This is a genomic window from Bradyrhizobium erythrophlei, from assembly GCF_900129505.1.
GTDB lineage: Bacteria > Pseudomonadota > Alphaproteobacteria > Rhizobiales > Xanthobacteraceae > Bradyrhizobium > Bradyrhizobium erythrophlei_D.
On sequence record NZ_LT670818.1, the window covers coordinates 975,105 to 1,086,816 of the forward strand.

At 63.1% G+C, this 111,712-nt stretch carries 116 protein-coding genes, 1 other RNA gene and 2 pseudogenes (2 of these 119 only partly in view); 49 read left to right on the forward strand and 70 right to left on the reverse strand.

Going from position 1 to position 111,712, the window contains the following annotated elements:
* From B5525_RS04575 to B5525_RS04645, 16 genes are all read right to left on the reverse strand, one after another.
* Positions 1-638 carry the 5' portion of an N-acyl amino acid synthase FeeM domain-containing protein gene (locus B5525_RS04575; protein WP_079564939.1) on the reverse strand. The gene continues 100 nt to the left of window position 1, outside the view, so only the first 638 of its 738 coding nucleotides appear in the window; it begins with the start codon at positions 636-638; its stop codon lies beyond the left edge, outside the window.
* A gap of 176 nt (positions 639-814) precedes the next feature.
* Complete coding sequence (locus tag B5525_RS04580; protein WP_079564940.1) at positions 815-3,151, reverse strand: putative bifunctional diguanylate cyclase/phosphodiesterase; 2,337 nt, start codon at positions 3,149-3,151, stop codon at positions 815-817.
* Positions 3,152-3,373: 222 nt separating this feature from the next.
* Positions 3,374-4,678 carry a Tol-Pal system beta propeller repeat protein TolB gene (gene tolB / locus B5525_RS04585; protein WP_425305287.1) on the reverse strand — a complete coding sequence of 435 codons (1,305 nt, stop codon included), beginning with the start codon at positions 4,676-4,678 and terminating at the stop codon, positions 3,374-3,376.
* 85 nt (positions 4,679-4,763) lie between these two features.
* Positions 4,764-5,708 carry a protein TolA gene (locus B5525_RS04590; protein WP_079564942.1) on the reverse strand — a complete coding sequence of 315 codons (945 nt, stop codon included), beginning with the start codon at positions 5,706-5,708 and terminating at the stop codon, positions 4,764-4,766.
* Between the two features lie 7 nt (positions 5,709-5,715).
* The gene (gene tolR, locus B5525_RS04595; protein ID WP_079564943.1) at positions 5,716-6,162 is read right to left on the reverse strand and encodes a protein TolR; all 447 of its coding nucleotides are present in this window, start codon (positions 6,160-6,162) and stop codon (positions 5,716-5,718) included.
* Between the two features lie 39 nt (positions 6,163-6,201).
* Positions 6,202-6,915 (reverse strand): protein TolQ, encoded by a 714-nt coding sequence (tolQ, locus tag B5525_RS04600; protein ID WP_079564944.1) that lies wholly within the window; start codon positions 6,913-6,915, stop codon positions 6,202-6,204.
* Between the two features lie 404 nt (positions 6,916-7,319).
* The gene (locus tag B5525_RS04605) at positions 7,320-7,802 is read right to left on the reverse strand and encodes a DUF2852 domain-containing protein (RefSeq protein ID WP_079564945.1); all 483 of its coding nucleotides are present in this window, start codon (positions 7,800-7,802) and stop codon (positions 7,320-7,322) included.
* A gap of 105 nt (positions 7,803-7,907) precedes the next feature.
* Positions 7,908-8,636 carry a TetR/AcrR family transcriptional regulator gene (locus B5525_RS04610; protein ID WP_079564946.1) on the reverse strand — a complete coding sequence of 243 codons (729 nt, stop codon included), beginning with the start codon at positions 8,634-8,636 and terminating at the stop codon, positions 7,908-7,910.
* A gap of 92 nt (positions 8,637-8,728) precedes the next feature.
* A complete protein-coding gene (locus B5525_RS04615; protein WP_079564947.1) occupies positions 8,729-9,094 on the reverse strand; it encodes a hypothetical protein in 366 nt (121 codons plus the stop codon).
* Positions 9,095-9,139: 45 nt separating this feature from the next.
* Positions 9,140-9,559, reverse strand: coding sequence for a YciI family protein (locus tag B5525_RS04620; protein WP_079564948.1), 420 nt, complete (start codon positions 9,557-9,559; stop codon positions 9,140-9,142).
* A gap of 125 nt (positions 9,560-9,684) precedes the next feature.
* Complete coding sequence (locus B5525_RS04625; RefSeq protein ID WP_079564949.1) at positions 9,685-10,101, reverse strand: YciI family protein; 417 nt, start codon at positions 10,099-10,101, stop codon at positions 9,685-9,687.
* A gap of 129 nt (positions 10,102-10,230) precedes the next feature.
* The gene (locus tag B5525_RS04630) at positions 10,231-11,232 is read right to left on the reverse strand and encodes a serine hydrolase domain-containing protein (protein ID WP_197687901.1); all 1,002 of its coding nucleotides are present in this window, start codon (positions 11,230-11,232) and stop codon (positions 10,231-10,233) included.
* Entirely contained in the window at positions 11,189-11,431 is a 243-nt protein-coding gene (locus B5525_RS45765) for a hypothetical protein (protein WP_197687902.1), read from the reverse strand. The genes B5525_RS04630 and B5525_RS45765 overlap by 44 nt, the downstream gene beginning before the upstream one ends.
* Positions 11,428-12,087: a glutathione S-transferase family protein gene (locus B5525_RS04635; RefSeq protein WP_079564950.1), complete on the reverse strand. Its 660-nt coding sequence runs from the start codon at positions 12,085-12,087 to the stop codon at positions 11,428-11,430. The genes B5525_RS45765 and B5525_RS04635 overlap by 4 nt, the downstream gene beginning before the upstream one ends.
* Before the next feature lie 15 nt (positions 12,088-12,102).
* Positions 12,103-12,474 (reverse strand): nuclear transport factor 2 family protein, encoded by a 372-nt coding sequence (locus B5525_RS04640; RefSeq protein WP_079572936.1) that lies wholly within the window; start codon positions 12,472-12,474, stop codon positions 12,103-12,105.
* A 135-nt stretch (positions 12,475-12,609) separates the two neighbouring features.
* Positions 12,610-12,993 (reverse strand): cupin domain-containing protein, encoded by a 384-nt coding sequence (locus B5525_RS04645; RefSeq protein WP_154073062.1) that lies wholly within the window; start codon positions 12,991-12,993, stop codon positions 12,610-12,612.
* Between the two features lie 109 nt (positions 12,994-13,102).
* Between B5525_RS04645 and B5525_RS04650 the strand changes: the two genes are divergently transcribed.
* On the forward strand, positions 13,103-13,891 hold the full coding sequence (locus B5525_RS04650; protein ID WP_079564951.1) for an SDR family NAD(P)-dependent oxidoreductase: 789 nt from the start codon (positions 13,103-13,105) through the stop codon (positions 13,889-13,891).
* A 161-nt stretch (positions 13,892-14,052) separates the two neighbouring features.
* Positions 14,053-14,343 (forward strand): hypothetical protein, encoded by a 291-nt coding sequence (locus tag B5525_RS04655; protein WP_079564952.1) that lies wholly within the window; start codon positions 14,053-14,055, stop codon positions 14,341-14,343.
* Here B5525_RS04655 and B5525_RS04660 read toward each other — a convergent pair.
* Together B5525_RS04660 and cobS are read right to left on the reverse strand one after the other, a co-directional pair.
* Complete coding sequence (locus B5525_RS04660) at positions 14,324-15,001, reverse strand: histidine phosphatase family protein (protein ID WP_079564953.1); 678 nt, start codon at positions 14,999-15,001, stop codon at positions 14,324-14,326. The genes B5525_RS04655 and B5525_RS04660 overlap by 20 nt on opposite strands.
* A 7-nt stretch (positions 15,002-15,008) precedes the next feature.
* Complete coding sequence (gene cobS, locus B5525_RS04665) at positions 15,009-15,761, reverse strand: adenosylcobinamide-GDP ribazoletransferase (protein WP_079564954.1); 753 nt, start codon at positions 15,759-15,761, stop codon at positions 15,009-15,011.
* A gap of 54 nt (positions 15,762-15,815) precedes the next feature.
* Here cobS and cobT point away from each other — a divergent pair, with 54 nt between their 5' ends.
* Both cobT and B5525_RS04675 read left to right on the forward strand, forming a co-directional pair.
* Complete coding sequence (gene cobT / locus B5525_RS04670) at positions 15,816-16,832, forward strand: nicotinate-nucleotide--dimethylbenzimidazole phosphoribosyltransferase (RefSeq protein ID WP_079564955.1); 1,017 nt, start codon at positions 15,816-15,818, stop codon at positions 16,830-16,832.
* 65 nt (positions 16,833-16,897) lie between these two features.
* Positions 16,898-17,338: a hypothetical protein gene (locus tag B5525_RS04675; RefSeq protein WP_079564956.1), complete on the forward strand. Its 441-nt coding sequence runs from the start codon at positions 16,898-16,900 to the stop codon at positions 17,336-17,338.
* An 84-nt stretch (positions 17,339-17,422) separates the two neighbouring features.
* Here the strand turns inward: B5525_RS04675 and B5525_RS04680 are convergent, their stop codons facing one another.
* The 3 genes from B5525_RS04680 to B5525_RS04690 all read right to left on the reverse strand — a co-directional run bounded on the left by B5525_RS04680 (position 17,423) and on the right by B5525_RS04690 (position 18,907).
* On the reverse strand, positions 17,423-17,833 hold the full coding sequence (locus B5525_RS04680) for a VOC family protein (RefSeq protein ID WP_079564957.1): 411 nt from the start codon (positions 17,831-17,833) through the stop codon (positions 17,423-17,425).
* Positions 17,834-17,869: 36 nt separating this feature from the next.
* Positions 17,870-18,406 (reverse strand): SRPBCC family protein, encoded by a 537-nt coding sequence (locus B5525_RS04685; protein WP_079564958.1) that lies wholly within the window; start codon positions 18,404-18,406, stop codon positions 17,870-17,872.
* A gap of 87 nt (positions 18,407-18,493) precedes the next feature.
* A complete protein-coding gene (locus B5525_RS04690) occupies positions 18,494-18,907 on the reverse strand; it encodes a DoxX family protein (protein ID WP_079572940.1) in 414 nt (137 codons plus the stop codon).
* 62 nt (positions 18,908-18,969) lie between these two features.
* Here B5525_RS04690 and B5525_RS43570 point away from each other — a divergent pair, with 62 nt between their 5' ends.
* Positions 18,970-19,386 carry a hypothetical protein gene (locus B5525_RS43570; RefSeq protein WP_154073063.1) on the forward strand — a complete coding sequence of 139 codons (417 nt, stop codon included), beginning with the start codon at positions 18,970-18,972 and terminating at the stop codon, positions 19,384-19,386.
* Between the two features lie 78 nt (positions 19,387-19,464).
* On the opposite strand, the gene B5525_RS04700 is transcribed toward B5525_RS43570, so the two are convergent.
* Together B5525_RS04700 and B5525_RS04705 are read right to left on the reverse strand one after the other, a co-directional pair.
* Positions 19,465-20,736: an RNA polymerase sigma factor gene (locus B5525_RS04700; RefSeq protein ID WP_079564960.1), complete on the reverse strand. Its 1,272-nt coding sequence runs from the start codon at positions 20,734-20,736 to the stop codon at positions 19,465-19,467.
* A complete protein-coding gene (locus B5525_RS04705; protein ID WP_079564961.1) occupies positions 20,733-21,101 on the reverse strand; it encodes a YciI family protein in 369 nt (122 codons plus the stop codon). The genes B5525_RS04700 and B5525_RS04705 overlap by 4 nt, the downstream gene beginning before the upstream one ends.
* A 128-nt stretch (positions 21,102-21,229) precedes the next feature.
* Between B5525_RS04705 and B5525_RS04710 the strand changes: the two genes are divergently transcribed.
* Entirely contained in the window at positions 21,230-22,195 is a 966-nt protein-coding gene (locus B5525_RS04710) for a 2-hydroxyacid dehydrogenase (RefSeq protein WP_079564962.1), read from the forward strand.
* A gap of 41 nt (positions 22,196-22,236) precedes the next feature.
* On the opposite strand, the gene B5525_RS04715 is transcribed toward B5525_RS04710, so the two are convergent.
* Positions 22,237-22,884 carry a TetR/AcrR family transcriptional regulator gene (locus tag B5525_RS04715; protein WP_079564963.1) on the reverse strand — a complete coding sequence of 216 codons (648 nt, stop codon included), beginning with the start codon at positions 22,882-22,884 and terminating at the stop codon, positions 22,237-22,239.
* Between the two features lie 69 nt (positions 22,885-22,953).
* Between B5525_RS04715 and B5525_RS04720 the strand changes: the two genes are divergently transcribed.
* Positions 22,954-23,598, forward strand: coding sequence for a glutathione binding-like protein (locus B5525_RS04720; RefSeq protein ID WP_079564964.1), 645 nt, complete (start codon positions 22,954-22,956; stop codon positions 23,596-23,598).
* A 244-nt stretch (positions 23,599-23,842) separates the two neighbouring features.
* Entirely contained in the window at positions 23,843-24,046 is a 204-nt protein-coding gene (locus B5525_RS04725; RefSeq protein ID WP_338075264.1) for a hypothetical protein, read from the forward strand.
* A 51-nt stretch (positions 24,047-24,097) separates the two neighbouring features.
* On the opposite strand, the gene B5525_RS04730 is transcribed toward B5525_RS04725, so the two are convergent.
* From B5525_RS04730 to B5525_RS04760, 7 genes are all read right to left on the reverse strand, one after another.
* On the reverse strand, positions 24,098-24,565 hold the full coding sequence (locus B5525_RS04730; protein ID WP_079564966.1) for a DUF1348 family protein: 468 nt from the start codon (positions 24,563-24,565) through the stop codon (positions 24,098-24,100).
* 102 nt (positions 24,566-24,667) lie between these two features.
* Positions 24,668-25,120 (reverse strand): tol-pal system-associated acyl-CoA thioesterase, encoded by a 453-nt coding sequence (gene ybgC / locus B5525_RS04735; protein WP_244567829.1) that lies wholly within the window; start codon positions 25,118-25,120, stop codon positions 24,668-24,670.
* Between the two features lie 306 nt (positions 25,121-25,426).
* Positions 25,427-26,476 carry a Holliday junction branch migration DNA helicase RuvB gene (gene ruvB, locus B5525_RS04740; protein WP_079564967.1) on the reverse strand — a complete coding sequence of 350 codons (1,050 nt, stop codon included), beginning with the start codon at positions 26,474-26,476 and terminating at the stop codon, positions 25,427-25,429.
* A gap of 38 nt (positions 26,477-26,514) precedes the next feature.
* Complete coding sequence (locus B5525_RS04745; protein WP_079564968.1) at positions 26,515-26,829, reverse strand: NIPSNAP family protein; 315 nt, start codon at positions 26,827-26,829, stop codon at positions 26,515-26,517.
* A 100-nt stretch (positions 26,830-26,929) separates the two neighbouring features.
* A complete protein-coding gene (ruvA, locus tag B5525_RS04750) occupies positions 26,930-27,547 on the reverse strand; it encodes a Holliday junction branch migration protein RuvA (protein ID WP_079564969.1) in 618 nt (205 codons plus the stop codon).
* On the reverse strand, positions 27,544-28,071 hold the full coding sequence (ruvC, locus tag B5525_RS04755) for a crossover junction endodeoxyribonuclease RuvC (RefSeq protein ID WP_079564970.1): 528 nt from the start codon (positions 28,069-28,071) through the stop codon (positions 27,544-27,546). Before ruvC ends, ruvA begins: the two co-directional genes overlap by 4 nt.
* 128 nt (positions 28,072-28,199) lie before the next feature.
* Positions 28,200-28,946: a YebC/PmpR family DNA-binding transcriptional regulator gene (locus B5525_RS04760; RefSeq protein WP_079564971.1), complete on the reverse strand. Its 747-nt coding sequence runs from the start codon at positions 28,944-28,946 to the stop codon at positions 28,200-28,202.
* Between the two features lie 208 nt (positions 28,947-29,154).
* Here B5525_RS04760 and B5525_RS04765 point away from each other — a divergent pair, with 208 nt between their 5' ends.
* From B5525_RS04765 to B5525_RS04780, 4 genes are all read left to right on the forward strand, one after another.
* A complete protein-coding gene (locus B5525_RS04765; RefSeq protein ID WP_079564972.1) occupies positions 29,155-30,915 on the forward strand; it encodes a methyl-accepting chemotaxis protein in 1,761 nt (586 codons plus the stop codon).
* A 78-nt stretch (positions 30,916-30,993) separates the two neighbouring features.
* Positions 30,994-32,421, forward strand: coding sequence for a methyl-accepting chemotaxis protein (locus tag B5525_RS04770; RefSeq protein WP_079564973.1), 1,428 nt, complete (start codon positions 30,994-30,996; stop codon positions 32,419-32,421).
* A gap of 351 nt (positions 32,422-32,772) precedes the next feature.
* On the forward strand, positions 32,773-32,874 hold the full coding sequence (locus B5525_RS47700; protein ID WP_244567830.1) for a cytochrome P450: 102 nt from the start codon (positions 32,773-32,775) through the stop codon (positions 32,872-32,874).
* Between the two features lie 130 nt (positions 32,875-33,004).
* Entirely contained in the window at positions 33,005-33,850 is an 846-nt protein-coding gene (locus B5525_RS04780) for a metal-dependent phosphohydrolase (RefSeq protein WP_079564975.1), read from the forward strand.
* A gap of 106 nt (positions 33,851-33,956) precedes the next feature.
* On the opposite strand, the pseudogene B5525_RS47705 reads toward B5525_RS04780, so the two are convergent.
* Together B5525_RS47705 and B5525_RS43580 are read right to left on the reverse strand one after the other, a co-directional pair.
* Positions 33,957-34,088: pseudogene (locus B5525_RS47705) on the reverse strand (DUF4399 domain-containing protein); the annotation flags it as partial.
* Positions 34,089-34,129: 41 nt separating this feature from the next.
* Positions 34,130-34,465 (reverse strand): hypothetical protein, encoded by a 336-nt coding sequence (locus B5525_RS43580; RefSeq protein WP_154073064.1) that lies wholly within the window; start codon positions 34,463-34,465, stop codon positions 34,130-34,132.
* Positions 34,466-34,861: 396 nt separating this feature from the next.
* On the opposite strand from B5525_RS43580, the gene B5525_RS04795 reads away from it, so the two are divergent.
* Both B5525_RS04795 and B5525_RS04800 read left to right on the forward strand, forming a co-directional pair.
* Positions 34,862-35,452 (forward strand): hypothetical protein, encoded by a 591-nt coding sequence (locus tag B5525_RS04795; RefSeq protein WP_079564978.1) that lies wholly within the window; start codon positions 34,862-34,864, stop codon positions 35,450-35,452.
* 306 nt (positions 35,453-35,758) lie between these two features.
* Complete coding sequence (locus B5525_RS04800) at positions 35,759-36,757, forward strand: transglycosylase SLT domain-containing protein (RefSeq protein ID WP_079572944.1); 999 nt, start codon at positions 35,759-35,761, stop codon at positions 36,755-36,757.
* Positions 36,758-36,851: 94 nt separating this feature from the next.
* Here the strand turns inward: B5525_RS04800 and B5525_RS04805 are convergent, their stop codons facing one another.
* On the reverse strand, positions 36,852-37,409 hold the full coding sequence (locus tag B5525_RS04805) for a PepSY domain-containing protein (RefSeq protein WP_172899815.1): 558 nt from the start codon (positions 37,407-37,409) through the stop codon (positions 36,852-36,854).
* Positions 37,410-37,711: 302 nt separating this feature from the next.
* Between B5525_RS04805 and B5525_RS04810 the strand changes: the two genes are divergently transcribed.
* From B5525_RS04810 to B5525_RS43585, 5 genes are all read left to right on the forward strand, one after another.
* Positions 37,712-38,152 carry a hypothetical protein gene (locus B5525_RS04810; protein WP_154073065.1) on the forward strand — a complete coding sequence of 147 codons (441 nt, stop codon included), beginning with the start codon at positions 37,712-37,714 and terminating at the stop codon, positions 38,150-38,152.
* Between the two features lie 243 nt (positions 38,153-38,395).
* Positions 38,396-38,860 carry a (2Fe-2S)-binding protein gene (locus B5525_RS04815; RefSeq protein WP_079564981.1) on the forward strand — a complete coding sequence of 155 codons (465 nt, stop codon included), beginning with the start codon at positions 38,396-38,398 and terminating at the stop codon, positions 38,858-38,860.
* Positions 38,861-38,869: 9 nt separating this feature from the next.
* Positions 38,870-41,062, forward strand: coding sequence for a xanthine dehydrogenase family protein molybdopterin-binding subunit (locus tag B5525_RS04820; protein WP_079564982.1), 2,193 nt, complete (start codon positions 38,870-38,872; stop codon positions 41,060-41,062).
* Positions 41,059-42,402: a c-type cytochrome gene (locus B5525_RS04825; protein WP_079564983.1), complete on the forward strand. Its 1,344-nt coding sequence runs from the start codon at positions 41,059-41,061 to the stop codon at positions 42,400-42,402. The genes B5525_RS04820 and B5525_RS04825 overlap by 4 nt, the downstream gene beginning before the upstream one ends.
* A 2,142-nt stretch (positions 42,403-44,544) precedes the next feature.
* Positions 44,545-44,718, forward strand: a complete 174-nt coding sequence (locus tag B5525_RS43585) for a hypothetical protein (RefSeq protein WP_154073066.1) — start codon at positions 44,545-44,547, stop codon at positions 44,716-44,718.
* A 47-nt stretch (positions 44,719-44,765) separates the two neighbouring features.
* Here B5525_RS43585 and ltrA read toward each other — a convergent pair whose 3' ends face one another.
* Positions 44,766-46,088: a group II intron reverse transcriptase/maturase gene (ltrA, locus tag B5525_RS04840; RefSeq protein ID WP_425305221.1), complete on the reverse strand. Its 1,323-nt coding sequence runs from the start codon at positions 46,086-46,088 to the stop codon at positions 44,766-44,768.
* 920 nt (positions 46,089-47,008) lie between these two features.
* Between ltrA and B5525_RS04855 the strand changes: the two genes are divergently transcribed.
* Positions 47,009-47,344 carry a hypothetical protein gene (locus B5525_RS04855; protein WP_079564985.1) on the forward strand — a complete coding sequence of 112 codons (336 nt, stop codon included), beginning with the start codon at positions 47,009-47,011 and terminating at the stop codon, positions 47,342-47,344.
* Positions 47,345-47,436: 92 nt separating this feature from the next.
* The gene (locus B5525_RS04860) at positions 47,437-47,838 is read left to right on the forward strand and encodes a PTS sugar transporter subunit IIA (RefSeq protein WP_079564986.1); all 402 of its coding nucleotides are present in this window, start codon (positions 47,437-47,439) and stop codon (positions 47,836-47,838) included.
* A gap of 248 nt (positions 47,839-48,086) precedes the next feature.
* Here B5525_RS04860 and B5525_RS04865 read toward each other — a convergent pair whose 3' ends face one another.
* The 3 genes from B5525_RS04865 to B5525_RS04875 form a co-directional block, all read right to left on the reverse strand.
* A complete protein-coding gene (locus B5525_RS04865; RefSeq protein ID WP_244567832.1) occupies positions 48,087-49,022 on the reverse strand; it encodes an AraC family transcriptional regulator in 936 nt (311 codons plus the stop codon).
* Positions 49,023-50,201: 1,179 nt separating this feature from the next.
* A complete protein-coding gene (locus tag B5525_RS04870; RefSeq protein ID WP_079564988.1) occupies positions 50,202-51,710 on the reverse strand; it encodes a serine hydrolase domain-containing protein in 1,509 nt (502 codons plus the stop codon).
* Between the two features lie 531 nt (positions 51,711-52,241).
* Positions 52,242-52,685 carry a hypothetical protein gene (locus B5525_RS04875; RefSeq protein ID WP_244567833.1) on the reverse strand — a complete coding sequence of 148 codons (444 nt, stop codon included), beginning with the start codon at positions 52,683-52,685 and terminating at the stop codon, positions 52,242-52,244.
* A gap of 428 nt (positions 52,686-53,113) precedes the next feature.
* Between B5525_RS04875 and B5525_RS43590 the strand changes: the two genes are divergently transcribed.
* Both B5525_RS43590 and B5525_RS04880 read left to right on the forward strand, forming a co-directional pair.
* A complete protein-coding gene (locus B5525_RS43590; RefSeq protein WP_154073067.1) occupies positions 53,114-53,494 on the forward strand; it encodes a hypothetical protein in 381 nt (126 codons plus the stop codon).
* Between the two features lie 57 nt (positions 53,495-53,551).
* Positions 53,552-54,589, forward strand: a complete 1,038-nt coding sequence (locus B5525_RS04880) for an LLM class flavin-dependent oxidoreductase (RefSeq protein ID WP_079564989.1) — start codon at positions 53,552-53,554, stop codon at positions 54,587-54,589.
* A 162-nt stretch (positions 54,590-54,751) separates the two neighbouring features.
* Here the strand turns inward: B5525_RS04880 and B5525_RS04885 are convergent, their stop codons facing one another.
* Positions 54,752-55,093, reverse strand: a complete 342-nt coding sequence (locus B5525_RS04885) for a GcrA family cell cycle regulator (protein WP_079564990.1) — start codon at positions 55,091-55,093, stop codon at positions 54,752-54,754.
* Between the two features lie 156 nt (positions 55,094-55,249).
* The gene (locus B5525_RS04890) at positions 55,250-56,242 is read right to left on the reverse strand and encodes an ABC transporter substrate-binding protein (RefSeq protein WP_079564991.1); all 993 of its coding nucleotides are present in this window, start codon (positions 56,240-56,242) and stop codon (positions 55,250-55,252) included.
* Positions 56,243-56,589: 347 nt separating this feature from the next.
* Between B5525_RS04890 and B5525_RS04895 the strand changes: the two genes are divergently transcribed.
* A complete protein-coding gene (locus B5525_RS04895) occupies positions 56,590-57,390 on the forward strand; it encodes a tetratricopeptide repeat protein (protein WP_244567834.1) in 801 nt (266 codons plus the stop codon).
* Positions 57,391-57,396: 6 nt separating this feature from the next.
* Here the strand turns inward: B5525_RS04895 and B5525_RS04900 are convergent, their stop codons facing one another.
* The 6 genes from B5525_RS04900 to B5525_RS04925 form a co-directional block, all read right to left on the reverse strand.
* On the reverse strand, positions 57,397-58,110 hold the full coding sequence (locus B5525_RS04900; RefSeq protein ID WP_079564993.1) for a hypothetical protein: 714 nt from the start codon (positions 58,108-58,110) through the stop codon (positions 57,397-57,399).
* Positions 58,111-58,220: 110 nt separating this feature from the next.
* A complete protein-coding gene (locus B5525_RS04905; RefSeq protein WP_079564994.1) occupies positions 58,221-59,045 on the reverse strand; it encodes a TIGR00282 family metallophosphoesterase in 825 nt (274 codons plus the stop codon).
* 1 nt (position 59,046) lies between these two features.
* Positions 59,047-59,634, reverse strand: a complete 588-nt coding sequence (locus B5525_RS04910; protein WP_079564995.1) for a 5-formyltetrahydrofolate cyclo-ligase — start codon at positions 59,632-59,634, stop codon at positions 59,047-59,049.
* 214 nt (positions 59,635-59,848) lie between these two features.
* Positions 59,849-60,009, reverse strand: a non-coding RNA gene (gene ssrS, locus B5525_RS04915) — 6S RNA.
* A gap of 54 nt (positions 60,010-60,063) precedes the next feature.
* Complete coding sequence (locus tag B5525_RS04920; protein ID WP_079564996.1) at positions 60,064-60,447, reverse strand: cell division protein ZapA; 384 nt, start codon at positions 60,445-60,447, stop codon at positions 60,064-60,066.
* A complete protein-coding gene (locus B5525_RS04925) occupies positions 60,444-60,764 on the reverse strand; it encodes a DUF4164 domain-containing protein (RefSeq protein WP_079564997.1) in 321 nt (106 codons plus the stop codon). The genes B5525_RS04920 and B5525_RS04925 overlap by 4 nt, the downstream gene beginning before the upstream one ends.
* Between B5525_RS04925 and B5525_RS43595 the strand changes: the two genes are divergently transcribed.
* From B5525_RS43595 to B5525_RS04965, 9 genes are all read left to right on the forward strand, one after another.
* A complete protein-coding gene (locus B5525_RS43595) occupies positions 60,763-61,065 on the forward strand; it encodes a hypothetical protein (protein WP_154073068.1) in 303 nt (100 codons plus the stop codon). The genes B5525_RS04925 and B5525_RS43595 overlap by 2 nt on opposite strands.
* A complete protein-coding gene (tkt, locus tag B5525_RS04930) occupies positions 61,062-63,053 on the forward strand; it encodes a transketolase (RefSeq protein WP_079564998.1) in 1,992 nt (663 codons plus the stop codon). The genes B5525_RS43595 and tkt overlap by 4 nt, the downstream gene beginning before the upstream one ends.
* Positions 63,054-63,188: 135 nt before the next feature.
* Positions 63,189-64,196, forward strand: a complete 1,008-nt coding sequence (gene gap, locus B5525_RS04935) for a type I glyceraldehyde-3-phosphate dehydrogenase (RefSeq protein ID WP_079564999.1) — start codon at positions 63,189-63,191, stop codon at positions 64,194-64,196.
* 123 nt (positions 64,197-64,319) lie between these two features.
* Entirely contained in the window at positions 64,320-65,516 is a 1,197-nt protein-coding gene (locus B5525_RS04940; protein ID WP_079565000.1) for a phosphoglycerate kinase, read from the forward strand.
* A 49-nt stretch (positions 65,517-65,565) separates the two neighbouring features.
* Positions 65,566-66,633 (forward strand): class II fructose-bisphosphate aldolase, encoded by a 1,068-nt coding sequence (gene fba, locus B5525_RS04945; protein ID WP_079565001.1) that lies wholly within the window; start codon positions 65,566-65,568, stop codon positions 66,631-66,633.
* A gap of 166 nt (positions 66,634-66,799) precedes the next feature.
* Positions 66,800-67,825 (forward strand): class I fructose-bisphosphate aldolase, encoded by a 1,026-nt coding sequence (locus tag B5525_RS04950; protein ID WP_079565002.1) that lies wholly within the window; start codon positions 66,800-66,802, stop codon positions 67,823-67,825.
* A gap of 1 nt (position 67,826) precedes the next feature.
* On the forward strand, positions 67,827-68,504 hold the full coding sequence (locus B5525_RS04955; protein ID WP_079565003.1) for a thiamine phosphate synthase: 678 nt from the start codon (positions 67,827-67,829) through the stop codon (positions 68,502-68,504).
* A gap of 9 nt (positions 68,505-68,513) precedes the next feature.
* Positions 68,514-69,593, forward strand: coding sequence for a tetratricopeptide repeat protein (locus B5525_RS04960; protein ID WP_079565004.1), 1,080 nt, complete (start codon positions 68,514-68,516; stop codon positions 69,591-69,593).
* 133 nt (positions 69,594-69,726) lie between these two features.
* Complete coding sequence (locus tag B5525_RS04965) at positions 69,727-70,521, forward strand: inositol monophosphatase family protein (protein WP_079565005.1); 795 nt, start codon at positions 69,727-69,729, stop codon at positions 70,519-70,521.
* Between the two features lie 235 nt (positions 70,522-70,756).
* Here the strand turns inward: B5525_RS04965 and B5525_RS04970 are convergent.
* Positions 70,757-71,080: pseudogene (locus tag B5525_RS04970) on the reverse strand (SAM-dependent methyltransferase); the annotation flags it as partial.
* A 319-nt stretch (positions 71,081-71,399) separates the two neighbouring features.
* Here B5525_RS04970 and B5525_RS04975 point away from each other — a divergent pair.
* The 3 genes from B5525_RS04975 (at position 71,400) to B5525_RS04985 (ending at position 74,047) form a co-directional block, all read left to right on the forward strand.
* The gene (locus tag B5525_RS04975) at positions 71,400-72,404 is read left to right on the forward strand and encodes a flagellar motor protein MotA (RefSeq protein WP_079565006.1); all 1,005 of its coding nucleotides are present in this window, start codon (positions 71,400-71,402) and stop codon (positions 72,402-72,404) included.
* A 164-nt stretch (positions 72,405-72,568) separates the two neighbouring features.
* Positions 72,569-73,597, forward strand: a complete 1,029-nt coding sequence (locus B5525_RS04980; RefSeq protein ID WP_079565007.1) for a peptidoglycan -binding protein — start codon at positions 72,569-72,571, stop codon at positions 73,595-73,597.
* Positions 73,598-74,047, forward strand: a complete 450-nt coding sequence (locus B5525_RS04985; RefSeq protein WP_079565008.1) for a GNAT family N-acetyltransferase — start codon at positions 73,598-73,600, stop codon at positions 74,045-74,047.
* Positions 74,048-74,206: 159 nt separating this feature from the next.
* Here the strand turns inward: B5525_RS04985 and B5525_RS04990 are convergent, their stop codons facing one another.
* A complete protein-coding gene (locus B5525_RS04990) occupies positions 74,207-76,075 on the reverse strand; it encodes an ABC transporter transmembrane domain-containing protein (RefSeq protein WP_079565009.1) in 1,869 nt (622 codons plus the stop codon).
* Positions 76,076-76,251: 176 nt separating this feature from the next.
* Between B5525_RS04990 and rpmE the strand changes: the two genes are divergently transcribed.
* A complete protein-coding gene (rpmE, locus tag B5525_RS04995) occupies positions 76,252-76,479 on the forward strand; it encodes a 50S ribosomal protein L31 (protein ID WP_079565010.1) in 228 nt (75 codons plus the stop codon).
* Positions 76,480-76,565: 86 nt separating this feature from the next.
* Here the strand turns inward: rpmE and B5525_RS05000 are convergent, their stop codons facing one another.
* The 3 genes from B5525_RS05000 to B5525_RS05010 form a co-directional block, all read right to left on the reverse strand.
* A complete protein-coding gene (locus tag B5525_RS05000) occupies positions 76,566-77,078 on the reverse strand; it encodes a DUF1465 family protein (RefSeq protein ID WP_079572953.1) in 513 nt (170 codons plus the stop codon).
* A 70-nt stretch (positions 77,079-77,148) separates the two neighbouring features.
* Complete coding sequence (locus B5525_RS05005; RefSeq protein ID WP_079565011.1) at positions 77,149-77,406, reverse strand: hypothetical protein; 258 nt, start codon at positions 77,404-77,406, stop codon at positions 77,149-77,151.
* A gap of 210 nt (positions 77,407-77,616) precedes the next feature.
* A complete protein-coding gene (locus B5525_RS05010) occupies positions 77,617-77,808 on the reverse strand; it encodes a DUF1192 domain-containing protein (protein ID WP_079565012.1) in 192 nt (63 codons plus the stop codon).
* 103 nt (positions 77,809-77,911) lie between these two features.
* On the opposite strand from B5525_RS05010, the gene B5525_RS05015 reads away from it, so the two are divergent.
* Together B5525_RS05015 and B5525_RS05020 are read left to right on the forward strand one after the other, a co-directional pair.
* Positions 77,912-78,910 (forward strand): NAD(P)H-quinone oxidoreductase, encoded by a 999-nt coding sequence (locus B5525_RS05015; RefSeq protein ID WP_079565013.1) that lies wholly within the window; start codon positions 77,912-77,914, stop codon positions 78,908-78,910.
* A gap of 120 nt (positions 78,911-79,030) precedes the next feature.
* Complete coding sequence (locus tag B5525_RS05020; RefSeq protein ID WP_079565014.1) at positions 79,031-81,907, forward strand: EAL domain-containing protein; 2,877 nt, start codon at positions 79,031-79,033, stop codon at positions 81,905-81,907.
* A 183-nt stretch (positions 81,908-82,090) separates the two neighbouring features.
* On the opposite strand, the gene B5525_RS05025 is transcribed toward B5525_RS05020, so the two are convergent.
* Positions 82,091-82,339, reverse strand: coding sequence for a DUF7662 domain-containing protein (locus tag B5525_RS05025; RefSeq protein WP_079572955.1), 249 nt, complete (start codon positions 82,337-82,339; stop codon positions 82,091-82,093).
* A 137-nt stretch (positions 82,340-82,476) separates the two neighbouring features.
* Positions 82,477-83,361 carry a UTP--glucose-1-phosphate uridylyltransferase gene (locus B5525_RS05030; RefSeq protein ID WP_079565015.1) on the reverse strand — a complete coding sequence of 295 codons (885 nt, stop codon included), beginning with the start codon at positions 83,359-83,361 and terminating at the stop codon, positions 82,477-82,479.
* Positions 83,362-83,648: 287 nt separating this feature from the next.
* Between B5525_RS05030 and B5525_RS05035 the strand changes: the two genes are divergently transcribed.
* Entirely contained in the window at positions 83,649-85,082 is a 1,434-nt protein-coding gene (locus B5525_RS05035; RefSeq protein ID WP_079565016.1) for a lytic murein transglycosylase, read from the forward strand.
* A gap of 225 nt (positions 85,083-85,307) precedes the next feature.
* Complete coding sequence (locus tag B5525_RS05040) at positions 85,308-86,987, forward strand: SGNH/GDSL hydrolase family protein (protein ID WP_079565017.1); 1,680 nt, start codon at positions 85,308-85,310, stop codon at positions 86,985-86,987.
* A 146-nt stretch (positions 86,988-87,133) separates the two neighbouring features.
* Here B5525_RS05040 and B5525_RS05045 read toward each other — a convergent pair whose 3' ends face one another.
* Together B5525_RS05045 and B5525_RS05050 are read right to left on the reverse strand one after the other, a co-directional pair.
* The gene (locus tag B5525_RS05045; protein ID WP_079572957.1) at positions 87,134-87,502 is read right to left on the reverse strand and encodes a CsbD family protein; all 369 of its coding nucleotides are present in this window, start codon (positions 87,500-87,502) and stop codon (positions 87,134-87,136) included.
* A gap of 59 nt (positions 87,503-87,561) precedes the next feature.
* Positions 87,562-88,296: an SDR family NAD(P)-dependent oxidoreductase gene (locus tag B5525_RS05050; protein ID WP_079565018.1), complete on the reverse strand. Its 735-nt coding sequence runs from the start codon at positions 88,294-88,296 to the stop codon at positions 87,562-87,564.
* A 96-nt stretch (positions 88,297-88,392) separates the two neighbouring features.
* Here B5525_RS05050 and B5525_RS05055 point away from each other — a divergent pair, with 96 nt between their 5' ends.
* Positions 88,393-89,172 carry an SDR family NAD(P)-dependent oxidoreductase gene (locus tag B5525_RS05055; RefSeq protein ID WP_079565019.1) on the forward strand — a complete coding sequence of 260 codons (780 nt, stop codon included), beginning with the start codon at positions 88,393-88,395 and terminating at the stop codon, positions 89,170-89,172.
* A 104-nt stretch (positions 89,173-89,276) separates the two neighbouring features.
* Entirely contained in the window at positions 89,277-90,164 is an 888-nt protein-coding gene (locus B5525_RS05060; protein ID WP_079565020.1) for a TauD/TfdA dioxygenase family protein, read from the forward strand.
* Positions 90,165-90,174: 10 nt separating this feature from the next.
* Here B5525_RS05060 and B5525_RS45260 read toward each other — a convergent pair whose 3' ends face one another.
* The 3 genes from B5525_RS45260 to B5525_RS05075 form a co-directional block, all read right to left on the reverse strand.
* Positions 90,175-90,855: an IS630 family transposase gene (locus tag B5525_RS45260; protein ID WP_244567999.1), complete on the reverse strand. Its 681-nt coding sequence runs from the start codon at positions 90,853-90,855 to the stop codon at positions 90,175-90,177.
* The gene (locus tag B5525_RS05070; protein ID WP_079565021.1) at positions 90,792-91,232 is read right to left on the reverse strand and encodes a helix-turn-helix domain-containing protein; all 441 of its coding nucleotides are present in this window, start codon (positions 91,230-91,232) and stop codon (positions 90,792-90,794) included. The genes B5525_RS45260 and B5525_RS05070 overlap by 64 nt, the downstream gene beginning before the upstream one ends.
* Positions 91,233-91,425: 193 nt before the next feature.
* On the reverse strand, positions 91,426-92,091 hold the full coding sequence (locus tag B5525_RS05075; protein WP_079565022.1) for a YqgE/AlgH family protein: 666 nt from the start codon (positions 92,089-92,091) through the stop codon (positions 91,426-91,428).
* Positions 92,092-92,226: 135 nt separating this feature from the next.
* On the opposite strand from B5525_RS05075, the gene B5525_RS05080 reads away from it, so the two are divergent.
* From B5525_RS05080 to B5525_RS05090, 3 genes are all read left to right on the forward strand, one after another.
* The gene (locus B5525_RS05080) at positions 92,227-93,066 is read left to right on the forward strand and encodes a protein-disulfide reductase DsbD domain-containing protein (RefSeq protein ID WP_079565023.1); all 840 of its coding nucleotides are present in this window, start codon (positions 92,227-92,229) and stop codon (positions 93,064-93,066) included.
* Positions 93,067-93,286: 220 nt separating this feature from the next.
* Positions 93,287-94,672, forward strand: coding sequence for a polysaccharide biosynthesis C-terminal domain-containing protein (locus B5525_RS05085; protein ID WP_079565024.1), 1,386 nt, complete (start codon positions 93,287-93,289; stop codon positions 94,670-94,672).
* Positions 94,673-94,710: 38 nt separating this feature from the next.
* The gene (locus tag B5525_RS05090) at positions 94,711-94,977 is read left to right on the forward strand and encodes a hypothetical protein (RefSeq protein ID WP_244567835.1); all 267 of its coding nucleotides are present in this window, start codon (positions 94,711-94,713) and stop codon (positions 94,975-94,977) included.
* 293 nt (positions 94,978-95,270) lie between these two features.
* Here the strand turns inward: B5525_RS05090 and B5525_RS05100 are convergent, their stop codons facing one another.
* The 12 genes from B5525_RS05100 to cysG form a co-directional block, all read right to left on the reverse strand.
* Positions 95,271-96,059: a 3-hydroxybutyrate dehydrogenase gene (locus B5525_RS05100; protein ID WP_079565025.1), complete on the reverse strand. Its 789-nt coding sequence runs from the start codon at positions 96,057-96,059 to the stop codon at positions 95,271-95,273.
* Position 96,060: 1 nt separating this feature from the next.
* On the reverse strand, positions 96,061-97,242 hold the full coding sequence (locus B5525_RS05105; protein ID WP_079565026.1) for a DUF3734 domain-containing protein: 1,182 nt from the start codon (positions 97,240-97,242) through the stop codon (positions 96,061-96,063).
* A 115-nt stretch (positions 97,243-97,357) separates the two neighbouring features.
* Positions 97,358-97,855: a CAP domain-containing protein gene (locus B5525_RS05110; RefSeq protein ID WP_172899817.1), complete on the reverse strand. Its 498-nt coding sequence runs from the start codon at positions 97,853-97,855 to the stop codon at positions 97,358-97,360.
* Between the two features lie 68 nt (positions 97,856-97,923).
* Positions 97,924-98,967 carry a sulfate/molybdate ABC transporter ATP-binding protein gene (locus B5525_RS05115; RefSeq protein ID WP_079565027.1) on the reverse strand — a complete coding sequence of 348 codons (1,044 nt, stop codon included), beginning with the start codon at positions 98,965-98,967 and terminating at the stop codon, positions 97,924-97,926.
* Positions 98,957-99,826 carry a sulfate ABC transporter permease subunit CysW gene (gene cysW / locus B5525_RS05120; protein ID WP_079565028.1) on the reverse strand — a complete coding sequence of 290 codons (870 nt, stop codon included), beginning with the start codon at positions 99,824-99,826 and terminating at the stop codon, positions 98,957-98,959. The genes B5525_RS05115 and cysW overlap by 11 nt, the downstream gene beginning before the upstream one ends.
* Before the next feature lie 13 nt (positions 99,827-99,839).
* Complete coding sequence (gene cysT / locus B5525_RS05125) at positions 99,840-100,625, reverse strand: sulfate ABC transporter permease subunit CysT (RefSeq protein ID WP_425305288.1); 786 nt, start codon at positions 100,623-100,625, stop codon at positions 99,840-99,842.
* A gap of 78 nt (positions 100,626-100,703) precedes the next feature.
* Positions 100,704-101,693 (reverse strand): sulfate ABC transporter substrate-binding protein, encoded by a 990-nt coding sequence (locus B5525_RS05130; RefSeq protein WP_079572961.1) that lies wholly within the window; start codon positions 101,691-101,693, stop codon positions 100,704-100,706.
* 122 nt (positions 101,694-101,815) lie between these two features.
* Positions 101,816-102,550, reverse strand: a complete 735-nt coding sequence (locus B5525_RS05135; RefSeq protein ID WP_079565030.1) for a phosphoadenylyl-sulfate reductase — start codon at positions 102,548-102,550, stop codon at positions 101,816-101,818.
* Positions 102,547-103,062: a DUF934 domain-containing protein gene (locus tag B5525_RS05140; RefSeq protein ID WP_079565031.1), complete on the reverse strand. Its 516-nt coding sequence runs from the start codon at positions 103,060-103,062 to the stop codon at positions 102,547-102,549. The genes B5525_RS05135 and B5525_RS05140 overlap by 4 nt, the downstream gene beginning before the upstream one ends.
* Positions 103,049-104,710 carry a nitrite/sulfite reductase gene (locus B5525_RS05145; RefSeq protein ID WP_079565032.1) on the reverse strand — a complete coding sequence of 554 codons (1,662 nt, stop codon included), beginning with the start codon at positions 104,708-104,710 and terminating at the stop codon, positions 103,049-103,051. The genes B5525_RS05140 and B5525_RS05145 overlap by 14 nt, the downstream gene beginning before the upstream one ends.
* Before the next feature lie 22 nt (positions 104,711-104,732).
* Complete coding sequence (locus B5525_RS05150) at positions 104,733-105,050, reverse strand: DUF2849 domain-containing protein (RefSeq protein ID WP_079565033.1); 318 nt, start codon at positions 105,048-105,050, stop codon at positions 104,733-104,735.
* Entirely contained in the window at positions 105,047-106,483 is a 1,437-nt protein-coding gene (gene cysG, locus B5525_RS05155; protein WP_079565034.1) for a siroheme synthase CysG, read from the reverse strand. The genes B5525_RS05150 and cysG overlap by 4 nt, the downstream gene beginning before the upstream one ends.
* Before the next feature lie 254 nt (positions 106,484-106,737).
* Here cysG and cysD point away from each other — a divergent pair, with 254 nt between their 5' ends.
* The 3 genes from cysD to B5525_RS05170 all read left to right on the forward strand — a co-directional run.
* Positions 106,738-107,532, forward strand: a complete 795-nt coding sequence (cysD, locus tag B5525_RS05160) for a sulfate adenylyltransferase subunit CysD (protein ID WP_079572962.1) — start codon at positions 106,738-106,740, stop codon at positions 107,530-107,532.
* A gap of 24 nt (positions 107,533-107,556) precedes the next feature.
* On the forward strand, positions 107,557-109,473 hold the full coding sequence (gene cysC, locus B5525_RS05165) for an adenylyl-sulfate kinase (RefSeq protein WP_079565035.1): 1,917 nt from the start codon (positions 107,557-107,559) through the stop codon (positions 109,471-109,473).
* A gap of 165 nt (positions 109,474-109,638) precedes the next feature.
* Positions 109,639-111,712, forward strand: the 5' portion of a protein-coding gene (locus tag B5525_RS05170; RefSeq protein WP_079565036.1) for a malate synthase G. 89 nt of this gene lie beyond the right edge of the window; the window shows 2,074 of its 2,163 coding nt (coding positions 1-2,074); it begins with the start codon at positions 109,639-109,641; its stop codon lies off the right edge, out of view.

Here is a 111,712-nt window from a genome sequence, read left to right on the forward strand (position 1 = left end):
GCACTTGAGCGCATGATGGGAAATCGCGTCAAGACCTTTTCCCGCAAGGCACGGAAATCGGACGCCATCAATGCCACCTTTGCCAATGCGTTCGGAAACGGGCGCGGTTCGGCGATGGTCTCGTGCAGAAAGACACGGCGATAGAACGACTGGTGCCCGGCACGAACCAGCGCGAGCCCGGTATCGGCGTTGAAATACTCGCACGCCAGATAGGCCAACCGCAGCGTCAGATAGGGAAGCTCCGGAAACCGCTGCGCTTTTTCGGGATTTGCAACAAAACGGGCCGGATCGATCAAAACCTCGCCTCGATCGAGGCGAGGGTGAAGAACATCGCCGAACAAATCGGTTGTACAGGACATCCGCTGTTCTGACGTCAGGACGTGGAGACGGATAGAGCTGCAGATTTCTCCGTCAACATAAATTCCGAACGTCCAGGCATTGGGCGCATCGTCGTAACTGTCGCTGTAGCGCTGGGACTCTGACGGCGGAATTAATCCGCCGTGCGTATAGGCCCTGTAACGCATCTGATAAAGCTGATCTTTTTCCTCTGGAGTATCGATGGGTCGGTAGTCGACGCGATCGAACAGCGCTCCCCCCCGCACAAAGAGCGAAGCGCGCGGTTCGGCTTCGGACTTCATCCAATACTCCTCAACTGACTGACAAACAACTCTTGCGAGTGGGGAAAAGATTAACAGCATCTTAACTAAATGCAAACCTATCGCGCTGTTAGGGTTAACCTTCCTGGCGGCGTCAGGGAGCGCGCCGGCTGGCCAGGGGGAGGAGAACGCCCTAGGGGAGGCCTGCCGGAATTTCGTTAGGCGATCGATCGGGTGGGAAGGGGAAGTGCGATCACTTGCTCGTCCGGCAGACGGCGGCCGTGCGAAGCGTTCAACAGTTGGCGCACCCGGACCGCGGGCACTGGCCGGCTGAACAGGTAGCCCTGGGCCTCGGTCACGGTACCGTCGGCGCTGATCAGTTCCAGCTGTTCGTTGGTCTCGATGCCTTCGACCACGACCGACATTCCGAGATCGGCGGAGAGCCGCGCCACGCCGCGCAACAGCGTCAGCGGGCGATCGGTGTCGATGCCTTCCAGGAAGGAGCGATCGATCTTCACCTTCTGCAGCGGGAAATTATGCAGGTAGCTGAGGCTCGAATAGCCGGTGCCGAAATCGTCCAGCGAAATCCGCACGCCAAGGCTGCGCAGCTGCGACAACACATCATGGGTCGACTGGGTGTTGCGCAACAACGAGGATTCGGTGATCTCGATTTCCAGACGGTTGGCGGACAGCCCGGAGATCTCGAGCGCGTAGCGAACCTCGCTCAGCACATCGCGCTGATGGAACTGCTGCGGCGAGAAATTGACCGCGACGCTGACGCCTTCCGGCCATTTCATGCATTCCATGCAGGCCTTGCGCAGGATCCAGCGGCCGAGATCGACGATGAGGCCCATGTCTTCCGCCACCGGAATGATATCGACTGGGGAGACCGTGCCGCGCACCGGATGGTTCCACCGCAGCAGCGCCTCGCAGGTCGCGATCCGCCCGGACTTGAGATTGACCAGCGGCTGATAGAACAGCTCGAACTCCTCGTGGGCCAGCGCCTTGCGCAAATCCAGCTCGAGAATGCGGCGCGCCTCGACGGTCTGCGCCATCTCGTCGCGGAAGAAACAATAGGTGCCGCGGCCGTCGGCCTTGGCGCGGTACAGCGCCATGTCCGCGTTCTTCAAGAGCGTATCGGCCGAGACGTGCGGCGACGTCATCGCGATGCCGACGCTTGCGCCGATCTCGACCAGATGATTGTCGATCTTGTAGCGCTCGCTCAGGTGATCGACGATGCGGCGGGCGAGATTGGCGGCGTCTTCGTTCGATTTGATGTTCTGCTGGAACACCACGAATTCGTCACCGCCGAACCGCGCCACGAAATCTTCCGGACGCAGTATGTTGCGCAGCCGGTCGGCGACCGCGCACAGCAACTGGTCACCGCAGGGATGGCCCAGGGTGTCGTTGACCTGCTTGAATTGATCGAGGTCGATGAACAGCAGCGCGGATAATTGCTCGGCCTCACGCGGAACCGCCAGCAGGCGCTCGATCTCGTCGCGGAAATTGAGCCGGTTGGGAAGCGCCGTCAGCTCGTCGTAACGGGCCAGATGGGTAATCCGGGCTTCGGCGTTGCGCCGTTCGGTGATGTCTTCCAACAGCACGACGGCGCCGCCGCCGGCCATCGGCTGGAATGTCCATGACAGCGAACGACCCCGATCGGCGTCGGGATCGGCCGTGATGATGTCGCGCGCCTCCGAATTCTGGATCTCGGCAAGGATCACTTTCCCGCTCGCCGCCGAGATTGATCCGGCGCTGACGCAGGCATCGATAATGTCGTTCGCATTGACGCCGCGATGCACGACATCGTCCGCCAGGTTCATCATCTCGCTGAACCGATGGTTCATGACCGCAAGAAGCCCGTCGGCGGCAAACATGCAAAGGCCGTGCGGCATGTTGTTCAGCGCGGTGTCGAACTGACCGGCCAGCGCCGCCTCGCGCTCGCGCGCCACCAGCGCCTGCATGAATATTTTATGTAAATTAGCCGAGATTTGGATGAGAGCCACAATAAATGCGGCGCACACCACTGACATGGCCATGTAATAGGGTGTGCCACGCAACGCCAGTGCGACAGCCGGCGGACCGAAGCAAAGTGCAACCTGCAGCTGGAATATCCACTGCCGCCCATAGGCCCTGGCCGCACCTCCCGCCACGAGACCGGTGGTGACGGATAAACAAATCAAATGGGCTACGGCGTCATCGCTACTTAGCAGCGTAGTGGCGCACCATATGCCGATCGCAGCGGGTTGAATTATCGCCCGGGTCTGATAGCGCTTCTTCCACCCCGCAGCTTTGGCGGCAGTCAGGGTCGATTTGCGCGCCTGGTACCGCTGCAAGTCGAACGCGCGGAATGCGCCGGTCGCGATGAGAAGCGCGACACACGCCCAGATGAGGGGTTCTCCCGTTTTCAGCGCGGTCATGGCCGCCGCTATGACGGCGAAGACGAGACCCGTAAGCAGCGGAGCGGGAGCATCGAAGAGCGAATCAACCAACGCCGCGTGAATCGACGGCGACAGCTTCTGGTCGGTATCTTCGCTCTGACTCGCGAGCTGCATTTTGGTGGTACGTGTCCTGTTCAGTCCGTACTTCTACCCTTCGCTGATGAAGTCTTTCTGAGGGAACATCGTTACCGAGAGGTTGCTTTGATCTGTAGGAAACGAAAATCTTCCCGTTGAATCAGCAAGCTAGGCAAGCTTTGCCGACCACGCCAGTGCGCCATGCGGCGCCGTCGCAACGTTGTGCGCTGGTTAAGCGCGCCCGAAAAATTAGGTCGATTTCTACGAAAGCAGCGGAGACCACGCCGGGTCGGAGGCAAAGCCGGGGGTCGGCACCTTCTGTTCGTTGCGCCCGGAAATGTCCACCGTGAACAGCGAAGGTCCGCCGCTGCCGCCGGGATCGCGGAAGAACATCACGACCCGGCCGTTCGGCGCGAAGGTCGGCCCCTCATTGTGGAAGCCCGAGGTAAGGATCCGCTCGCCCGAACCGTCCGGCTTCATGATGCCGATGGAAAACTGTCCGCCGCCCTGCTTGGTAAAGGCGATGTAGTCGCCGCGCGGCGACCACACCGGGGTCGAATAACTGCCGTTGGTGTCGTCCTTGCTGAAGGAGATGCGTTGCGCGGGTCCGCCGGCCGCCGCCATCACATAGATTTGAGGCTTGCCACCGCGGTCGGACTCAAAACAGATGCGGGTGCCGTCGGGCGAATAGGACGGCGAGGTATCGATCGCCGGCGTATCGGTGAGGCGCGTGGTCGACTTCGAGCGCAGGTCCATCACGAACAGGTTCGAATTGCCGCCCTGCTGCAAGCTCATGATCACGCGCTGGCCGTCCGGCGAGAAGCGCGGCGCGAACGACATGCCGGGGAAATTGCCGACGATCTCGGTCTGGCCGGTCTCGATATTGCGCAGATAGACCTTCGGGTCGCCCTGGCCGAACTCCATATAGGTGATTTCCTGGGTCGAGGGCGAGAATCGCGGTGTCAGCACCAGATCGCTGCCGCGCGTCAAATAGCGGACATTGGCGCCGTCCTGGTCCATCAGCGCCAGCCGCTTGATGCGCCGTTCCGCCGGACCGCTTTCGTCGACGAACACCACGCGGCTGTCGAAATAGCCTTTCTCTCCGGTCAGCCGCTCGTAGATCTGGTCGGAGATGATGTGCGCGATCCGGCGCCAGTATTCCGGCGAGGTGAAATATTGCTGGCCGGTGAGTTGCTGACCGGAGGCGACGTCCCAGAGACGGAATTCGGCCTTCAACCGCCCGTCGCCTTGACGCGTCATGCGGCCGGTGACCAGCGCCTGCGCGTTGATGGTTTTCCAGTTCTGGAATTGCGGGGCGGCGTCGATGTTGACGATCTTCTCGATGAAAGCCGCCTGATCGATCGGCGCGAACAACCCGCTGCGCTTCAAATTGTTGGTGATGACCTGGGAGACGCCGACGCTGACCTCGCCGTCCGCGGGCGAGCCCGCGACGAAATCCGGGATCGCGATCGGAAGCGGCGCGAAGTTACCTTCGGTGATCTGCAATTTCGTCTGCGCGCCGGCGAGCGAGGGCAAAAGCAATCCGGCGGCCGCGCCGCCCATCATCAGGACGCTACGGCGGGAGAGCGGCAACGGAGGAAGCGAAAACGTCGTCACGGACATTGTTGGCTCATTTCCAAAAATCAAATCATCAACTGTGGAACATCTGCTTGGGATCAAAATCGATGTCCATGTATTTCCATTGATCGTACGTCTCGTCCCGCAACATGGTGTAGGGCTGGCCTTGCAGGACGGCGCGAACGGCGGCATCGGCGGCAGCCTGATAGCGCGACGAACTGCCGGTCGAGACGATCTGTGGCGGCGCGGCAAGGCGGCGATCGGGGTTCAGCCGGATGCGGACCGTGACATAGAGTTCTTCGGGATGGTCGACGCCCGGCTGGATATTCCACAGGCTCGCGAGCCGCGCCCGCATCGCGTCAAGTTCGGACTGCGACAAGGTTGCCGCAGTGCCGTGGGTGGTCCCGAGCGAAGCGGAAGAGTTCAGCGCGGCGCCGGTGATCGCCTGCCGGGTCGGATCGCGCTTGTCGAGCAGGGCCGCGATCTTCGATTGGTCGAAGGTGCGCTCCTGCTTCGGCTTTGGCGGTTGCGGCGGCGTCGCCTTGGCCTCCGGCTTCGGCACTGGCTTCTTGGCTTGTTCCGATTTCAAGGCTTCCGCGATCGGATCGACCTTGGGCGGCTCGGGTTTCTTTTCGACCGGCTTCGGTTCGTCCTTGGGCTTGTTCTCGGCGACCGGTTTCGGCGGCTCCGGCTTTTTCTCGACCGGCTTTTCGACTGGTTTCGGCGGCGGCTCCGGCGCCGAAGCCGTCACGATTTCCTTTTTCTCGGTGATCTTGCCGACCGCGTCCTCGACCGGCGTGGCGTCGGCGACCTTCTCGACCATCGGCTTCGGCTTGTCTTTTTCGCCCGTCTTGATGCCGGCGGTGATCCTGGAGAGCTGATCGGAGGAAATGATATCGACCGGCATCGACTCCGGTGGCGGCGCTTCGAGCGAGCGCGCCGAAAAGGAGACCAGCCCCCATCCGAGAACGAGGACGTGGAGTGCGACCGACGCAATGAGTGTCTTGTCGACCTTCACCTTCCGACTATCCCTGATCCACTTCCGTCACCAGCGCTACGCGCCTGAAGCCGGCTTGCGACAGCCGTCCCATCACCTTCATCACGGTACCGTAGTCGACTTTCTTGTCGCCCCGGACAAAAATTCGCTCGTCGAGCCCGCCGCGGGCGTCCGTGATCGCCTTCAGCTTCGGCACCAGTTCCTCGATCCCGATCTCGGTGTCGTTGAGGAAGACCTGGCCCTTCAGATTGACCGACAGCGTCAGCGGGTTCTTGTCCTGGTCGAGGCTCTTGGCCTGGGTCTGCGGCAGGTCGAGCGGCACACCGACCGTCAGAAGCGGAGCCGAGACCATGAAGATGATCAGCAACACCAGCATGACGTCTACCATCGGCGTGACGTTGATTTCCGCCATCACGGGGCGACGCCGGCTGCGGCGTCCGCCGCCGCCGGACGAACCTACCATGTTCATCGCCATGATCGGGTGCTCATGTTGGGCTTCACATTATACCGCCGCTTAGGCCCGCTCGTCGATCTGACGCGAGAGGATCGCTGAAAATTCGTCGGCGAACCCTTCCAGCCGCTGGGCCTGCCGATTCACCTCGGAAGTGAACTTATTATAGAAAATAGTCGCCGGAATGGCAGCGATAAGGCCGATGGCTGTGGCAAATAGCGCCTCCGCGATACCGGGGGCCACCACCGCCAGCGAGGTATTCTTGGAAGCTGCGATCGACTGGAAGCTCGACATGATGCCCCAGACCGTGCCGAACAGGCCGACGAAGGGGCCGGCCGAGCCGACGGTTGCCAGCACCAGGAGCCGGCGTTCCAGCCGCTCGACTTCGCGGGAGATCGAGACGTTCATGACCTTCTCGATCCGCATCTGCAGCCCGGCGAAGGATCGGGCATGGCTCTCGAACGAGCGTTTCCATTCGCGCATCGCGGCGACAAAGCAGGCGGCCATCGATTGCGTCGGCTTGGCCGAGAGCGCGCGGTAGAGTTCCTCGATCGATTCGCCGGACCAGAATGCCTGTTCGAAGCGGTCCATGGCGCGCTTGGTGCGCGAATACAGGAACATCTTGTCGATCGCGATCGCCCAGACCCAGACCGAGCAGGCAAGCAGCCCGAGCATGACCCCCTTCACGATCCAGTGAGCCTGCAGGAACAGGGCGATCAGCGAGACGTCGGCGGATGCGATCGGCAAGGCTGATTGAGCCACGTCGGCCGGATTCATAAGCGGTATCCTCTCAACGCAAGTGTCCCAAATCCTCCGGGAGCAAATGGCTGCCGGTTCCAAGGAAGCGCGGCGGGCGCGGCGGTAAGCGCCAGCGCGAGAGCCCAGTTCTCTGTCACATGGGAGGCCCGTCCAAAGCCGGGGCCTGCTTCCCCTGCCAACATGTCAAAACGAGGGCTATCCACGCGTCCTTTCGCCCCTAACCAGACGCTAATCATGGTTAATACCCGGTTACCAAAGGGGATTTCGACGGCCTGAAATGCGGGCAACCGGATGGCCGAATTGCTCCGGAACGAACCTCCCGGGCACAAAAAAAACCGCCCGTCTGCGGCAATCGCAAACGGGCGGTCGTGTCGCCATCAGGCGTTATAGGGGACGCGGCCTGAGGCTTTAGCTCTGAGACTTCAAGCCTGGGGCTGACCGTCCTGGGGCGGCGTCGGACGCGGGCGGTGCTGCGCCATGAACTGGTCGAACTCTTCCTTGTCCTTGGCGTGGCGCAGACGATCCAGGAAATCCTTGAATTCGGTCTGCTCTTCTTCCAGGCGCCGCAGGGTTTCCATGCGGTATTCGTCGAAGGCGCGGTTGCCGCTCGAGGGCGGACCGAACGGAAAGCCGCGGCGCTCCATCCGGTTCTTCATCCGCTCCATCTTGTACTGCATCCGCTCCATCTTGTTCGACCAGCGGTCTTGATGACTCCAGCAACCCATTTTTCTGCTCCCGAGTGTGAAAAAGAGAAGGGCAAGGCCGATCGGCCACCAAATGATGAAACCGAGCACGGTCACGGCGATCCAGCCGGGGTGCCAGGGAGAATCCAGCATATGCGGACGGCGGTCGTAGGGCTCTTCAGCGGGACCGCGCCAGCGATTGACATCTGCGGTGTAGGCCATTTCCCTCTCCATGACGGCTTCAAGCCGTTGTGAATGTAAATAACATTTACATACCTAAACTGTCCCGGGTTTTTGTCAAGCCGGGCGCCGGCCGCACCCGCCAATTTATTTTGGGGTGCCCCAGGGGCCGGATGGCGGCACAGGCGGCGGTCCGGGCGGTTTTTGATCGGCCGGGTCCTTTGCGGCGGGCCGGCGGTCGGTCGGAAAGCCGAGGCCGCGCAGATAAATCAGCACTTCCGCCTCGAGAAGATCTTCCGCCGACATCGGCAACTTGCGCCGCGCCGCGTCGCCGCGCGCAAACAACGAGGCCACGCCGTGCGACATCGACCAGATATGCAGCGCCATCATCAGCGCCGGCGGGCGCGGCGTACCGGGTGGCGCAAGTGCTGCGAGCCGCTCGGCGGCGGCCCTGATGATGCCGAAGGCACGCTCGCTAGCAGCCTGCAATGCAGGGTTAAGATCGACGGGAAGCCCCGATTCGAACATCGCCGAATAGAATGCCGGCTCGTTGCGGGCAAAAGCGAGATAGGCCTTGCCGACCCGTTCGAACGCCGTGACGGTGTCGGGGCGCCCGTCATCCCAAGCCTGCGTCAGCGCCGACTCGAACTGTTCGAAGCCGCGCTGCGCGATGGAGGACAACAGTTCGTCGCGGTCGCGAAAATGCCGGTAAGGCGCCGCTGGGCTGACGCCGGCCATGCGCGCGGCATCGGCAAAGGTGAAGCCGGCGGCGCCCTTCTCCGCGATCAGCCCGAGCGCCGCCTGCAGCAACGCCTCTTTCAGGTTCCCGTGGTGGTAGCCGCGCTCGGCGCGGCGTTCTTCCTTGCGCCAGCTCATGTGAAGAACTCTTACATGAGCCGGCGAGGAAGGTCACTAGCGCCGATGAGGGGTGTTCATCAAGATTAATGGCCGACGCCCCTAGGACCTCGTCAACCGCCCGGGATCGGGAGGATCGGCATGATCTCGACGCGCTCGCCAGGAAAGATCGCAAAATGCGGATGATTGTCGAACAGTTTCGCTGCGGCCTCAGGCGAGCCAGCGCGCACCACCGTGAAGGCCCCCATCTCGTTTGAGATGTCAGCGATGCCGCTTTTATCAACCTTCTTCGTCTTGCCCAGCGGACCGCCCATGGCGACGATCGCCGCCTGGTGCTGTTCGACCCAGGCCTTCCACGCCGCCATGCCCTGTTGCTCCCTGGTACGACGTTCGGCCTCCGGCAGCGCATTCCAGGCCGCCCATTTCGCGCTGGTTTTGCTGCCCAGAAAGACAGCAAGGAACGTATCGTTGGTACTCATGGGTTTCTTCCTTTGCGGTTGAAGGATTGACGATGAACGCCCGACTTAACGGCGGACGGATCCCTGCTGCAATTCGGCAAATCCAGCCGCCGCCTGCTGCAGATCGGGCGAAAAATCCTCGATTTCCTGCACCTGGCGGATTTCGATAATCTCGTTGCTGGAAGCCGGGCACTTCGCCGCCCAGGCGATCGCCTCCTCCCGCGATTTGACTTCGATCATCCAGTAGCCGCCAAGCACTTCCTTGGATTCCGCGAACGGACCATCGGTGACCACGGGTTTGCCGGTTGCGAACGAGACGCGTGCGCCCATCGATGGCGGATGCAGACCGTCGAGCGTGATCAGCACCCCGGCGTCCTTGAGCGCCTCATTGTATTTCATCATCGCCCGGATGCGCTCGGGATCGAGCTGGACGTCCGGCGGCGCGGTCTCGTAGCCCAGGGGAATCATCAGCATCATGAATCGCATGGTCGGGGTCCTGTCGTTTGATGTTGGTCATTCCGTGGCCCGCCTCGCACGAACCCGGAATCTCGTTCAGCAACCTCTGGATTCCAGGTTCAGCCCGACGGGCTGCCCGAGGGCATGAGGATCGGCTATTTCCTGTTCGCTTGCGCGCGGAGGCGCGTTTCCTGCTCCCGCAATTCGGGCGTCAGCGCCTCACCGAAATCGTCGGCATCGAAGACCTGCCGGATTTCGATTTCAGCGCCGCCGTCGAACGGCGCACGCTTCATCCACTGGATCGCCTCGTCGCGCGACTTCACCTGAATGAGCCAGAAGCCGGCGACGAGATCGGGGGTCACCGGGAACGGGCCCTGGCTCACGCTGGGTTCGTTGCCCGAATACCTGATCCGCGCGCCTTTCGAGGTCGGATGCAGGCCCTCGCCCGCCAGCATGACGCCCGCCTTCACCATCTCTTCGTTGAACTTGCCCATCGCGGTCAGCAGTTCCGTGCTCGGCATCACGCCGGCTTCGCTGTTCGCATTGGCTTTTACAATCACCATGAATCGCATCGTCACGCTCCTTCTGATTTCAACTCACCGGGCCGGCCGCGGAATCGGCGCTCGTCAACAAGACGAACAGGGTTTTGCGGCACCGACAGGGCTTCCGAAATTATTTCGGAGGTTATTGCTGGCCGAACGTCAGTCGTCGATGGCCTGATAGGCACAGGTCCAGAAATCCACCATCGCGCGGGGCGGCTGCGATGAATCCATCATGCGCTGGGTCAGCAGAATGCCGGTGAGATCCTCTTTTGGGTCGGAATACCACGAGGTGCCGTAGCCGCCATCCCAGCCGAATCGGCCCGGCGTCGTGTAGAGATCGTCGCGTGTGGTGAAGACGGACAATCCAAAGCCCCAGCTGCGGCTGTCGCCAAGGAATAATTCCGAACCTTGCTTTTCTGCCGGCTTGAGCTGATCGCTCGTCATCAATTCGATCGACGGCCGCGACAGAATGCGCTCGCCGCCGAGCCGGCCACCGCTCAGCATCATCTGGGCGAAGGCATTGAAATCGTCCGCCGTCGAGACAAGCCCCGCGCTGCCATTTTCGAACACCGGCGGATTTGCGAACTTGCCGGTTGCGGGATCGTCTAACACCTCGAGTTTTTGCGTCGCGTGATCCCTGGCATAGCTGGTCGCGAACCGACCCCGCTTGTCCTGGGGGACATGGAACGCGGTATCCTTCATTCCCAGCGGCGCGAAGATGCGCTCGGACAGGAATTCGGCGAGCGTGGTGCCGGCTGCGCGTGCGATCAGCACGCCGAGGATTTCCGTCCCACTGTTGTAGAGCCAGCGCTCGCCGGGCTGATAGATCAGCGGCAGGCTGCCGTAGCGCCGCATCAGTTCGTCCGGCGCAAAGGACGGAAACACCGGCCCCCGTGCGAAGCCCGCCTCCGCGATCGCTTTCTGGACCGGATAACGATCGGGAAATACCGGGATCATGCCGTAGCCAAGCCGGAACGTCAGCAGATCGCGAAGCGTGATCGCGCGTTTCGCCGCCACCGTGTCGTCGATCGCCGCATCGATCGCCCGCAACACCTTGCGATCCACCAACTCCGGCAGCCAGCGATCGACGGGATCGTCGAGCCGCAATTTGCATTCCTCAACAAGGATCATCGCGGCAACCGCCGTAATCGGCTTGGTCATCGAGGTGATGCGGAAAATGGTGTCGCTCCCCGCCGATCGCGACATGGCCGATCGTGTCGACATGGATTTCGCCGCGCCGGCTCACCAGCGTCACCAGGCCGGGAATATCGCCGCTTTCGACATGACCCGCCATGACGTCGTGCATTCGTTTCAGCCGCGCCGTCGACAGGCCGCAGGCGCTGGTCATCTGCATCGTCACTTCGAACCCTCCCTCGGAAACATCGCGAAATGCGGTTCCGCCTGCTTCAGCACGCGCGCAAAGGACGGCCGCGCCTTCAGCCGGCCAAGATAAGCCGCGATGCTTTCGTGGCCCGCGCTGAACGGCATCACTTCATTGGCAAAGAACAACGAAGGCGCCGCGGCGCAATCGGCGAGGCTGAATTCGTCGCCCATCGCCCAGGTCCGCGCCGCCATCTCCGCATCGATCAGGCCGTAGCTGGTGCGCAGCCGCGCTCTCGCCTCTTCGACGCCATGCGGATCCTTGTTGCCTTCGGGGCGCAACCGGTCGCCGACGATCTTCTGCATCGGCTCATGCACGTAAAGATCGTAGAACCGATCGCGCAGCCGGGTCTGCCGGGCGCGGTCGGCATCTCCGGGGATGAATCGCGTCGCGCCCGGATAATGGCAATCGAGATATTCGATGATAACGCTCGATTCGGGGATGGTCTCGCCGCGGGCACCGTCGCACAGCACTGGAAACTTGCCGATCGGCCATAGCTGCAACAGCGCCGCCCGCTCACCCTGGTCGGAGAGGTCGACCTTGTTGGGGGCGAACGGCGTATCGTTCTCATACAGCGCGATCAGCACCTTGTGGCAGTACGACGCCAGGGGATGGAAATGCAGCGTAAGCGACATCGGGACAACTCCGGCTCAGGTTCTGCCTTGCTTGACGAAGACGCCATTCTGATAGCTGGCGCCGAAATAGACGTCGATGCGTTTGATCTTGTCACCCGAAAAAACGAAAAACTCCGTATTGCGAAAGTTCTTGCCGTCTTTGGCCACGCATTTGTAGGTCACAAAGGCCTCATCGCCCGCGACGAAGATTTTTTCCAGTTGCTGCCGCTCGATCCAGTCGCTGAGCCGCCAGCATCGTTCGAAATAGGTCGGCTTGTCGATCCCGTCGTCATAGGGGCTGGTAAAGCGGAAGTCGTCGGTGAAGCGATCCTCCACGGCGTCGCGGTCATTCGACAGATAGGCGGCAAAGAGCGCACGGATGATTTCTTCCCTGTTCTGGATTGTCATGTCGATCTCCTCACGCCGGTTGTCCATAGTCACCCTCCGCTACCAAACACGGGGACGACGAACGAAACCCGGCCAGGCCGACACTTCCGCCGAAAATTATTCCGGCGATTTATGTTGCCGGTTCGCAGCGCTGGATTACGTCGCCTGCCATCTGCGGACGGGTTCCGTCGTGCCCTCCGGCGTCGCTTCGAAGATCGGGGACGCGAGCACGCCATGCAGGTGCAACGTGGCGGTGCCGGAATTGCGGAACCCATGCTTGCGCGCAGCCGGCACGATCAGGGACTGGCCCGCCGTTACGGTGACGCGCTGGTCATCGATCCACATTTCGGCTTCGCCTTCGCGCACGGTCAACACCTCCTCGACGGGATGCGAGTGCGTTGGCGCACCCGTTCCCGGCGCGATCCATTGCTCGAAGATGCATAGTTGCGCCGCGCCGTTACACGCCGAGACCAGCATTCGCGTTTCCACCCCCGGCCGCCAGTGCTCGGGCGGGGCATCCCTGACGTCGCTGACCTTCATGAATTCGACCCTTTTGCCTTGCGATACGGTCCAGATAAGAAAGCAGACACGTTGCTTTCATGCTAGGGACGACCAGACCGGGAACCCCTGCTGAACGATGGATCGACCCATGCCCCCTGCCCTTCAAAAAGTCGCGCTGGTGACGGGAGCAGCGCGCGGCATCGGGCTTGCGGTCGCGAAAAAGTTTCTCGCCGAGGGCTGGCGCGTGGCGCTGCTCGATATCCAGGGCGAACTCTTGTGGCGAAGCGTGGAGGCCCTGAACGCAGCCGGAAATACCCTGGGGCTGCATTGCGACGTCTCCGAGACGAGCGCGGTTAAAAGCGCGTTCGCCGAAATCGAACGACGGTTTGGGCGGCTCGACGCGCTGGTCAACAATGCCGGGATCGCCGTATTCGCGCCGCTGCTCGATACTTCCGACGAGGACTGGCGCCGGGTGCTGGAGGTCAACCTCACCGGACCCTTCCTTTGCACCAAGGCGGCGGTGCCCTTGATGCGCGAACAGGGCGGCGGCGCCATCGTGAACATTACCTCGATCTCCGCGGTGCGCGCTTCCACGCTGCGCTCGGCCTACGGCACCAGCAAGGCCGGGCTCGCGCACCTCACAAAACAGCTCGCGGTCGAACTGGCCTCGCTCGGCATCCGCGTCAACGGCGTCGCGCCCGGCCCGGTCGAGACCGCGATGGCGAAGGCGGTCCATACGCCCGAGATCCGCGCCGATTATCACGACGCCATTCCGCTCAACCGTTACGGCCTCGAGGAGGAGCTCGCGGAAGCCGTGTTCTTCCTGTGCAGCGACCGCGCAAGCTACATCACCGGGCAGATTCTGGCCGTCGACGGTGGCTTCGACGCCGCCGGCATCGGCCTGCCGACGCTGCGCGGCGCGCGGCGGAACGGGTAGCGCTTCTTCTCCTCCACAAGCGATCTCCGCATTTTTCTTTTCGCCCGAAACCTTCGCTGGCGCAGCGTGACCTTTTCTACTTAAACGCCTAGGTTGTGCCACGCGGCGGTGATCCGGCGTCGTGCGCTGAAACTGAACACCGGATCGGGGAGTATCGCGCCATGTCGGGACTACTCATCAATCTGATCATCCAACTCATCAGCGGCGCCGTCGGCGGAAATGTTGCCGCGGGCGCCGCCAAGAATATCGATCTCGGTACAATCGGAAATACCATCACGGGTGCGATCGGCGGCGGCGTCGGGGGACAGGTCCTCGGAATGCTGATTCCCCTGCTCGCCAATACCGCCTCGACGCCGGATATCGGCAGCATCGTCGGTCAGGTGGCCGGTGGCGGCGTTGCGGGTGCTGTTCTCACGGCGATCGTCGGCGCCGTCAAGAATAGGACGGCTTGACCGCTCTGCGATCATGTGCGGGCGGGGTACGATTGAGTGCCCCGCCGGCGCGCCGCAACGATATTGACCGCGCGGCAAAACCCGCGTCACTAGCTGCGCCGGTTGACCGCAACCACCCGCCACCGTTTTCCAACCGGTCGATCCGCGTCAGCGACAGGGGATCGATGACGAAGCGCAGCGCGGCGTCAGGCGCGAGATCGAGCGCGATGGCGAGCGCCGCCCGGATCGTACCGGAATGCACGACCAGGATGACGTCGCCCGCCGGCAGGGGCGCGAGACCATCGATGGTGCGGCCGATCTGATCGACAAAACTTTCCCCGCCCGGCGGCGCATTACTCGCCGGCGATTTCCAGAACTCCCGGTACGCACCGCCGGGCTCGGCGACGAGGTCGTTGTGCCGCCGTCCGGTCCAGGCGCCGAAATCCTGTTCGCGAAACAGGACCTGTTTGACGGGATCGAGCCCGAGGGTGAGCGCGGTTTCAAAGGTCCGCCGCGCCGGGCTGCAGAGCACAAGCCCATTCACCGGCAATCGCGCCTTGAGCGCGGCGAAGGCCGCGGCATCGCTAACGTCGGCCGGCGCATCCGGGCCATGGATGACGCCTCGCGGGCCGTCGACGGGCGCGTGCCGGATCAGCCAGAGATGTGTCTCGGCGCTCATCGTCGAATTAGGCCAGCAACGCTGCGAGCAGCAGCAGGATCGCGGTCTCGCCGAGCTGCTCGGCGCCGCCGAGCACGTCGCCGGTCTGGCCGCCGATCTGGCGTTGCGCCAGCCACGCCATGCCGGCCGCGCAGCATGCCGCCGCCAGCGCCGCGCCAAACGCCGCGCGCCAGGGCAACACCAGCCAGGCAATGATCAGCGCGAGCGCGCCGGCAGTGGCCGCCGTCGCGAAATCGGGCCGGCCGGCGTTGGCGGCCAGTCCATCGTTGCGCGCGTAAGGCAGGTTCATCGCCATGGACGGCAACACGCCTCGCGCCAGCGCATGCGCGGCGATCAGGCCTTGCACCACGAAGGCATCCGGAAGCGTGGCCAGCGCCGCAACCTTCGTGACAAAACTCACCATCAGCATCAGCGCACCGTAGGTGCCGAGCCGGCTGTCGCGCATGGTTTCGAGCTTCGAGGCCACGTCGCGGCCGCCGCCAAAGCCGTCGGCGACATCGGCAAGGCCGTCCTCGTGCAGCGCTCCGGTGAGCAGCGCGCCCACGCCGAGCGCCAGCGCCGCCGCGGCGAGATCGGGCAGGCCGGCGGCGCGCAGGCCGAGACAGAAAAGGCCCACCGTGGCGCCGATGGCCGCCCCGACCACCGGAAACAACCGGTGCGCCCGGACGAAATTTTGCGGCATCGGGCCGGCCGGATGTGGCATCGGCAGGCGCGTGAGAAAGCCGACCGCGGTTCTGAGATCGTCGAGCCAGTCATTCATGATAGAGAATCCGAAGAGAATCAGTGGGCTCGCGACACGCTCGAAGGGAATCGCATGCAGTTCGACAGTCTAGACGATATCCGCAGCTTTTGTCGCGACCTGCCCGCCGGCGACGCCGGCGCGGCCGAGGCGGCCGCGCAACGGCAGCAGGTGCTGACAAAGCCGCCGGGAAGTCTCGGCCGTCTCGAAGAGCTGGCGATTTGGCTGGCGCGCTGGCAGCGCCGCGAGCTTCCGTGCCTCGATCGCATCACGATCGCGGTCTTTGCCGGCAATCATGGCGTGGCCGCGCGCGGCGTCTCGGCTTACCCGCAAGCCGTGACCGAACAGATGGTGGCGAACTTTGCAAGGGGCGGCGCGGCGATCAACCAGATCGCGAAGCTTGCAGGTGCAAGCTTGCGGGTCGTGCCGATCGAACTCAACCGCCCGACGCGCGACTTCACGATCGCAGCCGCCATGGATGCCGATGAATTCCTGAACGCCGTCGACATCGGCTATCGCACCGTGCCCGAGGATAGCGATCTGCTCGTGGTCGGCGAGATGGGCATCGCCAACACCACAACCGCGGCGATGCTGTGCGCGGCGCTGCTCGGCGGCGGCGCGGCGCGTTGGGCCGGCCGCGGCACCGGCGTCGACGATTCGGGACTGGCGCGCAAGCGCGCGGCGATCGAGACGGCGCTGGATTTTCATCGCGCGATTCTCCTCGATCCGCTCGGCGTGGCGGCGGCGTTGGGCGGGCGGGAACTCGCCGCCATTGCCGGCGCGATCCTGGCGGCGCGATTCAATCGAATCCCCGTGCTGCTCGACGGCTTTGTCGCGACCGCGGCGGTCGTTCCGCTGGCCCGTCTCGATCCAGGAATCCTCGATCACTGCCGCGCCGGACATGTCTCAGCCGAATCCGGCCACGGCGCGCTGCTGGCCGAACTCGGCCTCGACCCGCTGCTCGATCTCAACATGCGGCTCGGCGAAGCCTCCGGCGCCGGTGTCGCCATACTGTTGCTGCGCGCGGCCCTCGCCTGTCATGCCGGAATGGCCACCTTCGCCGAGGCCGGCGTCTCCGGCGCGGATCACTGATAAAACCTTGTCGGGCGAGCTGACGCTGACTATTTCAGGGCTCATCGAGTTCCAAGGAGCCGCTCATGAAAAAGGCGCTCTCGAAGACGATCGTTTTCGCCATCGCGCTATGCGCCCTGGCTTTGCCTCCTGCACACGCCGAAATCCGCATCCTCGCCAGCCCCGGCGGAGAAGTCGGCCCGTTCCTTAAATTGTTCGATCGGGTGCGCGAATCGGGCGAGCGCGTCGTCATCGACGGGCCATGCCTGTCAGCCTGCACCCTGGTTCTAGACGTAGTGCCGAGCGACCGCATCTGTGTGACCCGCCGCGCAGTTCTCGGCTTTCACGCCGCCCGCTCGGTCGACCGCCGGGGACGGATGTATGCCGAGCCGGAGGCGTCCGAGGTCGTGCTGCAGGCCTATCCCGAAGCGGTGCGCGGCTGGATCCTTCGCCGCGGCGGATTGAGCTCGCGCCTGTTGCTGCTGCGCGGGCGCGAGCTCGCGGCGATCTATCCGAGATGCCGGTAAAGCGCGATCAGCAAAAGCATGCCTTCAGGCTTGATCCGGGGGTGGAGACCGGTTTTGCACCCGATCGCGCAAAAAAGGGCACGATCACTCTTCGATCGGGCAATTCACCATCCAGGGAATCCCGAACTGATCGACGCACATGCCGAAGCCTTTCGCCCAGAAGGTTTTGCTATAGGGCATATTCACCGCGCCACCTTCGGCCAAGGCCTTGAACTTGCGTTCACCGTCAGCAGGATCCGTGACCGTCAGCGAGACCGAAAAGCCCTGCGGCTGATGGAAGTGGCCGGGAGGTGCGTCGGAGGCCATCAGCACTTCGCCATCGATCGATATCTTGCCGTGCATGATCTTCTTTTTCCATTCAGGCGGCGTCGGCATATCTGCCGGCGCGCTGTCATGCGTCAGCATCGCTTCGATCCTGCCGCCGAGCACCTTTTCGTAATACTTGAACGCCGCTTCGCAGTTGCCGTTGTAGAACAGATAGGGATTGACCTGCATTGTATTGCTCCTTGATGATTTCCGTCGAAAGTTCGGCTAGTTCTCGGTAAGCTTTTTCAAATTGGCGAGACCGATCTCAAAATCCCTGCCGACCATGTTGTCGATGTTCATGAAGACATGCATGATCTTCGCCATGAACGGCGCCGGGCCGTACATCAACCACGTCAAAACGGTGCCATCGCCCTGCGGCAGCATTGTGAACTCGGCGGTGTTGTGACCCTCGAACGGCGTGAAGAAATCGAGCTTGATCTGGATTTTCGAAGGCGCCGACGCGTCGAGAATCTCCATGCGGCCGGAACCGACATTCTTGTTGCCGTCCCACGCATAGACCGCGCCCTGGCCGCTCGCAGCCCCGGTATAGGTGCGCTTCATCGCGGGGTCCTTGGTCTCGTAAGGCGACCAGCCTCCCCACTGATGGAAGTCGTTGATCAGCGGAAAGATTTTTTCCGGCGGCGCCTTCACCGTGGTGGCGCGCCGGACACTGAACGTATCCGGCTTGGTCGCGGCGAGGATCAATATGACGGCAATCGCGATTGCGAGCACGACGGCGACGATGGCAATGACCTCAAACATGGTTGGCTCCGCTATGGCATTTCAACAATATTTATCCGAGGACGAATGGCTCAGGCCCGATCCGACAAACAGAGCGAGATATTTCTATCAACGCCGCCATGGCGCTAACGTCCGCAATTTCCGGTCGCGCAGCCAGAGCCCGCCCCACACCATCAGCCCGAGATAGAATCCGAACAGCGTATGCGTGAATAGCGGGCTCCCGATCCGCAGATGCGATGCCATCGCGCCGCCGAGATAGCCGGTCAACAGGATCGCACCCAGGATCGAGGTGGGCGGAACCGTGTAGAGAATGGTGCAGGCGACGGTGATGAGGCCCAGGGTGCGCGCCAGCGTTTCGCTCGAACCATAGCCGATCCGGTCCATCGTTTCCGTGACAACCGGCCACGGCACCAGCTTGATGGCGCCGTCGAACAGCAGAAACAGAATGACGAGGCCGCTGAGAATCCTGCCGAGCCACCGCGCGGATGTTGAAACCGGCGCCTCCTCCACAACCGCTGGCATCGCCTCGCCGGTCGTATTGCAACCCTGAATGTTCATCGCGCGTCTCCCTCGCTGCATTGGTGATGCATGACCTCAAGACGAACGGGACGAGCGTTATTCGACAGGCGATGCTGTTTTTTTGCAATTCGCGTCGAGAACCGCGCAGTCCGGCGGCGCATGAAAAGACTTGTGTCCTTGCGTTCCAATTTCCGTCTCAAATTTGCCCCCGACTCAATGCACTGTCGCTGACAGAACGAGGGGTACGTTCGGCGACATTCATCAGGGGATTAGTCATGGGACCCGCATATCCGCCGGATAGCAAACAAGATTTTCTCGACGAGCAAGAATATTTCGACGAATCGCCGATGCGTGGCGATGATGATTCGGACGACGATCGTTCGCACGGCGTGACATCGCTGCTGGAAGAAAATGCCCGGCTGCGCGCGCTCGTGGTCAGGCTGACCGATCTCGTGCTGAAAAGCGTCGCCGATCAGAGATGACGCCGCGGGGCTGACGCGCCTCTGCAAAGGCAGATGCTTTCGCGCAAACTTTCAAAGCGGTTAAGTAGCGGCGCGTCGCTACTTGACCGCTTTGGCGTTGCGCCGCGCGCTGTCGCGCATGAGACGATCGAGATGCATTCGGATGTGGGCTGCTTCCGCTGACGTATTGGCAAGCGCGATGGCGCGGTCGAACGCCATTCGGGCCTCATCATTGCGGTCGAGCTGCATCAGGAAGGCGCCGCGCACGCCGAAGTAATGGAAATAGTTCGATAGCCGCGACGAGAGCGGCTCGATCATTTCCAGCGCCGCTTCGGGACCGCGCACCTTGGACACCGCGACCGCGCGATTGAGCGTCACTACCGGCGACGGCTGCACGATCTCAAGCGCGCCGTAGAGCAGATCGATCTGGGTCCAGTCGGTCTCCTCGGGCGTGGCGGCACGCGCATGCAAGGCCGCGATCGCCGCCTGGATCTGATATGGACCGCTGCGGCGGTGCCGCATCGCCTTGTCGATCAGGGCCAGCCCTTCCGCGATCAGCTTCTGGTTCCACAGGCCGCGATCCTGGTCGTCGAGCAGCACCAGCGCGCCGGAGGCGTCGAAGCGCGCCGCGGCGCGGGCATGCTGCAGCAACAGCAATGCGGTCAGCCCCATGATCTCGGGTTCGCTCTGGAACAGCCGCAGCAACAGCCGCGCCAGCCGGATCGCTTCCTCGCACAGCGGCCCGCGGATTTCAGCGGTGTCGCCGCCGGCCGAATAACCCTCGTTGAAAATCAGGTAGATCATCGCGGCGACCGCGGAGAGCCGCTCGGCGCGCTCCACCGCGCCCGGAGTCTCGAACGGCACGTCGGCATCCGCCACGCGGGCCTTTGCCCGGGTGATGCGTTGCTCCATCGCGGCTTCGGTGACGAGAAAAGCGCGCGCGATCTGCTTCACGGTCAGGCCGGAGACGACGCGCAAGGCGAGCGCGATCTGCTGCGTCGCCGGCAAGTCGGGATGGCAGCAGATGAACAGCAGCCGCAAAATATCGTCACGGTAATGCGAGCCGTCGAGCCGTTCGGCAAGCTGCTCCTCGGCGTCGTCGAGATCGGAGATCGCCTCGTCCTCGGGCAGCGGGGCCTGCTTGCGGCTGCGACGCGCCTCGTCGATCGCGACATTGCGCCCGACCATGATAAGCCACGCGGCGGGATCGCGCGGCGGGCCGTTCTGCGGCCAGCTTTTCAGCGCGCGCAGGCACGCGTTCTGGAACGCTTCCTCGGCGGTATCGAGATTGCGGAAGTAGCGCAACAGCGCGCCGACCGCCTGGGGGCGCGCCGAGCTCAGCGCGGTATCGATCCAGGCGGTGTCGGTCACTTTGGCTCGCCTCCGGGCTGAAACAGGCCGACGGGGCGAATCTCGTAGGCGCCGCCGGGATTGGCGGCGCCGAGATCGCGCGCGACATCGACGGCCTCGTCGAGATTGCCGCAGTCGACGAGGTAAAAGCCAAGCAGCTGCTCCTTGGTCTCGGCATAGGGACCATCGAGCACGACCGGCGGATCGTCCTTGCGCAGCGTGGTCGCGGACGTCGTCGGCAACAACCGCGCCACCGGCCCGAGCCGGCCCTGCCTTTTCAATTTATCCTGCACCGCGGCGAGCTTTTTCATCACCGCGGCGTCCTGTTCCTTGGTCCAGGAACCAACGAAATCCTCATCATGGTAGCAAAGGATAGCGTAGAGCATGCGCAAGGTTCCTGTTTGATCCGAGGACGAATGGGCAGCGGCGTTTCCGACAGGATAGCGGAAGTATTTTGCGCGGCAAACGTAAGCCGGTAGTGTTCCGCTCGATTCTGCGAAAGGTTGGGGCAAAAATGAACAAAGGCGCGCTCGTTCTGCTAATTCACGGCGGCACCGAAAACTGGTCGCTGCAGCGCTGGAAGCAGCGGTTCGACGAGGCGTGCAAGGACCGGCGCGTCCTGCAACGGTCCGATGCGGTGCACGATCCCGCCGAGATCCATTACGCCGCGGTCTGGAAGCCGAAGCCGGGCGAGTTGGCGGCGTTTCCGAACCTGCGGGTGATCTTCAATCTTGGCGCCGGGGTCGATGCGCTGATGGCGGATTCGAGCCTGCCGGGAGTACCGCTGGTTCGCGTCGCGGTCGGCGATCTGACCGGCCGCATGACCGAATATGTCACCCTGCACGTGCTGATGCATCACCGGCAGGAACTCTATCTGCGAGCCAGCCAGCGGGAGAAGCGGTGGGCGCCGAAATATCAATGGCCGGCCGGCGCGATTTCGGTCGGCATCATGGGCCTCGGCACGCTCGGCGCTGACGCGGCCCGGATGCTTCGGCATCTCGGCTTTCGCGTCTCCGGCTGGAGCCGCGGTCCAAAGGCGATCGACGGCATCCATTGCTTCCACGGCGGGACGCAGCTCGATGCGTTTCTCGGCCAGACCGATATCCTGGTCTGCCTCCTGCCGCTGACGCCGGATACCAGGCACATGCTCAATCGCGGGTTGTTTACAAGGCTCAGCCGCAATAGCCCGATCGGCGCGCCGGTCCTGATCAATGCCGGGCGCGGCGACCTGCAAGACGAAGCCGACATTCTCGAATGTCTCGACGACGGCACGCTCGGCGCCGCTTCGCTTGACGTCTTTGCCCGGGAGCCGCTGCCCGCCGACAGCCCGTTCTGGACGCATCCGAAGGTCGTGCTGACGCCGCACAACGCCGCCGACACCGACCCGGACGAAATCTCGAACTATGTGGCGCGCCAGATCGAACGCTTCGAGGCCGGCGGCGCCTTGGAAAACGTTGTCGACCCGGCGCGGGGCTATTGATTCGCGACACAAGGCTATCGCCGCCGCGCAAAAGCGGGGGGTTAAGCGCCCACCATCACATCGAGCGCGCCCTTCACGATCGCCTCCAGTTCCTTGCGCGGCACGCGGGCGCGGGCGCGGATGGCGATGGTGTGGATGATGGCGGAGGCCAGTTGCGCCAGCACCGCCGGATCGGCGGACGCCGGCAGTTCACCCTTCTCTTTGGCAAGCCGGAAGCAGGCGGCGAACGCCTTGTCGAACTCTGACAAGCCTTCCAGCACCATGGCACGGATTTCAGGATCCGCCACTGCTTCCGAGCCCGCGGTCATCACCGTGAAGCAGCCGCGCGGGCCGGACTCGCCGGAGAGATAGATGTCGAGCGCCGCCGCATAGATGCGCTCCAGCCGTTCTCGGATCGGCATTTCCTCCCGGAAAATCTCCCGCATGACCGACCGCGCGTCATCGCGATAGCGCGCGTAGCTTTTGATGTAGAGCTCGCGCTTGTCTCCGAACGCGCCATAGAGGCTCGGCCGGTTCATGCCAGTGGCGGCGCTGAGGTCGTCGAGCGAGGTCGCGGCAAAACCGTCCTTGCGGAACAGGTCGAGCGCCTTGCCGAGCGCGATGTCGGGCTGGTAGGCGCGCGGCCGGCCGCGGCGTTTGGGTGCCGGCGTATCGGCCTTTGGCGCAGGCCACTTACTTTTTTGTACCATTTCGCAAGTTATTCCTTGACGCAATCTATATTATGCGGAACAGTATAAAAATCAACCAAGGAGGTACCGATGGACCTTTATTTCTCTCCGCTCGCCTGCTCGCTGGCGACCCGCATCGCGCTTTACGAGGCCGGCGCCGAGGCCAATTTTCTCGAAGTCGATCCGAAGACCAAGATCGTGCAGAACGACGGCTCGGATTTCCGAGCGGTGAACCCGCTCGGGCTGGTACCGACGCTGCGCACCGACGACGGGCTGGTGCTGACGGAAAATGCGGCGATCCTGCAATATGTCGCCGATCGTTTTCCGCAGGCCGGCATCGCGACGGGGCCCGGCATCGAGCGCAGCCGCCTGCATCAATGGCTGTGCTTCATCGGGACCGAACTGCACAAGGGATTGTTCGTGCCGGTGCTCGACAAGAATTCGCCGCCGGAGATGAAAACCTATGTGCTCGGCAAGGGTCTGTCGCGGCTCGACTACCTCGAGAACTATCTGAAGGGTCGCGAATTCCTGCTCGACCATTTCAGCGTCGCCGACGCCTATCTCGTCACCGTTATCAACTGGACCATGGCGACGCCCCCGATCGAACTTTCGAAATGGCCCGCCGTGAAGGCCTATTATGAGCGCCTTCGCACGCGCCCCAGCATCGCCCGGGCGGTGGCCGAAGAATTCAAGCTGTACCAGGCCGAACTCGCGCGCCACAAGGCGGCGGCGTGAGGCGTATCGATCCAGGGGCGCCACGACGCGGCGCCCTCATTTTTTCGGAGTCATTTCCGCTTGCTCTATGCTTAAGATTTTCTTGATCCCCACGCTTCCTAAAAATTAATGCTTCGAATTGTACCGATCGTAATACTTTCCACGTAGTACCGACCTACTTTTGCCACTTCGATCACCTGATGACGCATTCGAGCAAGAGATGACGCATCCGCGATTGTATAAAAGAGTTGTGCCGTCAGGTCAGATGGCCAGAACGGGCCAGATCATCACCGGTCCGAAGGCGCCTGTCCTGACTCCCAGGGTCGTCGACTATTCCGCCGGGGGCGCCTGTCTCGAAATCCACGGCCTGGGGCCGATCCCGGACCGTTTCGAATTCGTCTATGGCGGCGTCAGAAAAAAATGCCGCGTCGTTTGGAGACGCGGCGTTCGTATCGGAGTGGTGTTCTAGGGATTTGCTTTGGGGAGCCCGCTCGTTTGACTGCGTCCGAAGGCGTGGCCTTCAAAACGGGTCGGTGCCAAGTCCCGGAACATCCGCCGGCCGTGGCCCCGGCGCTGCCCAGTGAAAGCGGCGGTCTTTCTCCGCAATCTCGATATCATTGATGCTGGCTTCGCGGCGGCGCATCAGGCCGTGCCCGTCGAACTCCCACTGTTCATTGCCGTAGGAGCGATGCCACTGGCCGTTCGCATCGTGCCACTCATATTGAAACCGCACCGCAATGAAGTTGCGGTCGAATGCCCAGAGATCCTTGATCAGGCGATAGTCGAGTTCCTTCTCCCATTTGCGGGTGAGGAATTTGACGATCGCAGCGCGGCCTTCAAGAAACTCCGAGCGGTTGCGCCAGCGGCTGTCCTCGGTATAGGCCAGCGACACACGCTCGGGATCCCTGGTATTCCAGGCATCCTCAGCCATGCGGGCTTTCTGGGCGGCGGTTTCTCTGGTGAACGGCGGAAGCGGCGGACGCGACATGATGGCCTCTGGGGATGATGAGGCGGCAACTCTATCGCCTCGGCCGATTAAGTCGATTGGGCGATCGCTCCGATCGCGGCGCTGATCGGGCAATTTGAAAAATCAGTTCGACACATCCGCCTTCAGTAACATGCGCAGCGCCTTCGGGATCGGCTGCGCCCGGCCCTCGCTGATGAAGGCGACGCGCACCTCGGCCTTGACCAGGAGGTCGTGGCCGCGCTTGACCTCTTGCGCCAGCGTGATCGAGGCGCCCTTCACCGCGACCGGCCAGGTCAGCACGTCGAGCACGTCGTCCATGCGCGCGGGCTTCAGATAATCAAGGTGCATGGACCGTACCACGAAAGCAAAGCCCGGGGTTTCCGCCCGCGCCTCCGCGAACAGCGCGTGCTGCTCGGCCCCCATCAGCCGCAGATGATTGGTGCGGCCGCGCTCCATGAAGCGCAGGTAGTTGGCGTGATAGACGATGCCGGAAAAATCCGTGTCCTCATAGTAGACCCTGATCTGCATATGATGGCGGCCGTCGCGGATTACGCCGTCGAGATGGGATGTCGTCACTGCCGGCCCTTCGTTCGCCTCGGGAGATCACCGTTTTGCGCAAAATCTCCCGGCGCGCAAGCGGAGCCACGTTCTGACCAATGACGATACGACCGCACTTCGCCGGCCCGCCGAGATACGCAGCGGCGCTATGTCAACTTTTGCGAATGCAGGAACTCCCGGCGGAACTAGTCGCGATGGGTCTCGCCGCTTTACAAGGCGCAGTACGGTCTCGGTGTGCTCCTGGGTGCGGCGAAGACGCTGGTTCACTAGGAGGCGGCGCCTGGACATGCCTCATTCCGCGCGCGCGGCATGAGGCCATCTTGCTTAGTCCTCTTCGCTGCCCTGCCCGAACAGTCCGAACTGCGCCGGATCGCGCGCGGGCTCGGCGAGGCCGAGATGGCGGAACGCGTGCGAGGTCAGCAGCCGGCCGCGCGGGGTGCGCTGCAGATAGCCACACTGGATCAAGAACGGCTCGATGATGTCTTCGATGGCATCGCGCGGTTCCGACAGCGCCGCCGCCATCGTCTCCACGCCGACGGGGCCGCCGCCATAGTTCATAGCGATCGTGGTGAGATAGCGCCGGTCCATGGCGTCGAGGCCAGCGGCATCGACTTCGAGCGCGCTGAGCGCATTGTCGGCGATCTTGCGGTCGATCGAGGCGGCATCCGCGGCGGAAGCAAAATCCCTCACCCGCCGCAATAGCCGGCCGGCGATCCGCGGCGTGCCGCGGGCGCGGCGGGCGATTTCGTTGGCGCCATCCGGCGTGATGCCGATCTTGAGCACGCGGGCGCCGCGGGTGACAATCTTTTCCAGCTCCTCCTCGGTGTAGAAATTCAGCCGGACCGGAATGCCAAAACGGTCGCGCAGCGGGTTGGTCAGAAGCCCTGCGCGCGTCGTCGCGCCGACCAGGGTGAATTTTGCCAGCTCGATCTTGACCGAGCGCGCCGCCGGTCCCTCGCCGATGATGAGGTCGAGCTGGAAATCCTCCATCGCCGGATACAGCACTTCCTCGACCGCGGGGCTGAGGCGATGGATTTCGTCGATGAACAGCACGTCGCGTTCTTCGAGATTGGTCAGCAGTGCGGCGAGATCGCCGGCCTTGGCGATCACGGGACCGGAGGTGGCGCGGAAGCCGACGCCGAGTTCGCGCGCCACGATCTGCGCCAGCGTGGTCTTGCCGAGGCCAGGGGGGCCGACGAACAGCACGTGGTCGAGCGCCTCGCCGCGCTTGCGCGCGGCCTCGATGAAGATCGAGAGATTGGCGCGCGCCTGCGCCTGGCCGACGAACTCCGACAGGAGTTGCGGGCGCAACGCGGTGTCGCCGACATCGTCGCTGCGGCGCTCGGGCGTGACGATGCGGGAGGGCGGGGTCATGCGACTATCGATTATCTTTCTTACCTGTCCGCCCAGTATTAGGCCGTTTTCGGAAGCAATGGCCGAAAAAACGACCGTTCATAACGGATGAAACAGCGCGTCTCTTTTGCGAAGGCTACCGCCTTTTGAACGTCGGGATCGGTGCGAGCGTCCTGGCGATACTGTTCGTAGGCTGCAAGGCTCGAAAAGCTGAACATCGCCAGAGCAACATCACTCGCTCCTTCGGACGGCAAGAAGTAGCCGTGATGAATGCCGCCAAACCGCGGAATCAGATCAAGCCACATTACACCGTAAGCTTCGAAGTCGGCGAGCTTGTCCGCATCGACCTCGTAACGCAGGTAACAAGTAATCATCCCGGGATGCTCCGGCGCAGACTTGAATGGCCTCGTCGTAAACGGCAGAGGAAGCAGTCAGCAAAAGGAGTTCGGCCGGACAAAGTAAGTATTGGTTCCCTCACTTCGCCAGTTCCTTCAGCCCCAACCGGATGAGTTGCGCGGTCTCGGCATTCTCACCGGCGCTGCGGGAGGCCGAGGCGATCGCAGCCGCCGCCTGCGGCTGGCCGTAACCGAGATTGACCAGCGCCGAGATCGCATCAGAGACCGGCCGCGGCGCGCGCTGGTCGTCGATCGCGCCGGACAGATGCACCAGCGCTGGATCGACATTGGCAAAGGCAGGCGCCTTGTCCTTCAATTCGGTGACGATGCGCTCGGCCACCTTCGGGCCGACGCCCGGCGTGCGCGCGACCGCGGCCTTGTCGCGCAGCGCGATCGCATTGGCGAGATCGGCCGGCGGCAAGGTACCGAGCACCGCCAGCGCCACCTTGGCGCCGACGCCCTGCACGGTCTGCAGGAGTCGAAACCATTCGCGCTCGACGTCGCTCTTGAAGCCGAACAGCTTTATTTGATCTTCGCGGACATACGTCTCGATCGACAGCACCGCGGGCTGCCCGGGCGACGGCAGCGCCTGCAGTGTCCGCGCTGAACAATGCACCTGATAGCCGACGCCGCCGGCGTCGAGAATGACATAATCCTCGCCGTAGCTGTCGATCAGGCCCTTGAGCTTGCCGATCATACGCCGACCACCCTCAGCCGCAGGGTTGCACTCTGGCGATGATGGGCGTGCGTGATCGCGATCGCCAGCGCGTCGGCGGCGTCGGGGGATTTCGGTTCGGCCTTCGGCAGCAGGATCTTGAGCATCACCATGATCTGGTTCTTGTCGGCGTGGCCGGCGCCGACCACGGTCTTCTTCACCTGGTTCGGAGCATATTCCGCGACCGAGATACCGAACATCGCCGGCGCCAGCATCGCGACCCCGCGCGCCTGCCCAAGCTTCAGGGTAGCGACGCCGTCCTTGTTGACAAAGGTCTGCTCGACCGCGGCTTCCGCCGGCTTGAAATCGCCGAGCACGGCGGCGAGCCCCTTGTGAATGGCCAGGAGCCGGCTCGCCAGCGGCAGGCTGTCGGGCGGTTCCACCGAGCCGCAGCCGACGAAAGCGAGCCTGTTGCCGTCGATCTCGATCACGCCCCAGCCGGTGCGGCGCAGGCCCGGATCGATGCCGAGGATACGGACGGGGTGGCGAATCGGGGCTGATGTCATGGGGTAGTGATAACGCCGGAGCGAGGTCTGCGAAACATCTACCGGTCGTCGTACCCCGCGAAAGCGGGGTATCCAGTACGCTGGGGCTTCTCGGTTCAATCACTATGAGGCTCGGCCCTGCCCGACCCTCACCCGCCCATCTTCGCCATCAGCGCGTCCGAGACCTCGAAATTGGCGTAGACGTTCTGGACGTCGTCGTGCTCATTCAACAGGTCGATCAGCTTCAACAGCTTCTCACCGGTCTCGTCGTCCACTGGCACCGTGTTCTGCGGTTTCCAGGTCAGCGCCGCCTTGCGCGGCTCGCCGAACTTCGCCTCCAGCGCTTTTGCCACCTCGCGAAACGTCTCCGGCGAGGCGTAGATTTCGTGTCCGCTTTCGCTCGAGGACACGTCGTCGGCGCCGGCCTCGATCGCGGCATCCAGCATCGCGTCGTCGGACGCGACCTTGGCGTCATATTCGATGACGCCGGTGCGATCGAACATGAAGGCGACCGAATTGGTTTCGCCGAGATTGCCGCCGGACTTGGTGAAGAAGGAGCGGATGTCGGACGCCGCGCGGTTGCGGTTGTCGGTCAGCGCCTCGACAATCACGGCGACACCGCCGGGACCGTAGCCTTCGTAGCGAATCTCGTCGTAGTTCTCGCTGTCGCCGCCGCTTGCCTTCTTCACGGCGCGCTCGATCGAGTCCTTCGACATGTTTTCCTGGCGGGCCGAGATGATCGCGGCGCGCAGCCGCGCATTCATGCTGGGATCGGGCTGGCCCATCTTGGCCGCCACCGTGATTTCCCGCGCCAGCTTGCTGAACAGCTTCGACTTCTGGGCGTCCTGCCGCCCCTTGCGGTGCATGATATTCTTGAATTGGGAATGTCCGGCCATGCGGTTTCTTTCGGGGATTCGTCCGGGAGGTCTTGGGTGGAAGGCGCGGCGTTATAGGCTGCTGATTTGCCAAAATCAAAGATTTACGGGCATTTTCGGTATGGTGGTAGTGTCTATTGCCTCCATATGAGGCAATTATTAACCGTGACTTCACGCCCAAATGCCAAGATGACGGCCTCCTTATCCTTACAAGTTGCCAAGGGGCCCTATGGCGTTCGGTTTTTTTCGAAAGCGTCGGCCGGAACCTGCTGCGCCGGTTGTGGCCGCGCAGGCTGCGACGCCAGCAACGGTAGCCGGTTCCGCCAGCGCCTCGGACAGCGATTCGGCGCGGGAAATTCTCGAACTGCTCGAACTCGAACTGGGCGCGATGATCCGCCAGCTCGAGCGCGCGGCCCATTCGGTCGCCGGCGGCGCCGAGGCGACCGCAGCGACGCTCTCCACCATTCGCCAGCGCACCGATGCGCTCACCGGCCGCACCAGCGCTGCGCAGTCGACCGCGACCACCTTCTCGCAGGCCGCCGACAAGTTCACCCACTCGGCTGACGGCATCGGCTCGCAGGTCCGCGACGCGAGCAAGCTCGCCGATCAGGCCAGCGCCGCCGCGCGCGAAGCCAGCGCCAATGTGGATCGCCTGCGCGAATCCTCGGCCGCGATCGGCAATGTCGTCAACCTGATCGCGCAGATCGCCCGGCAGACCACGCTGCTCGCGCTCAACTCCACCATCGAGGCAGCGCGCGCCGGCGCCGCAGGGCGCGGCTTTGCCGTGGTCGCCACCGAGGTCAAGGCACTCGCGGTGCAGACCCAGCACGCCACCGAGGAAATCAGCAGGAAGATCGAGGCGCTGCAAAAGGACGCCGCCGGCTCGGTCGACGCGGTGCATCGGATCGCGCAGGCGATCGAGGCGATCCGCCCGGTGTTCGAGAACGTCAACGGCGCAGTGGCCGAGCAGAACGAAACCACCCACGAGATGAGTGAAAACGTCGCCACCACGTCGCACTTCATCGTTTCGGTCGGCGACAGCGCCGCCGAGATCGATAGCGCGGCAAAGGAAGCCGAAACCCATGGCGAGCGCGTCGCCTCCGCCGGCAAGGCCGTGACCAATTTCGCGCAGAAACTCAAAACCCGCTGCGCGGTGCTGCTGGGCCAGAACGGGCGCGAGGAACAGCGCAAGCGCGAACGGCTGCCTTGCAACATCGGCATCGAAATCCCGGCCGCGCGCGGCGCGGTCGCGGCGGCGGTCTACGAGATTTCCATGGAAGGCATCCTGATCTCCGGAGCGGAGGCCGAGCGGCTGCCACTGAACCAAAGCCTGAACGCGACGATCGAGGGCATCGGCGCCTGCCGGATTCGCATCGCCGAACATTCCAAGGCCGGCGCGCAGGCGCGCTTCGAGGCGCCGGACGCCGCGCTCCGCGAAAAGATCGAAGACCGGCTGTGGGCGATCCGCGACGAGAACACCGAGTTCGTCACCCGCGCCATGGAGGCCGGCACCGCCCTGACCAAAATTTTCGAGGATGCGGTCAGAAGCCGCGCCATCTCGGTCGACGACATGTTCGACGAGAGTTACGTGGTGATCCCCGGCACCGATCCGGTGCAGCATCGCACCAGGATTCTCGACTGGGCCGATCGCGCGCTGCCGCCATTTCAGGAAATGTTCCTCGCCAAGGACCCGCGCATGGTGTTCTGCGTGATGATCGACCGCAACGGCTATCTGCCGGTGCACAACAAGATCTACGCGCATCCGCAACGGCCGGGCGATGTGGCCTTCAACACCGCCAACAGCCGCAACCGCCGCATCTTCAACGATCCCGCCGGCCTCGCCGCCGGCCGCAATCTGCGCTCCTACCTGATCCAGAGCTACGCCCGCGACATGGGCAACGGCAAGACCGTCATGATGCGCGAGATCGACGTGCCGATCCGGGTCCAGGGGCGCCACTGGGGCGGCTTCCGCACCGCCTACAAGCTTTGAGAGATATCCGTTCGAGACTGACCCGCGTCCAAGAGATTTGAACCGCTTTCGAATTCGCTCAGCAAGAGGAAGGCAACGATGTCGGCTGCGCAGCCCATCAAACTGGAACATGCCGCAACTGTCCCCTCGGACAGCGAACGCCTGGTCGATCAGCTTGCGAACCGGATCGGCGGCCTCGGGGTCGAGCTTGCGGACGTGGCCGGAAACCTGCAGGAGGTCGCCGGTCGCGTCTCCAACCAGTCCGAGCGGTTCGGGCATCTGCAAAAAACCGCCGAGACCATGGTTTCTGCCAACCACGGTATCGCCGGCGCCTCGCAGGCGGTGCAGACCGCCACGACCTCCGCGGTCAATGAAATCACCCAATCGCGCGGCGCGGTGGAGACCGCGGTCCAGCATATCGCCGAGCTGATCGAGGCCGTGGGGCGCATCGAACACCGCCTCGGCGCGGTCGGCACCGCGCTCGCGCAGGTGGCCAAGGTCTCCGGATCGATCGAAGCGATCGCGAAGCAGACCAATCTGCTGGCACTGAACGCGACCATCGAGGCCGCCCGCGCCGGCGCCGCCGGCCGAGGTTTCGCGGTGGTCGCGAGCGAAGTGAAGAGCCTTGCCGAGGCGACGCGCCAGGCCACGCATCTGATCGGCGACACCGTTCGCGATCTCGACGGCCAGGTCGGCAGCCTGATCGGCGAAAGCAGCGATGCTTCGGTCAGGGCCAAGAACGCCGGCGAAGGCGCGCAGCAGATTCAGGGCATCATCGTCCGCGTGCAGGACGGCTTTACGGCGGTCGGCCGCGAGATCGACGGTGTCGCGAAAGCAGCCACAACCAACCTTGCCCATTGCGACATGGTGATCGACGAATTGGCGAACCTCGCCAAGGGCGTCGATCTGTCGTCGACTGACCTGCGGAGCGCCGACGAAAGGGTCGCAAAGCTGCTCGACCTCTCCGAGGGGCTGATCGAGCTGATCGCCACCAGCGGCGTGGAGACGTCGGATGCCCCGCTGATCCGCGTCGTGGTCGAAACCGCAAGACAGATTTCGGCGGCTTTCGAGAGCGCGATCGAGCGCGGCGACATCCGTCTCGAGCAATTGATGGACGAGCACTACCGCGAAATTCCCGGCACCGACCCCAAGCAATATCTCACCGACTATGTCGAATTCACCGACCGCATCCTGCCGCCGATCCAGGACCCGATCCAGAAGATCGATCCACGAATCGTGTTCTGTGTGGCATGGGCCAAAGGCGGATACCTTCCGACCCACAATCCGAACTATCGGCTGCCGCAGGGCAAGGACCCGGTCTGGAACAACGCCAATTGCCGCAACCGGCGCCTCTTCAACGACCGCGCGGTGAAAAAAGTAGCGGCAAATACCAGACCGTTTCTGCTGCAGACCTACCGGCGCGACATGGGCGGCGGCAATTTCGTCCTGATGAAGGATCTCTCCTCGCCGATCCGCGTCCGCGGCCGCCATTGGGGAGCTTTCCGCATGGGCTTTCGGCCAACGTGAAGTTCGGGCCAGAGGGATTCAATTTCAAACAGCAGCCGATCGTCATTGCGAGCGAAGCGAAGCAATCCAGCTTTCTTTCTTGTTGCCCGGTGGATTGCTTCGCTTCGCTCGTAATGACGGTTTCAACACATGCGTATTACTCTCGCCACGCGACGCGCCCGAGTTTTGCTGTCAACCTCCTACCCTCCTCGTCAGAGGGCGCAGGGAATGCCGGGCGCCCGATGCGCCCGATAGCCGCATCGCAATATTCCGCGCGGCGCCTTCGTTCCGTTCGGCCTCGGTCCCCGCATCTGCATCGGCCGGGGGTTTGCCGTTCAGGAGATCCTGGTCGTACTCGCGACCATTCTGCCGGTGTTCCGCTTCGTTCTGCTCGATCCGCCGGCAGTCATGCCGGAAGCGCGCATCACGCTGCGCCCCGCCGGCGGCATGAAGATGCTCGTAAGGCCGCGCTAGCTGAGAAGGCGCCGGCAGACCAGGGCGTCCTCTAAGCACAAGAGTGCGGTCGCCACCGGGATGTGCTATCATCAGCTCGCAATGAAGGAGTTTTTGTCACACCACGGCATTCAGCCAGATAGGTGTTCAGATGATCACAATTCCGCAACTGGTAGCGCAGGCTTTGGGATCGTTCCTCACTTCAGATACCAAGAGTCGGTTTGGCACTTCACATGCCCGCCTCGCTGAAGTTATTCCCTTCGCAGCCAGACTGACGTTGGATTGCATCGGCAACAGCGACGCCCTGTATCACAACATTGAGCACTCAATGCTTGTCACCCTCGCCGGGCACGACATCCTGATGGGACGACAGATGTTGCGGGCAACTACCGCGGGCGACTATGCGAATTTCATTTTGGCATGCCTTACCCATGACATCGGGTACGTGCGCGGAATTTTGCAGGGGGATGACAACGAGTCCTATGTCGCAGATCTCAGTGGTCGCACGGTTCGTCTGCCGCGAGGGTCGTCCGATGCCGCGCTCGCGCCCTATCATGTGGACCGCTCGAAAATGTTCGTCTCCGAGCGCCTCGACGGCGCCGAAGAAGTTGACGCTGGCCGAATCTCCCGAGCAATCGAATATACCCGCTTTCCCTATGCGTCATCCTCGAACGACGACCTGATCGAGGAGGAAGGCTTGTTGCTGCGCGCCGCCGATCTTATCGGTCAACTCGGTGATCCCAATTACCTGAAAAAGGCAAATGCGCTGTTCTACGAATTCGAGGAAATCGGCCTGAACAAAACGCTCGGCTACGACACGCCCGCTGACGTGGTCTATAAGTACCCGCAGTTCTATTGGAATAACGTCGCTCCGCAAATTCAGACGGCGATACGCTATCTCAATGTCACGTCGAGCGGTCGCCAATGGATAGCAAACCTTTATGGCAATGTATTCCGGGCTGAGCGTGAGCTGAACCTGTCGGGTCCGCAACTGTGATCATGCTGCTGCCGGGTTCCGTTGACAACGAGCCTTCCGGCAAGCCGCCCCGTGGCGAATTGCGCTCGAATCCAGAACAATGAGAACCGCCACCAAACCAGACCGACTTGATCCGGGTGGTAATTTTATCTGAAACGAGCGGCGGGTTGAACGGATAATGCTTGGCATCGCCCAATGCCAGTTGGAGAGTGTGCTTGCCGGGCGGCAGCTCGATACGTGTCTCGGTTTGACCCGCCCCAAGGCCGCGCTATGCCTGAACTTGTCGCCGCGACCACTGAATCAAAGGAAAAGCTTATTCTCTGAAGAGGCCGCCAAAGCCAGTTCCGAAACCTTGCTCAGGGAAATCGGCTCCGCCGGCTTAACAGAACTCGCCTCGCGATCTGACGGCGGGGCGAAAACCAAGGACGGGACCAAACCCGGCGACATTACTTCGCCACCCGGCGACAGTCGAGCAACCAATCTAACGCCGTCCCAAACCTCAACGTCGTGTTTTTCACTAAGCTGCCTAGCAGCATTCATGGCGGCGCCGTCATGCGGGTGATCGTTCGGAAAATCCTCGGCCCAAACAAAACGATGGCCGTCGATACCGAGAATATAGGCCCGATAATCTCCCATGGCACCGCTCCCGTGAGGTTGATGCAAGGCAACAGTAAGTGCTTTGTTCGGCTCCAAATTAGGCTGCCAAATGGCCAAATTGGGTCCAAGGGTGCGACAAAAATAACCGCTAAAAATAACCGCTGGAGCGAAATGGGTATCCACCGCGGAGTCAGCAGCAGCCCCGAGCGCATTCGCCGTCCGGAAAATCCTGAACGTCCCAGGCGCAAAGTCCGCAATTGGAAAGGCGATGTCCGCGCTTGGAACCAGCCGCTCACAACCCCGCAACAGAAGTTCCGCCTGACGATTCCCGCCTCAGTTTTTCCTTAAGTTCGGCAAAAACGACATCCTTAATTGCGGCAGTTGCGTTCTCTCCGAACGGCACCGGATAAGAAACAAAGGGCGGGGAAGGTGATTATGGCAAAGTGCGTCACGGGCCTTAACAAAATTGCGACCTTCGCGGTCGTTGCGTTAATTCACGGCCCAGCCGTCGCATCGACTTTTTCTGGCGAACTGCCGGTCGGATATTCGGATAGCCGGTTTCAGGTTGGCGCAGGCACCTCGCTCCTGGCAATCGATATCAGCGCGCTCGGCATTCGCGATCCCACCCTATGCGCCTCATGCAACAGCACCTATACTGACAATTACACCGTCAGTTTGTTCAATCAAACCGGCGCGCTTCTGGAGTCGGTGAACGAGACCAATTATCTCTACTACAACATGTACAGCAGTTCACACGGGATCGGCGCGGGGCCCGTGTTTATCGCGGTTCCAACTGGCGCGACAACACTCGAAATCCAGAGTCAGCTTTATATTGCCGGATTACTCGACGCCGGTGGGCTTCCACTGAACTTTGGTAGTTTGACGATTTCCAGTGACGGATCGATCACTGCCGCGACGCCCATTCCGTCCACTCTCCCGCTTTTGGCTACGGGCCTGGTTGCGCTGGGTATGCTTGGTTGGCGGATCAAGAGACAGAGGAACGGCGCGCCACTGGCGGCGGCCTGAAATGCTGAGCGAGATCGCGAGCGCCCGATGATCCGTTTTCAGAAACTCCGCCATCGAACTCGGCCCGCGCCACCCGTTCACGCAGCGAAATTGCCTTGGACACTTTCTGACGAAGCGACTTGTGTGAGATGAAACGGCGGAGCGGTTTCTGCTTCGGAAACCTTTTCGATATACACATTTTTTCTCCCGCCATAGAGGAGCATCGCGGGTAACGATGCTTGCATGACCCTGGCCGCTCCCGATCGCTCGACCATTCAGAAGGATCTGGTCCCAGCTCTGCGTGCCCTGCTGTTTGCCGCGTCAGTGATGCTCCAGTGGACGGTGGCTCCGGCGCTCGCGCAAGATGCGGCGCCCGCTCAGACCGACGCCGTGGAGCCGAGCGGCGGAGGACACGCGAGCCCCATGAATGAAAACAGAGCGGGCGCGCAAAGGCAGCCAGAAGCCGCGCCGGAAACCGACGCGCGCGAGTCGCTGTGCCTGATAATCGAATCCGCGGCGCGGGCGAATGACCTGCCGCTGGAGTTTTTTGCCCGCGTAATCTGGCAGGAAAGCCGTTTTCAAGCCAATGCGGTCGGCCCCGTCACACGCAGTGGGCAGCGCGCGGAAGGCATAGCGCAATTCATGCCAGGCACCGCCAGCGAGCGGCGGCTGCTCGATCCCTTCAATCCCGTTCAGGCGCTGCCGAAATCGGCCGAATTTCTAAGTGAACTCCGCAACCAGTTCGGCAATCTCGGGCTTGCCGCGGCTGCGTACAATGCAGGACCGAAGCGGGTGCAGGACTGGCTCGCTGGCTCAGGCTATATGCCGCAGGAAACGCGCAACTACGTCGCGGCCATCACGGGCTCGAGCGTCGACGACTGGGCCGCAGGGAGTAACGGCAAGTTGCCCGGGCGGCCGCAGGCCTCGAATTGCCGCGACCTGATCGCGCTGCTGACGCAGACGCCGAATCGATTTGTCACTCAGCTTGAACACCGCGTGACGCTCGCCACCGCCAAGCCCTGGGGAGTGCAGGTTGCCGCCGGTTTCAATCGCGATAACGCGCTCGCGATGTATGCACGGGCGACGAATGGCTTGAGCGCCGTCATCGGCAACGATCCGAACGTGGTTGCCTTGCTGTTCCGCAGCCGCGGCACCAGCTCTTTCTATCAGGTCCGGATCGGCACCAACACGCGTCGCCAGGCCGACAATCTTTGCAGCCGCATCCGCCGCACCGGTGGCGCCTGTCTCGTAAAGCGAAACATGGGTGCCGCATCTTCGACAGTTCCGCCGAAGAGCGAGGCGGTTAATCAATCACTCGGCAAATAGCCATTTGAGTTGCCTGACGATACTCCAAGCCGCTGATCACGAAGTCATCGTTTGATGGCCTAACGCGGTAACCGGCAATTCGGCCGATCAGGTATCAGAGTCTGTGAGGGTCGAGAGGGCGGATAAAGATGAATGGATACAGTTCCGAGTAGATATTTCCCTCCAGATCGAGGATGACGCCGACGGACCTTCCATCTTTCATTGTCGCTTTGCCGCGCCAAATTCCGCGATTGTCCTTTTGCAGTCCGGACAGATTTGAATACCCTTTCGCCTCAATTCGCGATTTTGCCTGATCTTCGTTGAGACTGTCGGAGCCAGGCAAAGTCCGCCGAATTGGACCGTTGGGAACTTCCTCCGGCCCAATCGCAGAATAAGACGGAAACGCGGTACCGGTATAACAGGGACTAGTGGGATTGAACGACGACGAGCGACGAATGGAGCCGCGATCAAAGTCGGCCCGCGGGTAGTCGTTGAAAAATGCTGAATAGTGCTCGCGCGACGACCCCGAGTAGCAAGGATTGAGAGGGGCGGTCGCGAAGGCAGAGGGCAACGTCGGCATGGTCGGATAGGCCGACGGTGGCGTGGGCTGTGTCTGCGCCAGCGCGCACCCGGTCATCCCGGTGATAACTGCCACTATAATGGGGATTCGCATGGCCATCCCTCTCGAATGAACCTCATACCCCTACGCCTGCCTACACCCGAGACGTCCCGTGAAGTAAATAGTCTTGCGCGGCCACCATTCCAAGGGCAGTGGCCGGCGCCGAGGGATGCCGGTCCGCGAGGCAGATGCCGGAACACGACCGGCCGCCGATGTTCGCCCGGACAAGGATGATGAGAGGCATTGAGCCCGCACCGTCGAGCGCGTCTTCGATTCGCCGCGAAAAAAACACGCATTGGGAGCCACGTAAATCGGAGAGGCGCAAATATTGGCAAATAATGTTGGGAGGAGTTGCCGTGGCAGAGGACGACAGTGACGACTACAAACACACTCTGGCGCAGGCGATTTTCGGAATGACTGCGGCTATGCCCGGACGCAACCCGCCGGAATCCGGGACCGACGACATCCAGCAAGCCAAAGCAACGGTTGCCGCGCTGGAACCTGTCCGAGAAACTTCGGCTGCCTCGAACCATGAGCCGAGCGGAGGCAGGACGCAGCAAAAGCAAATCATGACGTCGGCCGAACTCGCTGAGATGATTGAACTCGATCTGGCGCATCACCCCGACTGTCCCAGGGCCGGTTTTCGAGTGACGGTTTACGGCGGGTCGTATTGGCGAGCGATGCTGACGATCACCCCGGCTGCTGGCGGCGTTCGCAATCCACAGGAATGGCGAGACCTGACAAATGATCTCGCTGAGCGGCTGCGCAAGCATTACGATTTGGCCTGCGAATATTGAGTTCACGCCGACCTCCTGGCGATGAATTCCGCAACGCCAGACCGGCCGCGCCGCTGGCAGCGCAGAACCCCAGGCCACACCCATCGTGCGTTGTAGAAAGACGTGGAGCCGCGGCGAATGCCACGCTCCTCGCAGCTGATCATAGCGGCCGCGCTCGCCGCGATCGTTTGCCGATCCAACCGGCAGGATCGCGCGTGATTGCATGATGAGCGCCATGCGGCGACTGTCGAGGGGGAGTTTCGGATGGCCACCACGCTGACGATCAACGGCGAGCGCAAATCGTTCGATGCTCCCGGCGACATGCCGCTGCTTTGGGTGCTGCGCGACGTGCTCGGCCTCACCGGAACGAAATTCGGCTGCGGTATCGCGCAATGCGGCGCCTGCACCGTGCATATCGACGGCAAGCCGGTGCGTTCGTGCCTGCTGCCGGTCAGCGCGGTGCGCGGTCGCGCCGTCACCACCATCGAAGGCATCGGCGCTTCGCCGGCCGGCGCGAAAGTCCAGAAAGCCTGGCTCGACCTCGAGGTGATCCAGTGCGGCTATTGCCAGTCGGGCCAGATCATGGCCGCAGCGGCCCTGCTCGCGAACACGCCCAACCCCGATGATTCCGACATCGACGCCGCAATGGCGGGAAATATCTGCCGCTGCGGTACCTATGTGCGTATTCGCGCGGCCATCAAGCAGGCCGCGTCCGGACGCCAGTCGTAGGAGCGTACCATGTTGGCCAGGGAAAGCGTCGCGGCAACAGCAAGAACGTCCGACGGAGTTTCGCGCCGCGCGTTGCTGACCGGCGCGTTGGCGGGGGGATTTCTGCTCGCTTTCCATCTTCCGGTGCGCGCGGTCAACGAGCCGGTGCAGCCGCCCGATAGCAGCAGCGGCAAATTCGCCCCCAATGCGTTCATCCGCATCGACGAGGCGGGCCATACCACGCTGGTGATGCCACAGGTCGAGATGGGTCAGGGCATCTACACGGCGGTAGCGATGATCCTGGCCGAGGAACTGGACGCCGATTTTGCGTCGGTCACACTGGAGCACGCGCCGCCCGACGAGAAGCTGTACGCAAATCCTGCCTTCGGCGTCCAGGCAACCGGAGGCTCCACGTCGGTCCGCGCGTTCTGGACGCCGCTGCGCAAGGCAGGCGCCAGCGCCCGCGCCATGCTGGTGCAGGCCGCGGCCGGGCAATGGCAGGTCGAACCGGCAAGCTGCGCGACATCGAACGGCGAGGTCACCCATCGCGAGAGCGGGCGCAAGCTTTCCTATGGCGCGCTGGCGCTCGCCGCGAGCAGCCAGACGCCGCCCAAGGACGTCGCGCTGAAGGATCCAAAGGATTTTACGCTGATCGGCAAGCCGCTGAAGCGCCTCGACACGCCGGACAAGGTCAACGGCAAGGCGGTGTACGGCATCGACGCGATGCTTCCCGGCATGAAATTCGCAACTCTTGCGGCGTGTCCCGTGTTTGGCGGCAAGGTCGCCAAGGTCGACGACAGCGCCGCCAGAAAAGTCCCGGGGGTGCGGCAAATCGTGATCCTCGACGATCTGGTCGCCGTGGTCGGCGATCACATGTGGGCGGCCAAGAAGGGCCTCGATGCACTGGTGATCGACTGGGACGAGGGTCCGAACGCCCACCTCAGTTCGAATGACATCTGGCAGGATTTGCGCGCCGCCAGCGAAAAGGACGGTGTGGTCGCTAAATCCGAAGGCGATATCGCCAAGGGCCTCGCCACCGGCGACAGGCTCGATGCGTCCTACGAGTTGCCGTTTCTGGCGCACGCAACGATGGAGCCGCTGAGCGCCACGGTTCATTTCAAGCCTGATTCCTGCGAAATCTGGACCGGTACGCAGATCATGGCGCGGGTGCAGTCGGAGGCGGCCAAGGCGGCCGGGCTCCCGGTCGAGAAAGTGATCGTCAACAACCATCTGCTCGGGGGCGGCTTCGGCCGCAAGCTCGAGCCGGACATGGTGGTCGCGGCCGTTCGCATCGCCAAGCAGGTCGACGGGCCGGTAAAAATCGTGTGGACCCGTGAGGAGGACATCCAGCACGATATCTACCGCCCGGTCTATCGCGACACGATTGCGGCGACCTTGTCCGACGGCAAGATCGTCGGCTGGAAATACAAGGTCGCAGGGGCCGCCATCATCGCGCGCTGGCTGCCGCCGGCTTTCCAGAAGGGCATCGACATCGACGCCGTCGACAGCGCCGTCGACCAGCCCTACGACATCCCGAATCTGCATGTCGAATATGTGCGCGCCGAACCGCCGGCGGTACCGACAGGGTTCTGGCGCGGGGTCGGCTGCAATAACAACGTCTTCGCGATCGAGTGCTTCATGGACGAGCTGGCGCGCAAGGCCGGCAAGGATCCGATCGATTTCAGGCGATCGATGCTTGGAAAAAACCCGCGTCTGCTCGCCGCCCTCAACCTGGTGGCGGAAAAATCCAATTGGGGCCAGCCGCTGCCGGCGCGCGTGGGACGCGGCGTATGTGTACAGCCGTCGTTCGCGAGTTTCATCGCCACAGTGGTGGAAGCGGAGGTCGACGAGTACGGCGAAGTCAAGTTGCGCCGCGTGACCTCGGCGGTCGATACCGGCATCCCCGTCAACCCCGACACCATCGTGGCGCAGGTCGAAGGTGGACTGATCTTCGGCCTTACCGCCGCGCTTTACGGCGAGATCACCATCGACAAGGGGCGGGTGCAGCAGTCCAACTTCAACGACTACCGGATGCTGCGGATCGATCAGGCGCCCAAAATCGATGTTCATGTGATCAAAAACGGTGAGTCGCCTGGCGGCATCGGCGAGACCGGCGTGACGGCGGGGCCGCCCGCGCTGCGCAACGCGATATATGCCGTGACCGGCGTCGCCCTGCGACGGCTTCCGATCGACCGTGCGCTCATATCGGGGAAGAAGTCATGAGCCCCGCCGCGCGCCGCATTCTCCTCGGCGTTGTCGCGGTCGTGGTGGTCGCGCTCGCAATCGCGGTCTGGCTCGTTCGCGGACCGGGGCCGATGGCCTTTGCCGGCGGCCCGAAGGTCGCGCTGGCGGATTACAAGGCCGCCAATCCGACCGGCGCCCCGGCGACGCTCGCCAGCGCGAGCCTGGTCGAGCGCGGCGCTTATCTGGCGCGCGCGGCGGATTGCATGGTCTGCCACACCACGAAAGGCGGCAAGGACTATGCCGGCGGGCTGGGGTTCAAGCTGCCGTTCGGCACGCTGTACTCGACCAACATCACCCCCGACAAGGAGACCGGGATCGGCAATTACAGCGATCAGGATTTCCTCAACGCGGTGCATCGCGGCGTCCGCCGCGACGGCGCGCGGCTTTATCCGGCGATGCCGTTTACCTCCTACACCTATATCAGCGATGCGGATGCGCTGGCGATCAAGGCATATCTGTTCAGCCTGCCGCCGGTGCACGCGGTCGCGCCCGCCAATACGCTGACCTTCCCGTTCAACCAGCGCTGGGCGATGACTTTCTGGTCGGCAGTGTTCAATCCGGACACCCGCTTCGAACCCGACACCTCGAAGACGCCGGAATGGAACCGGGGCGCCTATCTCGCCGAGGCGCTGGCGCATTGCGGCGAATGTCACACGCCGCGCAACCTCGGCTTCGCGCTCGACAACCGCGAAAAATTCGCCGGCGCCCTGACGGCGGGCTGGCGCGCCTACAACATCACGTCCGACAAGGCCACCGGCATCGGCGCCTGGCGCGACGAGGATCTGATCGCCTATCTTTCGACCGGACACGCGGTGGGTCACGGCTCCGCGTCGGGGCCGATGGGCGAAGCCGTGGATCACAGTTTCAGCCAGTTCGCGCCCGAGGATATCAGTGCCGTGGTGGCCTATCTGCGCAGCGTGCCCCCGATCTCCTCGCCCGACCTGCCGGCGACCCTGGCACCGCCGGCGCCGGCATTGCACAAGGACGGCGGCACGCCTGATCCGCGGGGCAAGATGGTGTTCGAAGGCGGCTGCGTCAGTTGCCATGGCTGGACCGGCGAGAGTTCGATCTCGCCCTTTGCCACGCTCACCGGCGCCTGGGCGGTCAACGATCCCGCCGCCACCAACGTCGCGCAGATCGTGATCGCCGGAACCAGGCGGCAAAGCGAAGGCGCGCTCTCGATGCCGGCATTCGGCAATGCCTATTCCGATGTCGAGATCGCCGCGGTCGCCAATTACGTCACCGCGCGCTTCGGCAGCAAGGGATCGCATCTCACCGCCCAGGACGTGGCCGAGCTGCGCAAGCAGACGGCGGAGTAGCGGTTTCGCGGACACCCCACGACCGTCATACCCCGCGAACGGGTGATGACGACTGAATGTGTCGCGGGTGTTCGTATCCATCAGACAAGCGTCCGCGATCTCGCGGCGCGATTGCGCCCGGGCTATGCCTGAATTTTGGCCCTCCTCAGCAGAGGGCGCAGGGAATGCCGGGCGTCCGATGCGCCCGATAGCCGCGTGTGCAATGAGTGTGGTAGAACGCACACGCGTTAGTCAGGTCACACCGGGAACATCCGGCATTCCCCGCGCAGTGGTTTTACGGCTTATAACGCGCTCTCCCCGGTGACCGGGCTTTCTTGCCACCGTCGCCCGCGAAAATTGCTTCCCACGAACTTGACGCCAGCGTCGGGGCGTCAGGACCACACGCCTTCGCCGTCCGCCAGCCGCATCGCCCGTCATGCGCGCCGCCAGCGTCCACCGCATCCCGCTCCGCGTTTCGTGACATTGCGCAACGCTCCTCCGAGGAGCGGGATGGCTTTCGGATATAAGGTGATTTGCGCTTTCGGGAAATCAGAATATTTTTTCGAATGGGGCTAGACAGAGGGGTCGAGAAATTGTCCAAGTGATTTGCCCGTCGGGTCCGCAACGGAGCGCGCCTGCGCAAGATTGCAGGCAAGTTTCCTGATCCGCCACCGTGGTCGCCCGTGCTCTGCCGCAAAAGTCGGATCCTTTGCCGGTTCAACAACTTTCGCTGGCGAGCGATCGGGCGGTTTGAACCGCCGCTGGTCGATGTCCGTCTTTGGTCCGCTTGCAGACTCCAACCATGCACACCGCCATGACCGAAACGTGCCATAAGCGGTCATTCAACGATGGTGTCAGCGCGCAACGAAAACGTTCCGGAAATATTCAGCATGATGGCCTTGGCATTTTTGAGATTCACAACGAGTTCAAATTTCGTCAGGCAGATCGCCGGGCTTGTGCTACTAAAGGCGCGTCAGCACCATAGGCATCACAAATGAACATTCCGTTCCTCTTATGCGCGTTTATCACGACGGTGAGCGCAGTTATTAGCCTCGGATTTTCTGTTGCAGCGGCCTTCAATCCCGCAAACGAAGTCCGCAACACGGCGCTATACACCTGTGCGCGAAGTGTAGCCTTGGTAATAGTAAGTGCGGTCCCATTTCTGACAGGCTCAACTCCATGGCTATTGGCGATCGCTTGCAGCATGATCATCGTTCAGATCTGTGACGCCGCAATAGGAGTGGTAGTTAAGGATCGGATGAAGACCTTCGGTCCCGCCGGAACTGCGCTCCTGAATCTTGCAGCAGTAATCTGGTTGCTGAGCTAACTTTGCTCATGAGCGTCCCAGGTCGTCGCTGACTATTCCATTGCTGGCGTCAAAGCCCGAAGTCCCTGCCGTGCCGAACTCCTGAATTTCGCGCAACGGGAGCGACGGCGCTGTCCGTTTTGGTGAGGCGCTGATCTGCCTCCAGCGGAGTGACATACTATGAAGCGCCGAAGGAATACAGCGTAACCAAGTATCGTTACTGTCGTGAATGACCGTCCGGTGTTGGTCGATCCCGGTAGCCACCGCGCTGAAACATATCGAATTGCTTGCCGGAATTCACGCTTAGAGATTCCGCTTGCGGGCCGAGCGAGGCTGAACGGCGTGGTCAATAACCAAAGACCGCGATATCCAATGAGACCAAGAGCGTGATCACGCAGGCTCAACAAGAGTTTACGTCGAGGCTCGTGCAGAACGTGCGTTATCCCCTATCTATCATGGAGGAGGATGAAGCTATGAACACGATTAAACTGGCGATGGCCGTGCTCGTGGCCGCAGGGGTTGCTGCTACCCCGTTTGCTGCGCAAGCGAAGAAGTACAGGCACATCAGGCACTATCAGACGTCCACGTCCGGCCCCTATCCGCTGGCCGGAGTGTCGGTACCGCGAAACGGTGGCTATGGTACATCCGGAAATCCGGTTGGAACTGTCACGGCTCCGTCAATAGGCACATACAGTTGGCCTTCGGTGGGAGTCACAAACGCGGTTCCCACCTGGAGCAACACCACTCCCGCCGTTCGCTAAAGCGCGATGAGATTAGGTTGAATCGTCATCGCGCAGTGCGCTTGGATCAACGATAGCTGAAAGGGAAGTGTACGGGCCGCCGGCGCGAGCGCATCGATGCTGGAAAGCGCCCGTAAAATCGACAGAAAAGCGCACCACCGATCGCTCGACAACCAGGAAGAGTGCGACATCCCCGTGCTTGCGCCGCTGTTTGAGTTTGCACTCGACGTCTCAGTTGGGTCAAAGGGCGAAATGCTCGCCGGGAAGCGCGGTAGGGACGATCATTGCTGACCGCCCCCCGCCCAAATCCGTGCAGGCGGGATTCCCGCACACGGCTCCTACCTTGGGTGCATGACGGCAAAACGCCTATCGGGATATGGGTGAAGGATGCGCGGTTGGGGGAGCCAGTCGGCGGCTAGCCCATGCATTCGCTGCCACGAGAAGCGGTCCTTCTGGCTACGCCGCCGCAGCGTGCGCAACCAGATGCGCTTCACATAATAGTAGAATGCTCTCAGTGCAGGGCCGTTGGTCGGCACGGCATGATAAGCGAAGAAGCCTCTGACCACCTGCTTGAGCCAAGCCCCTTGCTCGGGGATAGGCTCGTGCATGCGCCGTCGCAATTCCTCCTTGATCCTCCTGAGCGTTGCCTGCATGCGATCGCGCCGTGTTGTTCTTTTGACAAGGAACTGTCCACGGCTGTTGCGTTCACAGATGAAGGTAAAGCCAAGAAAGTTGAAGGTCTCCGGTTTTCCGAGCCCGCGATGAGCGCGTCGTTCCGCCGCAAAGCGGCCGAACTCGATCAGGCGAGTCTTGTCCGGATTGAGCGACAGCGAGAACTCCTCGAACCGCTTGCGCATATCGTCCCAGAAGCGCCGGGCGTCCCCCTCGTGCTCGAAGCCGACGACAATGTCATCAGCATACCGCATGAGGATCATGTCGCCCGTGGCCTCGTGCCGTCGCCAGCGCTCGGCCCAGAGGTCGAACACGTAATGCAGGTAGACGTTGGCGAGCAGCGGTGAGATTACCGATCCCTGCCCCGTTCCCTTTTCACTGACCGTGACAACCCCGTTCTCTAGGACACCCGCCTTCAACCACTTCTGGATCAGGCGGATAATGCGCAGATCGCCGATGCGGTGCTCCACGAATCGCACCAGCCAGTCTTTGCTGACTGAGTCGAAAAAGGAGGCCACATCTGCGTCAAAAATGAAGTTCACTCGCCTGCTCGTGATCCCGACAACCAGCGCATCCAGCGCATTGTGCTGACCTCGCTTGGGTCGGAACCCGTAGCTGAACCCGAGGAAGTCTTCCTCGTAGATGGCGTTCAACACAGCTGCGGTCGCTCTCTGGACGATCTTGTCCTCGAGTGCCGCAACCGCCAACGGACGCTGTTTCCCATCAGCCTTCGGTATGTATGTCCGGCGTGATGGCAGTGCCCGGTATGCTCCCCGATGAACCCGCTCATGCAGATCAGTGAGGTTTCGGTCAAGGTCTGCTTCGTAGGTCGGCCACGTCAGTCCATCCACCCCAGAGGCGGCATCGCGTTTGAGCGCGAAGAACGCTATCCGCAGGCAGTCGATACTGATGTGGTGGAGGAGTGCAGTGAGCTTCCCCTTCTTCCGTTGCCTTGCGGCTTGCCGTACGCGCTCCAGCGCCTGTGCCACGCGCTCCCGTCCCTGTGTCCGGTGCGTGCTTTGCCGGCGCGCGTTCCCCTTGGCCCCCGCCCTTGGCTCCACCGGCTCCGCTGCGGTCGGGACCGCTTTGTTCGTCGGCTTCACAGCTACTATGGCAGAGTCTGACTTCTCACGACCGTGCATCATCGGCTACGGCTCCTCACCTTCCCGATGCGGACCGGCGGCTGTTGCCGAACGGTCGATCGCGAGATCTCCCGGTTCCCGCGCAAGGAGCGTCTGCACATGCCAGGGTCTCTGACCACGCCGGGTCGTCCTGGCGCTCGCGATGACGCGCCCAGACGTATTGCCTTCCACGATCTGCACGGTGTCGGCACCCAGAATAGGAATCTTTCGCGGCTCGATGGCTGGCCTATGCGCTCCCCTGTCAACGCTTCGCCGAAACCCTCGCGGGCAACTGCGCATGACTCGGGGCCGATGTGGATCGCTACTCCCTCATCGTAAGAGACTTGCACTCTCTACTCCTTGCCGGTCTCCCGGCGCTTCGTAGATGTTTTCCGCTTCGGCCCCAACAGCGGACATTGCTCAATAGGTGCGGCATGTCCGTTCGGTGCCACATCCAGACATGTGCCAGTTACTCGATCACCTCATCGGCGCTGGACAGCAGTGTCGGCGATACATCGAGACCAAGCGATTTGGCAATTTTCAGATTTAGTACAAGCTCGAATTTGGTGGGCTGTCCGACTGGCAGGTCCGCGAGGCTTGGATCAGGCGTATACGCGCAACCCAAGGCGATATTGGCGCAGAATAGCAAATAATTGGCACGTTACAACAAGCGCATTTCTGACCTCTCTTGCTATATCTCCCTGCGATTCCAGCCTGCTGGCTCTCGGAGTGTACAATCGTGCTGCGGCGTTTGCAGTGCTCCCAACGCGTTTTAGGATTTCCAAGGTTTGATCAAGAACAACACGCCCGACAGGACGTTTACTGAACTGCGAATTGCGAGTGCTTACGTCAAACTCTCGCGCATTCCGGAGGACAGCTCAGAAGCGTCGGTTTCGCTCGCCTCGATTGGAACCCGCGAGATCAGCATGTTTCGAGGGCCGGAGGCCGGTTGTGACCGCATGCCACTGTTTTGGCTGGAGCTGTTCGATCACAGCACGAAAACTTCTATCGACAGCTTCAGTTGCCACGAGATCAAAGAAGCTGTGGCGATGTTCGATGATTTCATATCGCAGGCAGGTCGTTTGAACGGACCCGGGCCGGGCATTGCGGAAACGCAGAGCTGAATGAATTCTATACTTGGCTCGGGCTATCCGACCAGCACGATCGTCGCGGCCCCGGAGGGGGCCGTTCGACATCGATCGGGACCGAGTTTCCGATGATTGGTCTAGTGCTTGTGACCCACGGGCGCCTTGCCCACGAATTCAGCGCGGCGCTCGAACATATCATGGGCCGCCAAGAGCAAATGGAAGCCATCACAATGGGAGCCAACGATGACCCTGATTTGTGTCGAATGGCGATCATTGAGGCGGTGAATCGCGTCGATAGCGGTGACGGCGTTGCCATTCTCACCGACATGTTCGGTGGCACGCCGTCTAATTTTGCTATTTCTTGCATGAGCCGTCCAAATGTGGACGTGCTCGCAGGAATCAATCTTCCCATGCTGGTCAAGTTGGCGAAGGTGCGCCAGGACCGTTCCCTGCCGGAGACTATCGACATGGCCCAGGAGGCCGCTCGCAAGTACGTCACCATCGCCAGCAGCGTGCTTGCCCGCAAATGAGGAGGGACGCTCCAGAGGAGTCTCGTATCATGTGGCGGAACCCGACCATGACGCGAGACGATTTGCTTCTGCGAATTGTGGACTGCTGGGTTTGCGCTCTTTTCGGTGCGGCGCTCTGGGCACTATTGACGCTTTGACGGCTACGAGCCGAAATGTAGCTAGTATCCTGAATCTGAAGTTCGGCGGACTCCAGGGTTACGGACGAAAGAAACGACGCGAGGCCGATGTGAGTGCAAAGCGCCCTATGCTCACGGGGTTAAACGAAATTGGCGCGGCGTCATACCGGTCCAACGTTTGAACGCGTGGGTGAAAGAGCTGACCTCGCCATACCCCAACAGCCACGCTATTTCGGAAACCGGCAGATCGCGCTCGGCAAGATAACGCTTTGCAAGAGCAGCTCTTGTCTCATCCAATATTTCCGCAAACGCCACACCCTCATCGTGAAGCTTGCGTGACAGCGTTCGCCTGCTAAAGGCGAGCTTTTGGGCGACGTTCGATGCGCTGGCTTTGGCATGTGGGAGCAGCTGCGGCAAGACTCTCTCGACGGCCGATCGGATGGAGGCGCGCTCTTGCGGACAGTCGGCAAGCGCTTCTTCCGCGTATCGCAGTAGCATATCGTTCAAGTAGTTGTCAGAGCCGACAATGGGCAGGGATGCTACGGGTGCCGGAAAAATTATCTCGTCGCTAGCAGCGCCAAATTCAACATCGCATCCGAAAAAGCTCCTCATTTCCGCGGGCGTTTCCTCACGTCGATGTCTGATCCTCAAATGGCGCGGTGCCAGCCTGGTATCTGTCACTTGCCTGCAGATCCGCACCAACGTCACCAGCCAGAACTCGATCTGATGCCGGTCTGACTGCCTGTCGACGTCGACATAGTCGAGCGCTATTGCGGCCGCTCGATCGTCCAGCTTCACGTTAAGGCGGACGCCCTCATTCATTATCGTGCAGTATCGCTTACCGTTCAGCAGGGCATCGGCAAGTCGTTCCGATGATGCGATCACATAATAAACTAGCCCGATTTCGCGGAAATCGAAATTGCGAGCGAGGTGAAACCCGAGAAGTCCATCCTGAAGTTCTTCTGACGCCAGTTCGAGGATCCTGATTTGCTTGGGCACTTCAAGCCTTATGGCGTCATCGTTGACCTGCTCGGGCCTCGCCCCTACCTTGGCCAGAACGGCTGCCACGTCCTTGCCAAGCTCGCGCAGCCGCGCGCATGCGAGCCGTGCAATACCGCCGGTGGCGCTTGGTATCGAGCAAAATCCGTCGTGTGTTCCGGAGCGCATGAGTTGGCAGAACAGTTCGGTTCAGATTCCGCGACGAACTTAAGCCTAGGCGAATGTTAACGAGGGTCCAAGCGTCTTATGTCTGAATTGGGTCAAAACCGGTCCTGACGAAACGGAAACCGGATTCCGAAATACCCTTGAGAGCAGACATTCTCGGTGCTCGTCGGCATGTCTCAAAGGGTAGAGTCGAGGATGGGCGCGGTAGCTTGGGCCATTCGGCAACGCTCCGTTTCCCATCCCCGCTCATCGAACCGGACGTGCCCGATTAAGGCATCCGGCTCTCCGACTGGTTTCACCGTGAGGCACACAGAGAGCAAACTAACCGCACGCGGCTTCGGTGCGGTGAGTAACTCTCCTTCGCCCCTCGACACAGCAATCTCCGGCGGCTCCTGTCTTTGATGGTGTTTGCAGGCTCATCGCCAATCACCACGACCTAGCCATCTTCGAAAGCGCACCAGAAGTCGGGGCCCTTTCCTCAGCCAGCATTACCCGGCTTCAACGGTCATACGACCCCGTCCGACTCCCGCCATGGCCGCCGCCTTTCGCGACGTTGAGGCCGCTACCCTCGCCCTTGACGGGTCTCCCCCGATTACCCGAACCACCTTTCCGACGTGCCGTGCCCACTACCCCGGCGGATCAAGCGGGTGCGCGTGTCGATTGCTTCCCCGCTCATACAGCCTTCCCCAAATGGCAGGAGGGTCGGCATCCGCATTGTCACTTTCGAGGCCTGCTCAGGCTTCACTCACGTTACGGCCCGCCGGATTGCTCAACCGCCTAAAGCGGCCTTTGTCACGAGGCTCCAGCCCTGCCGGTTACCCGGCCGAACCGCTCGTCAGCTACCAGATCAATCGACAACTCTCTGGGTGGAATCTTCCTCCACTAGTGATCCGCGCCTTCGGGGCGCACTGCCAACAGCGGACGAGGCCCAAAATTGGAATGGGAGACTTTTTCGTCAGAGATCCAGCAGCGGTTCGCCTCGCGCCTCGTTTTGTGAACGTGAAGTCCTGTGGGGTAGAGGTCGGCGAGCCGCGACACGCCCAAGGCCGATTCGGTTGTCGCGTTAATCCACCTCTCCAACACTTATTTCTCAATAGGTGGATGGATTGTCTCGTTTTGTGCTTTTGGCACCGCCTCCATTAACAGCGCGAGCGCCTTGCTGAAGCCTGCGGCGCCGGCAGATTCGCCTCGGTAGTGCCCGAGACGCACCACGACGAGATCGTGCGAGGGAATCATCAGAGTCGTCTGCCCGCCAGCGCCCGACATGTAATAGGAATCGCGCGGGACTGGATATCGCCCGTCGCCGTTGAGCCAAAAGAAAGCTCCATAGATCGGCCGATTGTCCGCGGCCCAGGCCGGCGCAAGCGTGCTGACGAATTTGGTATAGCCCTCTGGGAGAATGCGCTCACCGTTCCAGACGCCACCCTGAAGAAAGAGGTTGCCAAGCCGCGCCCAGTCGCGCCCGGAGCCAACCTCATAACCTTGCCCCAAAAAATTTCCGAACGGATCAGTTTCGAGCACCATGGTACGGATGCCGAGCTTGTCGAACAGCACCCGCTGAGGAAATGAGAGATATTCGTCGCCGCTTTTTTCAACACCGAGCCGGATCAGATAGCTGATCAGGACCGGATCGGTGTTGTGATAGCGTCCGACGGTGTTGGGAGGCCATTGCAATGGCCGTGTCGCCGCGTAATGAAAGGAATCGATGCCGCCGGTATAAAGGTAAACGTGATCCGGATAAGGTCCCGTTGGGTCATAATCCGGGTCCTGGGGCGCCTTGATCCGAAGCCCGCTCGACATGTGAAGGATATCTGCAATGCGTATTTTGGCGCGCGGGTCGCCGGGCGTTTGCCATTCAGGGATCGGTGCCGGCTGGTCCAAATCATAGACGCCGTCTTTGACCAGAATCCCAAAGAGTGTTGCCGTAACGCTCTTGCCCATGGACCAGCCTTCGAGCGGCGTCTGCGCCGTAAGACCTTCCGCGTAGCGCTCGGCAATGAGCCGGCCTTTCCACGTCACAACGAACGCAGCGGTCAATCCTTCGGCCGGCTCGAACGCTGCATTCACGGCAGCTTTGAGCTTTTCGGCGTCGATCTCTGTCGGCAGTGGCTCCTGCGGTAGCATGTCGCCCATCGGCCACAGCTGGGTCGCGGGATCGGGCAATCGGCTATTAACGGCGACCGGCTTGAAATTCATGGCGCTCTCCCCTAACGGGAGTGTGACGCAACCTTGGCTCCCGAGATATGTGGCGGTACGAGTCACGCCATTAGGGAGCGTGACGTGGACCGCCTTGTTGGCGCGATCGATCACCGGCTTGCCGAGCTTCGCGCGCTCTCCGTAGGGCGCAGTGAAAAACCCGACATTTTCGGCCGCGAAATCGGGCGCAAGGCCGGTCATGAATACAGCTGAGCACATGACCTTTGCAAATCCGGCGGCATGATGCGTCAGGGGATCGCCTGGCGGCGGCACATAGGACGTATCGAGCTCAAACGATTTCGCACGGGCGATGAGCGTGTCTTTGGTGGGAGCCTGCGCGGCCGCCGCCGTAACGGTGAGGGCCACAAGAATCGACACCAGAAGATTCTTATTCATGATTGCCTCCCGCGGTAAACGGTAATCGTTTGGTCCAATTGCTGCGCATAGACACATCAATATGCCATAACGCGCATCTGGGTTAGAGTATGGGCCAGCACCGCGCATTATATCAGATCGGCGGGATCAGTCCGGGGCAGAAGAACGATTTCACAACCGCTCGGCCGTTGGCCAGGCCCGCGACTTCCGTTCCTGGTCAAATTCGTCACTTTGACCGAGCGCCGCTCACTTCCGGTCTTCGCCGATTAGCGGACATTGCCCAATGCAGTCGGCATGTCTCAAAGGTGCCATGAACGGAAATGCCCGGTCATTCGATAATCTTGCCGCGCGCAGTGATTGCCCCTCTCATGGCACAAAAAAAGCCCCCGCCGAAGCCGGGGCAAGATGTCAAGCGACAGGGGTATTGAATAGCACTAACCACGTTTCGCCGCGCCGGAATGGCGCAACCGTTCACCTCATATCAGATCAGCCCCACGATCACAGCAATGACCACGGGTGCGATGATCACAAGATACGGCCATAGCCGAAATATCACTTGGTCAATGTCTCGGCTGCGATCTTCTTCTTAAGTGTTTCGCAGGTGTCCCGAACCTCTGTTGTCATCAACGAGACGGCCTCGATCTGCAGGAAGTAACGCTTGCCCTGGTCGCGATAACCTGCGGCCAACTCCTTGATTTCGGCGACCACGTCATGGACGCCTGCCACCATCGCCTCGCATTTCTTGGCGGCTTCCTGTAGTTCTGTTCCGAGGGCCTCGATCTCCTTCACCGCCGCTTCGTATTCGCGCACCACGGCCTCGGCCGACAGCTTGCCAACCTCGTTGACGCCGTTGCGGTGCTCGACGTAGTCCGGCATCGGTGAGAGCGGCCGAACGGTGCCGCGCGGCCGATGTGGACCCACCGTGTTGTTGATTTCGCGCTCCAACTGGTCCAACGCAAATGGGGCACGGGTGAGGATTTCTGCACTAACACTCATACGGACGCTCCATAAGTTGTTACGACAAATGGAGTTTAGCAACGTCAATAGATTTGTCTCGCTTTTCCACAACTTTGAACAAAGGTATTGTGCACTGCACCACAGCAACCTTCCACATATGTCAAAGTTAGTTGCTGGCATTCCAAACCACAGCTCATCATGCCCACAGCGCCATTACGTCGTGGCCAGTGCTGCCTTCTCAACAGGATCGGCATGTCCGTTCGGTGCCAACTTCGGAGGCTTTTCAAGAATGACGTCTGCGACGCCAGTCGCGAGCATCTCTCGTTACAGACGTAACGCGATAATCCGGTAAGGCAATCGCGCTGCAATATTCTCGGTGCTTACTGAGCCTCGAAAGCCGGACGTGTGCGGTGGTGCGACCAGGCATGCATGCCAAGGGGGCAAACGAGCGCTAATGGAGGTTCGATATGTCTCGTCCAACGGATCAACTCGACAATTCGCATACCAAGCCCCTCCAGATGGAGCATCACGAACATATTAGTTCGGACCGATCACAAACTGACGGGCGGCCGGGAAACTCAGAGAGCCAGGCAAGGCAGTTCCTGCCGAACAGCCTGATCGCGAGCCAGCGAAAAGCCCGGTCGAGCCTGGTGCGAAGATTCGTTCAGGCCCAAGATGAGCGGGCGAAGCAACGCACCCGGCGCTGGCTCGGCAGAATCAATAACGAGCAGTTTTTAGGCTTTGGCCTGACACCGGAAGACATTGCCCTTCTGCGCGGCTCACGCAGTGCTGGCAAATTCGTTTCGACGCTTTTGTCCGTGCCTTCACCACCCGGTTCATGGTTTTAGAGCATGGGACTAACGACACATACTCTGTTACGCAATTCATAAATCTGGGAGGCGGCCTTGAAGCTCTCGCTGTTTTCCGTCCAGGACCATTATCCCGATGGCGCCCGCACCGTCCCCCAGTTCTACAAGCAAGTGATCGATCAAGCCGTGCTTGCAGAAGAACTGGGATATGCCGCGTTCTTTTCCGCGGAGCACCATTTTCATCCCTATGGCGTGGTTCCGAATCCCACCGCTTTGCTCTGCGCGATTGCCCAACGCACGACACGCATCAGACTCGGAACGGCAATCTCGATCCTTACATTTCACAATCCGAGAACGGCAGCCGAGATTTTTGCGATGGCGGATATCCTTAGCGATGGCCGTTTCGTGCTCGGCGCCGGCTCCGGCTATCTCAAACATGAGTTCGAAGGATTCGATGTCGACCCAGCTGAAAAACGCGATCGTTTCGACGAGTGCCTCGCAATCGTGGAGCGCCTTCTGTCTGGCGAAAGGGTGACCTGCCACGCCAAGTTTAACCGCCTGGACGTGGTGAAATTGAATGTCGAGCCGATCCAGAGGCCGGTGCCGCTTTACGTGGCCATTCTCCGCAAGGAGGCCGCCTACCACGTCGGCTTGCAGGGACGAGGACTTTTGACGGTGCCATACGGCTCGCTCGATCATGTCGACGAAATCGGTTCGCTGGTGTCGGAATTTCGCCGCGGCCGAACCGATGCTGGCAACGAGGCCGTCGCTCTTCCGCAAGCGCTTGGCGACAACGTCGTATGCCTCCATACCCATGTCGCCGAGACCGACGCCGCGGCACGCAAGGAGGCGAGCGGACCGTTTGACCTCTATGTCGAGACCCGGCTGTATGCGAAGAAAATGGTCTATGACGATATTCTCCGAAGCGGCATTCATCTTTTTGGGTCGGTCGAGACCGTCACGAAGAAGCTTTGCGCGCTCGCCGACATGGGCGTGGATCACGTCATGACCATGCAAAACTTTGGCAACATGGCGCCCGCCTACGTGACGAACTCGATGCGCCTGCTGGCGGAGCGGGTGATGCCTCAAGTTCGGCAGCGCCAAGCTAGCCGGTCGTTGCGGGGCGTCGCTTAGCAAATCCGGATGGCGCCGATGTTCGATGCGCGTGAATTGCGCAGAAGTTTGGCGGCGTTTGCAACAGTCGTCGCCATCGTCACGACGACCGATGGCAGATCAGATCATTGGAGTGAGCCGAGTCAAAATGCCCAGCGAAGCGCAACGATATCGCGGCGCCCGTCAGCCGGTATTCCTGACCGCTTCAGCCAGCATGGCGTAAAGCTGGCCCTTGGTGAATTCCTTGGTGAACTCCTTGGGCTGCCGCTTCGCGCGCTTGCGTGAAGACATCACCTTGTCCGCCGGGCGGGCACAGGCCGCCAGCTGCGATGGCCTCGTCTTCGGTTCTTGCCTGATCCTGGGTTTTGCGGTTGGCGGCTTGTGGCCGCGCTTCAGGCCCAGACGAGTGAGCTTGGCGCAGACCGCGTTACGGCTATATCCGAGACGGCGCGCGATCTGCTCGGCGCTCTGTCCCGACGTCCAGAGCTTTTGGAGCAGTGCTACTTCTTTCGCATCCCAACTCATGGGAGATACTTATACGCCGATTGCCGTCGCTAGGCTAGTCGTTGCTCGCAACACTGATCCTGTTGCCCGCCTCAGTGCCCGCTTGGTAAAAAACAAACTCTCGCGCGCCGGTCTGCTCGCACTCCTCCGAGCGGTTAGACCGCCAAAGCGGATCGCCTATTCGATCAGTTCGTCGGCAAGCGATAACAGGTTGGGTGGAATCTCCAGACCCAGCGCCTTCGCTGCCCTGAGATTGATGACGAGCTCGAATTTGGTGGGCTGCTCCACCGGAAGGGTGGCAGGCGACGCGCCTTTGAGAATCCTGTCGACATATTCCGCTGCCCGCCGGCTCAACTGACTCTGGTCCGTTCCATACGAGATCAATCCGCCGGCCTGCGCATATTCTCTCGGACCATAGATCGCGGGCAACCGAGCTTTGGCGGCGAGGTCGGTCGTTTGCCGGATGGCGCTCAACAGCACGGGATCCTCGAGCACCAGCATGCTGGCTGCCCCCGATCTGATCGCCGCGTCGATGGCCGCCGGTATCTGGTCGACGGTTCTTGCGTCGAGAACCGCGAACGGCAGTCCCATCGCGGTGGCGGCGGTCTTGATCTGCTGGAGTGCTAGCGCGGTGTAAGGGGTGTCGGAATTTCCCAGTACCGCAACGGGCTTTTTCCCGGGGATGAGGTCCTCGAGGAACTGCAGCTTCTTGGCGGCGATGTCGCTCGCCTGCCCGCTCATGCCGGTGACGTTTCCGCCTGGCTGACTCAGGCTCGCGACGAGGCCGGCGCCAACGGGATCTCCGACCGACGTGAAGACAATCGGGATGCTGTGGGTCGCGGCAATCGCAGCCTTCGGTGCGAGCGTGCCAAATCCCGTAATCAGCACGTCCGGACCGGCGCGGACGAGTTCCGCGGCGAGCTGGGGCAACCGTTCCGCCCGCCCATCGGCCGACCGGTAATCCCAGATCATGTTCTTGCTTTCGCGGTAGCCGAGCTCCTCCAGCCGTTGCAAGAGCGGCTTTGCGAAGGTCGAGTCCTCGCCGGCAAGCAAGGCGAGGTAAGCGATCCGGTATTGCCTGCCCGCCTGCTGCGCCCGAACCGCCAACGGCGGCAAGACCGGCAGAGCCGCCACACCACCGACAAGTCCGATAAACTGCCGCCGTCTCATACCGCCCCCGAGCAAGGATCATAAAACGTCATCCTAGCTTCCGAAGCGGGTTTTCTGAAGGGGTCTGACACCACGCCCGGCGGATCATGCGAGGGCGCGGCTCATTGGAGCCATTTGCGCCTTCGCGAAAGAGTGATTTTATGCAACACAGTTCTTCAGCTGCCGGTCGGTCTCGCGCGCCAAACGCTGGACCCAGCCATGCGGTGGCCCCTCTTCACGCGACTGTTGCTGGAGGCTTCTTTGACGCCTCCATTAGTCGCCGCGATGGACATCTGGATACAAGCCCCGTGCCGAAGCCTCCTTCTTTCTCGCCCACCAGCCGCGGACAACTTAATCCGCGCGCCCAATTGCTCGAACGCGCGGCGCTTGCGCTGCGGGCGCGACGGTTCGCCGAGGCCGAGCAACTCGCCGCTGAGGTCCTGAGGGCGAACCGGACCGACACCGCCGCCGCGTCGATGCTGGCCCGGGCTCTGCTCGCTCAGAACCGCGGTGAAGAGGCGATCGCGCCGCTCGAAAAGGCCGCGCGCCGCACTGGCGATCCGGATATCGAAATGCTGCTGGGGGCGGCGCTGGGCAGCGCCGGACGCCGCGAGGAGGCGATCGAACAATTGCGCCGCACCACGGCGCGGCGCCCGCCATTCCTGCCGGCCTTCCAGGAGCTCGCCGGCCAACTTGCCAAGGCCGGACGCGTCGACGAGGCCATCGCCGTGGTCGAAAGCGGCCTTGCATCGGCGCCGGAAGCCATCGATCTGCAATTGGACCTTGCGCGCCTGCACCTCTCCCGCAACGCGCGCAGCAAGGCGCGTGCGGTCCTTTTGAAGGCGCGCGAGTCAGCGCCCGGTCGCCCCGACATATTGACGGCGCTCGCGCGCGTGCTGCTGCTGGAGGGCGACTATGCCGCCGCCGCCGACGCCTACCGGCACGCGCTGGCGCACCGTCCTGACGATGCCATGACCCGCGCCGATCTCGCCGCATGCCTTCTGGAAATGGGTCAGCGCGACGCCGGCGAGGCCAATTTGCGTTCGGCGTTTCGCAGCGGACCCCAGCTACTCGGTCGAGCCACCCACGCACTCGCGGCTTCGTCGCACGGCCGTTTCTTCTTCCGCCCGAGCGCGGTTGCGAAATTCCTGCGGGGCGAGCCAGGCTGAGCCTGGTTACGCCCGGAATTTCCGCCGGTACAGTCCGGGCTCGAGACTGATCGCCTTCGTCAGTTCGTGCACCCGCTGCGTCTCCTCGGCGGTGAACGGCGCGGTCTGCGTGACCCAGTTTTCCCGCTTCACCGGCAGGCACTGCGCGACCGGCGTGCCCTTTGGCAGCACGCCGCTGAAATTCATGTCGTGCCAATGCGCCGGGAAATGAATCCAGCTGTTGCGAAAACGGTCGCAATCGACCATCCCGCTCAGCGTGGTGAATGGCAGATCAAAACGATTGAGCGGATGGGTGAACAACAGCGAATAGCCCTCCGGCGCCTCGATGCTCCACAAATTGAGAAACTTGATCAGGAGTCGGTCGGGCTCGAACAGCGGCGTGCCGGTGACCTGGCTTGCGTCGTGGAATCCGATCGGCGAACGCGGAAACTCGAGCGATCCGCCGGGCGGAAGGTCATTGTCCCAACTGATGGCGCCGTTCTCGACCCTGAGATCGCAGATCAGCGGCATCAGGAACCCGCTGGTCATGGCATCGACGAACGGCGGACAGCGCTTGACCGTATCCTCCTCGCGCATATTGACCGCGTTGAAGGCCTGCGTCGGCATCGCCTTCAGCCAGCCGGGAAGGCCTAATGTCGCCGGTATCGGCGGCGGAATCTTTCCCTCGAGTTCCGCCGGGCAGCGGAATTTGAGCGTCAGTGGTTCGTTGTTGTCGGACAAGGTTCTCGCTCTCGGTTGGCTTGCCGTTCCGCCGCTTCCACGCGCCGTCTAGCATGCTCCAGGGCGCTCGCGAAGGCAGCGGCGCTCGATCGCGTCCCTCAGGCCGCCGTCTACGTCACCCAAAACCGCGGCAGCGTCGGCTCCAGCCTTCCGCCGATCCGCACCGGCGCGATTTTCTGCGCGAGCCCGGTTGCGTCGTCGGTCTCGACCGCGACGCCGCTGAGCGTCGCCGCACCCAGCGCCGGCTCGAACCGGCCCGAGGGAATGCCCGTCGTAAAGCGCCGCAGCGGCTCTTCCTTCTGCATGCCGATGATCGAATCGTAATCGCCGGTCATGCCGGCATCGGTCATGTAGGCGGTGCCGCCGGGCAGGATCTGATGGTCGGCGGTCGGCACATGGGTGTGGGTGCCGACGACCAGCGAGGCGCGGCCGTCGCAGAAGAAGCCGATGCCCTGCTTTTCGCTGGAAGCCTCGCCATGGAAATCGACCACGATAGCGTCGGCGGCCTCGCGCAGCGGGCAGGCTTCGAGTTCGCGGTTGATGACGGCGAAGGGGTCGTCGAACGGCGTCATGAAGACGCGGCCGATGCCGTTAATGACGAGCGCGCGCCGGCCGTTCTTGGTATCGACCAGCGCGGTACCGCGGCCCGGCGTGCCCCTCGGAAAATTGGCGGGGCGAACCAGCCGCGGCGCGCGCTCGATGAACACCAGCGCCTCGCGCTGGTCCCAGGAATGATTGCCGAGCGTGACCGCGTCGGCGCCCGCATCGATGAATTCCTGGTAGATCGCTTCCGTGATGCCGAAGCCGCCGGCGGCATTCTCGCCGTTGACGATGACGAGATCGAGGCGGAAGTCGCGGATCAGGCCAGGCAGATGGTCGGAGATGGCGGTACGCCCGGCCCTGCCGACGACGTCGCCTACGAAAAGAATGCGCAACTCATGAACTCCGGAAATCGAACGCTTTCTTTTCCGTTAGCACATAATCCAGCGGCACGTCGTGCTGCAGTGCCGGCACCGTTGCCACTTCCTGGCCCGAGAAGGCGAGGCCGATGGCGGCAAAACCCCTCGATTTGTGCAGGTTCGCCAGCGTGCGGTCGTAATGCCCGGCGCCATAGCCGATTCGGTGGCCGCTGCGGTCGAACGCCGCCAGCGGCACCAGCACGATGTCAGGCACGACCTCGACTGCTGCCGGCGACGGCTCGAGAATGCCGAGCGATCCCGGCAGCAGCCTGTCGCCTTCATGCCAGATCCGAAACCGCAGCGACTGGCCGCGTTGCGTGATCACCGGCAACGCCAGCCGCGCGCCCTTGGCCGCGAGTGCCCGCATCAAGGGGGTCGGGTCAAGCTCGCTGCGAATCGGCGAATAGCCGGCCACGACGGCGCCGGCCACGAGTTCAACCGGCAACCCGCGCCGCGCGATGGCTTGCGCCGCGGCCGCGCGTTTGGTTTCGCTTAACGAATCGCGCACCGCCAGCGCGGCGGTACGAAGTTTGGCCTTTGATGGGGGCTCGGTGGTACGGGACATGCGGGCCACATTCACTGCCGCCGCCCGCTTCGCTCTCACCGCCCTCCTCGCTGTCATCGCCCGCGAAGGCGGGCGATCCAGTATTGCAGAGGCGCATGCGATAGAAGCGCGAAGCCGCGGCGTACTGGATACCCCGCTTTCGCGGGGTATGACGGGGAGTGCTGGGTGAGAAGCAACTCGGCAACACAGAAACAGGCAAGCAGAAAAACAAAAGTGCGAAGCCGCGATGGCCGTTGGAGCGCTCGATCCCGGAGTTCCCTACGAAAGTAGGTGGGCACCATATGACCGGATCCACGGACCCGGCCAGGGACAGTTCCCGGAAGGATCGATAAGGCCCCGGGGATATATGGCTCCTGACGCGCGACACAGCTTCGCAGGGCCAATGTAACCACGGTTATCCCAAACCGCCAGCGCTAACGCCCGGCTTGGTCAACCAATCGCGACCCCGCCGCCGATGGTGCGATTGAGCACCTGGGTGGTGCGTTCGATGCGGTCGGCAGCCGAATTGAGCGCGTTGGCCACCGCGACCTGCGTGGCACGGGCGCGATCGGCTGCGGCGGTGCGGACGCCGCGCAAGGCTTCGAGTTCTTCTTCGAGCTTGCGGATGTGCGGGCCGGTATCGAGCAATTCGTCGCACACCGTCAGCGCCGCCATCACGACCAGGCGCGCATCGCCGATCTCGCCGAACTTGCCGCGCAGGCTCTGGATGCGCGATTCGAGGCTCTCGGCGAGCTTCAACAGCCGAACCTCCTGGCCTTCCTCGCAGGCCATCCGGTATTGCCGGCCGTTGATGGTGACGTTGATGTGGCTCATGAATCTTCTCCGGCGTGGAGTACCGAACGGATGGTGCCGATCGCCGCGTCCAGCCGGTCGGCGATCTCGCGATTGACGCGCTCGAGCCGGCGCGATTTCACCAGCGAGCCGTCGAGTTCGTCGGCGAGCCGCGAGCGATCCGCACCCAAGGCCTGGATCCGGCTCGCCAGCTCGTTTTCGTCGCGATCGGCTTCGCGGCGCCGCTCGACCGCGCTTTCCAGCGCCTCGAGCGCTGCCATCAGCCGCCGCGTCGCGACGTCAATATCGGCCGATGAGGGCTCAATGTTGCCCGAACCGTTCGCGGGGCGATCACTCATGCGTCAACGCGCACCTCCAATTGAAGCCTGGACGAAGCAGCCGCACCCGGAAAATTACCGGTTCGGCAAGCGTTTAGACGATGAAATTTACGTGGCAAGCGAGGCAAGCGCAACGCCGGTTGCAAGCTATGCACCGCTAAGCAACTTTTCGGGCCCGAGCCGCGTTTCATTGCCTTGGACTCCCGGAACCGAGATGCTATCCAGCCTTGACTTCCCGTTGCCAACAACGCTTGCGCGGAGGCCGTTCGCCATGCGGCGGATCGCCACCAAACAGCTCATTTCAGGCGGATTTTCAACATGACGCGCGTCGATCATTCCCGCATGGCCAATGCGATCCGCGCACTGGCCATGGATGCTGTCGAAAAGGCGAATTCCGGCCATCCCGGCCTGCCGATGGGCGCCGCCGACGTCGCCACCGTGCTGTTCACGCAGTTTTTAAAGTTCGACGCGTCGGATCCCCGCTGGCCCGACCGCGACCGTTTCATTCTTTCGGCCGGGCACGGCTCGATGCTGCTCTATGCGCTGTTGTACCTGACCGGCAACAAGGACATGACGATCGAAGAGATCGAGAACTTCCGCCAGCTCGGCTCCAAGACCCCCGGTCACCCGGAGAATTTCATCACTTCCGGTGTCGAGACCACCACCGGCCCGCTCGGCCAGGGCGTCGCGTTCTCGGTCGGCTCCGCGCTGGCCGAGCGGCTGCTGGCGGCCGAATTCGGCGACGATATCGTCGACCACTACACCTACGTGCTGTGCTCCGACGGCGATCTGATGGAGGGCGTCAGCCATGAGGCGCTGGCGCTCGCCGGCCATTTGAAGCTCAGGAAGCTGATCTTCCTGTACGACGACAACGGCATCACCATCGACGGCCCGATCACGCTGACCGACGATGTCGACCAGGTGGCCCGCTTCAAGGCCCATGGCTGGGATGCGGTGCGAATCGACGGCCAAGACCAGAAGGCGATCGCCGCAGCGATCAGCCAGGCGCAGACCTCCGAACGTCCCTCGCTGATCGCCTGCAAGACCACGATCGGCTTCGGCGCTCCGCACAAGGCGGGCACCTCGAAGGCCCATGGCGAGGCGCTCGGCGCCGAAGAACTCGCCGGCGCCAAGAAGGCACTGGGCTGGAATTACGGCCCGTTCGAGGTCCCCGACGACGTGCTGGCCGCCTGGCGCAATGTCGGCAAGCAGGGCGCCAGCGCCAATGCCGACTGGCTCAGCCGCTTCGAGGCCAAGCCCGACGCGCTGCGCAGCGAATTCATGCGGCGGGTGATCGACCGCAAGCGTCCGGCCGTTCTCGCCGACGTCATCCGCAAGCTCAAGGACAGGCTGGTCGCCGAGCCGCCGACGGTCGCTACCCGCAAGGCGAGCGAGATGGCGCTCGAGGTGCTGGTGCCTGTGATGCCCGAACTGCTGCTCGGCTCGGCCGATCTGACGCCCTCCAACAACACCCGCACCAAGGGCCTGAAGGAAGTGACGCCGGACGATTACAGCGGCCGCTACATCCATTACGGCATCCGCGAGATGGGCATGGCGGCGGCCATGAACGGCCTCTCGGCCCATGGCGGCTTCGCGCCGGCCGGCGGGACCTTCCTGTGCTTCACCGATTATGCGCGGCCCTCGATGCGGATCGCGGCGCTGTCGCATACGTCGGTCGTCTACATCATGACCCATGATTCGATCGGGCTCGGCGAAGACGGCCCGACGCACCAGCCGGTCGAGCATCTCGTAGCCCTTCGCGCGATGCCCAACATGCGGGTGTTCCGCCCGGCGGACGCAGTGGAGACCGCCGAATGCTGGCAACTGGCGCTGGAGAACCTGACCGGTCCGACCGTGCTGGCGCTGTCGCGGCAGGCCCTGACCCCGGCACGGACCAAGGCCAGTGCCGATAATCTGTGCAGCAGCGGCGGTTACGAACTGATCGCGGCGCAGGGCGAGGCCAGGGTTTCGCTGTATGCCTCGGGCTCCGAGGTCGAGATCGCCGTCACCGCCCAGAAAGCGCTGGCCGGGCGCGGTATCGCGACGCGCGTGGTATCGGTGCCCTCGCTGGAACTGCTGCTGGCGCAGCCGGCGGACCGGCGCAAAGCGATCATCGGCGATGCCCCGGTCAAGATCGCGATCGAGGCAGCGGTGCGGTTCGGCTGGGACGCGGTGATCGGGCCGGACGGCGACTTCATCGGCATGCACTCTTTCGGCGCCAGCGGGCCGGCCAAGGCGCTGTACAAGCATTTCGGGATCACGGCCGACGCGGTGGTGGAGGCCGCGTCAAAGCGCCTGAACGGGAAGTAACCCTATCCGCGCGATCGGGATTATGATGCATTGCAACGATCATTCATTCAGGGCATGAAATAGCCCTAGAACGGCATAGGAAACGGCCAAACCGCCCGCAAAGAGCGGGATTTTGAACCTTTGAGGAGAAATAAAATGGCGATCCGGGTCGGAATCAACGGGTTTGGCCGCATCGGCCGCAACGTCCTGAGGGCCATCGCCGAGTCCGGCCGCAAGGATATCGAAGTGATCGGCATCAACGACCTCGGACCGGTCGAGACCAACGCCCATCTCTTGCGGTTTGATTCGGTGCACGGCCGCTTTCCCGGCACCGTGACGGTCGACGGCGATTCAATCAGCCTCGGCAACGGCAAGATCAAGGTTTCCGCCGAGCGCGATCCGTCCAGGCTGCCGTGGAAGGAACTCGGCGTCGACATCGCGCTGGAATGCACCGGCATCTTCACCGCCAAGGACAAGGCCTCCGCGCACCTGACCGCCGGGGCCAAGCGCGTGCTGGTTTCGGCGCCGGCCGACCATGCCGACGCGACTATCGTCTATGGCGTCAACCACGACAAGCTGAGCAAGGATCATCTGGTCGTCTCCAACGGCTCCTGCACCACCAACTGCCTTGCGCCGGTCGCAAAAGTGCTGAACGACACCGTCGGCATCGAGACCGGCTTCATGACCACGATCCATGCCTATACCGGCGACCAGCCGACGCTCGACACGCTGCACAAGGATCTCTATCGCGGCCGGGCGGCGGCGATGTCGATGATCCCGACCTCGACCGGCGCGGCCAAGGCGATCGGCCTGGTGTTGCCGGAACTGATGGGCAAGCTCGACGGCGTCTCGATCCGGGTGCCGACCCCGAACGTCTCGGTGATCGATCTCAAGATCGTCGCGACGCGCAAAACCACCAAGGAAGAAATCAACGAGGCGATGAAGCGCGCTGCAGAGCAGCAGCTCAAGGGCATCCTGGGCTTTACCATTTTTCCCAACGTCTCGATCGACTTCAACCACGACCCGCATTCCGCCACCTTCCACATGGACCAGACCAAGGTGCAGAACGGCACGCTGGTGCGGGTGATGGCGTGGTACGACAATGAATGGGGTTTTTCCAACCGCATGGCGGACACCGCCGTGGCGATGGGGAAACTGCTCTGATTTTGTGAGCTCATGGTTCGAGACGCGCGCCAAACGGCGCGCTCCTCGCCATGAGGGAGAAACCTCATCCTGAGGGGCCTGGCGTAGCGAGGCGTCTCGAAGGATGAGTCTGCGAGACCTTCAATGACAAAAACATTCCGCACCCTCGATGACGTCGACGTGAAGGGCAAGCGCGTGCTGCTGCGCGTCGACCTCAACGTGCCCATGGAAAATGGCCGCGTCACCGACGCCACGCGGCTCGAGCGCGTCGCGCCCACCATCACCGAGATTTCCGCCAAGGGCGGCAAGGTGATCCTGCTGGCGCATTTCGGCCGGCCCAAGGGCCGCGACCCCAAGGAATCGCTGAAGCCGGTCGCAGCCGAACTTTCGCAGGTGATCAACAAGCCGGTCGCGTTTGCCGACGAATGCATCGGCGAGGTCGCGCAGAAGGCGGTCGCCGCGATGAAGGATGGCGACATCCTCTGCCTGGAGAATACCCGCTTCCACAAGGAAGAGGAAAAGAACGATCCCGCCTTCGTGGCCGAACTGGCAAAGCTCGGCGACATCTGGGTCAACGACGCCTTCTCGGCGGCGCACCGCGCCCACGCCTCGACCGAAGGCCTCGGCCACAAATTGCCGGCCTATGCGGGCCGCACCATGCAGGCCGAACTCGACGCGCTCGGCAAAGCGCTGGACCACCCGACCAAACCGGTGATCGCGATCATCGGCGGCGCCAAGGTCTCGACCAAGATCGATCTCCTCGAGAACCTGGTGCGCAAGGTCGATGCGCTGGTGATCGGCGGCGGCATGGCCAACACCTTCCTGCATGCGCAGGGCGTCGGCATCGGCAAGTCGCTGGCGGAGAAGGATCTGGCGGCGACCGCCTTGCGGATCATCGAGAAGGCGGAAGCCGCCAATTGCGCGATCATCCTGCCGGTCGACGCCGTGGTCGCGTTCAAATTCGAAGCCAATACGCCGTCCCAGGCCTATGGCCTCGATGCGATCCCCGCCGACGGCATGATCCTCGACGTCGGCCCGCAGTCGGTCGCGCGGATCCATGCCGCGATCGACGATGCGGCGACGCTGGTCTGGAACGGTCCGCTCGGCGCCTTCGAGATGACGCCGTTCGACAGGGGAACCATGGTCGCGGCGAAGCACGCAGCCGTGCGGACCAAGGCGAAGAAGCTGATTTCGGTCGCCGGCGGCGGCGATACCGTGGCGGCGCTGAACCAGGCCGGCGTGGCCTCGGATTTCACGTATGTTTCGACCGCGGGCGGCGCGTTTCTTGAATGGATGGAGGGGAAACCCTTGCCAGGCGTCGAAGTTTTGAAGATACGCTGAATTTTTATTCCATAGCGGGCTACCGGCCCCAACGCGGAGAACAGGACCCATGGCTCGCATCACGTTGCGTCAATTGCTCGACCACGCGGCGGAACACGATTACGGCGTGCCGGCCTTCAATATCAACAACATGGAGCAGGCGCTCGCGATCATGGAGGCCGCCTCGACCCTGGATGCGCCCGTGATCATCCAGGCCTCCCGCGGCGCGCGCTCCTATGCCAACGACGTGATGCTCAAGCACATGATGGACGCGGTGACCGAAATCTATCCGCAGATCCCGGTCTGCGTGCATCTTGACCACGGCAACGGCCCCGACACCTGCATGACCGCGATCCAGGCCGGCTTCACTTCCGTCATGATGGACGGTTCGCTGAAGGCCGACGGTAAGACGCCCGCCGACTGGGATTACAATGTCGGCGTCACCAGGACCGTCACCAGCATGGCCCATCTCGGCGGCATCTCGGTGGAAGGCGAACTCGGCGTGCTCGGCTCGCTCGAGACCGGCATGGGCGACAAGGAAGACGGCCACGGCGCCGAAGGCAAGCTGTCCCACGACCAGTTGCTCACCAATCCCGACGAGGCGGTCAAGTTCGTCAAGGAGACAAGAGTCGACGCACTGGCGATCGCGATGGGCACCTCGCATGGCGCCTACAAATTCACCCGCAAGCCGGACGGCGACATCCTCGCCATGAACGTGATCGAGGAAATCCACCGCAAGCTGCCGAACATGCACCTGGTGATGCATGGTTCATCCTCGGTGCCGCAGGACCTGCAGGACATTATCAACGCCAATGGCGGCAAGATGAAGCCGACCTGGGGCGTGCCGGTTTCCGAAATCCAGCGCGGCATCAAGAACGGCGTGCGCAAGATCAACATCGACACCGACAACCGCATGGCGATGACCGGACAGATCCGGAAAGTGCTGCACGACAACCCGGAAGAATTCGATCCGCGCAAATATCTCAAGCCCGCGATGGAAGCGATGGCCAAGCTGTGCAAGCAGCGGCTGCAGGAATTCAATACCGCCGGCCAGGCCGGCAAGATCAAGAAGGTCCTGACCACCGCCGAGATGGCCAAGCGCTACGTCAAGGGCGAGCTCGATCCGAAGGTCGCATGACCGGCGGCTCCTCCTGAACGAGCCGCCAGCCTCGCTGTTCCGGCGGCCGGTCTCGTCGGCTTTCTGGGCATTTTCTCGGTCAGTTTCTTGGTCAGTTTCTTGGGTCTTGCCCGAGAACGGTCTAGTTTGACTTGCAAAGCAACCGCGCATCCGGAGGAGGCAACCGATGAATCTCGCCGATCTCAACAAGGTCGCGCTCGCCATGGTCGTGCCCGGCAAGGGCATCTTGGCCGCCGACGAATCCACCGGCACCATCAAGAAGCGCTTCGACGCCATCAACGTGGCGTCGACCGAGGAGACGCGCCGCGACTATCGCGAGATGCTGTTCCGTTCCTCCGAGGCGATGAGCAAGTACATTTCCGGCGTCATCCTCTACGACGAGACCATCTGGCAGGCCGCGAAAGACGGCACGCCGCTGGTCAAGCTGATCGAGCAGGCCGGCGCCATCCCCGGCATCAAGGTCGACGAGGGCACACAGAGCCTGCCGCAATGCCCCGGCGAGCTCGTTACCGTCGGGCTCGACAAGCTCGCCGAGCGCCTGAAGAAATATTACGAGCGCGGCGCGCGGTTCGCGAAATGGCGGGCCGTGATCGATATCGGCAGCGGCATTCCCTCAATGACCGCGATCCATGTCAATGCCCACGCGCTGGCGCGCTACGCCGCTTTGTGCCAGGTCGCGCAGATCGTTCCGATCGTCGAGCCGGAAGTGCTGATGGATGGCGATCACGACATCGATCGCTGTTTCGAGGTGACGAGCCGCGTGCTCAACAAGACCTTTCAGGAATTGCGGGTACAGCGCGTCGCCCTGGAAGGCATGGTCCTGAAACCCAACATGGCGATCTCGGGCAAGAAGAGCGCAAATCAGGCTTCCGTCGCGGAAGTCGCGGAGAAGACCGTCCGGCTCTTGAAGGCCTGCGTGCCCGCGGCGGTGCCCGGCATCGCCTTCCTCTCCGGCGGACAATCCGACGAGGGCGCCACCGCGCATCTTGACGCCATGCACCGGATCGGCGGCCTGCCCTGGCCTCTTACCTTCTCCTACGGCCGCGCGCTGCAGGCGGCGCCGCAAAAGGCGTGGTCGGGCAGACCCGAGAACATCGCCGCCGGCCAGCGTGCCTTCACCCACCGCGCGCGAATGAATTCGCTCGCGACCAGGGGCGAATGGAAGGCCGAGCTGGAACAGAAGGCGGCATAGATTGGCCACTAAACCTGCTCCGCCGCGCCCTCAGCCGCGTCTCTATCTTGCGACGCCCGAGGTGGACGATCCCGCGGGCCTGATCGGAAGCCTGCCCGATCTGCTTGCCGCGGCCGACATCGCGGCGGTGCTGCTGCGGCTGAAACCCACTGACCAGCGCACCATGATCGCGCGGGCCAAGGCGCTCGCGCCTGTCGTTCAGAACAGCGATGCGGCGCTGCTGCTCGACGGCCATGTCGAACTGGTCGCGCGGGCCGGCGCCGACGGCGCGCATCTGACCGGCATCGCGGCCCTCGAGGACGCACTGCCGTCGCTGAAGCCCGACCGCATCGCCGGCCTCGGGGGCCTTGCGACGCGCCACGATTCGATGACCGCGGGCGAGCTCGGCGCGGATTACGTGCTGTTCGGCGAGCCCGACGCCAAAGGCCAGCGGCCCTCGGTCGAGGCGATCGCCGAGCGGCTGGGATGGTGGGCCGAATTGTTCGAGCCGCCCTGCGTCGGCTTTGCGGCGTCGCGCGAGGAGGCCAATGAATTCGCCGCCGCGGGGGCGGATTTCGTGCTGGTCGGCGATTTCATCTGGGCCGATCCGCGCGGCGCGGCGGCAGCGCTGGAGGACGTCGAGCAGGCCATCCGCCAAGCGTACACGGCGGCCGGAAACGCCAGAGCCGAACAGGGATAGCGCCGGAACATGCAGCGCTTGCGCCCCATTTCGATTGTTGCCTGCTGCCTGCTATGGACGGCAAACGCTCACGCGCAGATCTCGCTGACGCCTCCGGCTGCCGACGCACCCAAGCCGGCTGCGAAGCCGGCAACACAGCCCCACACGCTCGCCAAGAAGCCTGCCGCCGCGCCAGCACCGAAACCGGCGGCAACATCGGCGCCGGCCGTAACCGTCGTGCCGACGCCGCCCCCTGACGATCCCAATGTCGATCTGGTCTACGGCCTTTATCAGCGCGGCATGTACAAGTCCGCGTTCAACCTCGCGAGCATGCGCGCGGTGGCCGGCGATACCAAGGCGATGACCATGCTCGGCGAGCTTTACGCCAATGCGCTCGGCGTCAAGCGCGACTTCGCCAAGGCTGCCGACTGGTACAAGCGCGCCGCCGATGCCGGTGACCGCGAGGCCATGTTCGCGCTGGCGATGCTGCGCCTGGAAGGCCGCGGCGGCGCGCCCAACCGCGAAGAGGCGGTAAAGCTGCTGGCATCGTCCGCAAAACTCGGCAACCCGAAGGCGGCCTACAACCTGGCGCTGCTCTATCTCGACGGCCAGACGCTGCCGCAGGACGTCAAGCGTGCCGCCGAGTTGCTCCGGCAAGCCGCCGATGCCGGCAATCCGGAAGCGCAATACGCGCTGGCGACCTTCTACAAGGAAGGCACCGGCGTTCCCAAGGACATCGACAAGGCGGTCCGGCTGCTACAGGCGGCGGCGCTCGCCGACAATGTCGACGCCGAAGTCGAGTATGCCATCGCGCTCTATAACGGAACCGGCACACCGAAGAACGAGGCCGGAGCAGTGGCGCTGTTGAGCAAAGCCGCCCGCCAAAACAGCGCGATCGCGCAGAACCGGCTCGCCCGGGTGCTGGTGACCGGCCAGGGCGTCCCGATGGACAAGGTCGAGGGCCTGAAATGGCACCTGATCGCCAAAACCGCCGGAAAAGGCGACCCCATGCTCGACGACGAGCTGGCCCGCCTGAGCCCGGAAGACCGCGCCAAGGCAGAGGCCGGCGCGCGCAAATGGCTGGGCAGTCCGGTCTTGACGCCACGGTAACCGCAGGGCACCCACTACCAGCGCGGTCAGCAAAAGTGGCGTCCGGTTTTGCGTTCGACCGCGCGCAAAAAATCAGGCCAATTCCGCCATACCCGTCCCAGACCTGACGCTCAGGTCGCCTTGAGCCGAGATCATGCTGCATTCAGCCCTTATCAACGTCATGGTCAAAGCCGCGCGACGCGCCGGCCGCAGCCTCAAACGCGACCTCGGCGAAATCGAGAACCTTCAGGTATCGCTGAAGGGGCCGGCCAATTTCGTCAGCCTCGCCGACAAGCGCGCCGAGCAGATGCTGCTCGAGGACCTCACCAAGGCGCGGCCGGGCTATGGCTTCATCGGCGAGGAAGGCGGCGCGCGCGAAGGCCAGGACAAGACCCACACCTGGATCGTCGATCCGCTCGACGGCACCACCAATTTCCTCCACGGCATCCCGCAATTCGCGATTTCGATCGGCCTGCAGCGCGAAGGCACCATCATTGCCGGGGTGATCTACAATCCCGCCAACGACGAGCTCTATATCGCCGAGCGCGGCAAGGGCGCCTTTCTCAACGACCAGCGGCTGCGCGTCGCCGGCCGCCGCCAGCTCGGCGACTGCGTGATCGGCTGCGGCCTGCCGCATATCGGCCGTGGCGACCACGATTTGTCCCGCCGCGAAATGATCGAAATCCAGAACCGGGTGGCGGGCCTGCGCCGCTTCGGCGCCGCCTCGCTCGACATGGCCTTCGTCGCCGCCGGCCGGCTCGACGGCTATTGGGAACGCAATCTGCAGTCCTGGGACATGGCGGCGGGCCAGATCATGGTCCGCGAGGCCGGCGGCACCGTCTCCGGCATCGAAGGCAATGACGATGCGCTGACGAGCGGCAACGTGATCAGCGGCAATGAAGCGATCCATGCCGAGCTGCTGAAGATTCTGAAGCCGCTGGGGAAGTGACCGTGTTGTCGTTCTAGGGCGGGGTGACTTTTATCTTCGAATCGTCATCCCACTCTAGCTTTTGTTTGAGCATGATCTCCGAGCAAACGCTTCGCGTTTGTCGAGGGAAAACCGGTTCCCACTTTTCCGGATCATGCTCTAGGCTGTCCGCTTCCTGATACCGCTGGCAACGGCCAGGCGGACTCCCGACATACGCTGCACCTGGCCGATGACGGCAAACAGGTTATTTGCGCGCGGTCTGGCGCAGCGCCTCTTCCTCCGCCTCCTGCAGCGTCGATTCAGGCTCCTTGTAGAAGCACGACGAATATTTGCGATTCGGGCCGAGTACGCGGGCGAAGAAGGTAGCCGGCACCTCGTAATGCGAGGCGTTGGCCGCCTCGGTGTACTCGGCAATGGCGCGAGCCGCCATCTCGCCGGCAAAGCAGGCGTCGCTGTCGGCGTTGCCGCTCGCGAGCCGCGTCGCGGTGCGCGAGCACAGCCGCTGCACGGCGGCGCGAATCACGAGGTCAGGCAGCGGCACCCGCTCGGCGGTGCCGATCATCCTGGATACGACGCTCATATGACCACTCCCTTGTGCGGTGACAGCGGAAAGAACGGGGAAGTGCACGACTGACCGGATACGCCAGCCAGGCCATCGCCATCAGGATCGACGGCGACACCCCGATCCCGGCCAGCGCTTCGGGATACCCAACCGTCATGCAAAAATTCCGTTAACCGCCTCAGGCGGCAAAGATTTGTGAAATACGCACAGACCTAAGCCGGGTTTCGCGCCGAAGTTCCCTTTTCCGCCCCAATCGGACAGCAACTAGCTTTTCTCTGCGCCGCGCTGTGCCATATTGGTGCCTCGAAACCGCCTCCTCGCAACGGATACATCGGCAATGCCTTCAGGCTCCTCACCCCGCTCCGCGATGGAGATCGCACTGACCAAATTGTCCTCGCCGCGGATCTTCCTGGTGCGAATGCTGGTGTTTCTGGTGCTGTGCGCGCTGGTCGCGGTCGTGCTCTACAAGCAGATCGTGGTCGCGTTCTTCGCCAATCCCGGCCTCAACGCGCTGATTGGCATGGTGCTCGCGGTCGGCACCATCCTGTCGTTCCGGCAGGTGATCCGGCTTTATCCCGAGGTCGCCTGGGTCAACAATTTCCGCATCGCCGATCCGGGCCTCGCGGTCGAGCGGCACCCGACCCTGCTGGCGCCGATGGCGGCGATCCTCGGCGGCGAGCGCACCGGGCGGATGTCGATCTCGCAGCAGACCATGCGGCATCTCCTGGATTCCATCGCGACAAGGCTCGACGAGGCGCGCGACATTTCCCGCTACATGACCGGCCTCCTGGTGTTTCTCGGCCTGCTCGGCACCTTCTGGGGCCTGATCGAAACCGTGGGCTCGGTCGGCAAGGTGATCGACGGGCTGAAGGTCGGCGGCGACGCCGGCGCGCTGTTCGACACGCTGAAGGAAGGCCTCGCCGCGCCGCTCGGCGGCATGGGCATTTCGTTTTCATCCTCGCTGTTCGGCCTCGCCGGTTCCCTGATCCTCGGTTTTCTCGACCTGCAGTCGAGCCAGGCGCAGAACCGTTTCTATACCGACCTCGAAGACTGGCTTGCCTCCACGGTGCGGGAATATTCCGGCGAGGGCTCAAGCGGCGACGCTTCCGGGGGCGAATTGCAGGCCGTGGTCGAACGGTTGCGGTCGACGCTCGAAGAAGGCGGCGCCAGCCGCGGCACCACGGCAGCGATGGCCAATCTCGCCGAGGCGATCCAGGGCCTGGTCGCGCACATGCGCACCGAGCAGCAGATGATCCGGGAATGGGCCGACGGCCAGGGCGAGCAGAACCGCGAGATCAAGAAACTGCTCGAGCGGCTCGCGCGCCAGCCCGAGAAGAGTTAGTTGGATACGAGACGTTGCAACAGCGGAAGTGCGCCGCCTCTCCCTCTGGGAGAGGGTTGGGGTGAGGGGTTACGGTCTATCGATAGTCTGTAACCCCTCACCCGGCGCTACGCGCCGACCTCTCCCTGCGGGAGAGGCTAAGACATTCGCGGAGGATTTTCAAAATGGCCCTCGCCCGTGCCCGCCGCAACGAAACTGGATTCAATTACTGGCCGGGATTCGTCGACGCGCTGTCGACGCTGGTGCTCTCGATCGTGTTCCTGCTTTCGGTGTTCCTGGTGGTGCAGTTCTTCCTGTCGCAGCAGATCACCGGCAAGGACAAGGCGCTGGAGCTGCTCAACGCCAAGATCGCGCAGCTCAACGATCTGCTGTCGCTGGAAAAGCTCGGCAAGATCAGTCTCGACGACGAAATCTCGCAGCTCCGCGCCGGGCTGGCGACGGCGGAGTCCGAGCGCGATCGCGTCAGGGGGCTCTATGAAGGCCTGGCCGGCGCCGGCAACGACGCCGCCGGCCGCGCCAACGAACTCAACAAGGCGCTGGATTCCGAGAAAGGCGTATCGGCACGCGCGCTGGCGCAGATCGAAGTGCTGAACCAGCAGATCGGCGCGCTGCGCCGCCAGCTCGCGGCGCTCGAAGATGCGCTCAATGCTTCCGAGAAGCGTGACAAGGAATCGCAGAACAAGATCGCCGATCTCGGCTCGCGCCTGAACGTCGCGCTGGCGCAGCGGGTGCAGGAATTGTCGCGCTACCGTTCGGAATTCTTCGGCCGCCTGCGCACCATTCTCGGCAACCGGCCCGACATCAGGATCGTCGGCGACCGCTTTGTCTTCCAGTCGGAAGTATTTTTCGACACCGGACAGGCGGTGCTTTTGCCCGAAGGCCGCGCCGAACTCGATAATGTGGCGAGCGCCCTGACCGATCTCGACAAGCAGATCCCGAGCGAAATCGCCTGGGTGCTGCGGGTCGACGGCCACACCGACGTGCGACCGATCAACAGCCCGATCTTCAAGTCGAACTGGGAATTGTCGTCGGCACGCGCGATCTCGGTGGTGCAGTACCTGGTCTCGCTCGGCGTGCCGCCGCAGCGGCTGGTCGCCGCCGGGTTTGCCGAGTTCCAGCCGCTCGACACCGCCGCCACCGAGGACGCCTACAAGCGCAACCGCCGCATCGAGCTGAAGCTGACGGAACGGTAAGTGGCGGAGACGTTTTACCTTCGTCCCTATCGAAACGACGACGAAGGCGCCGCCATCGAACTGTGGCGGGAAACCTGGCAGCAGGCCTATCCTTCGATCGATTTTGCCGCGCGGGTGCCGTGGTGGCGCGAGCGCTGGTGCGGCGAACTGGTGCCGAAGGCCGCGATCGTCGTCGCGGAGCAGGACGGCGCACTGGTCGGATTCGTCACCATCGACGCCTCGGGCTATCTCGATCAGCTGGTGGTCGCTCCAGACCGCTGGGGCTCGAACCTCGCAACCATGCTGGTCGACGAGGCAAAGCACCGGTCGCCGGATCGCATCACGCTGCTGGTCAACAAAGACAACGCCCGCGCCATTCGGTTTTACCAGCGCAACGGGTTCGTTCATGCCGGCGAGGACGTGAATCCGACCTCGGGACGGCCGGTGCTGAAGATGGAGTGGAAGGGGTGATGTTGTCCGCGGCGCAACATCGCACCCCGTCGTCATACTCCGCGAAAGCGGAGTATCCAGTAAACGCCGCCGCGTGAGATAGCATCGAAAAGCCGCGGCGTGCTGGATCGCCCGCCTTCGCGGGCGATGAAAGCGGTGGAGGGCGTGACGGCCTCTGCCTCAGACGCCCTCGAACTGCAGCCGCGCCAGCCTGGCATAAAGCCCGTTGGCGGCGACCAGCGAGGCATGGGTACCTTGCTCGACTATGCGGCCCTGCTCCATCACCATGATGCGGTCGCACGACAAAACGGTGGCAAGCCGATGCGCGATCACCAGCGTGGTGCGGTGGCGCATCAGTTCTTCCAGCGCAGTCTGCACCAGCGTCTCGCTCTCCGCATCGAGCGACGAGGTCGCCTCATCGAGCAGCAACAGCGGCGCGTCGCGCAAAATCGCGCGCGCGATCGCGATGCGCTGGCGCTGGCCGCCGGACAGCGTCACGCCGCGTTCGCCGAGCTGCGCCTCGAAGCCGCCGGGCAGCCGGCGGATGAATTCGGTGGCGTGGGCCAGATCGGCGGCGCGCTCGACCTCGGCATCGCTGGCATCGGGCCGCCCGAACCGGATGTTTTCGCGCGCGCTGGTCGCGAACACCACCGATTCCTGCGGCACCAGCGCGATGCGCGAACGCAGCTCGCGCGGATCGGCCGCCTTGATCGGCACGCCGTCGAGCGAGATCGTGCCGGTCAGGGGATCGTAGAACCGCAGCAAGAGATGAAACAGCGTGCTCTTGCCGGCGCCCGAGGGGCCGACGATGGCGACCTTTTCGCCGGCGCGCACCGAAAGCGAAACGCCGTCGACCGCCATCGCACCCGGCCGCGTCGGATAGGCAAAGGCGACGTTGTCGAAGCTGACGTCGCCGCGCGCCGGCACCGGCATGGCCAGCGGCGCGGCGGGCGCTGCGACCTGCGATTTGACGTGCAGTATCTCGAATAACCGTTCCGCGGCACCCGACGCCGCCGAGACCTCGCCCCAGACTTCGCTGAGCTGGCCGAGGCCCGCGGCCGCAAACGCCGCATACAGCACGAACTGGCCGAGCCGGCCCGGCGTGATGGTGCCGGCCAGCACGTCGTGCGATCCGATCCACAGGATCGCCACCACGCTGGTAAAGACGATGAAGATGATGATGGCGGTCAGCACCGAGCGCGCGCGGGTCGAGGTGCGCGCCGCCTCGTAGGCCTGCTCGACCTCGCCGCCGAAGCGCGCATCCGCCAGCTTTTCGCTGGTGTAGGCCTGCACGGTGCGGATCGCGCCGACCAGTTCGGACGCATAGGCGGTCGCCTCCGCCAGCGTATCCTGGGCGTTGCGCGACAGCCGCCGCACCCAGCGCCCGAACGCCACCAGCGGAATCACGATCAGCGGGATCGCCAGCAGCACGAAGCCCGAAAGCCTCGGGCTCGTGATCACCATCATCGCGCTGGCGCCGAAGAACAGCATCAGGTTGCGCAGCGCGATCGAGACCGAGGCGCCGACCGCGGATTTGAGCTGGGTGGTGTCGGCGGTCAGCCGCGAGATCAGTTCGCCCGAGCGCGAGGAATCGAAGAAGGCCGGCGACAGCGACATCAGATGCGCGAACACGTCGCGCCTGAGATCGGCGACGATGCGCTCGCCGATGGTCATCACCAGATAGTACCGCGACGCGCTGGCGCCCGCCAATAACGCGACCACCACGATCATCACGCCGAAATAGCTGTTGATCAGCGCGATGCCTTCGGCGGAGAAGCCGAAATCGATGATCCGCCGCACCGCGACCGGCACCACCAGTGTCGTGATCGCGGCGACCGTCAGCGCGATCAGAGCGAGAAAGGCGCGTCCGCGATACCGCCCGACGTAAGGTGCCAGCGCCAGCAGCGGCCGAAGCCGCGCGGGGCGTTTGGCAGGCGGCGCGCTCGGTTGTGTTTCGATGGCGGACGCGTCGGATGACCCCGCCCCGCGCGGTGGCGTTTCGCCGGGGGCCTTTTCAAGCCCGTCTTCAAGCCGTTCCACTGCGCTCATGGGATTTGAACCATTCTATCTGCCGTCTCCCAGATAGGCCGCGCTGCCCGCGGAGGCAAATCCGTATGATCCCAGAGATCGCTGGCTTGTTTTGGGGGGCCTAAAGCGTTATAGAGCGGCGCAAATCCGTCCCCGCACAATCGATTTTTAGGCGCCGGCGCGCCAGAGGATATGTCATGAAAGCCGAAATTCACCCGGATTATCATATGATTACGGTCGTGATGACCGACGGGACCGAGTACCAGACCCGCTCGACCTGGGGCAAGCAAGGCGAGAAGCTGAACCTCGATATCGACTCCAAGTCGCATCCGGCCTGGACCGGCGGTACCCAGCAGATGCTCGATCGCGGCGGCCGCGTCTCGCGGTTCCAGAAGAAGTTTTCGGGCTTTCTCAAAAAGGATTGAGGCCTCACCCTCTCCTTCGCGGACTGATCAAGAAAAAACGCCCTGGCAGGCCGGGGCGTTTTTTCGTGCGGTGGTGTCGGGTTAAATTACTGCTCGAACGCCGCCTTCAGGCGGTTGAGCTGCGGCACCAGCGGATTGCCGATCGCGGTGCGCTCGGTCGGTGGGGTATGGATGGTGCTATCCAACCGTCGGACCTTGCTCTGCAGCGCCATCGAACGCGCGATCAGCTCCTGCAACTGTTCCGGCAGCTTTTCGACCATCTCCTCCGGGCCGGGATCGGCGGCGGAGAGCTTGACCTTGGTCTTTTCGCGATTGGCCTGGCTGAGCGTCATCTCGCCTTCCTTCACCGCGCGATGCAGCAAGAGCCAGGAGGCCAACTGCATCAGGCGGGTGGTCAGCCGCATGCTTTCGGTCGCGTAGGTGAGGCTGACGGCACGGTCGAGCGCCTTGGCTTCGGTGCGGCCGGCCCCGTCGAGATAGGCCGCGGTCTCCTCGACCAGGTCCATGCCTTCCCGGAACAGGGTACCGAACGCCGCGGAATTGGTAAGCCGCTCACTGAATTGTACGAGAGCTGTTTCGCCTTGCGAACGGTCCGACATGGTTAACGCCTCACGCCACTGATTACGCTGGGCCGGCTTTGCAAACGCGCCGGGCTTTATGATGAACAAATCATTGCGCGCCCGGACACGAGAGTCCAGCCGCAAGCCTGATTATGGTTTCCAGCGTGGTGAGGAAGACGCCAAAAGCAAGGCACCAAAAAAGAGCCGCCGTTTCCGGCGGCTTTGAAGTTGATAACAGGGAGGCGTCAAACAGAGTGGACAGGAGCCACTCGGTGTCCAAACGAGGACAAGCCCAGTCATAGACGAGAAAGCTTAATCGATCGTAAACGAGCGATTTTTTTAAGCCTTCATTTGCCATGTCGGCCATTGGCCGAGCACGGGACACGATCGCCGCACTGCGCCGTTGGCGGATGCGACGCTCTCACACCGCGTCGTCCCGGCGAACGCCGGGACCCATAACCACACGTGCTCATTCTTGAAGAAGGTCTCTCCCACCATCGCCCAAGCGACGGGTCACGGCGTATGGATCCCGGCGTTCGCCGGGACGACGTGGCGAGGGATCACGCCCTCGACGGGTCTACGTTTTGAAAAAACTGTTCGCCGCATCCTTGGACGCGCGCTTTTTGGCCATCGCGACCTGCAGCCGCTCGATCTCCGAATTCATCAGCGCGATGCGCTCGGTCAATTCCTCGACCGACAAGAGCGACAGGTCCTGCCCGATCTCGTGGGTGACTTTCTTCCTCGGCTTGTCGTCGTCCTCGATCGCCATGCGTTGTCCTCGCGTGTTCGAGCTTCCCGAGAGTCGGTTGCCAGCCGCAGCGCGGCTGGCTAACAAGTGCCGCCCCATTCTCAGCGTTTCGCAAGGACAAATCATGGAAAAGCTGCCCGCGCAAATGACCGTTGTCGGCATCAGCAAGCCCGGCGGCCCCGAGGTGCTCGTTCCCGAAAGCCGCCCGGTGCCCTCGCCCGGCCCGGGCGAAATCCTGATCAGGATTGCCGCGGCTGGCGTGAACCGCCCCGACGTCGCGCAGCGCTCCGGCTCCTATCCGCCGCCGCCCGGCGCCAGCGATTTGCCGGGGCTCGAAGTGGCCGGCGAAGTCGCCGCGGTCGGCGCGGGCTCAACCCGGCACAAGATCGGCGACAAGGTGATGTCGCTGGTGGCCGGTGGCGGCTATGCGCAATACTGCATCGCGCAAGATGCCCAGGCGATGGCGGTGCCGCCGGCGCTGTCGATGCAGGAGGCCGGCGCCACCCCCGAAACCCTGATGACGGTCTGGCACAATGTGTTCGAGCGCGGCGGGCTGAAGCCCGGCGAGACGCTCCTGATCCATGGCGGCTCGTCCGGCATCGGCACCATGGCGATCCAGCTCGCCAAGGCGTTCGGTTCCAAGGTGATCGTCACCGTCGGGTCGAAAGACAAGGCCGACGCCTGTCTGAAGCTCGGCGCCGACCGCGCCATCAATTACAAGACCGAGGATTTTGTCACTGAAGTTAAGACCGCCACGGATGGCGCGGGTGTCCAGCTCATCCTCGACATGGTCGGCGGCGACTACATCGAGCGCAACTACGAAGCTGCCGCGGTCGACGGCCGCATCGTTCAGATTGCGGTGCTCGGCGGCCCCAAGGCCACCGTCAATTTTGCCAAGCTGATGGTCAAGAGGCTGCACCATACCGGCTCGACGCTGCGCCCCCGTAGCAATGCGGATAAGGCGGCGATGGTCGCGGCGATCGAGGCCAAGGTCATGCCGTTATTGCGGCAGGGACGCATAAAGCCCCTGATGGACAGCACATTCCCGTTGGAAAAGGCCGCCGACGCACACCGGCGCATGGAGAGCAGCGAACATATTGGCAAAATTGTGTTGACCGTTTAGCGCTTCGCAAACCAAGGGCGACCGGAAACCCTTTGATTTCCTTCGCTTTCATGTCATTTATCCGGGCACGACGGGTGTTCGCTTCGCCCGGGAACGTTCGTTGATCGCGGAGTACTGACATTGCGACTGATCAGATGCCTTGCGCCACTGGTGCTGGGCCTCGTGATTCTTGCCGCCGCGCAGCCGGCCCGCGCGCTCGACGCCGTCAGCGTCCGTAGCGACGCGCCTGCCATCGACCTCACCGCGGTGCTCGATCACCAGCACAGCGACAGCGACCGCATCCAGGTTTCCACCGCACCGGGAACCGACGGCATCGTCCGCCGCATCGAGGTGCGCGCCCGCGAAGGCGGACAGAACTGGGTGGTGTTCGCGCTCGCCAACAACACCGACGACCAACTCGATCGCCTGATCGTGGCGCCGCATTACCGCATCGTGTCCTCGGGCCTGTTGTGGCCCGACCTCGGCCTGTCGCGCATCGCCACCATCACGCCGTCGACCGGCGACCGTCCCGAGCGGCAGGAGAGCCCGACCGCGGATATCTTCCGCGTCACGCTCGATCCCGGCGCCGTCATCACCTTTGTCGCGGAATTGCGCACCGATAAATTGCCGCAGCTCTATCTGTGGGAACCCGAAGCCTACAAGGACAAGGTCAACTCGTTCACGCTGTACCAGGGCATCGTGATCGGCATTTCCGGCCTGCTGGCGCTGGTGCTGACCATCCTGTTCGTGGTCAAGGGCAGCATCATGTTTCCCGCCGCCGCCGCATTGGCCTGGGCGGTGCTGGTCTATATCGGCGTCGATTTCGGCTTCTGGGGCAAGGTGCTCGACATGTCGAACAACGCCGAGCGGGTGTGGCGCGCGGCGGGCGAAGCGATCCTGGCCGCGACGCTGCTGGTGTTCCTGTTCGCCTATCTCAATCTCAGCCGCTGGCATGTGCGCTATTCCCATATCACCGTGGGGTGGCTCGCCTTCCTCGGCTCGCTGGTGGCGCTCGCCTTGTTCGATCCCGCGGTCGCCTCCGGCATCGCGCGAATGTCGCTGGTGCTGATCGCGTTCGCCGGTTTTGCCCTCATCGTCTATCTCTCGACCCACGGCTTCGACCGCGCGGTATTGTTGATCCCGACCTGGTTCCTGCTGGTGGTCTGGGTGATCGCGGCCGGCATGACGGTGGGCGGCAGCGTCACCAACGATATCGTCGGCCCCGCGCTGCTCGGCGGCCTCGTGCTGATCGTGATGCTGATCGGGTTTACGGTGATGCAGCACGCCTTCGCGGGCGGCGGCGCCTCCACCGGCGTAGTATCCGACGTCGAGCGCCGGGCGCTGGCGCTGACCGGCTCGGGCGACCTGATCTGGGACTGGGACGTCTCCGCCGACAAGGTATTCACCAGCCCCGAGACCGAAGCGCTGCTCGGCCTCAAGCGCGGCACGCTGGAAGGCCCGGCCGCGAAATGGCTCGAGGTGCTGCATCCGCTCGACCAGGACCGTTTCCGCGCCGCCCTCGACAGCGTGCTCGACCAGCGCCGCGGCCGCCTCGTACAGGACTTCCGCTTGCGCACCCCCGACGGCCACTTCATGTGGTTCGCGCTGAAGGCGCGCCCGGTGGTCGGCTCCGACGGCGAGGTCTCGCGCGTGGTGGGCACGCTGACCGACGTCACCGAGGCCAAGAACGCCGAGGAGCGCATGCTGCACGACTCCGTGCACGACAATCTCACGGGCCTGCCGAACCGGAAATTGTTCATCGACCGCCTCGGCGCGGTGGCCAATTTCGCCAAGACCATGCCGAACCTGCGGCCGACCTTGATGGTGATCGACCTCGACCGCTTCAAGCAGGTCAACGATTCCGTCGGCATCGCGGTCGGCGATTCGATCCTGCTGACGCTGGCGCGGCGGCTGTCCCGCATCCTGAAGCCCCAGGACACGCTGGCGCGGCTCGCCGGCGACCAGTTCGGCCTGATCCTGATGTCGGAACAGGATCCGGCGCGCATCACCGCCTTCGCCGAGACCATCCGCAAGACCATCCGCGCGCCGATCGCCTTCAACGACCGCGAAATCTTCCTTACCGCCTCGATCGGCCTGGCGCTGTCCGATCCGCAGACCCAGTTGTCCGACGAGATGATCAAGGACGCCGAGCTTGCGATGTATCACTCCAAGCGGATCGGCGGCGACCGTATCGACGTCTACAAGCCCGCGATGCGGGCGCGAAAAACCGACCGGCTGACGCTGGAAAGCGAATTGCGCCGCGCCATCGAGCGCGAGGAAATCACCATCCTGTACCAGCCGATCGTGCGGCTGGAAGACCGTTCGATCGCCGGCTTCGAGGCGCTGGCGCGCTGGGATCATCCCAAGCTCGGGCGGATGTCGCCGGTGGAATTCATCGCCATCGCCGAGGAAATCGGCCTGATCATCGATCTCGGCATGTTCGTGCTGGACCAGACAGCCAAACAGCTCGCGATCTGGCAGCGCGCGATGCGCTCGCGCGAGCCGATCTTCGCCAGCGTCAACGTCTCCTCGCGGCAATTGCTGCGCCACGATCTGATCCACGATATCCGCACCGTGCTGTCGCGCTCCTCGGTGGCGCGCGGCACGCTCAAGCTCGAACTGACGGAATCGCTTGTGATGGAGAATCCGGAGCACGCCGCCCAGATGCTGACGCGGATCCGCGAATTGGGAACCGGGCTGTCGCTGGACGATTTCGGCACCGGCCATTCGTCGCTGGCCTATCTGCAGCGGTTTCCCTTCGACACCATCAAGATCGACCAGTCCTTCGTGCGCACCACCAGCCGCGGCACGCGGCCGGTGATCCTGAAATCGATCATCGCGCTCGCCCACGACCTCGGCATGGACGTGGTCGCCGAAGGCGCGGAGACCGATTCGGACGCGGTCGAGCTCTACCAATTGGGCTGCGAATACGCCCAAGGCTTCGCGTTCGGCGAGCCGATGGACGCCGACGCCGCGATGCGGCTGTTGACGGAAGAGCGGCTCGAGGCGGCGAGCTAGCACTCGCCGCGCGTGGCGCACACACGCCATTCCACCATTGGCCGTCATCCCCCGCGAAAGCGGGGGAACCAGTACGCCGCGGCCTTCCGACTCCATCTCACGTCTCTGGAATACTGGGTCACCCGCATTCGCGGGTGATGACGGGCGAGGCGCTTGGCAGGCAGTGTGCGCAAGCCAACCGCCCTACTTCATCCGCTTGAACCGCACGCTCTTGCCGTCGGCCAGCCGGGTGGCGATGTAGCCGCCGGCGAGGCAGGCCTCGCGCTGCGGCATCTTTTCCTGCGGGCTGCGCAGGGTCTCCCACCACGACGCCCGCTGCGCCGCGCGCGGCAAGGCCGCGTCGATGATCTCCTCGATCGCTTCGAAGCTCAGCACGAATTCGGGAAGCTTCTGCTTTTTCAGATAATCGCGCAGCGCGTCGTAGTCGTTCACGTGTCCCCTCGGCGGTAGCGGCAGGCCGTTATGCGTTTGCAAGGCATTCTTGCCATTCGCGCGGTCAGCGCCGCGGAGTACTGGATCATCCGCTTTCGCGGATGACGACGAATGCGGCTGGATCGGCGGCGCCGACCTCACTTCGCCAGATACTTCTTCATCTCCTCGCGCAGGCCGTCGCGCAGATCCGCGCGCGCCATGCCGAAGGCGATATTGGCGCGCAGGAATCCGGACTTCGAGCCGCAATCGTGCCGCTCGCCTTCGAACTCGACGCCGAAGAATTTTTGCGTCTTGGCCAGCCCGATCATGGCGTCGGTGAGCTGGATCTCGCCGCCGGCGCCGCGTTCCTGGGTTTCGAGAATCTTGAAAATCTCCGGCTGCAGGATGTAGCGACCGGTGATCGAAAGATTTGACGGCGCGGTGCCCTTGGCCGGCTTTTCCACCATGCCGTTGACCTCGAACATCTTGCCGTGCGTGTGGCGCTTGCCGACGCCGCAGATGCCGTATTGGTGCGTCAGGTCCGCCGGCACTTCCTCCACCGCGATCAAATTGGATTTCTCGCCGAGCTTGTTCGCGGCCTCGATCATCTGCGCGAGGCAGCCCGGCGTGTTCAAGACCAGCTCGTCCGGCAGCACCACCGCGAACGGTTCGTTGCCGACGATGTCGCGGGCGCACCAGACCGCGTGGCCGAGACCCAGCGGCGCCTGCTGCCGGGTAAAACTGGTGGCGCCGGCCGCGGGTTGGTCGCGCGCCAGGATGTCCTGCTCGGCCTTCTTGTTGCCGCGCGCGGCGAGCGTGGCGTCCAGTTCGTACATGCGGTCGAAATGGTCCTCGATCACGCCCTTGTTGCGGCCGGTGACGAAGATGAAATGCTCGATGCCGGCCTCCTTGGCCTCGTCGAATACATACTGGATCAACGGCTTGTCGACGATGGTCAGCATTTCCTTCGGCATCGCCTTGGTGGCGGGCAGGACGCGGGTACCGAGGCCGGCGACGGGGAAAACGGCTTTGCGGATTTTCATGGGTTCGGGAATGCCTTGAGAGAATGAAGGGCGGATGAGCTTGATCGCACGTTGGTAGCTCGTTTGCAGCCGGGAACAAAGGCGGATGTGCGGATGGCGATGCCCTACAAATTGCCTAGGTAAATCCGCAAATACGGGTCCGTTCTCGCCGTTTGGCAGGGCCAGGGAGGCTGCCGATAGCCCGGAGCGCGCAACTTTCCCCCCAAACAAAATCTCGCCTCTGTTAATCTATTGGAAACCGCCCCGAGGCCTCCTGAAAGCGGGATGTTGGGCAGGACGGGTGAGACATGACGCAACGGACGGGACGTTTGGCAAAGCTGGGAACCGGCGCGGCGGCCATCGCCGCAGCGTTGCTGGTGCTTGGCCAGGCGCATGCGCAGTCGTCGAGCGGCGGCGGGCCGCTGGGCTTCCTCGACAACCTCTTTACTGGCTCACTTTCCAGGGGCAACCAGAGCGCGCCGCCCGGCCAGCCTCCCGGTACCTCGCCGCAGGCGCAAAGCGCACCGCCCGCCGGCACTGGCGCAGCCCCTCCCTGGAGCGGGGAGGACGGCGCCTCCGGCCACCCGCTGATGACCGCATCGGCGATCCGGGAAGCGGCGGCGAATTTCGACAATTGCGTCGCCTCGATGTGGCCCGACGCCGCGCGCCGCAACATCTCGCGCGAGAGTTTCGAGCGCTTTACCGCCGGCCTCACGCCCGATCTGCGGCTGATGGATCTGATGGATTCGCAGCCGGAATTCACCAAATCGATCTGGGATTACCTCGACATTCTCGTCAACGATGTCAGACTCGCCAAAGGCCGCGAGATCCTCGCCAAATACAAGCCGCAATTCGACGCGGCGGAGAAGGCCTATGGCGTCGACCGTTATGCGATCGCCGCGATCTGGGGCATCGAATCGAACTATTCCACCCAGATGGGTGACCGCAACGTCGTGCAGTCCACCGCGACGCTTGCCTGCGTCGGCCGCCGCCAGAAATACTTCAAGGACGAGTTCCTTTCGGCGCTGGAAATCCTGCACCACGGCGATCTCCGCCCCGAACAGATGCGCGGCTCCTGGGCCGGCGCGTTCGGTCCCACGCAATTCATGCCAACCGCGTTCAAGCGTTACGCGGTGGATGCCGACGGCGACGGCCGCCGCGACGTGGTCGACGACGCCGCCGATTTGATCGCCTCGACCGCCAATAACCTGAAGAAGGACGGCTGGCAGACTGGCCAGACCTGGGGCTATGAGGTCGTGGTCCCCCAGGGTTTTAACTACATGCTGGCGGACCGGGCCAAGGCGATGACGATTTCGCAATGGGAACATCTCGGCCTCACCCGCGCCGGCAGCCAGCCGTTCCCGCAGCCTGCCGAGAAGGCCTATCTGCTGGCACCCGCCGGCGCCGAAGGGCCCGGTTTCCTGATGCTGCAGAATTTCCGGGTGATCATGAAATACAACCCGGCGGAGGCCTATGCGCTGGCGATCGGTCATTTCGCCGACCGTTTGCGCGGCGGCACGCCGTTCGTGCAGCCCTGGCCGCGGCAGGAGCGCGAATTGTCGCGGGCCGAGCGGCTGGAACTGCAGCAGCTCCTGGCGCAGCGCGGCTTCTATCGCGGTACCCCGGACGGCCAGTTCGGCGGTGAGACGCGGGAAGCGCTGCGCGGCTTCCAGGCCTCGATCGGGGCGCCCGCCGACGGATTTGCCTCCTCCGACGTGCTGGAGCGGTTGAGGGGGCGGTAAGCGGCCGATTTTTGCGGGGCCATATCCTTTATTTGACGCGTTTTCTTCAGGCGAACCGGCCTCCACTTCGCTCGAAAACGCAATAAAGTAACCGTGCGGACGACAATCCCGCAGCGCGCTTGACGGAAGCCGCGGATGGCCGGTTTATGGCGCGAAATCTGCCCGCGTGCGGCCTGATTCCGCTATTATACTGGCTGGTACCGCGATTCATTGCGACCGAGCTGCATGCAAGAGCCAAGATCCTTCTTCCGGGTGTTCACCGAGACCGGCCCCTTGATCGCGCTGGCGGTCGCGGTTGCGCTGCTGGTCGGGCTCGCCGGACCAGCATCGGCGCAATTCTTCAATTTCGGCGGATGGCAACCACGGCCGCAGCCACAGCAGCAGCGCCCGTATGGCGGAGGCGGCGGCTGGTTCGGGGGCGACCTGTTCACGCCGTTCCAGCAGCAGCAGCAGGCGCCGAAGCGGGTCGAGAATTATTCCAAGGCGCCGCCGCCGGAGAAGCGCGACACCGTGCCGGAGCGCAACGTGCTGGTGCTGGGCGACGCCATGGCGGACTGGCTCGCCTATGGCCTCGAGGACGCCTATGCCGATCAGCCCGACATGGGCGTGATCCGCCGGCACAAGACCGTGTCCGGCCTGATCAAATATCAACCCAAGGGCGATCCGGCCGATTGGGCTGCGGCGGCAAAAGGTATCCTCGCGACCGAGAAGCCCGACGCCATTGTCGTGATGCTCGGGCTCGACGATCGCCAGCCGATCCGCGAGCCCGCCGTCGACAAATCCGACAAGGCATCAGACAAAAAGGCCGACAAGAAAGACCCCAAGGCCAAGCCGGATGCAAAATCGGACGCCAAGACCGATGCCAAGCCTGGCGACACGAAGCCCGGCGCCGATGCGGCCAAGCCTGACGACAAGGCCGTCGATGCCGAATTGTCGCCGGACGATGCCGCCGACGGTGACACACCGACCCTTGCGCCGGAGAAGAGCACGCGCTCGCCGAACGGCGTCTATCAGTTCCGGGAGGAGCGCTGGGTCGAGCTCTACAGCAAGAAGATCGAGGAGATGATCGGCGTCCTGAAAACCAAGGGCGTGCCGGTGCTGTGGGTCGGCCTGCCGGCGGTGCGCGGCCCCAAGGCGACGGCGGACATGCTGTTCCTGGATGCGCTGTATCGTGACGTCGCCGGCAAGGCGGGCATCACCTATGTCGATGTCTGGGACGGATTTGTCGACGAGGCCGGCCGCTTCCTGCAGAAGGGTCCCGACTTCGAAGGCCAGATCCGGCAGCTGCGTTCCTATGACGGCGTGTATTTTACCAAACCGGGCGCGCGCAAGCTCGCCCATTATGTCGAGCGCGAGATCACGCGGCTGCTGGCCTCGCGTTCCGCGCCGATCGAGCTGCCGACCGAACCGGCGACGCCGGACGCCAACGCCCAGCCCGGCCAGCCGGCGCCGCGTCCGCTCGCGGGGCCGATCCTGCCGCTGGTGGCATCTTCCGTCGGCACCGATCAATTGCTCGGCGGCCCCGGCTCGCGCCCGGCCGCGGTCGATGCACTGGCGGCACGGACGTTGGTGAAAGGCGAAGCGCTGGCGCCGCCCGCCGGCCGCGCCGACGATTTCGTCTGGCCGCGCCGCGAAGTCGGCCGCGAACAGGTCAACGGCGAAACGCCGGTCGCCGCGGTCGCACCGGATGGAACGGTGGCAGCACCCGGCACGCCCGGCGCGACGCCGAAGCCTAAGAAGCAGCCGCCGCCTCCGGTTCAATCGGGCACGCCGGCGCAGGCGCGGGACTTTTTCAGCTTCGGCAATGGGCCGAAAAGGCCGGCAGCGCCGCGTGCGCCCACAGCCGGTCCTCCGCGGCCGCCGGCTAATGTCGGACGGTCAGCCTGGGTGCCTGGCTTTTTTTGACCGATAGCAGCAGCCGTCATTCCGGGGCGCATCAACGATGCGAACCCGGAATCTCCAGACGAAAATTTTTGGTCAACAACACCGAGATTCCGGGTCCACGCGTAAACGCGTGTCCCGGAATGACGGGCTGATTTTCGAAGCTGGCCTTAGTAGCGCCAGCGCGGCGGCGGGCGGCGCGGCGGGCGCGTCATCAGCATCGCCAGCGCAAAGCCAATGCCGCCGGCGATCAGGAGCGCGCCGAGCGGATTGTCCTGCACCTTCTTCGCCACCGCCTGCGAGCCATCGCGGAAGGTCTCGCCTGAGTTGTCATAGGCATCCCTGGCGTAGCCGACGGCGGCGTCAGTGGCGTCGCGCGCGGTATCCTTGGCCTGGCCGTAGAGGTTCTGCACGGAGCCAGTGGCCTCGCGGGCGCGGCCCGAGGCCTGGGTCCTGGCATCGCCAGCCATGTCGCCGACCGCGCCTTCCACCTTCCCGGCGAAATCCTTGGCCGAGCCGGCAATCCGATCCTTGTCCATCGCGGTCACTCCTTGATCTTGTCGGGAGCTAACCGATGAAATGCGATCCGGTTCCGCGCCTACAAGATCAGCCCGCCATCGACCACCAGCGTTTGGCCGACGATGTAGGAGGAAAGCGGCGAAGCCAGAAACAGTGCCGCGCCCGCCATGTCGGCTGGCGTGCCCAGACGCTTCAAGGGAATGCGCTCGATCGCGCCTTCCAGCCGCTTCGGATTCGACGTCGTCACTTTCGTCATCTTGGTATCGACCAGTCCGGGCGCGATGCCGTTGACGCGGATGCCGTCCTCGGCCCAGGCTTGGCCCAGCGTCCGGGTCAGCCCCATCGCGCCGGTCTTGGAGGCGTTGTAGGCCGGATTGCCCTTGGTCGAATGATAGGCGGCGGTCGAGCTGACGATGATCAGCGAGCCCCAGTTCGCGCTCAGCAGGTCGTGGAATTTTCGAGCGCAGGCCATCAGGCTCATGAGATTGACTTCGAGAACCTTGCGAAATCCGTCCATTTCAAATTCGCCGCGGCGGTAGATCACCGCTCCCTGCGCCAGCACCAGCACATCGAGCCGCTCGAATGACGGCTTGAAATTCTCGATCGCCCTGGCGTCGCTGACGTCGAGCTGCGCGTAATCGAGGCCGTCGAGATGCGATCCCTCGGCGGAGGAATAATCGGTGGCGCGCGCCCTTGTGCCGCAAACCTGCACGCGCGCGCCCTTGGCGCGAAACGCTTGTGCGATGCCGTTGCCGATGCCGCTGGAGCCGCCGACCACGAGAACCTGCTTGCCGCTGAAATCCAGTTCGTTCATCGTCGACCTCGCCTTTGATGACTGTCAAAGCATAGCAGCTGACATTCCAGAAGAAACGCCAGGGAAGAAGCACCAGAGAAAAACAAGGAAAACTTCATGTCCGATTTCAAGCAACTCAGCCGCTCGGTCAAGGGATTGACCGTCCTCATCACCGGCGCAGCCAGCGGCATGGGCCGCGCCACCGCGCGCGTGTTCGCCGCCGAAGGCGCCAATGTCGCGGTCACCGACTTTACGGCCGAGGGTGCGCAGACGGTTGCCGCCGAAATCGCGGGGAGCGGCGGAACGGCAAAGGCGTGGCGGCTCGATGTGGCTGAGCGCGACGAGATCAACGCCGTCGTCGTCGACATCGCCACGCATTTCGGCGGGCTCGATATCGTGATCAACAATGCCGGCATTTCGGTGCGGGTGGCGATCGACGATGACAGCTATGACAACGCCTGGGCGAAGGGGCTCGCCGTCATGCTGACCGCGCATCAGCGCGTGATCCGCGCCGCATTGCCTTATCTGCGTAACTCGAAATCGCCGCGGATCGTTAACATCGCCTCCACCGAGGCGCTCGGCGCGACCGCATTGCACAGCCCGTATTCGGCGGCGAAGGCCGGCGTGGTTGGACTGACGCGATCGCTTGCGGTCGAACTCGGCCGCGAGGGCATCACCGTGAACTGCATCTGCCCGGGGCCGATCAGGACCGCGATCACGGAGCGGATTTCGGAGGAGCACAAGACCATCTATGCCAAACGCCGCACCGCGCTTGCCCGCTACGGCGATCCCGAGGAAGTCGCCCACATGACCTTGAGCCTGTGCCTGCCGGCAGCCTCCTTCCTGACCGGGGCGATCATTCCGGTGGACGGCGGGTTGATGGCACGCAACGCCTGAGGGCGGACATGCGCCGCCAAGCGTTGACATGGTCGTCTCGGGGAGTAGTTTTTTCGGAAAATGGAGCGGGGGTAACCGCCTCCCTCGACCAGGAGAAAACGCCAATGACCGTCACGATCCGGCAGCTTCACCCGCATTTCTTCGGCGAGGTGTCCGGCGTCGACCTGCGCAAACCGCTGACGCCGCTTGAGGCCAGGGATATCGAAGCCGGCATGGACAAATACGCCGTGCTGCTGTTCCGCAACCAGGACATCTCGGACGAGCAGCAACTGGCGTTCGCGCTGAATTTCGGCGAGCGCGAAAAGGCGCGCGGCGGCACCGTGACCAAGAAGGAAGATTACCGGCTGACCTCCGGCCTGAACGACGTCTCCAATCTCGGCAAGGACGGCAAGCCTCTGCCGAAAGATCACCGCACCCATCTGTTCAATCTCGGCAACTGCCTCTGGCATTCCGACAGTTCGTTCCGCCCTATCCCTGCGAAATTTTCGCTGCTGTCGGCGCGGGTGGTGAACCCCAAGGGCGGCAACACCGAATTTGCCGACATGCGCGCGGCCTATGACGCGCTCGACGATGAGACCAAGGCCGAGATCGAGGACATGATCTGCGAACATTCGCTGACGTATTCGCGGGGATCGCTCGGTTTCCTCGACTACACCGAGGAAGAAAAGCAGATGTTCAAGCCAGTGCTGCAGCGGCTGGTGCGCACCCATCCGGTGCACGGCCGCAAGTCGCTGTATCTGTCGTCGCATGCCGGCGCGATCCTCGGCATGAGCGTGCCGGAGGCGCGGCTGTTGCTGCGCGACCTCACCGAGCACGCCACGCAGCCGCAATTCGTCCACGTCCACAAATGGACGCTGCATGACCTCGTGATGTGGGACAACCGCCAGACCATGCACCGCGTCCGCCGCTACGACCAGTCGCAGCCCCGCGACATGCGCCGCGCCACGGTGGCCGGCACCGAGCCGACGGTCAAGCAACAGGCGGCGGAGTAGAGGCACGCTTCTAAGCAGAGATTCTTTGTTTGGCCAACGGATCGAGGTTTCGCTCGGAGTTCAAGGAGGTTACGGCGGCGTGGATTGCTCGATCGAGAGCTTCGGCATCGGTGAAGGTCTGGTGGGCCAGATGATGGGCTTTGAGATCGTGCCAGACAACTTCGATGTCGTTGAGTTCGGGCGCGTACTTGGGCAGCCATTCGACGGTGAGCCAGTGGGCACGGGCCGTGAGGGCAGCGGTTGTCGCCTTGCTCACGTGGATCGGCCCGTTGTCGAGCACGACGACGACGGGTTTCGTCGGCAGACCCGGCCTCGGGCCATACAGACCGTCGAGCGTTTCCAAGAGCGCAATGAAATCGGTGCTACGCTTGGTTCGGCTTGTGTGCACAATGAGCTTGCGCGCGGTGTGATCGAGCGCTCCCATCATCGCAACCTTCTTGGCCTGTCCTGGCGCCTGCACCCGCAGATCGGCGCCACACTTGGCCCAGGCTCTGGCCAGATAAGGATGCGTCAACGCCTCGCTCTCATCGGCGAAGAGAAGCACGATATCACCGGCCTCTGCCTGCGCCTTTCGCAGTGCCAGCCTGAGGCCCACGCGGTCGACGGCATCGGCGTCCTGGCGGCCCTTCAGGGTGTGTCGCGGTCGGCGCCAGCGGAACTTTTTTTGCGTAGCACCTTGGACAGACGCGATTTGGAGATGGTGACGCCCTCGCGGGCCTCGATCTCGCCAATGAGGCGCGCCAGCGTCCAGTTGTGCCGGTCGGCAACCGGCGCTTCCAGCAATGGCCTCGCAACTCTCAGCGCAGCTTCCGCTTTGACAGGGGCCGGTCCCGGTGCAGGGCTCGTCTTGAGTGCCTCGACCCCGCCGCGCGCAAAATCGCTGCGCCACAGACGCACCGTATCCTCGCGAACGCCGAACGCTTCCGCAATGCGTGGGCTGGTCCAACCCGATAACGTCAGCAATACGGCTCTCGCCCGATCCGCCTCCCCGCGATCGCGCGAAACTGCAAGGGTCCGCAATGCCGCCTGCTGCTCTTCACTCGCCACGACTGGAGATTTACCTGCCATGTCTCGCCTCCGCGAATCAGTGCGAAGACGGAATCACGCCCGGCATCCGTTGGCCAGTAAGATGAAACCTGCTTAGCAGAATATGAGATCGTCATCGCCCGCGAAAGCGGGCGATCCAGTATACGCAGCCGTTGGTAATTATGGGCGCCGGTGATGACTGGATGCCCCGCCTTCGCGCAGCATGACAGCGGAGCTACGCGTGCCCGGCCTCGTTCGACAGCATGCCCGGATCGATCCCGATCTTGCGCAGCGCCCGGAGGTATTTTTCCTCGACGTCGCCGCCGAAGATCAGGTCCGGATCGGCGTCGCAGTGCAGCCAGCCATTGTCCTGGATTTCGGTTTCGAGCTGGCCCGGCGCCCACCCGGCATAGCCCAGCGCGAGAATCGCGTGCTTGGGACCGGCGCCCCTGGCGATGGCTTTCAGGATATCGACGGTCGCGGTCAGGCAGATTCCATCGTCGATCCGCAACGTGGCATCCTCGATGAAGAAATCGCTGGAATGCAGCACGAAGCCACGGCCGGTCTCGACCGGACCGCCCTTGAGCACCTTCATGCTCTCTGCATTTTCCGGCAGCTTGATCTGGTCGGCCTTTTTAATGATGTCGAGTTGCACCAGCAGTTCGGGAAAATCGATACTGCCCGCCGGGCGATTGACGATGATGCCCATCGCGCCTTCGGAGGAATGCGCGCAGAGATAGATCACCGAACGCTCGAAGCGCGGGTCTCCCATCACGGGCATCGCGATCAGAAGCTGGCCGTCGAGATAGCCGCGACCTGACGGATTGCCGGAGCCCGAATTGTCGCCGATGCCGGCGGCGTCGCGGCTGGTCTTCCTCAGTCTTTTGCCTTCAGGGCCCATCCGCAAAGGACTCTCATGTTGCCGCCCATCCTGATATTGGGTGGCAGTTCTGTCAATCAAGCTTCGTCCGGCGCTTGAAAATACATCACAAGCAATTCAATGGTTTGCACCCCCACCAGCCTGTAAAGACGTCTCATGACAGTCATAGTTCCCGTCCGCGCCGCGCTCGGCTTCGCCGCAACCGTCCTTGCTTCGTCCCTGACGATGGAGGCCCGCGCCCAGGACTCGTCGCTTTGGCAACGCGACGGACACTCCGCGGTGCGGCTGCTGGCGGGCTCGCGCAGCGGCGCGGTGCTGCTCGGCGGCATCGCCTTTCAGCTGCAGCCGGGCTGGAAGACCTACTGGCGCACGCCGGGCGATTCCGGCGTGCCGCCGCGGTTCGATTTCTCCAAATCGGACAATATCGAAGCCGTGACCGTGATGTGGCCGGCGCCCGCGAAATTCGACGACGGCGCCGGCGGCCATTCGATGGGTTATCACGACGGAATCGTGCTGCCGTTGCGGATTGTGGCAAAAAATGCCGACAAGCCGGTGACGCTGCGCGCCGACATCAACTACGCGGTGTGCGAAAAGATCTGCATCCCCGTTCAGGCCAATGCGGAGCTGCCCTTCACCAGCGTGGCGAGCACCGAAGACAGCGCACTGTTCGCAGCGCTCGATACCGTGCCGAAGCCGGCCAATGTCGGCGATCCCAACCCGCTGACCATCCGCGATGTCAAGCGCGACGGCAAATCCACCGTGCTGGTCGACGTGGTCAGTCCCGACGGCAAAGACGTCAACCTGTTCGTCGAGGGGCCGACGCCGGAATGGGGACTGCCGGTGCCAAAACTGCTCGACCACGGCCCGCCCGGGGTCAAGCGTTTTGCCTTTGAGCTCGACGGGATGCCGCCGGGCACGAACCCGGAAGGCGCGGCGCTGAAACTGACGCTAGTCGGCGGCGACCGTTCCTACGAGTTCAATATCAATCTGGAATAATTTCTCCGTCATTCCGGGGCGCGCATTTGCGCGACCCTGAGATGTGCAATTGCACATCGGGGAATCTCGAGGTTCCGGGTTCATGCGGAGCCTGTCATCGGGCGGCGCTTCGCGCCGACCCGTTGGCATGCCCCGGAACGACGACGCCACCGATTCTTAACGAATAGTTGATAGGCGGAATGGTCGCCGCAGCCCCGCGGCGGCTTTCGAGGTTTGCCGCTTGGCCGCGATCGACGCACAATCCGAGACAGTTCCGCCTGCCGGTGTGATCGCGCGGCTGCGCTCGCTGGTGGGCGGCTCCAGCGACGCCTCGGTCACCAACCGGCTGGCCGGCACGGTCTTCGCCATCCGCGTCATCAGCGCCGCACTCGCCTACCTTTCGCAGATCCTCTTGGCGCGCCGGATGGGCGGCTCGGATTACGGCGTCTATGTCTATGTCTGGACCTGGGTGCTGCTGCTCGGCAGCATGATGGATTTCGGTATTTCGACCTCGGCGCAAAAGATTATCCCGGAGTATCGTGCCGCGAGCGAAACCGCGCTGCTGCGCGGCTTCCTGTCCGGCAGTCGCTGGTTGACGTTCATCGTCTCCGCCCTTGTCTCGCTGCTGCTCGCGGGCGTAGTAAAATTGCTGTCGCCGTGGATCAACGCAAGCGAGATCGTTCCGCTCTACATCGGCTGCCTCACGCTGCCGGCCTTCGTGGTCGCCAATACCCAGGACGGCATCGCGCGCTCGTATGACTGGATGCGGCTCGGGCTGATGCCGCAGTTCATCGTGCGGCAGTCCCTGATCATCGGCTTCACCGCAGGCGCGTTCGCGCTCGGCTTCCATCTCGGCGCCACCGCCGCGATGCTCGCCAGTGCCGCCGCGGTATGGATCGCCATGATCGGACAGATGACGGCGCTGAACCGCAGGCTCGGCGGCAACGTCGAGTCCGGTCCCAAGGCCTACGATTTCCACGGCTGGCTCGCGGTCTCGCTGCCGATCCTGCTGGTCGAAGGTTTTTACCTGCTGCTGTCCTACACCGACGTGCTGGTCCTGCAGCAGTTCCGCCCCTCCGAAGAGGTCGGCGTTTATTTCGCCGTGGTGAAGACGCTGGCGCTGGTATCCTTCATCCACTACGCGATGTCGGCGACCACGGCACACCGGTTTGCCGAATATCACGCGCTCGGCGATAAGCCGCGGCTGGCGGCCTATGTCGCCTATGCGATCAAGTGGACGTTCTGGCCCTCGCTCGCTGCGACCATCCTGCTGCTGGCGTTCGGCAAGCCGCTGCTGTGGCTGTTCGGACCGCAATTCGTAGTCGGCTACGACATCATGTTCATCGCCGCCATCGGGCTCGTGGTGCGCTCGGCGATCGGCCCGGTCGAACGGCTGCTCAACATGCTCGGCCACCAGCATATCTGCGCATCGGCCTATGCGCTGTCCTTTGTCATGAACGTGGTGCTCTGCGTCGCGCTGGTGCCGCGGTTCGGCGGCCACGGCGCCGCCGCGGCGACCTCGATCTCGCTGACGTTCGAAACCGTGCTGCTGTTCTGGATCGTGCGGCGGCGGCTCGGCATGAACGTGCTGCCGTTCGGGAAGAACGGCGCCGAAGGCGCATCCTAGGGTTGGAAATTCGGCCGCCTGGGTGATATGATTTCGTTATGACTGCGACGGACCTCAAAAACCTGCTGGAGCGCGCCAAGACCTGGCCTGAAGAGGCGCAGGATGAACTTGTCGCTCTTGCCAATCAGATCGAAAGCGAATTGCAGGGCCAAGACTATCTCGCAACCCGGGAGGAATTGCAGGTCATAGATGCTGCGATGGCCTCCATCGACGGGGGGAAGTCGCAACCGATGCCGAAATTAAAGCAGCCTTTGCAAAATTTCGGCGAGTATGAAACTCGTCTATTCCCGGCAGGCGCTCACTGATCTCAACCAGATCGCAGCCTATTACAATGCGAGTGCCAGCCCGGCGATAGCTGAGTCAATCGCAACCCGGCTGGAAACTGTCATTGACCGCATTTGCCGTTTACCCAAGGCCGCTCCGCGCGTCTCGCAACGCTCTCAGGTCCGAGTAGCTATTTCGGATTTTCTACCGGGTGCGTGGCGAGACGATCGATATTCTGCATATTCGACACACGTCGAGACGACCTCTGGCAACCGGTACCGAGTAACGAAGGAAGATCCCTTCCCGCAAACAGCGGGAAGGGATGACAAGAGCCCTACTCCGCGGTCCAGCCGCCGTCGATCGAGAGGTTGGCGCCGGTGATCTGGGCGGCGTCATCGCCACACAGAAACAGCGCCAATGCGGCGACCTGCTCGGAGGTGACGAACTCCTTGGTCGGCTGCGCTTCCAGAAGCACGTCGCGGATGACCTGCTCCTTGGTGAGGTTGCGCGCCTTCATGGTGTCGGGAATCTGCTTCTCGACCAGCGGCGTCCAGACATAGCCGGGCGAGATGCAGTTGCAGGTAATCTTGAAGGTCGCAAGCTCCAGCGCCACGGTCTTGGTGAGACCGGCGATGCCATGCTTGGCCGAGACATAGGCCGACTTGAATGGCGAGGCCACCAGCGAATGAGCGGAGGCAGTATTGATGATGCGGCCCCAGCCGCGCTTCTTCATGCCGGGCACGGCGGCGCGGATGCCGTAAAACGCCGACGACAGATTGATCGCGATGATCGCCTCCCATTTCTCGGGCGGGAATTCCTCGATCGGCGAGACGAACTGGATGCCGGCATTGTTGACGAGAACGTCGACCGAGCCGAAGGTCTTCTCTCCAAGCGCGACCATGTCGGCGATCTCCGCGGGCTTGGTCATGTCGGCCGGCGAATGCACCGCCTTGACACCGAAGTCCTTCTCGATGGCGGAGCGTTCCTTCTCGATGTCGGCGGGCGTGCCCATGCCGTTGAGAACGATGTTGGCGCCGGCGCCGGCGAACGCGCGGGCATAGGCCAATCCGATGCCGCTGGTCGATCCCGTCACAACCGCGGTCTTGCCTGTCAACGTACCCATTTCACTTGCTCCTGTTGTCATCGAGGGTTTCGGTGCCGTCCCCCGTGAGATCGTAGGTAACCATGGTTTCGCCGGATTGCGGCCGCTCGAGCCAATCCTTGTGGCGCATCGAAAGATGGACGTCGCGTGTCCCCGCGCGCCAATGCTCGACCATGCCGATGTGCGAAAAATCATAATCCTTGGACGAGGATTCGTAGTTCTTGCTGCGGTAGATCAGGTGCACCACCGTGACGGTGTTCTCCTTGGCGGCCTTGCAGAGGATCTCGACTGACGGATCGTTCTTGAGATAGTCGGGCAATTTGCCTATCAGGTCGCGCACTGCCATGCGCGCGTTGTGCACCTGCTTGTTCTTGTCGGTGTTCATACGGGTGCGGCTGGAGAAACGGATGTCCTTTTCGCGCTCGGCGGCTTCCAGCAACGAGACCGGTAGCGGCCCGCGGGCGCTGAACAGATCGACCTGGAAGATCAGCAGGTCGTTGTTGGTTTCCTCATCCAGCACGTAATCAAGCGGTGTGTTGGAGGCGATGCCGCCATCCCAGAAATGCTCGCCTTCGATCTCGACGGAAGGAAAGCCCGGCGGCAACGCGCCGGAGGCCATGATGTGCTCGGGCCCGATCTTCTTGCCCTGCTTCTTGAAGTCGTAATTGTCGAAATATTTGAAGTTGCCGGTCGTCACGCTGACCGCGCCGACGCTGAACCGGGTCTCCAGCGCGTTGATGCGGTCGAAATCGACCAGGCGCTCCAGCGTGGCCCGCAGCGGCGCGGTATCGTAATAGCTCTGCGACTGCGGGGTGCCCTGCGGCCAAAGCGGCGCCGGCGGGATGCGCGGCCGGAAGAAGCCGGGCACGCCGAAGGTCGCGATCAGCGCCGCGCTGGTCTCGTTGAAAAGCGATCGCGCGCGGTCGCTCTTGGTGACGGGGTTCCAGGGGACCGGCGCGGAAACCATGTCCCAGAATTCCTTGAGCCGCGCGACCCGCTTCTCGCGCGGGTTGCCGGCGATGATGGCGGCATTGATGGCGCCAATCGAGATGCCGGCGATCCAATCCGGTTCGAAATCGAAATGACACAGCGCCTGATAGGCGCCGGCCTGGTAGGAGCCAAGCGCGCCGCCGCCCTGCAGCACCAGCACCCGATGTGCCTTGGCTGGCGTCCTTGCCGGAGCGGGACTCGAATGATCGGTCATGGCTTGGTCAATCAGATATGAGAAAGCGGTTCTATTGCCAAAAAGCACCCGGCACCGTGGCGCCCCGTCGCGGTCGCGTCAATCAGCTGTCCTGACAACGGCGATCACGCCGAGGTTATCGCGGGTCCGACGACGCCATTATGAGCGTCCAGAATACCTTGTATTTCGTATTTGAAGCATAGCTCGCCGCGATGCCTAATTTTGTGACACCATTTTTCAGCATATTGGCCCGGTGCGGGGGCGAGTCGCGCCAGCCGGAAAAGGCCTCCGCGAGGGTATGATAGCCCGCCGACACATTCTCTACCGCCTGCGTCGCGGGGTATCCCGAGGCATTCAGCCGCTGCGCCAGCGGTGCCTTGACGTCGTGGTCGAGCTTGTTGCGGTTGGCCATCGCCTGCGACTGCGCTTCCGCAAGTTTCATCAGCTCGGGATCCACCGTCACCGCGCCGAGCCCGTTATTCTGCCGGTACAACGAGATCATCGAGGCCGCGGCGATCGGATCGAGCCTGCCGCCATTGGCTATGTCGGCATACATGGCTGGCTGCTCGACCGGGGCCTCGCCCGCGCAGCCGCCAAGCGCCAACAGCGCGATAATGGCGATAATCGCCCGCATGATTCGAGAGTCCCCCAGAATGGATTGGGGGTTGTTGCATACCAACCGTGGCTGAATGGTGAACGTTTTCAGTCCTGCGCGGCGAAAATCCGGTAGTGCCGGGGCTGCAATCCCACGATATCGCCGGTCCTGAGTTCCCGATCCCGGGGCGCGTCGATCTCGATCACGGTCTCGCCCTGCGATAGAGCGACTTCGGCCCGCTGGATCGGTCCGAAGGTCCGGACATGCCGTACCTTGCCCTCGAATGCGCCGCTGCCGGGCGGCCCGACCTGCATGTCGTGACGGCGAACAAACAGCTGCGATGCGCCGGAAGCCGCGCCATCGGCCCTGATATTCAATGCCTTGCCGCCGAGCCGCACGCAGCCGTCGTGGATATCCACCGGCAGCACGATCGACTCGCCGATGAACCCGTGCACGAAGGCGGTCGCCGGATTGTCATAGACATCGCCGGGCGTGCCGATCTGCACGATGCGGCCCTTGTCCATCACCACCACACGGTTGGCGACTTCGAGCGCCTCTTCCTGATCGTGGGTGACGAAGATCGAGGTCACGTTGATCTCGTGATGCAGGGAACGCAGCCATTGCCGCAGTTCCTTGCGCACCTTGGCATCGAGCGCGCCAAAGGGCTCGTCGAGCAGCAGGATTCGCGGCTCGATCGCCAGCGCCCGGGCCAGCGCAATGCGCTGGCGCTGGCCGCCCGACAATTGGCTTGGATAGTGATCGGAAAGCCAGCCGAGCTGCACCAGATCCAGCAATTCCCTGACCCGCGCACGGATGCCCTCCTCGTTCTTGCGCACCGCACGCGGCTGCACCCGCAGGCCGAACGCGACGTTTTCGAACACCGTCATGTGGCGGAACAGCGCGTAATGCTGGAACACGAATCCGACCTGGCGCTCGCCGGCGCCGCGGGCGAGCGCGTCTTCGCCGTCGAACGAGACCTCGCCGGCGTCGGGCCAGTCGAGCCCCGCGATGATGCGCAACAGCGTGGTCTTGCCCGAGCCGGACGGCCCCAGCAGCGCCACCAACTCGCCTGACGCGACCTTCAGGTCGACGCCGTCGAGCGCGGCAAATGCGCCGAACCTCTTCACGAGGCCTTTGACTTCAATCGTCACGCAGCTGTTGCCCGTCGTCCAAGTGCCGTTCGAGAATGGTTTTCGCCACCAGCGTGATCAGCGCCAGCATCGCCAGCAGCGAGGCGATCGCGAACGACGATACGAATTGATAATCATTGTAGAGAATTTCAACCAGCAGCGGCATGGTGTTGGTCTCGCCGCGGATGTGGCCCGATACCACCGACACCGCACCGAACTCGCCCATGGCGCGGGCGTTGCAGAGCAGCACGCCGTAGAGCAAACCCCATTTGATATTCGGCAAGGTGACGCGGAAGAAGGTCTGCAGACCGGACGCGCCGAGCGAGATCGCAGCCTCTTCCTCCTGCGTGCCCTGTTCCTGCATCAGCGGAATCAGCGCGCGCGCGACGAACGGAAACGTCACGAAGACGGTGGCAAGCGCGATGCCGGGCACCGCGAACAGCACATGGATATTATGGCTCTGCAGCCACGGCCCCCAATAACCCTGCGCGCCGAACAATAGCACGAACACCAGTCCCGAGATCACCGGGCTGACCGAGAACGGCAGATCGATCAGCGAGATCAGGAAGGTCTTGCCGCGAAAATCGAATTTGGCAATGGCCCAGGCCGCGACGATCCCGAATACCAGATTGAGGCCGACGGAAATCACGGCGACCAGGAGCGTCAGCCGGATCGCCGACAGCGCTTCCGGATCGGCCAGCGCAGAAAGATAAGCGCCGACGCCCTTTGAAAATGCCTGCGCGAACACCACGACCAGCGGCAGCACCACGAAGACCGTCAGGAACGTCACCGCAATCGCGATGACGACGAAGCGAACAAGCCTCGGCTCGGTCCGCAGATCGTCCCGCGCCGAACTCAGGGAAGACGGTCGCTGATTCATTGCCCTCGGCCCCTCAATGCGCGGGCAGGCGCAGTTGCGCCCAGCGCTGCAGGCGATTGATCGCGAAAATGATCAGGAACGACGCCACCAGCATGACGACCGCGATCGCGGTCGCGTCCGCATAACGGAATTCCGAAAGCCGGATCACGATCAGAAGCGGCGCGATCTCCGATACATTCGGCAGGTTGCCGGCGATGAAGATGACCGAGCCGTATTCGCCGACCGCACGCGCGAAGGCCAGCGCAAACCCGGTCAACAGCGCCGGAATCAAGCTCGGCAGGATCACTTTTGAAACCGTATGCCAGCGGTTGGCGCCGAGGCTGGCGGCGACTTCCTCGACCTCGACTTCGAGGTCGAGCAGCACCGGCTGCACCGTCCGCACCACAAAGGGAATGCCGATGAAAATCATCGCCACGAAAATCCCGATCGGCGTGAACGCCACCTTGATGCCGAGTTCGGCCAGTGGCGCGCCGAGCCAGCCTTTTTGCGCGAACAGCGAGGTCAGGGCAACACCGGCTACGGCGGTTGGCAACGCAAAGGGAACATCGACGATGGCGTCGAACAGCCGGCGGCCCGGAAAACGGTAGCGCACCAGCGCCCAGACGATGATAGTGCCCATCACCAGATTGACGCATGCCGCGGCAAAGGCGAGGCCGAACGAAATCTTCAGCGCGTTGAGGGTGCGGCGGCTGGTGAGAATGTCCCAGAACTGATCGGGGCTCAGTTCAAAGGTCTTGAGAAACAGACCTGCGAGCGGAATCAGGATGATCACCGACAGCCATGTCAGCGTCAGTCCCATGGTGAGACCGAACCCCGGCAAGGTGCTGCGCCGTCCTGCGCCTCCGCTCACAATGTCCCCTGCTTGCGCTTCACGGCGTCAGTTCTTGTAGATCTGGTCGAACACGCCGCCTTCGCCGAAATGTTCCTTCTGCGCCTCGGTCCAGCCGCCGAATACTTCGTCGATCGTGAACAGCTCGACCTTGGCGAAGGAATTTTCGTATTGCTTGGCGATCTCCGGATCGCGCGGTCGATACGAGTTCCGCGCGGCGATTTCCTGGCCTTCCCTGGTGTACCAGTATTTCAGGTAGGCTTCCGCGACCGCGCGGGTACCCTTCTTGTCGGCGACCGCATCGACGACGGCCACGGGGGGTTCCGCCAGAATGGAGAGCGGCGGCGATACGATCTCGAACTTGTCCTTGCCGAATTCCCGCTGCGCGAGGAATGCCTCGTTCTCCCAGGCCAGCAGCACGTCGCCGACGCCGCGTTCCACGAAGGTCACGGTGGAGCCGCGTGCGCCAGTGTCCAGCACCGGCACGTTCTTGTAGAGATCGGCGACGAACTGTTTTGCTTTATCAGTGATGCCGAATTTCTTCAGCGCGTAGCCCCAAGCGGCGAGATAATTCCAGCGCGCGCCGCCGGATGTCTTCGGGTTCGGCGTGATGACGCTGACATCAGCCTTGACCAGATCGTCCCAATCCCGGATGCCCTTGGGATTGCCCTTGCGCACCAGGAAGACGATGGTCGAGGTGTAGGGCGAGGCATTGAGCGGGAGCCGCTTCTGCCAGTCGGCAGCAACAAGCCCCTTCGCGGCGATGGCGTCGATATCATAGGCGAGCGCCAGCGTGACCACATCGGCCTGCAGGCCGTCGATCACGGCGCGCGCCTGCGAACCGGAGCCGCCGTGCGACTGCTTGATCTCGACGCTCTTGCCGCTTTCCTTCTGATAGGCCGCTGCAAACGCCTTGTTGAAATCCACATAGAGCTCGCGAGTCGGATCGTAGGACACATTGAGCAGCGTGACATCGGCGGCAAACGCCGAGCTTGCCCAGAGCAGCCCGGCAACTACAGGCAACATGCGACGGAACATCCCAATCTCCATTCGGCCTGACGACTTCATTGTCATCGAGGACGCGAATATCACTCAGGTCAATGCGGCATTAAGTCAACGAAACCGCATTTCATTGTTCGCAGCGTTGCAGCGTCACTATGCTACGAAGTCTTGACCGTATGGATGCCGCATTCGGTCTTGGCCCGGCCGCGCCAGCGCCCGGCGCGCACATCCTCGTCGGGCGAGGTTCGGCTGGTGCAGGGCATGCAGCCGACCGACAGGTAGCCGGACTTCAGAAGCGGGTGTGGCGGCAGGTCTGCGCGCGCGTAGATCGCATCGATCTGCTCGCGCGAGACGTTGGCGAAGGGATTGAATTTCAGTCGTGCGCCGTCCTGCTCGACGACCGGAATCTGCGCGCGCAAGCCTCCCTGGAACCGCTTGCGGCCGTTGATCCAGGCGCTGAACGGTTTTAGCGCGCGCGCCAGCGGCTCGACTTTGCGGATCCGGCAGCAGGCATCCGGATCGGAGAACCACAATTCGCGCTCGGGATCCTCGCGGTTCAGCGTCTCCTCCAGCGGCTTGATCGAGCGGACATCGCGCAGGCCCAGCGCCGCGATCAGCGTATCGCGATAGGCAAGCGTCTCCTCGAACAGCCATCCGGTATCGAGAAAGACCACGGGGATGGCGGGGTCGACATCGGCCATGACTTTCAACAGCGCCGCCGACTCGGTGCCGAACGAGGAAACCAGCGCCAGATGCTCGCGGCCGACGGCCTGCAACGCGGTTGCAATCACCTCCGTCGGAGATGCGTTGCGAAGCGCACGATCAAGCTCGTCGGCCGCCGGCAGATCGCCTGCCGTCCGCGCGAGCGACACATGGTCCACGAATGCATTCATTGGCTGGCGCTTTCCGAATGACGCAGCATCATCCGCCGGTGCAGCGCCGTCATGCGGCCGTCGCCGGTCGGCTGATAGAACACCGAGTAGCGCTTGACCGTGTTGGCGAACGCTTCCGCGTCGGCGGGCTTCTTCACCTCGAACGAATCGAAGCCGGCGCGCAGCATGAACAGGAACTGGTCGCGCAGCACCTGGCCGGTGGCGCGCAACTCGCCGCGATAATTGTGACGCTCGCGCAATAGCCGCGCCTGGCTGTAGGCGCGGCCGTCGCGGAAGGTCGGAAACACCAACGCAACCACCGCGAGCCGATCGAGATAGGGAACGAGATCGTCGAGGTCGCGATTGTTCGGCCAGATCACCCCGGTCCGCCCTTCCCGCCGCGACAGCGCCTCGGCTTCGTCGAGGAACCGCGCCGACGAAATCAGGATCGCGCCGTCGCGCGGGATATCGGCATCGTCAGCGAGGTGGACGAATTCGTCGTTCGTTATCTTTCCGTCCTTAACGAGTGGCATAGACGCGCTCCCTGAAAGGTTCGACGCCGAGCCGCTTCACCGCGTCGACGAACAATTCGTCCGGACGCGCGCGCAACGCGAGATAGGCTTCGACAATGTCCTCGACCACGTCGGCAACGTCGACATAGGGCACGGCGGGTCCGATCAGGGCGCCGAGTTCGGCGTTCTCGTCGGCGCGGCCGCCGATCGTGATCTGGTAGAATTCCTCGCCGTTCTTCTCGACGCCGAGAATGCCGATATGGCCGACGTGATGGTGGCCGCAGGCATTGATGCAGCCGGATATGTTGATATGCAGCCGCCCGATCAGATCGGCGGTGTCGTGATTGGCAAAGCGCCGCGTCAATTCCTGCGCGATCGGGATCGAACGCGCATTGGCAAGCGAGCAGTAGTCCAGCCCCGGGCAGGCGATGATGTCGGACACCAGATTGACGTTCGGCGTCGCCAGCCCGATCTTGTCGAGCGCCGCCCACAGCGCCGGCAGGTCGCGCTTGGCGACATGGGGCAGCGCGAGGTTCTGCTCGTGGCCGACGCGGATTTCACCGAACGAGTATTTGTCGGCGAGATCGGCGAGCGCGTCCATTTGATCGGCGGTGGCGTCGCCGGGCGGCCCACCGACCGGCTTCAGCGACAGCGTCACGATCGCGTAACCCTGCACCTTGTGCGTGAACACGGAATTCTTGCGCCAGCGCTCGAACAACGGGTCGGCCGCCGCCTTCTTCAGTTCATCGGGCATATGCGGCAGTTTTTCGTAGCTCGGATAGGAGAAGCGCGACCGGATGTCGTCGATCATGGCGTCGTCCAGCGTCAGCGCGGTGTCGCTGTCGCGCATCTGTTGCCACTCGTCCTCGACTTCAGAAGAGAATTTCTCGATGCCGAGTTCGTGCACCAGGATCTTGATGCGCGCCTTGTAGATGTTGTCGCGGCGGCCGTACTGATTATAGACCCGCAGGATCGCCTCGATATAGCTCAGCAGATCGCGGCCGTGGACGAAGGGCTTTATCGTCTTGCCGATGAACGGAGTGCGGCCGAGTCCGCCGCCAACCAGCACCTCGAAGCCGGTTTCGCCTTCGGCGTTCTTGTGCAGCCGCAGCCCGATGTCGTGGATCTTGACCGCGGCGCGATCGTGCGCGGAGGCGGTGATCGCGAATTTGAACTTGCGCGGCAGGAACGAGAATTCCGGATGCAGCGTCGTGTATTGCCGGATCAGCTCCGACCAGATGCGCGGATCCTCGATTTCGCCGGGCGCCACGCCGGCCCATTGATCCGAAGTGACGTTGCGCGTGTTGTTGCCCGAGGTCTGCATGGCATGGATGCCGACCTCGGCGAGATCGGCCAGCGCGTCCGGCAGTTCGGCGAGCTTGATCCAGTTGTACTGGATGTTCTGGCGTGTGGTGAAATGGCCGTAGCCGCGGTCGTAGCGGCGCGCGACATGCGCCAGCCGCCGCAACTGCTTCGACGACAGGGTGCCGTAGGGGATCGCGACGCGGAACATATAGGCGTGCAGCTGCAGATAGACGCCGTTCTGCAGGCGCAGCATCTTGAACTCGTCCTCGGTGAGCTCGCCGGACAGCCGGCGCTTCACCTGGTCGCGAAATTCCTCGACGCGTTCGTTGATCAGCGTGCGATCGAGTTCGTCATATGCGTACATGTGCGAGCTTTCTGTGGAAGCCTTAGGCCGGAACCGGGAGATCGATGGTGACGCCCTGCAGCCTTATGTGTTCGCGCAGATTGCCGGGCTTGATCTTGCCGCTTTCCTTGATTTCGACCGGCGCGATATAGGCGCCGACCGCACCGACATCGTCGGCGACGGATTCTGCAAGCAAGGCGCGGGCCTCTTCGGAAGTGCGAACGATCGCGGCATCCGACAGCTTTACCGACCAGTCCTGCTGGGCGGTGCGGTAGATCACGATGCCGTCCCAGGTTCGGTTGGCGGTCACCACCGACGGGCCGGTGATTCTGATTTTCTTCTGTTCAAGGGGAGAGGTCATTCGGCAGCTACCTGAAAATATGAGACGAGTTGAGCGAGTTGGGATTGGCGCCATGGCGCGGAATGCGCGACCACATCGCCGATGACGAGAACGGCGGGACCGCCGTCGATCTGCCCGACCAGCTCGGGCAGGCGATCGAGCGTGCCGACGACTGCTTGCGCGTCCGGCCGGGTCACGCGCGCGAACACGCCGACCGGAGTTTGCGGCGAGCGCCCCGCGGCGAGCAGCCCGGCGCGGACGGACGGTGCCGCGGTCATGCCCATGTAGACGACGACGGTCATCTTCGTGTCAGTAAGGGTGGACCAGTCGACGGTTTCGGCGTCCCTGGCCTTGTGCGCGGTGAGGAAGGTGATGCGCAGCGCCTCGTGCCGGAAGGTCAGCGGCACTTCGAATTGCGCCGCCGCGCCGAGCCCTGCGGTAATTCCGGGAATGATCGAATAGGCTACGCCTGCTTCTCGCAGGGCCTCGACTTCCTCGCCGCCGCGGCCGAACACGAAGGGATCGCCGCCCTTGAGCCGCACCGCGCGCTGGCCGGATCGCGCAGCCTCGATTATTAGTTTGTTGATGGCGTCCTGGCCGATGCCGGGCTTGCCGACTCGGCGGCCGACCGGAACGCGCGACGCATCGCGGCGGGCGCGATCGAGCACTTCGGGCGAGACCAGTTCATCGTAAAACACGATATCCGCGTCCTGCAGCGCGCGCAGCGCCTTGACGGTGAGCAGATCCGGATCGCCGGGGCCGGCGCCGACCAGCGTCACCCTGCCCTCGGCCTTGCCGTCACGTTGCGCGCCGGCAAAGGCGCTTGGATCGGAAATATTCTTCAGCGCCGCTTCGGCTTCGTCGTCGCGTCCGGCGAGAACCAGCGCGCCGATCGGGCCGTCGACCACGCGCTCCCAGAAGCGGCGGCGCAGCGGAAACTCAGGAATCCGGCCGTGGATCAGTTTACGCCAGCGGCCGATGAAGGCGGCGAGATCGCCGACGCGCGCCGGCAAGACCGCTTCGATGTGTTCGCGCACGCGGCGCGCCACCACCGGCGACGATCCGCCGGTGCCGACGGCAACCACGACGTCGCCGCGATCGACGATGGCGGGGAAGATAAAGGTCGAATGCGCAAGGTCGTCCATCACATTGACGGGAATGCCGACCGCTTTCGCCCGCACCGACATCTTGGGTCCGATGTCGCCCGCGCCCGCGCAGAGGATCGCGATGACGCCGGAGAGATCGGCAGCGAGGGGATCGCCAAAGGCCTGCTCGATCCGCGCCGCATCGACGGGTCCAAGCCCACAGAGATCATGATGGCCGTCGGTCACATACCAGCGAACGCGCGCGCCCGCGGCAGCCAGCAGGCGCAGCTTCGCGCGCGCCAGGTCGCCTGCGCCAACCAGCAGCACAGGCCCGGCTTGCAGATCCAGAAATACCGGCAGGAATCGCATGCGACACTCGCTTCCCCAACTTCTGGGGTTGACTAGAATTATTTTCTATATATGTCTCGTTCAACCCTCGCAAAGGGAAAATTATTTCTTCTCTGTTGCGACGCAACTATAGAATTTTCGCCTCCAGCCGCCAAGGTCCAGAGATGCATCTTCTCAACAATGATTCCGTCACCGACCGGTTGCCATGGTCTGATACGCTTGGGGCCTCCGCGGTCCAGCAAATTTCGACCGATGTGCGCGCGCTCGAGCCCACCATGGATCACCTGGACGCGCTGGAAGCCCAGAGCATCTACATCTTCCGCGAGGCTTTCGCGCGGTTGAAGAAGCTCGCGCTGCTGTGGTCGTTGGGTAAGGATTCCAACGTGATGATCTGGCTGGCGCGCAAGGCCTTCTTCGGCCGGGTGCCGTTCCCCGCGCTTCACGTCGATACCGCCAAGAAATTTCCGGAGATGTACGCGTTCCGCGACCGCTACGGCAAGGAATGGGAACTCGATCTCAGGGTCGAGCCCTGTCCGCCGCTGGAGACCATCGATCCGACCCTGCCGCCAGCCGCGCGCTCCGCCGCGCGCAAGACCGACGGATTAAAACTCGCGCTTGCCAAATATGGCTTTGACGGCCTGATCGCCGGCATCCGCCGCGACGAGGAGGCGACGCGCGCCAAGGAGCGGGTGTTCTCGCCGCGCGGCACCGAGGGCGGCTGGGACGTGCGCGATCAGCCCCCGGAATTCTGGGATCAGTTCAACGCCTCACCGCCGCCGGGCGCGCATCTGCGCATCCACCCGATCCTGCATTGGACCGAAGCCGATATCTGGGCCTACACCAAGCGCGAAAACATCCCGATCATTCCGCTTTATCTCGCCAGGGACGGCAAGCGCTACCGCTCGCTGGGCGATCAGGACATCACCAATCCCGTGGCCTCGAATGCCGCGAGCATCGAGGAAATCCTGATCGAGCTCGACAGCACCAAGGTGCCGGAGCGCGCCGGCCGCGCGCTCGATCACGAAACCGAAGACGCCTTCGAGCGGCTGCGCGTCGCCGGCTATCTCTGAACCGACATCGAGTTGAGCGATCCCATGAACATGATCCTGCCCACCGCGCTCTCGGCGACGCCGAACGGCACCACCCGCCCGCAAGTGCGGATCGTCATCGTCGGCCATGTCGATCACGGCAAGTCGACGCTGGTCGGACGCCTGTTGCACGAGACCGGCAGCCTGCCGGAAGGCAAGCTCGAAATGCTGAAAGCGGTCAGCGCCCGGCGCGGCATGCCGTTCGAATGGTCGTTCCTGCTGGATGCACTGCAGACCGAGCGCGACCAGGGCATCACCATCGACACCACGCAGATCAGCTTCCGCACCGGATCGCGCGACATCGTGCTGATCGACGCGCCCGGCCATGCCGAATTCCTGCGCAACATGATCACCGGCGCCTCACAGGCGGACGGCGCGGTTTTGATCATCGACGCGCTGGAAGGCGTGCGCGACCAGACCCGGCGCCACGGCTATCTGCTGCATCTGCTCGGCGTCAAACAGGTCGCGGTCGTCGTCAACAAGATGGACCGGGTCGATTTCAGCGCGGCACGATTCAAGGAGATCAGCGACGAAATTTCCGCGCATCTCACCGGTCTCGGCGTCACGCCGTCGGCGGTGATCCCGATCTCCGCCCGCGACGGCGACGGCGTCGCCGAACGCACGCCGCGGATCGGCTGGTACAAGGGCCCGACCGTGGTCGAGGCGCTGGACGCGCTGGAGCCGGCGCGGCCGCTGGAGCAGCTCGCGCTGCGGCTGCCGGTGCAGGCGATCTATAAATTCGACGACCGCCGCATCGTGGCGGGGCGCATCGAGTCCGGCCGGCTCGCCGCCGGCGACGAGATCGTCATCATGCCCGCGGGCAAGATCGCAAAGATCAGGACCGTCGAGAGCTGGCCGGTGACGCCGCTCAAGGGCGGGCAGACCGCTGGACGATCGGTCGGCATTACGCTCGACCGCGAATTGTTCATCGAGCGCGGCGACGTCATTGCCCATGTCGGAACCAGCCCGCGCGACACGCGGCGGGTTCGCGCGCGGATTTTCTGGCTGCACGACCAGCCATTGACGACGGGCGCCTCGATCCTGGTCCGGCTCGGCACGCGGGAGGCCCGCGCCACCGTGGTCGCGATCGAGAAGGCGGTCGATCCCGGCGAACTCTCGAGCGTCGAGACCAAGGCGATCGCGCGCAATCATGTCGGCGAGATCGACATCGCGCTGGCACAACCGATCGCCGCCGATCCCTATACCGATAACCCGCGCACCGGTCGGCTGGTGATCGAGGTCAATGGCCGCATTGCCGGCGGCGGATTGGTGCTGTCGGTCGATGCCGGCCAGCGCGCCATTCCCGTCGACATCGTGCCGGTGGAATCCGCGCTGCGTCCCGACGAGCGCTCGGCGCGCTATCGCCACGGCGGCGCCGTGATCTGGCTGACGGGCCTGCCCGGTTCCGGAAAATCGACGATCGCGCGTGCGCTGGAACGCCGGCTGTTCGGCAATGGCGGTTCGCCGGTGCTGCTCGATGGCGACACCTTACGCGCCGGGCTCAACAGCGATCTCGGTTTCTCCGCGCAGGACCGCAGCGAAAACATCCGGCGCCTGGCCGAAGTCGCCACCCATCTCGCGCGTAACGGGCACATCGCCATCGTCGCCGCGGTCTCGCCCGCGCGCGAGGATCGCGCTGCCGCGCGCCGCATCGCCGATACATTTTTCCGCGAGGTCTATGTCGCGACCCCGGCCGAGATCTGCGAGCGCCGCGATCCCAAGGGCCACTACGCCAAGGCGCGCGCCGGCGCTTTGCACGCGTTTACCGGTATCGGCAATGATTACCAGCCGCCAACGTCATCCGAATTGACAATCGACACTTCGACGGGCTCGGTCGCCGCAGCGACCGACGAGATCGAACGGATGCTGGCGGAATCGGGCGTTCTGTTCGATGAACTGACCGACCTCGCTGCCAACATCTGAGCGTTCGCGCCCTCCTAATGGGCATCTCGGCGCCGCCAAGGGCCTTCTCATCGCCCCGGCTTTAGGGCTAAAAGGACCCCGAACAAGGCCCTTCGCGGGGCCGTTTTGTCGTTTGTCCCCTGTGAACCGCGCTTACCAGCGGCTTCCCGTGAGAAAAATCCCGCCATGAACCGCATCGATGTCCACGGATTGAAAATCGCCCCCGTCCTGTTCGATTTCATCGCCAAGGAGGCGACTCCCAAAACCGGCATTTCCGCCGACGCGTTCTGGGCCGGGCTTGCCGCCATCCTGCGCGATCTCGCTCCCAGGAACCGGGAGCTGCTGGCGATCCGCGACAGCCTGCAGGCGAAAATCGACGGCTGGCATCGCGCCAACAAGGGCAAGCCGTTCGACATGAACGCCTACACGGCATTTCTCAAGGAGATCGGCTATCTCCTGCCGGAGCCGGCGACGCAGAAGGTCGAAACCGCTGATGTCGACGAAGAGATCGGCAAGATCTGCGGGCCGCAGCTCGTGGTGCCCCTCACCAATGCACGCTATGCGCTCAACGCCGCGAATGCGCGCTGGGGCAGCCTTTACGACGCGTTCTACGGCACTGACGCGATCCCGCACGATCCGAGCGAAACCGGCAAGGGCTACAACAAGGCGCGCGGCGACAAGGTGATCGCCAAGGCCAAGGCATTTCTGGATTCCGCGGTGCCGCTGGCGACCGGGAGCCACACCGACGTGACCTCCTATAGCGTCGTCGCCGGCCAGCTCGCGGTCAAGCTGAAGAGCGGCAACGCCACCGCGCTGAAAACGGCCGCGCAGTTCGCGGGCTTCCAGGGCGATCCGGCTTCGCCGAGCGCAGTGCTGCTGGTCAACAACGGCATGCATATCGAGGTCAGGATCGACCGCACCAACATCATCGGCAAGGACGATCCGGCCGGCGTCGCCGACATGATCTTGGAATCAGCCGTGAGCACCATCCTCGACATGGAAGACAGCGTCGCGGCGGTCGATGCCGAGGACAAGGTGCTGGTCTATCGCAACACGCTCGGCCTGATGGACGGCACGCTGTCCGCCGATTTCGAAAAGGGCGGCAAGACGCTGAAGCGCGCGCTCAATCCCGACCGCGTCTACAAGACGGTTGACGGCAAGGGGCTGACACTGCACGGACGCAGCCTGCTGTTGATGCGCAATGTCGGCCATCACATGTTCACCGACGCGGTGCTCGATTCCAGCCGCGCCGAAATTCCGGAAGGAATTCTGGACGCCGCAGTGGCCGGCCTGCTCGCGATCCACGATCTGAAGGGCAGTTCGAAAACGAAGAACAGCCGCACCGGCTCGGTCTATATCGTGAAGCCGAAGATGCACGGCCCGGACGAAGTGGCGCTGACCTGCGAGCTGTTCGGCCGCATCGAGAAGCTGCTGTCGCTGCCCGAGAACACCATGAAGGTCGGCATCATGGACGAGGAACGCCGCACCACGGTCAACCTCAAGGCCTGCATCCAGAATGCGTCGAAGCGCATCGTCTTCATCAACACCGGCTTCCTCGATCGTACCGGCGACGAGATCCATACCTCGATGGAGGCCGGTCCCATGATCCGCAAGAACGACATGAAGGCGCAGCCCTGGATCAAGGCCTATGAGGACTGGAACGTCGATATCGGCCTGATCGACGGCCTGCCCGGCCATGCCCAGATCGGCAAGGGCATGTGGGCCGCGCCCGACAAGATGGCGGACATGCTGGTCCAGAAAATCGGCCATCCGCAGGCCGGCGCCACCACCGCCTGGGTGCCGTCGCCGACCGCCGCCACGCTGCACGCGCTGCATTATCATCAGGTCAACGTGCTGGCGCGGCAGCAGGAGCTCGCCAAGGGTGGCCCGCGCGCCAAACTATCCGACATCCTCACCATCCCGGTGTCGAAATCGAACTGGGCGCCGGATGACGTCAAGCAGGAGATCGACAACAACTGCCAGGGCATCCTCGGCTATGTCGTTCGCTGGATCGACCAGGGCGTCGGCTGCTCCAAGGTGCCCGACATCCACGACGTCGGCCTGATGGAAGACCGCGCCACCTTGCGGATCTCGAGCCAGCATCTGGCGAACTGGCTGCATCAGGGCGTCATCACCAGGGAGCAGGTGATGGAGTCCTTGAAGCGGATGGCGGTGGTGGTCGACGGCCAGAACAAAGGCGATCCCTTGTACCGCCCGATGGCGCCGGCCTTCGACGGCGTCGCCTTCCAGGCTGCCTGCG

Excerpts from the sequence above, each read along its gene's own strand:
- B5525_RS04580 (WP_079564940.1), bottom strand. The coding sequence starts at position 3,151 with ATGCAGCTCGCGAGTCAGAGCGAAGATACCGACCAGAAGCTGTCGCCG.
- tolB (WP_425305287.1), bottom strand. The coding sequence starts at position 4,678 with ATGATGGGCGGCGCGGCCGCCGGATTGCTTTTGCCCTCGCTCGCCGGC.
- tolR (WP_079564943.1), bottom strand. The coding sequence starts at position 6,162 with ATGGCGATGAACATGGTAGGTTCGTCCGGCGGCGGCGGACGCCGCAGC.
- tolQ (WP_079564944.1), bottom strand. The coding sequence starts at position 6,915 with ATGAATCCGGCCGACGTGGCTCAATCAGCCTTGCCGATCGCATCCGCC.
- B5525_RS04605 (WP_079564945.1), bottom strand. The coding sequence starts at position 7,802 with ATGGCCTACACCGCAGATGTCAATCGCTGGCGCGGTCCCGCTGAAGAG.
- B5525_RS04610 (WP_079564946.1), bottom strand. The coding sequence starts at position 8,636 with ATGAGCTGGCGCAAGGAAGAACGCCGCGCCGAGCGCGGCTACCACCAC.
- B5525_RS04615 (WP_079564947.1), bottom strand. The coding sequence starts at position 9,094 with ATGAGTACCAACGATACGTTCCTTGCTGTCTTTCTGGGCAGCAAAACC.
- B5525_RS04620 (WP_079564948.1), bottom strand. The coding sequence starts at position 9,559 with ATGCGATTCATGATGCTGATGATTCCCCTGGGCTACGAGACCGCGCCG.
- B5525_RS04625 (WP_079564949.1), bottom strand. The coding sequence starts at position 10,101 with ATGCGATTCATGGTGATTGTAAAAGCCAATGCGAACAGCGAAGCCGGC.
- B5525_RS04630 (WP_197687901.1), bottom strand. The coding sequence starts at position 11,232 with ATGACCAAGCCGATTACGGCGGTTGCCGCGATGATCCTTGTTGAGGAA.
- B5525_RS04635 (WP_079564950.1), bottom strand. The coding sequence starts at position 12,087 with ATGTCGCTTACGCTGCATTTCCATCCCCTGGCGTCGTACTGCCACAAG.
- B5525_RS04640 (WP_079572936.1), bottom strand. The coding sequence starts at position 12,474 with ATGACAATCCAGAACAGGGAAGAAATCATCCGTGCGCTCTTTGCCGCC.
- B5525_RS04645 (WP_154073062.1), bottom strand. The coding sequence starts at position 12,993 with ATGAAGGTCAGCGACGTCAGGGATGCCCCGCCCGAGCACTGGCGGCCG.
- B5525_RS04650 (WP_079564951.1), top strand. The coding sequence starts at position 13,103 with ATGCCCCCTGCCCTTCAAAAAGTCGCGCTGGTGACGGGAGCAGCGCGC.
- B5525_RS04655 (WP_079564952.1), top strand. The coding sequence starts at position 14,053 with ATGTCGGGACTACTCATCAATCTGATCATCCAACTCATCAGCGGCGCC.
- B5525_RS04660 (WP_079564953.1), bottom strand. The coding sequence starts at position 15,001 with ATGAGCGCCGAGACACATCTCTGGCTGATCCGGCACGCGCCCGTCGAC.
- cobS (WP_079564954.1), bottom strand. The coding sequence starts at position 15,761 with ATGAATGACTGGCTCGACGATCTCAGAACCGCGGTCGGCTTTCTCACG.
- cobT (WP_079564955.1), top strand. The coding sequence starts at position 15,816 with ATGCAGTTCGACAGTCTAGACGATATCCGCAGCTTTTGTCGCGACCTG.
- B5525_RS04675 (WP_079564956.1), top strand. The coding sequence starts at position 16,898 with ATGAAAAAGGCGCTCTCGAAGACGATCGTTTTCGCCATCGCGCTATGC.
- B5525_RS04680 (WP_079564957.1), bottom strand. The coding sequence starts at position 17,833 with ATGCAGGTCAATCCCTATCTGTTCTACAACGGCAACTGCGAAGCGGCG.
- B5525_RS04685 (WP_079564958.1), bottom strand. The coding sequence starts at position 18,406 with ATGTTTGAGGTCATTGCCATCGTCGCCGTCGTGCTCGCAATCGCGATT.
- B5525_RS04690 (WP_079572940.1), bottom strand. The coding sequence starts at position 18,907 with ATGCCAGCGGTTGTGGAGGAGGCGCCGGTTTCAACATCCGCGCGGTGG.
- B5525_RS43570 (WP_154073063.1), top strand. The coding sequence starts at position 18,970 with ATGCATGACCTCAAGACGAACGGGACGAGCGTTATTCGACAGGCGATG.
- B5525_RS04705 (WP_079564961.1), bottom strand. The coding sequence starts at position 21,101 with ATGCTCTACGCTATCCTTTGCTACCATGATGAGGATTTCGTTGGTTCC.
- B5525_RS04710 (WP_079564962.1), top strand. The coding sequence starts at position 21,230 with ATGAACAAAGGCGCGCTCGTTCTGCTAATTCACGGCGGCACCGAAAAC.
- B5525_RS04715 (WP_079564963.1), bottom strand. The coding sequence starts at position 22,884 with ATGGTACAAAAAAGTAAGTGGCCTGCGCCAAAGGCCGATACGCCGGCA.
- B5525_RS04720 (WP_079564964.1), top strand. The coding sequence starts at position 22,954 with ATGGACCTTTATTTCTCTCCGCTCGCCTGCTCGCTGGCGACCCGCATC.
- B5525_RS04725 (WP_338075264.1), top strand. The coding sequence starts at position 23,843 with ATGGCCAGAACGGGCCAGATCATCACCGGTCCGAAGGCGCCTGTCCTG.
- B5525_RS04730 (WP_079564966.1), bottom strand. The coding sequence starts at position 24,565 with ATGTCGCGTCCGCCGCTTCCGCCGTTCACCAGAGAAACCGCCGCCCAG.
- ruvB (WP_079564967.1), bottom strand. The coding sequence starts at position 26,476 with ATGACCCCGCCCTCCCGCATCGTCACGCCCGAGCGCCGCAGCGACGAT.
- B5525_RS04745 (WP_079564968.1), bottom strand. The coding sequence starts at position 26,829 with ATGATTACTTGTTACCTGCGTTACGAGGTCGATGCGGACAAGCTCGCC.
- ruvA (WP_079564969.1), bottom strand. The coding sequence starts at position 27,547 with ATGATCGGCAAGCTCAAGGGCCTGATCGACAGCTACGGCGAGGATTAT.
- ruvC (WP_079564970.1), bottom strand. The coding sequence starts at position 28,071 with ATGACATCAGCCCCGATTCGCCACCCCGTCCGTATCCTCGGCATCGAT.
- B5525_RS04760 (WP_079564971.1), bottom strand. The coding sequence starts at position 28,946 with ATGGCCGGACATTCCCAATTCAAGAATATCATGCACCGCAAGGGGCGG.
- B5525_RS04765 (WP_079564972.1), top strand. The coding sequence starts at position 29,155 with ATGGCGTTCGGTTTTTTTCGAAAGCGTCGGCCGGAACCTGCTGCGCCG.
- B5525_RS04770 (WP_079564973.1), top strand. The coding sequence starts at position 30,994 with ATGTCGGCTGCGCAGCCCATCAAACTGGAACATGCCGCAACTGTCCCC.
- B5525_RS04780 (WP_079564975.1), top strand. The coding sequence starts at position 33,005 with ATGATCACAATTCCGCAACTGGTAGCGCAGGCTTTGGGATCGTTCCTC.
- B5525_RS43580 (WP_154073064.1), bottom strand. The coding sequence starts at position 34,465 with ATGGGAGATTATCGGGCCTATATTCTCGGTATCGACGGCCATCGTTTT.
- B5525_RS04795 (WP_079564978.1), top strand. The coding sequence starts at position 34,862 with ATGGCAAAGTGCGTCACGGGCCTTAACAAAATTGCGACCTTCGCGGTC.
- B5525_RS04800 (WP_079572944.1), top strand. The coding sequence starts at position 35,759 with ATGCTCCAGTGGACGGTGGCTCCGGCGCTCGCGCAAGATGCGGCGCCC.
- B5525_RS04805 (WP_172899815.1), bottom strand. The coding sequence starts at position 37,409 with ATGCGAATCCCCATTATAGTGGCAGTTATCACCGGGATGACCGGGTGC.
- B5525_RS04815 (WP_079564981.1), top strand. The coding sequence starts at position 38,396 with ATGGCCACCACGCTGACGATCAACGGCGAGCGCAAATCGTTCGATGCT.
- B5525_RS04820 (WP_079564982.1), top strand. The coding sequence starts at position 38,870 with ATGTTGGCCAGGGAAAGCGTCGCGGCAACAGCAAGAACGTCCGACGGA.
- B5525_RS04825 (WP_079564983.1), top strand. The coding sequence starts at position 41,059 with ATGAGCCCCGCCGCGCGCCGCATTCTCCTCGGCGTTGTCGCGGTCGTG.
- B5525_RS43585 (WP_154073066.1), top strand. The coding sequence starts at position 44,545 with ATGCTGGAAAGCGCCCGTAAAATCGACAGAAAAGCGCACCACCGATCG.
- B5525_RS04860 (WP_079564986.1), top strand. The coding sequence starts at position 47,437 with ATGATTGGTCTAGTGCTTGTGACCCACGGGCGCCTTGCCCACGAATTC.
- B5525_RS04870 (WP_079564988.1), bottom strand. The coding sequence starts at position 51,710 with ATGAATAAGAATCTTCTGGTGTCGATTCTTGTGGCCCTCACCGTTACG.
- B5525_RS04875 (WP_244567833.1), bottom strand. The coding sequence starts at position 52,685 with ATGAGTGTTAGTGCAGAAATCCTCACCCGTGCCCCATTTGCGTTGGAC.
- B5525_RS43590 (WP_154073067.1), top strand. The coding sequence starts at position 53,114 with ATGTCTCGTCCAACGGATCAACTCGACAATTCGCATACCAAGCCCCTC.
- B5525_RS04885 (WP_079564990.1), bottom strand. The coding sequence starts at position 55,093 with ATGAGTTGGGATGCGAAAGAAGTAGCACTGCTCCAAAAGCTCTGGACG.
- B5525_RS04890 (WP_079564991.1), bottom strand. The coding sequence starts at position 56,242 with ATGAGACGGCGGCAGTTTATCGGACTTGTCGGTGGTGTGGCGGCTCTG.
- B5525_RS04910 (WP_079564995.1), bottom strand. The coding sequence starts at position 59,634 with ATGTCCCGTACCACCGAGCCCCCATCAAAGGCCAAACTTCGTACCGCC.
- B5525_RS04920 (WP_079564996.1), bottom strand. The coding sequence starts at position 60,447 with ATGAGCCACATCAACGTCACCATCAACGGCCGGCAATACCGGATGGCC.
- B5525_RS43595 (WP_154073068.1), top strand. The coding sequence starts at position 60,763 with ATGCGTCAACGCGCACCTCCAATTGAAGCCTGGACGAAGCAGCCGCAC.
- B5525_RS04925 (WP_079564997.1), bottom strand. The coding sequence starts at position 60,764 with ATGAGTGATCGCCCCGCGAACGGTTCGGGCAACATTGAGCCCTCATCG.
- tkt (WP_079564998.1), top strand. The coding sequence starts at position 61,062 with ATGACGCGCGTCGATCATTCCCGCATGGCCAATGCGATCCGCGCACTG.
- gap (WP_079564999.1), top strand. The coding sequence starts at position 63,189 with ATGGCGATCCGGGTCGGAATCAACGGGTTTGGCCGCATCGGCCGCAAC.
- B5525_RS04940 (WP_079565000.1), top strand. The coding sequence starts at position 64,320 with ATGACAAAAACATTCCGCACCCTCGATGACGTCGACGTGAAGGGCAAG.
- fba (WP_079565001.1), top strand. The coding sequence starts at position 65,566 with ATGGCTCGCATCACGTTGCGTCAATTGCTCGACCACGCGGCGGAACAC.
- B5525_RS04950 (WP_079565002.1), top strand. The coding sequence starts at position 66,800 with ATGAATCTCGCCGATCTCAACAAGGTCGCGCTCGCCATGGTCGTGCCC.
- B5525_RS04960 (WP_079565004.1), top strand. The coding sequence starts at position 68,514 with ATGCAGCGCTTGCGCCCCATTTCGATTGTTGCCTGCTGCCTGCTATGG.
- B5525_RS04965 (WP_079565005.1), top strand. The coding sequence starts at position 69,727 with ATGCTGCATTCAGCCCTTATCAACGTCATGGTCAAAGCCGCGCGACGC.
- B5525_RS04975 (WP_079565006.1), top strand. The coding sequence starts at position 71,400 with ATGCCTTCAGGCTCCTCACCCCGCTCCGCGATGGAGATCGCACTGACC.
- B5525_RS04980 (WP_079565007.1), top strand. The coding sequence starts at position 72,569 with ATGGCCCTCGCCCGTGCCCGCCGCAACGAAACTGGATTCAATTACTGG.
- B5525_RS04990 (WP_079565009.1), bottom strand. The coding sequence starts at position 76,075 with ATGAGCGCAGTGGAACGGCTTGAAGACGGGCTTGAAAAGGCCCCCGGC.
- rpmE (WP_079565010.1), top strand. The coding sequence starts at position 76,252 with ATGAAAGCCGAAATTCACCCGGATTATCATATGATTACGGTCGTGATG.
- B5525_RS05000 (WP_079572953.1), bottom strand. The coding sequence starts at position 77,078 with ATGTCGGACCGTTCGCAAGGCGAAACAGCTCTCGTACAATTCAGTGAG.
- B5525_RS05005 (WP_079565011.1), bottom strand. The coding sequence starts at position 77,406 with ATGGCCGACATGGCAAATGAAGGCTTAAAAAAATCGCTCGTTTACGAT.
- B5525_RS05010 (WP_079565012.1), bottom strand. The coding sequence starts at position 77,808 with ATGGCGATCGAGGACGACGACAAGCCGAGGAAGAAAGTCACCCACGAG.
- B5525_RS05015 (WP_079565013.1), top strand. The coding sequence starts at position 77,912 with ATGGAAAAGCTGCCCGCGCAAATGACCGTTGTCGGCATCAGCAAGCCC.
- B5525_RS05030 (WP_079565015.1), bottom strand. The coding sequence starts at position 83,361 with ATGAAAATCCGCAAAGCCGTTTTCCCCGTCGCCGGCCTCGGTACCCGC.
- B5525_RS05035 (WP_079565016.1), top strand. The coding sequence starts at position 83,649 with ATGACGCAACGGACGGGACGTTTGGCAAAGCTGGGAACCGGCGCGGCG.
- B5525_RS05040 (WP_079565017.1), top strand. The coding sequence starts at position 85,308 with ATGCAAGAGCCAAGATCCTTCTTCCGGGTGTTCACCGAGACCGGCCCC.
- B5525_RS05045 (WP_079572957.1), bottom strand. The coding sequence starts at position 87,502 with ATGGACAAGGATCGGATTGCCGGCTCGGCCAAGGATTTCGCCGGGAAG.
- B5525_RS05050 (WP_079565018.1), bottom strand. The coding sequence starts at position 88,296 with ATGAACGAACTGGATTTCAGCGGCAAGCAGGTTCTCGTGGTCGGCGGC.
- B5525_RS05055 (WP_079565019.1), top strand. The coding sequence starts at position 88,393 with ATGTCCGATTTCAAGCAACTCAGCCGCTCGGTCAAGGGATTGACCGTC.
- B5525_RS05060 (WP_079565020.1), top strand. The coding sequence starts at position 89,277 with ATGACCGTCACGATCCGGCAGCTTCACCCGCATTTCTTCGGCGAGGTG.
- B5525_RS05070 (WP_079565021.1), bottom strand. The coding sequence starts at position 91,232 with ATGGCAGGTAAATCTCCAGTCGTGGCGAGTGAAGAGCAGCAGGCGGCA.
- B5525_RS05075 (WP_079565022.1), bottom strand. The coding sequence starts at position 92,091 with ATGGGCCCTGAAGGCAAAAGACTGAGGAAGACCAGCCGCGACGCCGCC.
- B5525_RS05080 (WP_079565023.1), top strand. The coding sequence starts at position 92,227 with ATGACAGTCATAGTTCCCGTCCGCGCCGCGCTCGGCTTCGCCGCAACC.
- B5525_RS05090 (WP_244567835.1), top strand. The coding sequence starts at position 94,711 with ATGACTGCGACGGACCTCAAAAACCTGCTGGAGCGCGCCAAGACCTGG.
- B5525_RS05100 (WP_079565025.1), bottom strand. The coding sequence starts at position 96,059 with ATGGGTACGTTGACAGGCAAGACCGCGGTTGTGACGGGATCGACCAGC.
- B5525_RS05105 (WP_079565026.1), bottom strand. The coding sequence starts at position 97,242 with ATGACCGATCATTCGAGTCCCGCTCCGGCAAGGACGCCAGCCAAGGCA.
- B5525_RS05110 (WP_172899817.1), bottom strand. The coding sequence starts at position 97,855 with ATGCGGGCGATTATCGCCATTATCGCGCTGTTGGCGCTTGGCGGCTGC.
- cysW (WP_079565028.1), bottom strand. The coding sequence starts at position 99,826 with ATGAATCAGCGACCGTCTTCCCTGAGTTCGGCGCGGGACGATCTGCGG.
- cysT (WP_425305288.1), bottom strand. The coding sequence starts at position 100,625 with ATGGGACTGACGCTGACATGGCTGTCGGTGATCATCCTGATTCCGCTC.
- B5525_RS05130 (WP_079572961.1), bottom strand. The coding sequence starts at position 101,693 with ATGTTCCGTCGCATGTTGCCTGTAGTTGCCGGGCTGCTCTGGGCAAGC.
- B5525_RS05135 (WP_079565030.1), bottom strand. The coding sequence starts at position 102,550 with ATGAATGCATTCGTGGACCATGTGTCGCTCGCGCGGACGGCAGGCGAT.
- B5525_RS05140 (WP_079565031.1), bottom strand. The coding sequence starts at position 103,062 with ATGCCACTCGTTAAGGACGGAAAGATAACGAACGACGAATTCGTCCAC.
- B5525_RS05145 (WP_079565032.1), bottom strand. The coding sequence starts at position 104,710 with ATGTACGCATATGACGAACTCGATCGCACGCTGATCAACGAACGCGTC.
- B5525_RS05150 (WP_079565033.1), bottom strand. The coding sequence starts at position 105,050 with ATGACCTCTCCCCTTGAACAGAAGAAAATCAGAATCACCGGCCCGTCG.
- cysG (WP_079565034.1), bottom strand. The coding sequence starts at position 106,483 with ATGCGATTCCTGCCGGTATTTCTGGATCTGCAAGCCGGGCCTGTGCTG.
- cysD (WP_079572962.1), top strand. The coding sequence starts at position 106,738 with ATGGATCACCTGGACGCGCTGGAAGCCCAGAGCATCTACATCTTCCGC.
- cysC (WP_079565035.1), top strand. The coding sequence starts at position 107,557 with ATGAACATGATCCTGCCCACCGCGCTCTCGGCGACGCCGAACGGCACC.